General features: G+C 63.9%; 110 protein-coding genes and 3 pseudogenes (2 of these 113 running past the window's edge). 43 read left to right on the forward strand and 70 right to left on the reverse strand.

Features of this window, described 5'->3' with window-relative positions:
- Window positions 1–449: the start of an NAD(P)/FAD-dependent oxidoreductase gene (locus IVB40_RS21505; RefSeq protein WP_247816216.1), read on the reverse strand. 1405 nt of this gene lie to the left of the window's left edge; 449 of the gene's 1854 nt are visible here — the first part of the coding sequence; it begins with the start codon at window positions 447–449; its stop codon lies off the left edge, out of view.
- Window positions 450–627: 178 nt separating this feature from the next.
- Between IVB40_RS21505 and IVB40_RS21510 the strand changes: the two genes are divergently transcribed.
- A complete protein-coding gene (locus IVB40_RS21510) occupies window positions 628–2253 on the forward strand; it encodes a long-chain fatty acid--CoA ligase (protein WP_247286617.1) in 1626 nt (541 codons plus the stop codon).
- 41 nt (window positions 2254–2294) lie between these two features.
- Window positions 2295–3506, forward strand: a complete 1212-nt coding sequence (locus IVB40_RS21515; protein WP_247433778.1) for an acyl-CoA dehydrogenase family protein — start codon at window positions 2295–2297, stop codon at window positions 3504–3506.
- Between the two features lie 21 nt (window positions 3507–3527).
- Here the strand turns inward: IVB40_RS21515 and IVB40_RS21520 are convergent, their stop codons facing one another.
- From IVB40_RS21520 to IVB40_RS21540, 5 genes are all read right to left on the reverse strand, one after another.
- On the reverse strand, window positions 3528–4394 hold the full coding sequence (locus IVB40_RS21520; protein WP_027569487.1) for an HlyD family secretion protein: 867 nt from the start codon (window positions 4392–4394) through the stop codon (window positions 3528–3530).
- A complete protein-coding gene (locus tag IVB40_RS21525) occupies window positions 4391–4597 on the reverse strand; it encodes a DUF1656 domain-containing protein (protein WP_027569486.1) in 207 nt (68 codons plus the stop codon). The genes IVB40_RS21520 and IVB40_RS21525 overlap by 4 nt, the downstream gene beginning before the upstream one ends.
- A complete protein-coding gene (locus IVB40_RS21530; RefSeq protein WP_247816217.1) occupies window positions 4594–6645 on the reverse strand; it encodes an FUSC family protein in 2052 nt (683 codons plus the stop codon). Before IVB40_RS21530 ends, IVB40_RS21525 begins: the two co-directional genes overlap by 4 nt.
- A 220-nt stretch (window positions 6646–6865) precedes the next feature.
- Window positions 6866–7774 (reverse strand): amino acid ABC transporter substrate-binding protein, encoded by a 909-nt coding sequence (locus IVB40_RS21535; protein ID WP_247816218.1) that lies wholly within the window; start codon window positions 7772–7774, stop codon window positions 6866–6868.
- 178 nt (window positions 7775–7952) lie between these two features.
- Window positions 7953–8372, reverse strand: a complete 420-nt coding sequence (locus IVB40_RS21540; protein ID WP_247816219.1) for a nuclear transport factor 2 family protein — start codon at window positions 8370–8372, stop codon at window positions 7953–7955.
- Between the two features lie 143 nt (window positions 8373–8515).
- On the opposite strand from IVB40_RS21540, the gene IVB40_RS21545 reads away from it, so the two are divergent.
- Together IVB40_RS21545 and IVB40_RS21550 are read left to right on the forward strand one after the other, a co-directional pair.
- Window positions 8516–9757: an amidohydrolase family protein gene (locus IVB40_RS21545; RefSeq protein ID WP_247816220.1), complete on the forward strand. Its 1242-nt coding sequence runs from the start codon at window positions 8516–8518 to the stop codon at window positions 9755–9757.
- 213 nt (window positions 9758–9970) lie between these two features.
- Complete coding sequence (locus IVB40_RS21550) at window positions 9971–10282, forward strand: hypothetical protein (RefSeq protein ID WP_247461424.1); 312 nt, start codon at window positions 9971–9973, stop codon at window positions 10280–10282.
- A gap of 12 nt (window positions 10283–10294) precedes the next feature.
- On the opposite strand, the gene IVB40_RS21555 is transcribed toward IVB40_RS21550, so the two are convergent.
- The 7 genes from IVB40_RS21555 to IVB40_RS21585 are packed head-to-tail and all read right to left on the reverse strand — an operon-like array spanning window position 10295 to window position 16459.
- Complete coding sequence (locus tag IVB40_RS21555; RefSeq protein WP_247816221.1) at window positions 10295–11218, reverse strand: NAD(P)-dependent oxidoreductase; 924 nt, start codon at window positions 11216–11218, stop codon at window positions 10295–10297.
- Window positions 11218–12087 carry a hypothetical protein gene (locus IVB40_RS21560; RefSeq protein ID WP_247816222.1) on the reverse strand — a complete coding sequence of 290 codons (870 nt, stop codon included), beginning with the start codon at window positions 12085–12087 and terminating at the stop codon, window positions 11218–11220. The genes IVB40_RS21555 and IVB40_RS21560 overlap by 1 nt, the downstream gene beginning before the upstream one ends.
- Before the next feature lie 19 nt (window positions 12088–12106).
- Window positions 12107–12790 carry a 4-carboxy-4-hydroxy-2-oxoadipate aldolase/oxaloacetate decarboxylase gene (locus IVB40_RS21565; RefSeq protein ID WP_027569479.1) on the reverse strand — a complete coding sequence of 228 codons (684 nt, stop codon included), beginning with the start codon at window positions 12788–12790 and terminating at the stop codon, window positions 12107–12109.
- On the reverse strand, window positions 12787–13500 hold the full coding sequence (locus tag IVB40_RS21570) for a PIG-L deacetylase family protein (protein ID WP_008552603.1): 714 nt from the start codon (window positions 13498–13500) through the stop codon (window positions 12787–12789). The genes IVB40_RS21565 and IVB40_RS21570 overlap by 4 nt, the downstream gene beginning before the upstream one ends.
- Window positions 13501–13539: 39 nt before the next feature.
- Window positions 13540–14841: a C4-dicarboxylate transporter DctA gene (gene dctA / locus IVB40_RS21575; protein ID WP_247816223.1), complete on the reverse strand. Its 1302-nt coding sequence runs from the start codon at window positions 14839–14841 to the stop codon at window positions 13540–13542.
- Window positions 14838–15722, reverse strand: coding sequence for an amidohydrolase family protein (locus IVB40_RS21580; RefSeq protein ID WP_247434826.1), 885 nt, complete (start codon window positions 15720–15722; stop codon window positions 14838–14840). Before IVB40_RS21580 ends, dctA begins: the two co-directional genes overlap by 4 nt.
- 29 nt (window positions 15723–15751) lie before the next feature.
- Window positions 15752–16459, reverse strand: coding sequence for a TetR family transcriptional regulator (locus tag IVB40_RS21585; RefSeq protein ID WP_247286633.1), 708 nt, complete (start codon window positions 16457–16459; stop codon window positions 15752–15754).
- Between the two features lie 114 nt (window positions 16460–16573).
- Between IVB40_RS21585 and IVB40_RS21590 the strand changes: the two genes are divergently transcribed.
- A complete protein-coding gene (locus IVB40_RS21590; protein ID WP_247816224.1) occupies window positions 16574–17554 on the forward strand; it encodes a tripartite tricarboxylate transporter substrate binding protein in 981 nt (326 codons plus the stop codon).
- Between the two features lie 80 nt (window positions 17555–17634).
- Here the strand turns inward: IVB40_RS21590 and IVB40_RS21595 are convergent, their stop codons facing one another.
- Window positions 17635–18783 (reverse strand): mechanosensitive ion channel domain-containing protein, encoded by a 1149-nt coding sequence (locus tag IVB40_RS21595; RefSeq protein WP_247816225.1) that lies wholly within the window; start codon window positions 18781–18783, stop codon window positions 17635–17637.
- 127 nt (window positions 18784–18910) lie between these two features.
- On the opposite strand from IVB40_RS21595, the gene IVB40_RS21600 reads away from it, so the two are divergent.
- A complete protein-coding gene (locus IVB40_RS21600) occupies window positions 18911–20161 on the forward strand; it encodes a DUF763 domain-containing protein (RefSeq protein WP_247819573.1) in 1251 nt (416 codons plus the stop codon).
- A gap of 37 nt (window positions 20162–20198) precedes the next feature.
- Here the strand turns inward: IVB40_RS21600 and IVB40_RS21605 are convergent, their stop codons facing one another.
- From IVB40_RS21605 to IVB40_RS21640, 8 genes are all read right to left on the reverse strand, one after another.
- Window positions 20199–20441, reverse strand: a complete 243-nt coding sequence (locus IVB40_RS21605) for a hypothetical protein (protein ID WP_027569471.1) — start codon at window positions 20439–20441, stop codon at window positions 20199–20201.
- 34 nt (window positions 20442–20475) lie between these two features.
- Window positions 20476–20739, reverse strand: a complete 264-nt coding sequence (locus IVB40_RS21610; protein WP_247286637.1) for a hypothetical protein — start codon at window positions 20737–20739, stop codon at window positions 20476–20478.
- Between the two features lie 15 nt (window positions 20740–20754).
- Entirely contained in the window at window positions 20755–20982 is a 228-nt protein-coding gene (locus IVB40_RS21615) for a hypothetical protein (RefSeq protein WP_247816226.1), read from the reverse strand.
- Between the two features lie 3 nt (window positions 20983–20985).
- Entirely contained in the window at window positions 20986–21186 is a 201-nt protein-coding gene (locus IVB40_RS21620) for a hypothetical protein (protein WP_247816227.1), read from the reverse strand.
- 9 nt (window positions 21187–21195) lie between these two features.
- Window positions 21196–21378: a hypothetical protein gene (locus IVB40_RS21625; protein WP_007592434.1), complete on the reverse strand. Its 183-nt coding sequence runs from the start codon at window positions 21376–21378 to the stop codon at window positions 21196–21198.
- Between the two features lie 139 nt (window positions 21379–21517).
- A complete protein-coding gene (locus tag IVB40_RS21630) occupies window positions 21518–22774 on the reverse strand; it encodes a cytochrome P450 (protein WP_247816228.1) in 1257 nt (418 codons plus the stop codon).
- Between the two features lie 104 nt (window positions 22775–22878).
- Entirely contained in the window at window positions 22879–23205 is a 327-nt protein-coding gene (locus tag IVB40_RS21635) for a hypothetical protein (RefSeq protein WP_027517320.1), read from the reverse strand.
- Between the two features lie 106 nt (window positions 23206–23311).
- The gene (locus IVB40_RS21640; RefSeq protein WP_247286639.1) at window positions 23312–24085 is read right to left on the reverse strand and encodes a ferredoxin--NADP reductase; all 774 of its coding nucleotides are present in this window, start codon (window positions 24083–24085) and stop codon (window positions 23312–23314) included.
- Window positions 24086–24241: 156 nt separating this feature from the next.
- On the opposite strand from IVB40_RS21640, the gene IVB40_RS21645 reads away from it, so the two are divergent.
- Entirely contained in the window at window positions 24242–25438 is a 1197-nt protein-coding gene (locus IVB40_RS21645) for an amidohydrolase family protein (protein WP_247816229.1), read from the forward strand.
- Between the two features lie 57 nt (window positions 25439–25495).
- Here the strand turns inward: IVB40_RS21645 and IVB40_RS21650 are convergent, their stop codons facing one another.
- The 9 genes from IVB40_RS21650 to IVB40_RS21690 all read right to left on the reverse strand — a co-directional run bounded on the left by IVB40_RS21650 (window position 25496) and on the right by IVB40_RS21690 (window position 34135).
- Window positions 25496–25885 (reverse strand): hypothetical protein, encoded by a 390-nt coding sequence (locus IVB40_RS21650; protein ID WP_346015311.1) that lies wholly within the window; start codon window positions 25883–25885, stop codon window positions 25496–25498.
- Between the two features lie 42 nt (window positions 25886–25927).
- Window positions 25928–26383, reverse strand: coding sequence for a MarR family transcriptional regulator (locus IVB40_RS21655; RefSeq protein WP_007592445.1), 456 nt, complete (start codon window positions 26381–26383; stop codon window positions 25928–25930).
- A gap of 26 nt (window positions 26384–26409) precedes the next feature.
- On the reverse strand, window positions 26410–27114 hold the full coding sequence (locus tag IVB40_RS21660; protein WP_027569464.1) for an ABC transporter ATP-binding protein: 705 nt from the start codon (window positions 27112–27114) through the stop codon (window positions 26410–26412).
- Window positions 27111–27902: an ABC transporter ATP-binding protein gene (locus tag IVB40_RS21665; RefSeq protein ID WP_027569463.1), complete on the reverse strand. Its 792-nt coding sequence runs from the start codon at window positions 27900–27902 to the stop codon at window positions 27111–27113. The genes IVB40_RS21660 and IVB40_RS21665 overlap by 4 nt, the downstream gene beginning before the upstream one ends.
- Window positions 27899–29788: an ABC transporter permease gene (locus IVB40_RS21670; RefSeq protein ID WP_247360681.1), complete on the reverse strand. Its 1890-nt coding sequence runs from the start codon at window positions 29786–29788 to the stop codon at window positions 27899–27901. Before IVB40_RS21670 ends, IVB40_RS21665 begins: the two co-directional genes overlap by 4 nt.
- A 156-nt stretch (window positions 29789–29944) precedes the next feature.
- Window positions 29945–31147 carry an ABC transporter substrate-binding protein gene (locus IVB40_RS21675; protein WP_247433725.1) on the reverse strand — a complete coding sequence of 401 codons (1203 nt, stop codon included), beginning with the start codon at window positions 31145–31147 and terminating at the stop codon, window positions 29945–29947.
- A 25-nt stretch (window positions 31148–31172) separates the two neighbouring features.
- Window positions 31173–31757: an amino acid synthesis family protein gene (locus IVB40_RS21680; RefSeq protein ID WP_247286650.1), complete on the reverse strand. Its 585-nt coding sequence runs from the start codon at window positions 31755–31757 to the stop codon at window positions 31173–31175.
- A gap of 27 nt (window positions 31758–31784) precedes the next feature.
- Window positions 31785–32681, reverse strand: coding sequence for a UPF0280 family protein (locus tag IVB40_RS21685; protein WP_247816230.1), 897 nt, complete (start codon window positions 32679–32681; stop codon window positions 31785–31787).
- Window positions 32678–34135 (reverse strand): 6-hydroxynicotinate reductase, encoded by a 1458-nt coding sequence (locus IVB40_RS21690; RefSeq protein WP_247816231.1) that lies wholly within the window; start codon window positions 34133–34135, stop codon window positions 32678–32680. Before IVB40_RS21690 ends, IVB40_RS21685 begins: the two co-directional genes overlap by 4 nt.
- 282 nt (window positions 34136–34417) lie before the next feature.
- On the opposite strand from IVB40_RS21690, the gene IVB40_RS21695 reads away from it, so the two are divergent.
- Window positions 34418–34900: a (2Fe-2S)-binding protein gene (locus IVB40_RS21695; RefSeq protein ID WP_247816232.1), complete on the forward strand. Its 483-nt coding sequence runs from the start codon at window positions 34418–34420 to the stop codon at window positions 34898–34900.
- Window positions 34900–38424: a molybdopterin cofactor-binding domain-containing protein gene (locus IVB40_RS21700; protein WP_247816233.1), complete on the forward strand. Its 3525-nt coding sequence runs from the start codon at window positions 34900–34902 to the stop codon at window positions 38422–38424. The genes IVB40_RS21695 and IVB40_RS21700 overlap by 1 nt, the downstream gene beginning before the upstream one ends.
- A gap of 3 nt (window positions 38425–38427) precedes the next feature.
- Here the strand turns inward: IVB40_RS21700 and IVB40_RS21705 are convergent, their stop codons facing one another.
- Entirely contained in the window at window positions 38428–39390 is a 963-nt protein-coding gene (locus tag IVB40_RS21705; RefSeq protein ID WP_247816234.1) for a catechol 2,3-dioxygenase, read from the reverse strand.
- 438 nt (window positions 39391–39828) lie between these two features.
- On the opposite strand from IVB40_RS21705, the gene IVB40_RS21710 reads away from it, so the two are divergent.
- The 3 genes from IVB40_RS21710 to IVB40_RS21720 all read left to right on the forward strand — a co-directional run bounded on the left by IVB40_RS21710 (window position 39829) and on the right by IVB40_RS21720 (window position 43392).
- On the forward strand, window positions 39829–41568 hold the full coding sequence (locus IVB40_RS21710; RefSeq protein ID WP_247286654.1) for an ATP-binding protein: 1740 nt from the start codon (window positions 39829–39831) through the stop codon (window positions 41566–41568).
- A 103-nt stretch (window positions 41569–41671) separates the two neighbouring features.
- The gene (locus IVB40_RS21715; protein ID WP_247816235.1) at window positions 41672–42250 is read left to right on the forward strand and encodes a peroxidase-related enzyme; all 579 of its coding nucleotides are present in this window, start codon (window positions 41672–41674) and stop codon (window positions 42248–42250) included.
- A 200-nt stretch (window positions 42251–42450) separates the two neighbouring features.
- Window positions 42451–43392 (forward strand): hypothetical protein, encoded by a 942-nt coding sequence (locus IVB40_RS21720; protein WP_247408129.1) that lies wholly within the window; start codon window positions 42451–42453, stop codon window positions 43390–43392.
- A gap of 17 nt (window positions 43393–43409) precedes the next feature.
- Here IVB40_RS21720 and IVB40_RS21725 read toward each other — a convergent pair whose 3' ends face one another.
- Window positions 43410–43553 carry a hypothetical protein gene (locus IVB40_RS21725; RefSeq protein WP_247816236.1) on the reverse strand — a complete coding sequence of 48 codons (144 nt, stop codon included), beginning with the start codon at window positions 43551–43553 and terminating at the stop codon, window positions 43410–43412.
- A 148-nt stretch (window positions 43554–43701) separates the two neighbouring features.
- Window positions 43702–44325 (reverse strand): ParB-like protein, encoded by a 624-nt coding sequence (locus IVB40_RS21730; protein WP_027569451.1) that lies wholly within the window; start codon window positions 44323–44325, stop codon window positions 43702–43704.
- A gap of 269 nt (window positions 44326–44594) precedes the next feature.
- Between IVB40_RS21730 and IVB40_RS21735 the strand changes: the two genes are divergently transcribed.
- From IVB40_RS21735 to IVB40_RS21760, 6 genes are all read left to right on the forward strand, one after another.
- A complete protein-coding gene (locus tag IVB40_RS21735) occupies window positions 44595–44936 on the forward strand; it encodes a hypothetical protein (RefSeq protein WP_247360403.1) in 342 nt (113 codons plus the stop codon).
- Window positions 44937–45170: 234 nt separating this feature from the next.
- A complete protein-coding gene (locus IVB40_RS21740) occupies window positions 45171–45458 on the forward strand; it encodes an acyl carrier protein (RefSeq protein ID WP_007592476.1) in 288 nt (95 codons plus the stop codon).
- Window positions 45459–45468: 10 nt separating this feature from the next.
- Complete coding sequence (locus tag IVB40_RS21745) at window positions 45469–45939, forward strand: 3-hydroxyacyl-ACP dehydratase FabZ family protein (protein WP_007608856.1); 471 nt, start codon at window positions 45469–45471, stop codon at window positions 45937–45939.
- Entirely contained in the window at window positions 45936–47141 is a 1206-nt protein-coding gene (locus IVB40_RS21750; RefSeq protein WP_247286660.1) for a beta-ketoacyl-ACP synthase, read from the forward strand. Before IVB40_RS21745 ends, IVB40_RS21750 begins: the two co-directional genes overlap by 4 nt.
- Window positions 47142–47240: 99 nt before the next feature.
- Window positions 47241–48518 carry a beta-ketoacyl-ACP synthase gene (locus tag IVB40_RS21755; RefSeq protein WP_027569448.1) on the forward strand — a complete coding sequence of 426 codons (1278 nt, stop codon included), beginning with the start codon at window positions 47241–47243 and terminating at the stop codon, window positions 48516–48518.
- Between the two features lie 8 nt (window positions 48519–48526).
- Window positions 48527–49459 (forward strand): lipid A biosynthesis lauroyl acyltransferase, encoded by a 933-nt coding sequence (locus IVB40_RS21760; protein ID WP_027569447.1) that lies wholly within the window; start codon window positions 48527–48529, stop codon window positions 49457–49459.
- 132 nt (window positions 49460–49591) lie between these two features.
- Here the strand turns inward: IVB40_RS21760 and IVB40_RS21765 are convergent, their stop codons facing one another.
- From IVB40_RS21765 to IVB40_RS21795, 7 genes are all read right to left on the reverse strand, one after another.
- Complete coding sequence (locus IVB40_RS21765) at window positions 49592–50698, reverse strand: polyamine ABC transporter substrate-binding protein (protein ID WP_247816237.1); 1107 nt, start codon at window positions 50696–50698, stop codon at window positions 49592–49594.
- A 3-nt stretch (window positions 50699–50701) separates the two neighbouring features.
- A complete protein-coding gene (locus IVB40_RS21770) occupies window positions 50702–51880 on the reverse strand; it encodes an aminotransferase (protein ID WP_027569445.1) in 1179 nt (392 codons plus the stop codon).
- 8 nt (window positions 51881–51888) lie between these two features.
- Window positions 51889–52215: a rhodanese-like domain-containing protein gene (locus IVB40_RS21775; RefSeq protein ID WP_015686918.1), complete on the reverse strand. Its 327-nt coding sequence runs from the start codon at window positions 52213–52215 to the stop codon at window positions 51889–51891.
- 171 nt (window positions 52216–52386) lie between these two features.
- The gene (locus IVB40_RS21780) at window positions 52387–54315 is read right to left on the reverse strand and encodes a potassium transporter Kup (protein ID WP_247816238.1); all 1929 of its coding nucleotides are present in this window, start codon (window positions 54313–54315) and stop codon (window positions 52387–52389) included.
- A 140-nt stretch (window positions 54316–54455) separates the two neighbouring features.
- Entirely contained in the window at window positions 54456–56354 is a 1899-nt protein-coding gene (locus IVB40_RS21785; protein ID WP_247433704.1) for a potassium transporter Kup, read from the reverse strand.
- Window positions 56355–56627: 273 nt separating this feature from the next.
- Window positions 56628–57458: a flagellar motor protein MotB gene (locus tag IVB40_RS21790; protein WP_247816239.1), complete on the reverse strand. Its 831-nt coding sequence runs from the start codon at window positions 57456–57458 to the stop codon at window positions 56628–56630.
- Window positions 57459–57481: 23 nt separating this feature from the next.
- A complete protein-coding gene (locus IVB40_RS21795) occupies window positions 57482–58255 on the reverse strand; it encodes a MotA/TolQ/ExbB proton channel family protein (RefSeq protein ID WP_018459340.1) in 774 nt (257 codons plus the stop codon).
- Between the two features lie 336 nt (window positions 58256–58591).
- Here IVB40_RS21795 and IVB40_RS21800 point away from each other — a divergent pair, with 336 nt between their 5' ends.
- A complete protein-coding gene (locus IVB40_RS21800) occupies window positions 58592–58885 on the forward strand; it encodes a hypothetical protein (protein WP_027569442.1) in 294 nt (97 codons plus the stop codon).
- A gap of 18 nt (window positions 58886–58903) precedes the next feature.
- On the opposite strand, the gene IVB40_RS21805 is transcribed toward IVB40_RS21800, so the two are convergent.
- The 4 genes from IVB40_RS21805 to IVB40_RS21820 all read right to left on the reverse strand — a co-directional run bounded on the left by IVB40_RS21805 (window position 58904) and on the right by IVB40_RS21820 (window position 63475).
- The gene (locus IVB40_RS21805) at window positions 58904–59623 is read right to left on the reverse strand and encodes an RraA family protein (RefSeq protein ID WP_247816240.1); all 720 of its coding nucleotides are present in this window, start codon (window positions 59621–59623) and stop codon (window positions 58904–58906) included.
- A gap of 145 nt (window positions 59624–59768) precedes the next feature.
- The gene (locus IVB40_RS21810) at window positions 59769–60650 is read right to left on the reverse strand and encodes a phosphatidylcholine/phosphatidylserine synthase (RefSeq protein ID WP_247408117.1); all 882 of its coding nucleotides are present in this window, start codon (window positions 60648–60650) and stop codon (window positions 59769–59771) included.
- Between the two features lie 87 nt (window positions 60651–60737).
- Window positions 60738–61442, reverse strand: coding sequence for a phosphatidylserine decarboxylase (locus IVB40_RS21815; protein WP_256374445.1), 705 nt, complete (start codon window positions 61440–61442; stop codon window positions 60738–60740).
- A gap of 77 nt (window positions 61443–61519) precedes the next feature.
- Window positions 61520–63475 carry an ABC transporter ATP-binding protein/permease gene (locus IVB40_RS21820; protein ID WP_247360395.1) on the reverse strand — a complete coding sequence of 652 codons (1956 nt, stop codon included), beginning with the start codon at window positions 63473–63475 and terminating at the stop codon, window positions 61520–61522.
- 202 nt (window positions 63476–63677) lie between these two features.
- Here IVB40_RS21820 and IVB40_RS21825 point away from each other — a divergent pair, with 202 nt between their 5' ends.
- Window positions 63678–64283, forward strand: a complete 606-nt coding sequence (locus IVB40_RS21825) for a TIGR00730 family Rossman fold protein (RefSeq protein WP_018459347.1) — start codon at window positions 63678–63680, stop codon at window positions 64281–64283.
- On the opposite strand, the gene IVB40_RS21830 is transcribed toward IVB40_RS21825, so the two are convergent.
- The 5 genes and pseudogenes from IVB40_RS21830 to cysS all read right to left on the reverse strand — a co-directional run.
- Window positions 64280–64657, reverse strand: a complete 378-nt coding sequence (locus tag IVB40_RS21830) for a VOC family protein (protein ID WP_247433692.1) — start codon at window positions 64655–64657, stop codon at window positions 64280–64282. The genes IVB40_RS21825 and IVB40_RS21830 overlap by 4 nt on opposite strands.
- 50 nt (window positions 64658–64707) lie before the next feature.
- Window positions 64708–66306 (reverse strand): citramalate synthase, encoded by a 1599-nt coding sequence (gene cimA / locus IVB40_RS21835; RefSeq protein WP_247816241.1) that lies wholly within the window; start codon window positions 66304–66306, stop codon window positions 64708–64710.
- Window positions 66303–66812, reverse strand: coding sequence for a GNAT family N-acetyltransferase (locus tag IVB40_RS21840; RefSeq protein ID WP_247816242.1), 510 nt, complete (start codon window positions 66810–66812; stop codon window positions 66303–66305). The genes cimA and IVB40_RS21840 overlap by 4 nt, the downstream gene beginning before the upstream one ends.
- Before the next feature lie 115 nt (window positions 66813–66927).
- Window positions 66928–67086 (reverse strand): annotated as a pseudogene (locus tag IVB40_RS35905) (cysteine--tRNA ligase); the annotation flags it as partial.
- 297 nt (window positions 67087–67383) lie between these two features.
- Window positions 67384–68607: pseudogene (cysS, locus tag IVB40_RS21845) on the reverse strand (cysteine--tRNA ligase); the annotation flags it as partial.
- A 290-nt stretch (window positions 68608–68897) separates the two neighbouring features.
- On the opposite strand from cysS, the gene IVB40_RS21850 reads away from it, so the two are divergent.
- Both IVB40_RS21850 and IVB40_RS21855 read left to right on the forward strand, forming a co-directional pair.
- Complete coding sequence (locus IVB40_RS21850) at window positions 68898–69203, forward strand: hypothetical protein (RefSeq protein WP_007592521.1); 306 nt, start codon at window positions 68898–68900, stop codon at window positions 69201–69203.
- 130 nt (window positions 69204–69333) lie between these two features.
- Window positions 69334–70518 carry a DUF2865 domain-containing protein gene (locus tag IVB40_RS21855; protein ID WP_247816244.1) on the forward strand — a complete coding sequence of 395 codons (1185 nt, stop codon included), beginning with the start codon at window positions 69334–69336 and terminating at the stop codon, window positions 70516–70518.
- A 161-nt stretch (window positions 70519–70679) separates the two neighbouring features.
- On the opposite strand, the gene IVB40_RS21860 is transcribed toward IVB40_RS21855, so the two are convergent.
- The 3 genes from IVB40_RS21860 to IVB40_RS21870 form a co-directional block, all read right to left on the reverse strand.
- On the reverse strand, window positions 70680–72437 hold the full coding sequence (locus tag IVB40_RS21860) for an NAD+ synthase (RefSeq protein ID WP_247816245.1): 1758 nt from the start codon (window positions 72435–72437) through the stop codon (window positions 70680–70682).
- 92 nt (window positions 72438–72529) lie between these two features.
- Window positions 72530–72883, reverse strand: a complete 354-nt coding sequence (locus tag IVB40_RS21865; RefSeq protein WP_085395859.1) for a diacylglycerol kinase — start codon at window positions 72881–72883, stop codon at window positions 72530–72532.
- Window positions 72884–72887: 4 nt separating this feature from the next.
- Complete coding sequence (locus tag IVB40_RS21870) at window positions 72888–74276, reverse strand: 3-deoxy-7-phosphoheptulonate synthase class II (protein ID WP_247286686.1); 1389 nt, start codon at window positions 74274–74276, stop codon at window positions 72888–72890.
- Between the two features lie 181 nt (window positions 74277–74457).
- Between IVB40_RS21870 and IVB40_RS21875 the strand changes: the two genes are divergently transcribed.
- A complete protein-coding gene (locus IVB40_RS21875) occupies window positions 74458–75354 on the forward strand; it encodes an alpha/beta fold hydrolase (RefSeq protein ID WP_247816246.1) in 897 nt (298 codons plus the stop codon).
- 7 nt (window positions 75355–75361) lie between these two features.
- Here IVB40_RS21875 and IVB40_RS21880 read toward each other — a convergent pair whose 3' ends face one another.
- Window positions 75362–75625 carry a hypothetical protein gene (locus tag IVB40_RS21880; RefSeq protein WP_027517277.1) on the reverse strand — a complete coding sequence of 88 codons (264 nt, stop codon included), beginning with the start codon at window positions 75623–75625 and terminating at the stop codon, window positions 75362–75364.
- Between the two features lie 188 nt (window positions 75626–75813).
- Entirely contained in the window at window positions 75814–77253 is a 1440-nt protein-coding gene (locus IVB40_RS21885) for an aldehyde dehydrogenase family protein (RefSeq protein ID WP_247816247.1), read from the reverse strand.
- A gap of 157 nt (window positions 77254–77410) precedes the next feature.
- Between IVB40_RS21885 and IVB40_RS21890 the strand changes: the two genes are divergently transcribed.
- The gene (locus tag IVB40_RS21890; protein WP_247816248.1) at window positions 77411–78493 is read left to right on the forward strand and encodes a substrate-binding domain-containing protein; all 1083 of its coding nucleotides are present in this window, start codon (window positions 77411–77413) and stop codon (window positions 78491–78493) included.
- 33 nt (window positions 78494–78526) lie between these two features.
- On the opposite strand, the gene IVB40_RS21895 is transcribed toward IVB40_RS21890, so the two are convergent.
- Complete coding sequence (locus tag IVB40_RS21895; RefSeq protein WP_247360383.1) at window positions 78527–79102, reverse strand: hypothetical protein; 576 nt, start codon at window positions 79100–79102, stop codon at window positions 78527–78529.
- Between the two features lie 157 nt (window positions 79103–79259).
- Between IVB40_RS21895 and IVB40_RS21900 the strand changes: the two genes are divergently transcribed.
- Complete coding sequence (locus tag IVB40_RS21900) at window positions 79260–80198, forward strand: LysR family transcriptional regulator (protein WP_247816249.1); 939 nt, start codon at window positions 79260–79262, stop codon at window positions 80196–80198.
- A 95-nt stretch (window positions 80199–80293) separates the two neighbouring features.
- Window positions 80294–81241, forward strand: a complete 948-nt coding sequence (locus IVB40_RS21905) for a helix-turn-helix domain-containing protein (protein WP_247816250.1) — start codon at window positions 80294–80296, stop codon at window positions 81239–81241.
- A gap of 37 nt (window positions 81242–81278) precedes the next feature.
- On the opposite strand, the gene IVB40_RS21910 is transcribed toward IVB40_RS21905, so the two are convergent.
- The 5 genes from IVB40_RS21910 to IVB40_RS21930 form a co-directional block, all read right to left on the reverse strand.
- The gene (locus IVB40_RS21910) at window positions 81279–81863 is read right to left on the reverse strand and encodes a TIGR00645 family protein (protein WP_027517271.1); all 585 of its coding nucleotides are present in this window, start codon (window positions 81861–81863) and stop codon (window positions 81279–81281) included.
- Window positions 81864–81896: 33 nt separating this feature from the next.
- Entirely contained in the window at window positions 81897–82532 is a 636-nt protein-coding gene (locus tag IVB40_RS21915; RefSeq protein WP_247816251.1) for a TerC family protein, read from the reverse strand.
- A complete protein-coding gene (locus IVB40_RS21920) occupies window positions 82529–82891 on the reverse strand; it encodes a hypothetical protein (RefSeq protein WP_247816252.1) in 363 nt (120 codons plus the stop codon). The genes IVB40_RS21915 and IVB40_RS21920 overlap by 4 nt, the downstream gene beginning before the upstream one ends.
- A 2-nt stretch (window positions 82892–82893) precedes the next feature.
- The gene (locus IVB40_RS21925) at window positions 82894–83367 is read right to left on the reverse strand and encodes a tellurite resistance TerB family protein (RefSeq protein WP_247816253.1); all 474 of its coding nucleotides are present in this window, start codon (window positions 83365–83367) and stop codon (window positions 82894–82896) included.
- A gap of 260 nt (window positions 83368–83627) precedes the next feature.
- Window positions 83628–84008, reverse strand: coding sequence for a nuclear transport factor 2 family protein (locus IVB40_RS21930; protein ID WP_027569421.1), 381 nt, complete (start codon window positions 84006–84008; stop codon window positions 83628–83630).
- 165 nt (window positions 84009–84173) lie between these two features.
- On the opposite strand from IVB40_RS21930, the gene IVB40_RS21935 reads away from it, so the two are divergent.
- The 7 genes from IVB40_RS21935 to IVB40_RS21965 all read left to right on the forward strand — a co-directional run bounded on the left by IVB40_RS21935 (window position 84174) and on the right by IVB40_RS21965 (window position 92653).
- Complete coding sequence (locus IVB40_RS21935) at window positions 84174–85931, forward strand: MOSC and FAD-binding oxidoreductase domain-containing protein (protein ID WP_247816254.1); 1758 nt, start codon at window positions 84174–84176, stop codon at window positions 85929–85931.
- 15 nt (window positions 85932–85946) lie between these two features.
- Window positions 85947–86543: a redoxin domain-containing protein gene (locus tag IVB40_RS21940; protein ID WP_247286700.1), complete on the forward strand. Its 597-nt coding sequence runs from the start codon at window positions 85947–85949 to the stop codon at window positions 86541–86543.
- Window positions 86544–86593: 50 nt separating this feature from the next.
- Window positions 86594–88060: a PLP-dependent aminotransferase family protein gene (locus IVB40_RS21945; RefSeq protein WP_247816255.1), complete on the forward strand. Its 1467-nt coding sequence runs from the start codon at window positions 86594–86596 to the stop codon at window positions 88058–88060.
- Between the two features lie 74 nt (window positions 88061–88134).
- Entirely contained in the window at window positions 88135–88761 is a 627-nt protein-coding gene (locus IVB40_RS21950) for an FMN-binding negative transcriptional regulator (protein ID WP_247816256.1), read from the forward strand.
- Between the two features lie 92 nt (window positions 88762–88853).
- Window positions 88854–89681, forward strand: coding sequence for a class II glutamine amidotransferase (locus IVB40_RS21955; RefSeq protein ID WP_247286706.1), 828 nt, complete (start codon window positions 88854–88856; stop codon window positions 89679–89681).
- 21 nt (window positions 89682–89702) lie between these two features.
- Window positions 89703–90929, forward strand: coding sequence for a carboxylate-amine ligase (locus tag IVB40_RS21960; protein WP_247816257.1), 1227 nt, complete (start codon window positions 89703–89705; stop codon window positions 90927–90929).
- 584 nt (window positions 90930–91513) lie between these two features.
- Window positions 91514–92653, forward strand: coding sequence for a glucuronate isomerase (locus IVB40_RS21965; RefSeq protein ID WP_247286712.1), 1140 nt, complete (start codon window positions 91514–91516; stop codon window positions 92651–92653).
- Window positions 92654–92659: 6 nt separating this feature from the next.
- Here IVB40_RS21965 and gor read toward each other — a convergent pair whose 3' ends face one another.
- From gor to rpiA, 3 genes are read right to left on the reverse strand one after another with little or no spacing between them, the layout of a single operon-like run.
- Window positions 92660–94048 (reverse strand): glutathione-disulfide reductase, encoded by a 1389-nt coding sequence (gene gor / locus IVB40_RS21970; protein ID WP_247816258.1) that lies wholly within the window; start codon window positions 94046–94048, stop codon window positions 92660–92662.
- Between the two features lie 54 nt (window positions 94049–94102).
- Window positions 94103–94621, reverse strand: a complete 519-nt coding sequence (locus IVB40_RS21975; protein ID WP_027569412.1) for a DUF2059 domain-containing protein — start codon at window positions 94619–94621, stop codon at window positions 94103–94105.
- A gap of 2 nt (window positions 94622–94623) precedes the next feature.
- Entirely contained in the window at window positions 94624–95337 is a 714-nt protein-coding gene (gene rpiA, locus IVB40_RS21980) for a ribose-5-phosphate isomerase RpiA (protein WP_247816259.1), read from the reverse strand.
- A 176-nt stretch (window positions 95338–95513) separates the two neighbouring features.
- Between rpiA and IVB40_RS21985 the strand changes: the two genes are divergently transcribed.
- The 5 genes from IVB40_RS21985 (at window position 95514) to IVB40_RS22005 (ending at window position 100413) form a co-directional block, all read left to right on the forward strand.
- Window positions 95514–96203 (forward strand): HAD-IA family hydrolase, encoded by a 690-nt coding sequence (locus tag IVB40_RS21985; RefSeq protein WP_247433628.1) that lies wholly within the window; start codon window positions 95514–95516, stop codon window positions 96201–96203.
- A 135-nt stretch (window positions 96204–96338) separates the two neighbouring features.
- The gene (locus IVB40_RS21990) at window positions 96339–96836 is read left to right on the forward strand and encodes a hypothetical protein (RefSeq protein WP_247816260.1); all 498 of its coding nucleotides are present in this window, start codon (window positions 96339–96341) and stop codon (window positions 96834–96836) included.
- Between the two features lie 108 nt (window positions 96837–96944).
- Window positions 96945–97979, forward strand: a complete 1035-nt coding sequence (gene moaA / locus IVB40_RS21995) for a GTP 3',8-cyclase MoaA (RefSeq protein WP_219682533.1) — start codon at window positions 96945–96947, stop codon at window positions 97977–97979.
- Between the two features lie 169 nt (window positions 97980–98148).
- Window positions 98149–98730: a TRAP transporter small permease subunit gene (locus IVB40_RS22000; RefSeq protein ID WP_247408083.1), complete on the forward strand. Its 582-nt coding sequence runs from the start codon at window positions 98149–98151 to the stop codon at window positions 98728–98730.
- Between the two features lie 27 nt (window positions 98731–98757).
- Window positions 98758–100413: a TRAP transporter large permease subunit gene (locus tag IVB40_RS22005; protein WP_027569407.1), complete on the forward strand. Its 1656-nt coding sequence runs from the start codon at window positions 98758–98760 to the stop codon at window positions 100411–100413.
- A gap of 78 nt (window positions 100414–100491) precedes the next feature.
- Here IVB40_RS22005 and IVB40_RS22010 read toward each other — a convergent pair whose 3' ends face one another.
- Window positions 100492–101580, reverse strand: a complete 1089-nt coding sequence (locus tag IVB40_RS22010) for a TRAP transporter substrate-binding protein (protein WP_027569406.1) — start codon at window positions 101578–101580, stop codon at window positions 100492–100494.
- A gap of 240 nt (window positions 101581–101820) precedes the next feature.
- Between IVB40_RS22010 and IVB40_RS22015 the strand changes: the two genes are divergently transcribed.
- The gene (locus IVB40_RS22015; protein WP_247816261.1) at window positions 101821–103122 is read left to right on the forward strand and encodes a M20/M25/M40 family metallo-hydrolase; all 1302 of its coding nucleotides are present in this window, start codon (window positions 101821–101823) and stop codon (window positions 103120–103122) included.
- A gap of 83 nt (window positions 103123–103205) precedes the next feature.
- Here IVB40_RS22015 and IVB40_RS22020 read toward each other — a convergent pair whose 3' ends face one another.
- Entirely contained in the window at window positions 103206–104597 is a 1392-nt protein-coding gene (locus IVB40_RS22020) for an ATP-binding protein (protein WP_247816262.1), read from the reverse strand.
- 1 nt (window position 104598) lies between these two features.
- Window positions 104599–105273 (reverse strand): response regulator transcription factor, encoded by a 675-nt coding sequence (locus IVB40_RS22025; RefSeq protein WP_027569404.1) that lies wholly within the window; start codon window positions 105271–105273, stop codon window positions 104599–104601.
- A gap of 349 nt (window positions 105274–105622) precedes the next feature.
- Between IVB40_RS22025 and IVB40_RS22030 the strand changes: the two genes are divergently transcribed.
- From IVB40_RS22030 to IVB40_RS22045, 4 genes are all read left to right on the forward strand, one after another.
- Window positions 105623–106684, forward strand: a complete 1062-nt coding sequence (locus IVB40_RS22030) for a class I SAM-dependent methyltransferase (protein WP_247816263.1) — start codon at window positions 105623–105625, stop codon at window positions 106682–106684.
- Window positions 106685–106819: 135 nt separating this feature from the next.
- A complete protein-coding gene (locus IVB40_RS22035; RefSeq protein WP_027569402.1) occupies window positions 106820–107677 on the forward strand; it encodes a hypothetical protein in 858 nt (285 codons plus the stop codon).
- 250 nt (window positions 107678–107927) lie between these two features.
- Window positions 107928–108986 carry an alpha/beta hydrolase gene (locus IVB40_RS22040; protein WP_027569401.1) on the forward strand — a complete coding sequence of 353 codons (1059 nt, stop codon included), beginning with the start codon at window positions 107928–107930 and terminating at the stop codon, window positions 108984–108986.
- Window positions 108987–109370: 384 nt separating this feature from the next.
- Window positions 109371–110372, forward strand: coding sequence for a sensor histidine kinase (locus IVB40_RS22045; RefSeq protein ID WP_247816264.1), 1002 nt, complete (start codon window positions 109371–109373; stop codon window positions 110370–110372).
- Window positions 110373–110418: 46 nt separating this feature from the next.
- Here the strand turns inward: IVB40_RS22045 and IVB40_RS22050 are convergent.
- From IVB40_RS22050 to IVB40_RS22060, 3 genes and pseudogenes are all read right to left on the reverse strand, one after another.
- Window positions 110419–110609, reverse strand: a pseudogene (locus IVB40_RS22050) (hypothetical protein); the annotation flags it as partial.
- A gap of 394 nt (window positions 110610–111003) precedes the next feature.
- Window positions 111004–112095 carry a TRAP transporter substrate-binding protein gene (locus IVB40_RS22055; protein ID WP_007592593.1) on the reverse strand — a complete coding sequence of 364 codons (1092 nt, stop codon included), beginning with the start codon at window positions 112093–112095 and terminating at the stop codon, window positions 111004–111006.
- A 217-nt stretch (window positions 112096–112312) separates the two neighbouring features.
- Window positions 112313–113166, reverse strand: the 3' portion of a protein-coding gene (locus tag IVB40_RS22060; protein ID WP_247816265.1) for an Mrp/NBP35 family ATP-binding protein. 289 nt of this gene lie beyond the right edge of the window; the window shows 854 of its 1143 coding nt (coding positions 290–1143); its start codon lies off the right edge, out of view; the stop codon is at window positions 112313–112315.

Consider the following 113166-nt stretch of genomic DNA (forward strand, 5'->3'; position numbering starts at 1 on the left):
TGCTCGTAGATCTCGGGTGCTCGTGCATATTTGCGCACGGGCACGTAGCCGGTCTCTTCCAGCAACGGCAGGTAGATGTAGCTCTCGGTATCGCAGGCCGCGCCAGGGTAGCGATTCCAGTACCAGGTGCCGCCGAAATCGGCGGCCTTTTCCACGACGCGGAAATCATCGATGCCGGCTTCGCGCAGTCGTGCGCCGCACAGAAGGCCGCCGAAGCCGCCGCCGACGATGAGCACCTCGGTCTGTTCGCTGACAGCCTCGCGCGCGAATCCGGAATTGGCCCAGGGATCGTCGAGATAGCGCCCGAACTCGCCGGTCACCTCGACATATTGCGCCTTGCCCTCGGTGCGCAGGCGCCGATCGCGCTCGTCGCGATAGCGCGCACGGAGTGCGTCAATGTCGAGTGTAGATTCGCCGGCTGCGCCGGTCTTGTGTCTTTGCGCTGACATCCGTTTCCTCCCCGGCGGATACTGCTTCGCCGGCAGCTCGCATCACTTAGCCCTGAAAAAGTGACGCATGCAATCACGTCCCTCGCTTTTTGGCGTGAACGTCGCCTGGCGTTCCGCTAACCTCAAACGCACATCACAAGCGTACGTCATGCAACGACATGGCGGTCCGGAGGAGACGATGCAGGGATTGATGATGGACATGCCGCTCCTGATCAGCGGCCTGATCCAGTATGCCGCCGATTATCACGGCGAGGCCGAGGTCGTCGCCCGCGAGATCGAAGGCGACATCCATCGCTACACCTATGCCGACGCCCATCCGCGCATCAAGCGCATGGCGTTGGCGCTCAAGAGGCTCGGCATGATGCCCGGTGACCGCGTCGGCACGCTGGCCTGGAATACACACCGGCATTTCGAGATGTTCTACGCCGCGCCGGGCATGGGCTACGTGCTGCACACCATCAACCCGCGACTGTTCCCCGAGCAGCTCGTCTACATCGTCAATCACGCCGACGACCGGCTGCTGTTCATCGACCGTGCCACGCTGCCGATCGTGGAGGCGATCGCGCCGCAGCTCACATCGATCGAAGCCTATGTCGTGATGTGCTCGCGCGAGCGGATGCCCGAGACCAAGCTTGCCAACGTGCATTGCTACGAGGAGCTTCTGGACAACGAGAACGACGCCGGCTTTGCCTGGCCGGAGTTCGACGAAAAATCGGCGTCCACCATCTGCTACACCTCCGGCACCACCGGCAATCCCAAAGGCGTGATCTATTCGCACCGCGCCGCGATCCTGCAGACCATGGTCTCCTGCAATTTCGACTTCCTGCCCGGGCACCTGGAAGGCGTGCGCGAGGTGATGATGCCGATGGCGCCGCTGTTCCACGGCAACGGCTGGAACATGCCGTTCACCGCGCCCTATACCGGCTCGAAGCTGGTGCTGCCCGGCCGCAATTACGAGCCCGACAAGCTCTACGAGCTGCTCGAAGGCGAGAAGGTGACGCTGTCCGCGGGCGTGCCGAGCTTCTGGCTGATCCTGCTCGACTGGCTCGGACGCACCGGCAACAGGTTTTCGACGCTTCGTGCAACATTGTCGTCAGGCTCGGCGCCGCCGGGCGCGATGGTCGAGAAGCTCAAGCGCGAGTATGACATCGACTACGTCCAGGCCTGGGGCATGACCGAGGCGCTCGGCTGCTCGATGCCTGGCCTGCGGCCGGGCTCCGAGCATCTCGACGACAAGGAGAAGTTCGACCGCCGCCAGGTGTCCGGCCGCGCCTGTTTCGGCACCGCCTTGCGCATCGTCGACGACGGCGGCAACGAGCTGCCGCGCGACGGCAAGAGTGTCGGCCATCTGCGCGCGCGAGGACCGTGGGTTGCGTCCGGCTACATGAAACTCGACGAAGGCCTCGACCGCGACGGCTGGCTGATCACCGGCGACATGGCCGTGATCGATCCCCAGGGCCACGTCACGCTGACCGACCGCTCCAAGGACGTGATCAAGTCCGGCGGCGAATGGATCTCCTCGATCCAGCTCGAGGACGTCGCCTTGTCTCACCCCGATGTGCTGCAAGCCGCCGTGGTCGCGATCAATCATGAGAAATGGCAGGAACGACCTCTGCTCCTCGTCGTCCGCAAGAAGGGCGCGACCGTCGACGGCAAGACGCTGCTCGAGCACATGCGCCCGAAGATCGCGAGCTGGTGGATGCCCGACGCCGTCGAGTTCATGGACGAGTTCCCGATGACCGGCACCGGCAAGGTGCTCAAATCAGCGTTGCGCGAGAAATTCAAAGGGTATCGCGTCGCCTGAGCCGATTGCGCCCGGCCTGTCCATCGATCAAGGAGACAAAGATGCTCTACCCGATGTCGCCCAAAGTCGTCGAGCTCAAGCGCAGGCTCGAAAGTTTCATGGACCGGCACATCTATCCGAACGAGGAACGCTTTTATCGCGAGGCGGAGGAGCTGGGTCCCTGGAAAGTCTATCCGGTCGTCGAGGAGCTGAAGCCGCTGGCGCGCGCCGAAGGCCTCTGGAATCTGTTCCTGCCGGACTCCGGCCACGGTGCAGGCCTGACCAATCTTGAGTATGCCCCGCTCTGCGAGGTCATGGGCCGCTCGCATCTCGCACCCGAAGTCTTCAACTGTTCGGCGCCCGACACCGGCAACATGGAGGTGCTGGAGCGCTATGGCACGGAGAAGGACAAGGAGCGCTGGCTGAAGCCGCTGCTCGCGGGCGAAATCCGCTCCTGCTTCGCCATGACCGAGCCTGCCGTCGCCTCATCCGATGCGACCAACATCGAAAGCTCGATCGTTCGCGAGGGCGACCATTACGTCATCAACGGCCGCAAATGGTACACCACCAACGCGACCGACCCGCGCTGCAAGATCTGCATCTTCATGGGCAAGACCGATCCCGACAATGCGGACCGCCACAAGCAGCAATCCATGATCCTGGTGCCGATGGACATAGCAGGCGTCGAGGTCAAGCGTGCCCTGCCCGTGTTCGGCTTCTACGGTGTGCCCGACCGTGCCTCCGAGGTCGTCTTCACCGATGTGCGCGTGCCCAAGGAGAACATGCTGCTCGGCGAGGGTCGCGGCTTCGAGATCGCGCAGGGACGCCTCGGCCCGGGGCGTATCCACCACTGCATGCGGCTGATCGGGCTCTCCGAACGCACGCTGGAGAAGATGTGCCGGAGGGTGCGCAGCCGCGTCGCCTTCGGCAAGCCGGTCTCCGAGCAGACGGTGACGCAGGAACGCATCGCAGAAGCCCGCATCATGATCGAGCAGGCCCGGCTGCTGACGCTCAACGCCGCCTACGCGATGGATACCGTCGGCAACAAAGTGGCGAAAGCCGAGATCGCGATGATCAAGGTCGCCGTGCCCAACATGGCCTGCCAGATCATCGACTGGGCGATCCAGGCCCATGGCGGCGGCGGCACGTCGAACGATTTCGGATTGACCCAGGCCTATGCGACCGCGCGTTTGCTACGTCTCGCCGACGGCCCGGACGAGGTCCACAGGAACCAGATCGCGCGGTTCGAGCTGAAGAAATATTCGAACGCTTGAATCGGGCGATGGCAATCGCATCTACTTCAACACCTCGACCGTCGCCGAGCGTCCCGCGACCAGCGACATATTCTCAGGCACCGGATCCAGCGCGATGCGCACCGGCACGCGCTGAGCGAGGCGTACCCAGCTGAAGGTCGGGTTGACGTTGGCGAGCAGGCTCGCGCCCTCGGCTCGGTCGCGGTCCTCGATGCCGGCAGCGATGCTCTCGACATGGCCTAAAAGCGTGACCTTCTCGCCCATCAGGCGGACTTGGACTTTGTCACCGATTCGGATCCGCGCGAGTTTCGTCTCTTCGAAATAGCCTTCGACATGCAGCGTGTCGATGTCGACGAGTGCCATCACGCCCTTCCCGGCCGTCACGTAAGCGCCGGGACGCAGATCCATGTTGGTGATCACGCCGTTCACAGAGGCATGCACCTCGCTGCGATCGAGATTGAGCTGGGCGACCGCGCGGTCGGCAACGGCCTGGTCAAAGGCAGCCCTGGCCTGGAGCTGGGTGGCCAGAACCTGCTCCTGCTTCTGCTGTGACACCGCATCCGTCGTCAGCGCGCTGTAGCGCTTCAAATCGGCATTGGCCTGATCGAGCGTGGCCTGATGACCGGCCACCGACGCATCGGCTTGCCGCAGCGCCAGCGCAAAACGCTCGCGATCGATCTTGAACAGGACGTCACCGCGATGGACCTTCTGATTGTCCTTCACCAGCACTTCGGTCACGAAGCCCGACACATCGGGCGCGACCTGCACCACGTCGGCACGCACGCGGCCGTCGCGCGTCCAGGGCTGCTCCATGTAATAGACCCAGAGTTCGCGGCCGACAGCGAGCGCCGCGACGACGACGATCGCAGTCAGCAGGAGGCGACCGAGCCAGGCGAAATTCCCCTTCATGCGAGATACTCCGAGAGATAGACGACGACGCCGAGAAGGCAGACGAAGATCGCGAAATCGAACAGCGCGCGGTGCCAGACCAGCCGATAGAGATCGAAGCGCTGCATGAAGCGGCGCAGCAGAGCACTCAGGGCAAAGGCGATGATGATCCACAACAGCAGCGCTGGCACGAGCACACCGTAGATATCGATCACGTATCTCATGCCGCAACACTCTCGCCTGCACGCGGCCGATAGGCCGGCGCATCCGGAAACAGGCCGCGCCTGATGCCGACGAGGCCCACCAGGGCGTCCTCGCGCGCCGTTTCGTTGGGATCCTTCACCGCCCGGGCCAGTGCCCGATCGACGCTCGTCAGAAGCTCGGCGGGCATCCCATCGCCCGCATATTTGCGGCAGGCGATAGCGAGCTGATCGAGCATGTCGTCGATGACGGCAATGGTGGACGCCGCAAGTCCATAGCGGGCACGGCGCAGATCGATCACGTTAATTCCGATACGGAGCTGGACCAGGCTGTCGGTATCGCGCCGGTCGCTCTCCGAGAGAAAGGCGATGCGCTGTACGAGCAATCCGAGCCGGTGCAGCATGAGGCCTGCGAATTCAGCGCGATCGCCCTTGCCGCGCCGCTCGGCGGCAACAGCCAGCGTCTCCCAGTTCGACAGCACCAGGCGATTTGCGATCCACTCCGCCCCCACCCCACGCGCGATCCGTGTCACAAGCTCGGCGATGGCGACGCCGACGAAGAAGGCAACGGCGGAGTTGGCGTAGGCCGCGAAGTCCGCGCTGTAGGTCGATTGCAGCGCCAGCAGCGTTGCGGTGTTGGCCGCGAGCGCCATGCCGGTACCCGCCGTCGCCGGCCGCGCGATCAGGAAGCCGTAGAGCAAGAAGGTCGGCGCCAGCACGGCGACCAGAACCTCGAGATGGGAGATCGCGGGCACCAGCGCGAACAGGTAGATCGCGACGACGACAATGGCGACCAGCGACCACAGGCCGAAGCTGCGGATGAAGCGTGCAGGCTCGTCCTGCGCGGCAAAGAACGAGCACGCGACGGCCGCCATCATCGGCGCCGAGGCGCCGTCAGGCCAGCCGGTGCCGATCCAGAAAGCGCAGCAGATCAGGATGGCCGACGCCGCGCCGGCGGCCGACCACAGGGCAAGGCCGCGATCCCTGTGGCGCACCGGCGCGGCACCGGCTTCGGAATGGAAGTCCAGATCGAGGGACGAGACGTTCCGGTTCTCCGCAATCGCTTCCGTCAGGGCGCGGCAATCGCGCGAGAGGTCGACCAGCTCGCGCAGCCGCCACAACAGGCTGGTGACGATGATCCGCTCCCAGGAGGCGCTGTCGTCGAGGATCGCCTGCTGCCCTGCGATCATGGCACGAATCCGCTCGGCGGGCTGTCGAGCGTTGACGTCGCTCGTGATCCATCCCGCGAGATCTTCCAAGAGCCGCTTCAGCTCGGGCTGCCGCCGCAATGCCTCCTCCCCCAGCGCGGCCAGCCGGTCCTCGAGCGAAGCGATCACGGGCAAAAGCATCAGCATGCGGAGCCGGATTTCGCCTAACCCGACGACGGCATTGCGGTCGGTCAGCCGGTCATAGGCAAGATGGGCCGAAAGCGTGTCGATCTCGACGATGTCGGTCGCAAGCTTGATGCGCTTGCCGCGGCGCGTTTCGTTGGTCCCGTGACGCAGCAGGACAACTTGACTCAGGCGCTGCGCGTCCGCCAGCCAGTTGTCGATGCGATTGGCAACAGCCGGCGCGACGCTACGCGGGAATACGATGGTCGAAACCAGGCTGGCGCAGATGATGCCGAGCGAGATTTCCTCGAGCCTTGCCACCGCGGTGTCGAAGATGGCACCCGGCTCGGACACCGAAGGAAAGCCGATCAGCGCCACCGTATACCCGGCCAGCATGAAGACATAGCTGCGCGGTGTGCCGTCGAGCAGCGAAAGGTAAAGACAGAGCCCGACCCAGAGCGCGATTGCCAGGCACAGCAGCTCGGGTGCATCGATCAGGTTCGGAACGAGCGCCACCGTCATGACCGCGCCGACCAACGTGCCCATCACGCGGAAGAAAGCCTTCGAGCTGGTTGCGCCCGCCAGCGGCTGCGAAGTGATGTAGACGGTCGCCATCGCCCAATAGGGCCGCGGCAGATCCATTGCCAGCGCGATGACGAGCGCCAGGATTGACGCGGCGAACGTCTTCAAAGCGAAAATGAGGTCCGCGTGGCGGACCAGGAAGGGCTCATCTGCGCGCATGGCTATTTCGCTTTGGCGTCGGTCTTCATGGCTTGCAGGCGGCTTACCCGCGGTCCTATGCGCTGGAGAGTCGCGAAGGTGACCGCAAGTTCCTCGGAGCCGGCAAGAGCAAGCTGGCCCGCACCCGGCAGGGCCCGAGGGCGGCGCGGGTTCCCGACGGCCTGCTGACATCTCGGCGGGCCGCTTGCGCGCACTCCCTCTGGCGGCGACAGCCCTCGCCTCAGTTCGCTACGTAGACATCTGGATCGAAGCTGGAGCTCGGCTTCTTGAAGGCGTTGCGCAAGGCGCCCGACATCGGGACGTTGTAGTTGAGCCCGCTCGGCGGCGTCGGCGATTCCAGCCACTTCTTGTAGAGGACCTCGATCTCCTGGCTCGCGTATAGCTCCGCGGTCGCGCGGTCGGCGAGCGCCTTGAAGGGCGCGTCCTCCCGCCGCAGCATGATCCCGTAAGGCTCGGGCTTCGAGAACGTCTCCTCGCTGATCATGAAGAGCTGTGGTTCCTTCGAGCGCGCGATCGCGACCGCGAGCTGCACGTCGTCGAGCGCGTAGGCCTGCGCGCGGTCGGTTTCCAGCAACAGGAAGGCTTCGGCCTGGTCCTTGGCCGGCATCACATTGATGCCGAGATTTCGCTCCGTGTTGACCTTGGCGAGCTGCGTCAGGTTGACGGAGCCGGCCACCGCCGTCACCGCTTTGCCCTTGAGATCGTCGATAGTGTTGATCTTTGCGGCTTTCTTGGCCGCAAATCGCGTTGCACTGAGGAAATGCGTGTTGGTGAAGGCGACCTGCTTCTGGCGATCGGCATTGTTGGTGGTCGCCGAGCAATGCAGGTCGAGCGTCCCGTTGACCATCAGCGGAATCCGGTTCGACGACGTCACCGCGAGCGTGTCGACGGCGATGTCCGGCATGCCGAGCTGCTTCTTCACCGCATCCACGATTCTAAGGCAGATATCCATGGCAAAGCCAACCGGCTTCTGGTTGCCGTCGAGATAGCTGAATGGGACCGAGGCCTCTTGATAGCCCAGCGTGATCTTCTTGGTCTCTTTGACCTTTTGAAGCGTACCCGACAGGTCTTCGGCGGAGGCGGCAGTTGCAAGGCATGTGAGGGCCAGGACAACAGTGGGTAAACGCATCGGGAACTCCTCGAGGAGGCTCGCGCCTCCATGCCGGGCGCAGCGATCGCACCGTTGATAGCGCAGGCGCGCAGCAGCCGCCACACGAGCTTGCATCTATCAGCTATCGCGGCTTGCGATATGGTGACCGGCCTTTTGTCCGCCTGGAGTCGAGGCGCCTCAAGCGCCAGGATGGCTGTTACTCGTCGATGCCGCGCTGGACCAGGATCCGCTCGGCGCTGTCGTTCCAGACGTCCATCTTGGTGATCTGGCCATTCCGCACCACGAAGCGGTCGACGTAGCGGTTGCCCTCGAACGCGGTCCCGTCCATCCATTCGCCGTAGAGCGTGCCGACGCTATAGACCACGGTCTCACCGTCGCCGGGGCAGACGTCGAACCGATCCATCTTCTTCTTGACCCAGCGGTAGCGCTTGGCGTTGAACCCGGTCGGGCCCCGCGGATGATCGAACTCGCGCCCGCCGGTAAAGGTGATCACCGTGCCCGGCGCCAAATAGGCCGCCGCGGCGTCCGGATCGGGGATCATCGACGCTGTGAGATAGGCTTCAACGATCTCGGCGTCGGACGACGGACCGGCTTCGGCTCTTGCGGCAGCGGACATGGCTCAATCTCCCGGGCTTGCGGAATACTAACGCCACTCTCGGGGAATACGTGCATATATTTTGAACATTTCCGTCGCTACACTGCCGACAATCTGGAGCCGCCAAACGCGGCCGAATGCACTAAATTCCTTCCGCAAGAGCCATGACCGCCCAATCCGCCTTCGACCTCATCTTTCGCAACGCCCTGTTGCGCGGTGCCGCCGCCCCAATGGATATCGGCGTCACGCGCGGCCGGATCACCGCCATCGAACCGACGCTCGCCTGCGAGGCTGTCGAAGTCGATGTCGGCGGGCGCCTCGCCCTGCCCGGCTTCGTCGACAGCCACATCCATCTCGACAAGGCCTGCCTGCTCGGCCGCTGCGGGCACGATCACGGCAGCGTCTCCGAAGCGATCCGCGCCGTCTCCGGGATGAAGAAGGATTTCACGGTCGAGGACGTCTACGCGCGCGGCGCCCGGGTGCTCGAACGTGCCATCGTCCACGGCACCACGCGCATGCGAACCCACGTCGAGATCGATCCGCGCATCGGCTTGCGCGGCTTCGAGGCGGTGAAGGCGCTGAAGCGTGACTATGCCTGGGCGATCGACCTGTCGCTCTGTGTCTTTCCGCAGGAAGGCCTTACCAACGATCCCGGCAGCGAGGAGCTTCTGGTCCAGGCGCTGCGCGACGGGGGCGAGGTGATCGGCGGCTGTCCTTACACGGACACCGATCCGAACGCCCACCTCGCACGCATCTTCGATCTCGCCGAGGCGTTCGATGTAGACGTCGATCTCCATCTCGATTTCGATCTCGATCCCTCCTGGTGGCACCTCGACGAGGTCTGCCGGCAGACCGAGCGACGCAACTACGGGGGGCGCGTGGCAATCGGCCATGCGACGAAACTCTCCGCCCTGCCACCGGAGCGGCTGAAGGCCGCCACCGCGCAACTGGCGAAGGCCGGCGTTGCCGTCACCGTGCTGCCAGCAACCGATCTCTATTTGATGGGGCGCGAAGCGACCCACAACGCGCCACGCGGGCTGACGCTCGCCCACAAGCTCGCCGCCGACGGCGTGGTGTGCTCGATCGCGACCAACAACGTGCTCAATCCCTTCACGCCGTTCGGCGATGCCTCACTGCTGCGAATGGCGAATTTCTACGCCAACGTCGCGCATGCCTCGGTCAACGACTTCGATACCTGCCTTGATCTCGTGACCGAGCTGCCGGCGCGGCTGATGAACCTACTGGATTACGGCATCGAGGTTGGGAATCCAGCCGATCTCGTCGTGCTCGACACGCAAGACAGCCGCTTCGCCATCGCCGAGCTGCCGGACATCGTGATGGGCTTCAAGAGCGGCCGGCAGACTTTTGCGTGTCAACGGCCCACTCTGTTCAGCCCCGGCTGCTGATCCGCTCTCGATGCATATCTGCATTGAAGGGCGGCATATTTCCGAGCAGCTTCCGTTCGATGGTACCGCTGATCATTCCGCAATTCCGAATCCGGTAGATTCCCGGATAGTAGATTCTTGCTGATTCTCGATAGCTGCGCGCATTGCAAGTCCCGCAGTGCCGGTCATAGTAGGACCGGCACTGATGTCTGCATTCAACGGGGAAGCATCGACATGTTCAGCGCATTCAGCGGCATCGACACTCACTCCATTCGAGCGAGAACGCCCAGCGAGGCCGCCCTGAAGCGGCTCGACGGCATCGGGCACGTCCTGTCGGACCTCGATCTGGCGGGCGTCCGGACACAGGATGACCTGACGCGCATGCTCCTGACGCTCGATACCGCCGACAAGTGTATTCGATCGATCCGCGCAGAATTCCGGACCGAAGTCGCGAACGATCGGCTGGCCCACAAGGCCGAAGACCTGATGGCGTCGATCGAACGCACCCGCGACGATCTCACCGGCTGTCGCACGCCAAAGTCCTGAGCAGGAGCCACCCTATTTCTCGCGATTGATCTTCGCCAGGATTAGATCCGCCTCAGTGCGCCAATCAGCGCTGCGGGCGAACTCCTTGGTGCCTTTCGTTCCGAACAGGCCCTCATCGGCAAGGTCCGCCACCCAGGCCTGCCGCTCGGCGGTGCCCTGCGCGGACCACGGCGTCAGCCCCGCTTCACGCACGGTCTCGGCGACCTCCCGGACTTCCTCGGCGCGGCGGCGGCCATGCTCGATCACGCGCTGGAAGCAATAAGCGCCCTGCTTCTCCCAATCGATCGTGGGAAAGGTTTCCGCCAGCGAAGCCAGTACCGCATCCTCGACGCCATAGGCGCGCGCGGTGGTGAAGCTTTCAATGACCATGGCCTCCAGGCCCTTGATCATGATGCTGCGACACATCTTCACCGCCGAGGAAACACCGAGCTCGTCGCTCGCAACCTTTGCCGCAAAACCGATCGCGTTCAAGAGCGGCTCAAGCTCCCTGGCACCGGGACCACCGAGCAGCAGCGGCACCTTGATGCGATAAGGCGGTACCGATGTCATCACCGCGCCTTCGACATAGCGTCCGGCGGCGCCATCGATCAGCGCGGCGGCGCACTGCTTGGCGCCGGGAGACGCCGAATTGAAATCCAGGAACCAGGTGCCCTGATTGATCGCGGCCGCGCAGGCCTTTGCCACCAGCACGGCCTGGCTCGCCGTGACCGCGGAGATGATGAAATCGGATTTGGCGGTCAGCTCGGCGTGAGACGCCGCCAGCGCCACACCGAATTTCGCCGCATGCTCCACCAGCGGTGCGCCCTGCTCGCCACCGAGCTTGATGTCAAAGGCTGAGACCTTAATGTCCTGCTGGCGCAAATCCTCGGCCAGGATCCTGCCGACCTCGCCGTAACCGACCAGTCCGATCTGCCATCGCTTGGGATCGCCCGCCATCACTTCAGTCCTCGCATTGTCTCGTCGAACAGATCCTCGACGGCATAGCGGCGCGGGATCAGCGCCTGCTGGAAGGCGTAGTCGACGATCAGCTCCAGCGGCATCCTGTTGGCGTCGATCCCGAACGGCACAAGATCGGGCGTTGCCGCCGATCCCGCCTGCGCCTTGCTTTGCTTGAGGAGATCATAAATGCCCGATACCACGTCAGGACGCGATTTCGCCAACTGTTCGGTCACGACCACGAGATGGTTGACCGGCACGACGCCGCGACGGGCGTACCACTTGGCGGCTTCCGCGGCCGGATCGGGGAACAGCGTCTTCAGCTTGGGATCGGTCGAGGCCTCGCCGAGGACGGCGTCGAGCTCGCCGTCGATCAGCATCTGCAAGATCTTCTTGTCCTTCGGCGCGCGCTCGGTGGTGTCGACATATTCGGCGACGTGCGGATCCTCGAACGTGACCCAGCGGATCTTGTCGAGATTGACGCCGTAGTCGTTGGCGAGGATGCCCCTGATCCAGGCTCCGGTGGTGGTCGTGAAGGAGCGGATGCCGACGCGCTTGCCTTCGAGATCGGACGGCTCGAGCGTTCCACGCGCAGGATTATAGAGCGCGTAGGAATGCTGAAAGCGACCGAGCATGGTGGCAGGCAGTAGCACGAGCGGCTTGCCATGCGCCTTCGCCATCAGATAGGTGACGATCGCCATCTCGCAGACATCGAAGGCCTGCTCGCGCACCATCGGCTTGAACGCGGTGTTGGTCGGCGTGTACGCGATGAAATCGAGATCGAAGAGGTCGGAGCGGAGCTCACCGCTCCTCACCGCCTGGACATGGGGGTGACTGCCGAGCACGGCCTTCAGCTTGAGACGATCCATCGGCCCGCTCCACTTCTCTTCAGACATCCTCGGGATTGTCGACATAGACGAGCCCGGCCTTCGCCAAGGCCTCACGCATGCCGTACATGTCGAGGCCCAGTTCGCCCGAAGCCAGCCGCGTGCGTTTGCCGGCTTCGTCCGCGTTGCGCTTCTTCGCCTTCTCGGCGACTTCGGCCGCATGGCGCCTCGGCACCACTACGACGCCGTCGTCATCGGCCACGATGATGTCGCCGGGATCAACATTGACGCCGGCGCAGACCACGGGGACATTGACCGCGCCGAGCGTCGCCTTCACCGTCCCCTTGGCCGAGACCGCGCGCGACCACACCGGAAACTCCATCTCGTGCAGCGCCCTGACGTCGCGGCAGCCGGCATCGATGATCAGCCCCTGCACGCCGCGCGCCTGCAGCGAGGTCGCGAGCAGCTCACCGAACATGCCGTCGGTGTTGTCGGCGGTACAGCCGACGACGAGGATGTCGCCCTTCCTGCACTGCTCGACCGCGACATGGATCATCCAGTTGTCGCCCGGCTGCGCCAGCACGGTCACGGCGGGACCGGCGATCGCCGCGCCCGGCCAGACCGGCCGCAGATACGGCTTCATCAGGCCGATGCGGCCATAGGCCTCGTGCACGGTCGAGACGCCGTACTCCGCCATCCCGGCGGGATCGGCACGCTTGATGTTGCGAACGACGACCGGCTTCATGCCAGCTCCTCCGCAACCGTCGGGAACAGGCGCTGATAAGCCTCGCCATACGTCATCGGCACGCCGGTGTTGCGGCTGCCCTGAATGCCGCGATTGAGCGCGACGCGCTCGTAATAGCCCCACAGGTGCTTCTGCGCGGCGAGGATCTGGAATGCCTCGTACTTCTCCTTCCAGACCTCGTCGATCTTGAGCAGCAGGTCCGGCTTGTAATTGCACTGCTCGGGCTGGTGTGGCTCGAACAGGAACACCGGAGGCGCCGAATATTTGTACTGCGCACCCGGCTTGTGGCCCATGGCCTGCGCGACCACGCGCGTTTCCTGCGCGAAGTGCGCGGCGTTCGGGTGGTCGAAATTATAGGGATCCTCCAGCGCATGCGTCAGCACGAAGCTTGGATTGAGCTCGCGGTAGATGTCGACCATGCGGTCGAAATGCGCTTCCGTCAGCTTCAGCGGATAGTCGCCGCAATCGAAGAACTCGATCTCGGCGCCGAGCAGTTTTGCAGCGCGCTCCGCCTCATCCTTGCGGCCGGCCTTGACCGACTCCAGCGTCGCACCCTTCTCCTTCCAGGCGAACTGGCTCTCGCCGCGCTCGCCGAAGGACAAGCAGACGATCTTCATGCGATAGCCCTTCTTCGCATGCAGCGCGATGGCGCCGCCGGCGCGCCAGACGAAATCGCCCGGATGGGCCGTGATCACGAGACCTGTTTTCATGGGACAAACTCCCCTCTTTCGTTCGTCAATGTCATCGGTTCATCGAGCCGCGACAGCGGATTCCTCGCCGTCGAGCACGCGCTTCAGGCGGTCGCCATCAAGCGCGCCTTCCCATTTGGCAATCGCGATCGTCGCGACCGCGTTCCCGATCAGATTGGTCGGCGTCAGCCCCTGCGACATCAGGCGGTGGATGCCGAGCACGAGCGCCACGCTCGTCACCGGAATGCTGCCAGTGGCGGACAGCGTTGCCGCCAACACGACGAAGGCGGCCCCCGCGATGCCCGCCGCGCCCTTGGAGGTCACGAGCAGGATCAAGAGCAGCTCGATCTGCTCGGCGAGACCGAACGGCGTGTTGGTCGCCTGCGCCAGGAACACCGAGGCGGCGGCAAGGTAGAGGCAGGTGCCGTCGAGATTGAAGGAATAGCCGGTCGGGATCACCAGCCCAACGACGCTGCGCTCGCAGCCGGCCTGCTCCAGCTTGGTCAGCATGCGCGGCAGCACCGTCTCGGACGATGTCGTGGCAATGCAGATTAGGAGCTCTTCCCAGATGTAGCGGATCAGCTTGAGCAGCGAGAAGCCGCACAGCCGCGCGACCGGGCCGAGCGCCACGATGATAAAGATCACGCAGGTGAGATAGAAGCCGCCCAGCAGCTTGCCGAGCGAGGCCAGCGAGCCGACGCCGAACTTGCCGACCGTGAAGGCGATGGCGCCGAACGCGCCGATCGGGGCCGCCCACATCACGAAGCCGACCACGGTGAATACCATCTTGGCGGCGATGTCGATGAGATTGACCAGCGGCGCGGCGCGCTCGCCGAGCTGCACCAGCGCAAATCCGCACAGTACGGCGATGAAGAGCACCTGGAGGATGTTGCCCTCGGCAAAGGCGCCGACGAACGTCGCAGGCACGATGTTCATCAGGAACGGCACGAAGCCGATCACGCCGGTCTGCTTGACATAGGGCTCGATCGCGCTGGCATTGATGCTGGCTGGATCGATGTTCATGCCGACGCCGGGCTTGAGCACGTTCACCGCGATGAGGCCGATGATCAGCGCGATCGTAGTCATGATCTCGAAATAGACAATTGCCTTGACGGCGACCCGCCCCACCCGCGCCATGTCGGCCATATGCGCGATGCCATGGACGACCGTGCAGAAGATGATCGGCGCGATCAGCATCCGGATCGCCTTGATGAAGGCGTCGCCAAGCGGCTGCATCCTGGCGCCAACCTCGGGATTGACGATCCCAAGCGCGATGCCTGCCGCCATGGCGACGAGCACCTGGATCCAGAGCTCCTTCCACCAGGCGCGGCCGCGTGGCTTGTCGATTGCAAGCGCCGTCATTGCTCGAACTCGAACAGGCGCGACGGATTATCGACGAGGATCTTCTGCTGATACTCCGGCTCCGGCGCGAACAGCGGGATCAGATCGACGAGATCGCCGTCGTTCGGCATCGCCTTGACGTTGGGATGTGGCCAATCGGTACCCCAGATGACTCGGTCGGGCGCGGTTTCGACGATCTTTCGCGCGAACGGCACGGCGTCGGTGAACGGCGGACCGGCCGATGACACTCGCTCCGAGCCGCAGATCTTGACCCAGCACTTCTCGTCGCGCTGCATCAGCTCAACCAGGATCTTGAACGGCAATTGATCGAGCCCCTCGGACGCCTTCACCCGCCCCATATGGTCGATCGTGTAGCTCAGCGGCAGCCTTGTCAGCGTGTCGGCATATTCGGGCAGGTCGATCGCGTCGAAATGCAGGTCGATGTGCCAGCCGAGCGGCGCGACCATCGCGACGATGCGGTCGAACACCCGCTTGTCGGGAACGCCGCCGAGATGGCGAACGAAATTGAAGCGGCAGCCGCGGAATCCGCCCTCATGCAGCACGCGGAGCCCACGCTCCGTGATGGTGTCGTCGATATTGGCAACCGCGCGAAAGGCTCCGTTGCTCTGCGCGATGGCATCGAGCGCCACCGTATTATCGGTGCCGTGCACACTGGCATTGACGATGACGGCTCGCCCGACTCCGAGCTTGGCATGTAGCGTGCGGAAATCGGCGAGCGGCGCATCCGGCGGCGTGTAAGAACGGTCCGGCGCGTAGGGGTATTTCGCGCCGGGCCCGAAGATGTGGCAATGCGCATCGCATGCCAGCTTCGGCAGCTTGAACTTCGGCGTGCGCGTGTTCGGGTTGGGCGGCGGAATGGTCGGCGTGTACATCATTGCCATCGGATAAACCGCCGGACCAGATCGTGTCTTCAAGTCTTGCTGCTGACGACCGGCCGTCGCCGTGCTGGCGCCTGATCCAGCGCCGGCGCCTGAAACGCGGCCACGGTGGCCTGCACCAATTGCTCGATGGCACTTGCGGCATCGCTACCGTCGGCCTCGCCGCGCGACAGGCGCGAGACGCGATCCGGCGTCACCAGCGAATAATAGAGTGCGCCAAGCAGGAAGTGGCTGCGCCAGACGATATCGGTGCGCGGAACGTGCGGCAGGCTTTCGTGAACAGCATCGATGAAGGCGTGGCTGGTGTCGTCAAAAGTCTGTGCGATGATCTTTCGCGCGACTTCATTGCCCTCCGCGGACATCACCGCGCGCAGCCGCGTGAACCGCGCCCCGCCCCCGGCAAGATCACTGCCCGAGGTGAAGGCCGGCACGACATAGGCCCGCACCACCGCTTCGAGCCGGTCCTGGAGATCGCGCACGCGCTTGGCGGCCGCGAGCAGCTCGGAACGGCGCAAATTCATTGGCCCGCAATGGCGCCGGTAGATCTCCAGCAGCAGGCCGTCCTTGGTCTTGAAATGATAGGTGACGCTGCCGGGATTGGCGCCGGCGGCCTGTGCAATATCGCGCACCGACACGGCGTTGAAGCCGTTGGTGGCGAACAGCTCCTCGGCCGCGGCGAGAATTGCCTCGCGCATGTTCGGCTTGCGGGCCGTTTCCTTGCTGGCGGGGTTGCGCGTCATGTGATTTGTACTATCGTACAAAAGATCAGGTCTCGTCAACAAGAACCATGGGCGGCGTCCGACGGTTCGAAAGACCGACGGTCCACACGCAATGCTCGCAAGGAGTGCTGGAAAATGCTGGGTTTGAACAAGAAGATCGGCGGCTTGATGCTGGGTGCCGGTCTGCTGCTGGGAGGCGGCGCCGCGCAGGCCGCCGACAGCTATCCGAGCAAACCGGTTCACATCCTGGTGCCCTACGCTGCCGGCGGCGCGGTCGACGTGCTCGCGCGCACGCTCGGACAGGCATTGGCGAAAACCTGGGGCCAGCAGCCGGTGATCGACAACCGCCCCGGCGCCGGCGGCATCGTCGCCTCGCAGGCACTGACGCAAGCCGCCCCCGACGGCTACACGCTGATCCTGGTCGCGAGCGGTCATCCCCTCAACCAGTTCATCTATCCGAGCGTGCCTTACGACACCTTCAAGGACTTTACCGCGATCACCGAAGTCGCCTCCTCGCCGCTGGCGATCGTCGTCGCCAAGGACAGCCCCTACAAGACGCTCGGCGATCTCCTCGCTGCGGCGAAGAAGGACCCTGACAAGCTCTCTTACGGTATGTCCGGCAACGGCACCTCGGCGCATCTCGCCGGTGAGCTGTTGAAATACATGTCCGGCACTAAGATCGTCGCGATCCCCTACAAGGGCGGCGCCCCCGCGCTGACCGCTGTGATCGCCGGCGACATCCCGCTCAGCATCAATCCACTTGCGGAAGCCATTAGCCAGATCGAAGGCGGTCCGGTGCGCGCGCTCGCGGTGACCGCGGCCGAACGCTCCAAGGCGCTACCCAATGTTCCGACCGTCGCCGAGTCGGGCGTGCCTGGTTACGACGTCTCCGTCTGGTGGGGCGTTCTTGGCCCGGCAAAAATGCCGCCGGAGATCGTGGCGAAGCTCGAAACCGATCTGAAGGCGGCGCTGCAGGACCCGAACGTGCTGTCGACGCTCGGCAAGATCGGCGCAGCCGCGGTCGGTTCGTCGGCGAGGGAATTCGACGTCTACATGCATTCCGAGGCGACCAAATGGGAGCCGGTGCTGAAGGCCGCCGACATCCGAGCGCAATGAGGTGCTTCGCATGAGGACCGGCGCGCTGGACACGATCCAGCGCCAGACCGGCTTGCGCGGCGCCACGAAGGCGACGTAGGTCAATTGCGTGCGCTCGCCCGCATCTTCTCCGGCGGCGCGGGACGCCGCACGAAATCGGCGTCATCGTCGCCTCCTCCCGACGGGATCAGGATCGCGCGTTCGCGCGGCAGCGCTTCCGGCATCTCGTCGCGGATGAAGGCGATGAGCTTCTCTCTCATCTCGCAGCGCAGGTCCCAGGACTGCGGCGCGTTCCTGGCGCTAACGAGAGCGCGGAGCTCGATGGTGCGAGCATCCGCGTCGATCACCTGGAGATTGACCACCTCGCCGTCCCAGAGCTTGGATTCCTTCACTGCTTCTTCCAGCCAGCGCCGGATCCGCGGCACGTCGGCACGATAGTCGACATGGAACGCAATCACGCCGATCAGGGACGCGGTGTCGCGGGTCCAGTTCTGGAATGGCTTTTCGATGAAATAGGACAGCGGAACCACCATGCGGCGCCAGTCCCACAGCCGGATCACGACATACGTCGAGGCGATGTCCTCCACCCAGCCCCATTCGTTCTCGACGATGACGGCATCCTCGATGCGGATCGGCTGGGTGATCGCGATCTGCATGCCCGCGATCAGATTGCTCAGCAGCGGCCGGGCGGCAAGACCAACGATGATACCCGCGGCACCGGCGGAGGCGAACAGGCTGACACCATATTGCCTGACCGAGTCGAACGTCATCAGCGCGGTCGACACCGTGATGATGACGATGATGATATCGGTGACGCGCTTGAAGACGCGGACCTGGGTGACGTGCTTGCGCGCGACGAAATTCTCGGTGACGTCGCGAAAGTTCAGGAGATACCGTGCCGCGCTCATATCCACGATCCGGATCGAGATCCAGCCGATCAGCGCGATGAAGGCGACGACGAACAGGCGCGTCAGCGGCGTGCGGAAAGCGTCGTCCAGCGGCGCGAGCGGCAGCACCAACGCCACGGCGGCAAGGCTGAGGGCCAGCTGAGCAGGGCCAGCCGTGCGCGCGATGAACACGCTCATGAGCGGGAGGCGGGTTCCGAAGGCGCGGTTGAACAGCCAAACCGAGAGATGATAGATCGACAGGGCAATCAGGATCGCGCCAGCGACCAGGCAGAGGCCGACGAACCACGACGGTATCCACCCGAACATCCTGTCGATGTCGGCCAAAAGGGTCTGCCGATTCATTAAAGTCCCCGCATTTGCTTCGCGCTTGCCGTTCAACGCATTGCAGCCTGGTTCGCTCCCCTGATCGGTGCAATACAGCATCCCCTCTGGTGCAATCATCGCCGAACTGCGCTATTTCTGGTCGATCATGACTCGACGGACCGGCAGCGCCGACCTTCCCCTTCACACCGGCCGGGTTCCACCCTGGCTGGCGAACCGCATGTCGTCGCTGGGCGCGATCGTCACGCAGGCGATCGTGCATCACTACGGACGCGATGCATTCCTGCAGCGTCTCTCGCATCCGTTCTGGTTCCAGTCATTCGGGGCCGTGATGGGGATGGACTGGCACTCCTCCGGCATCACGACCTCCGTGATAGGCGCGTTGAAGCGGGGGTTAGGCCCGCTCCAGGATGAGCTCGGGATCTACGTCTGCGGCGGGCGTGGCCAGCACTCGCGCAAGACCCCGGATGAACTGATGCAACTCGGCGATCGCGTCGGATTCGACGGCGCAAAGCTCACGCGTGCGAGTCGCCTTGTGGCGAAGGTTGACAGCGCCGCGGTCCAGGACGGCTTTGACCTTTACCTGCACGGCTTCTTCGTCACCGCCGACGCCAAATGGACCGTGGTGCAGCAGGGCATGAACGGCGACAAGCGGCAGGCCCGCCGCTATCACTGGCATTCCGAGGCGCTGAAGAGTTTTGTCGATACGCCGCACAGCGCGATTGACGGGCCGCTGCAAGGCGAGATCGTCAATCTCACTGACCATCGCGCCGAGATCTCGCGCACCGCGCAGCTCGAGCTTCTGAGCGATCTCGGGCCGGATCGCATCCTTTCCGAATTCGAGCGGCTCACCGGGACTACGCCCGAGCCCGCGCAGGCGATGCTGCCGCACCTGATCATGCCGGCACATCACGACGTGCGGTCGAAGGACGTGTTTGCGCGCCGCCTGCACGGCACACTCGCGGCGGCGGCCGAGCGCGGCCCGGTCGACTTTCCGGAGCTGCTGCTGACGCCCGGCGTTGGCGCTCGCACGGTGCGTTCGCTGGCGATGGTCGCCGAAATCGTGCACGGCGCGCCCTACCGCTTCAACGATCCCGCCCGCTTCTCGCTTGCCCACGGCGGCAAGGACCGGCATCCCTACCCTGTTCCAATCAAGGTCTATGACGAAACCATTCGCGTGCTGAAGGGGGCGATTCAGAACGCAAAGCTCGGGCGCGAGGAAGAGATGCAGGCCATCAAGCGCCTCGACGACCAGGCGCGGCGGCTGGAGCGCACTGCGCGTGGGCCGTCTGTCGATGCGTTCATCGCCGGGGAGCGTGCGGCCTCGCCTGATCTCGACGGCCGCTCAGTGTTTGGCTGGGAACGCGACCTTGCATCGACAAAAAAGCGGACCGGCTGAACACCGGTCCGCAAGTTGGTCGGGAGGAACGCCTCTCTCAGGTCTCGTCGGTGCCCGGCTCCTCGTCGAGCCGGTTGGCCGAGTGGTCCTGATATTGGTCGGTCTGGATCGCCTTGCCGTCCATGCCGCGAATGTCCGAGTGCTGCGCCTTGTCGCGGTTTGACAGCACCATGTTGTCGCCGATCTTGTCCTTGGGCACGTCCGTCATGGCGCCGGTGCCGTCGCCCTTGCCGTGCATGCCCGATCTGAAATGCGTCTTGCTGCCATGACCACCTGGCATCTTTTTCTCCTCTTGCTTTGATCGCCCGTGAAGCTCAGTGCTTCTGCTGTGCCGGCGTCGGTTTCGGGGGCTTGTGACCGCTTTGGCCGGGATCGTTGTGCTTGTTGTGGTCGCTTTCCTGGTTGAGGCCGCCCCGGCTCACCGGAAATTCACTCTGCCGCGCCTCAGGTCGCGCGCGGTGGACGGCCGTGTCCTCCGGATTGTGGCCGATCGCTTGGTCAAGCTCTCGCGCGTCTGGAACATCCGGCTTGCGCTCGAGGATGCGAACCTGTTGCTCGTGGGTCTTCTTGCCTTGCATGCTCGTCCTCCGGAGCTATCGGTCTCCTCGGCGCGCGCCGCTGCGCGCGACGTCCTTGTCGATGCCGCCAGCGGCGTTTACGTCGTTCTCGACATCGCCTTCGATCGTGTTCTCGCCCAGGGCGTCCTCGAGGTCGTCAGGCGAGATACCGGCCATCGTTGCGCCCTTCGATCCGCCAATCATGGGATTTTCGTGCAGATCCTTTTCGGTCGGTGCGTAGAGTTTGGGTTGCTTATTGGTCATGCCTCACCTGCCTCCGCCTTTTCCGGTCTCGTCATGCCTGTGGTGTGAATCGTGCTCGCCACCCCCGCCAGAGACGCGGCTGTGGTTGCGCTGCGGGTCGTCCGCCGGTGGCTTCTTCACTTCGAGCGGCGCCTTCGCATTCTCATGCGATGCGCCAGGTCCGCCCTGACGGATGCTGTTGAGTGTCTTGGTGGATGTCGACATGTCACCTCCTCAGCGATCTTGCTGATAGCCTTGGTTGGTGGTGTTCTGCTTGATGTTGCCCTGCTGCCCTTGCTGGTCCGGATTTTGCGCACGCTGCTGGCCGTGCGGGGCAGTCGAGGACACTTGCTTGCTGTCGCCGGTTCCCTTCGGGCTTTGGTTCTCGGCGGGAACAGGTGGCATCTTGCCGGTCATGATGCTGTGTCCTGTTGTTGATCTGCGATATCGACCGGAGGAACTCATCGCGGCCTCCAATGTCGCAAAAACAACGAGAGAAACGACATGCCGTTCCTACCGACGAGTGCAGAGAAAATTTTTCCGCAAGGTGTAAGTCTCAGCAGGCCACTGGCTGGGAATGAACCATCATCGATCCAGCTGCTGCGTGGCCGTCGGGCACAACGGGGAGGTTCGCGATCGCACGCATGCCCGGTCGCTTGCGCCAGTGGATCTGAGACACGTCCACAGCAAAGCCAAGTTTCGGCCATCGCACAAACAGCGCTTCCAAGGCACACGCTGCCTCGATCCGGGCGAGTTGATGACCGAGGCAGAAATGGATGCCCGTTCCGAAGGACATGTGACGGTTCGGCTTGCGCGCGAGATCGAGACTGTCGGGACGATCATGCGTCGCCGGGTCCATGTTCGCGGCGGCGAGCATCACCATGACGCGATCGCCCTTCTTGAGACGCACGCCCGCGAGCTCGATATCCCGCCTCACATAGCGCGGCTTGGAGAACTGCACCGGCGACACGAAGCGCAGGAATTCCTCCACCGCAAGCCCGACGCGGCTCCAGTCCTGTGCCAGCCGGTCACGGACGCCAGGATTTCTGAGGAGCTCGTAGACGGAACCGCTGATGAGATGCGTGGTGGTCTCGGAGCCCGCCGCGAGCAGCAGGAACACCATCGACACCATTTCGTCGGGCGTGATCTGGCCGCCCTCGCGCTCGACCTGGACCAGCTCCGCAATCAAGCCGTCGCCGCCCCGCACGCGCGCAATCTGCAACTGCCGTTCGAGGTAGGCTCGCATCTTTCGGAACGCGAACAGCAGGCGGAAGAAGCTGGCGACATTCCTGAGCGAGGACATTGTATTGGCCCACGCGATAAAGCGAGGGCGATCGGCCAACGGCAACCCAAGCAGCTCGGAGATCACCGCAAGCGGCAGGATGCGGGCATAGCGCTGGACGAGATCGGCCGGGCTTCCTGCCGAGAATAGCTCGTCGGCGAGACCGTCAGCGATGGCGCGGATACGCGGCTCCATCGCGACGATCGCGCGGCGGCGGAAGGCCTCGTCCACGATGCTGCGCAGCCTTGTGTGGTCCGGCTCGTCCATCGTCAGCATGTTGTTGGCGATGGTTTTGACGTAGTTCGGCATCCACCAGCGCAGACCTGCGACGTCGCCATCCTCCTTGCGAAGCGTGAAATTGGTGCCGTCCTTCAGGACTTGCGCCGTGGCCTCGTGGGTCGTGGTGATCCAGACATCGCCGACGAGAGGAAATCGGATCGCGACCACAGGACCGGACATGCGCAACGTTGCGATCGCCTTGGGCGGATCGCGAAAGAAGGCCTCGCTGGTGAAATCGAGGCGTGGTGCCATGTGTTCACCGCAGCGGTTGACGGGGTCTCACCGAGATGGTGCACGACGCCACCCGCGCAAGGGGTGCGGAACCTCCGCCGTCATCGGTGCAGGCGTGAGAGTCGCTACCCCCGCCCGGGCGAACGCGGGCCGATCTTGCGCTGCTGCTGATTGGTGTAGGCGTCCCAATTGCTCCAGCTGCCGTTGCTGAGGCTTCGCAGGTCGGTGGTGAGCGGACGGCGCGTGCGCTTGTCGTGATCGGCGATCACGCGCTCGGATTGCACGATCTTGCGCTTGAGTTCCCCGACCGCCTTCTGGGTCTGGCCGTTCCGCTTCGAAGACGCGATCTCGCCCATCGTGAAGCGCGCGGTCTCGAGCGCCTTCAACTCGGCGCGGTTCTTCTTCAACTGAACCCGGTGCCAGGCGATGTTGCTGTCGCTGTCCGCAACCATGTGGGAACTCCGCTGATTCGTTCCCACAGTGTATCGCGTGCCGAATCGGCGCCGCAACGGGCGCGCGGCGGCGAAAATACGGTCTTATTGCGCGGGAGTTCCGGGCCTAGCGCTCGGCGAAGGCCTTTTCGACCACGAATTGGGCCGGCTCGCCGTGATTACCCTCGACAAGCCCCCGCTCGCCGAGGAGCACGCGGGTGTCCGCCACCAGAGCCGGGCTGCCGCAGATCATGACGCGATCGTGGGCGGCTTCCAGTACCGGCAGGCCGATGTCGGAAAACAGCTTGCCCGAGGTGATGAGGTCGGTGATGCGGCCGCGATTGCGGAAGGGATCGCGCGTCACGGTCGGATAGTAGATCAACTGGTTGCGGATGTACTCGCCGATCAGTTCGTCCTTGGGCAGCGTCTCGGTGATCATCTCGCCATAGGCGAGCTCCTTGACGTGCCGGCAACCGTGCAGCAGCACGACCTTCTCGAACCGCTCATAGGTCTCGGGGTCCTTAATCACGCTCAGGAACGGCGCAAGGCCCGTACCTGTGCCGATGAGGTAGAGGTTGCGGCCGTCCTCCAGATTGTCGATCACCAGCGTGCCGGTGGCTTTGCGGCTGACGATGATCTCGTCGCCTTCCTTCAGATGCTGGAGCCGTGAGGTGAGTGGGCCGTCCGGCACCTTGATCGAGAAGAACTCCAGCGTGTCCTCGTAATTGGCGCTGGCGACGCTGTAGGCCCGCAGCAGCGGCTTCTCGCCGACCTTGAGCCCGATCATGGTGAATTCGCCGTTGCGGAAGCGGAAGGTCGGGCTGCGGGTGGTCTTGAAGGAGAACAGCGTGTCGGTCCAGTGGTGGACGCTCAAAACGGCTTCCTGATTGAAATTGCTCATCTCACCCTTCCGTGGCGCGTCGTGGCGGTTTTCAAGGCGGCAGCTATGCGTCGTTTGTACACGATCATTTGTATACTAATGAATAATCCGGCTTGATCCCGCAGTCAAGGCTGCCCAAGATCGGAAGCGTTGCAGTTAAGGACAAGGACCCATTCCATGGCGCATGACGCACCCCAGGCCACCGGACCCTCGAAGCTCGTGATCCGCAATATCGGCCTGATCCTGTCCGGCGCGCTGGAGAAGCCGATCCTGGACGGCGACACCATCGTCGCCGAGAACGGCAAGATCACCGCGATCGGCCGCTTCAAGGACCTCGACACCGAAGGCGCGACCACCATCGTCGAGGCCAACGGCACCACGGTGGCGCCCGGCCTGATCGACAGCCATGTCCACCCTGTTGCGGGCGACTGGACGCCTCGCCAGAACCAGATCGGCTGGATCGACAGCAATTTGCATGGCGGCGTTACCACGATGATTTCCGCCGGCGAGGTGCATATGCCCGGCCGCCCGCGCGACGTCGTCGGGTTGAAGGCGATGGCCATCTTCGCACAGCGCGCATTCTGGAATCTGCGGCCTGGCGGCGTGAAGGTTCACGCCGGCGCGCCTGTGATCGAATGCGAGATGGTCGAGGAGGACTTCAAGGAGCTGGCCGCAGCCGGTGTCAAGCTGCTCGGCGAAGTGGGCCTGGGCGGCGTCAAGGATGGCCCCACGGCGCGAAAAATGGTTGGCTGGGCCCGCAAATACGGCATCCAGAGCACGATCCACACCGGCGGGCCCTCGATCCCTGGCTCCGGATTGATCGACAAGGACGTGGTGCTGGAGGCCGACACCGATGTGGTTGGCCACATCAATGGCGGCCACACGGCGCTTCCCGACGACCAGATCCGCTGCATCTGCGAGGGCTGCAAGCGCGGCCTCGAGCTCGTGCACAATGGCAATGAGCGCTCGGCGCTGTTCACGTTGCGCATCGCGCGCGAGATGGGCGATCTGCAGCGCGTCATCCTCGGCACCGACGCGCCGGCCGGCTCCGGCGTGCAGCCGCTCGGCATTCTGCGCATGGTGTCGATGCTGTCCTCGCTTGGCGACCTGCCGGCCGAGATCGCGTTTTGCCTGGCCACCGGCAACACGGCGCGGATGCGCGAATTGGATTGCGGCCTGATCGAAGTGGGTCGTTCCGCCGACTTCGTCATCATGGACAAGGCGCAGCACTCGGCCGGCAAGAACATTTTGGACAGCGTCCAGCTCGGCGACCTCCCGGGCATCGGCATGACCATCATCGATGGTATCGTGCGCACCCAGCGCAGCCGCAACACCCCGCCGGCCGGCAGGGTGCCGGAGGTGGTGGCGAAGTGACGGGGGCCGAAGCGGCTCGCGCTCCGCGCGGACCCTCGGGAAAAGCTGATCACCCAATCAGTGGCGCTTAGCGATCTCACAACGCACATAGGTCTGGCGCTTGCCTTGCCCGACCGGGCTGTTGTCCATCACCAGCTTGCCATCCGCGGCAATGGAAACCCGGGGACTGGAGCGATACTTCTCGCCCTCGCCTTCGCAGGCGAGCTTCATTTTCCAGCTGAGCTTTCCGTCGGCGGTGATCTCGCTGGCGCGGCACCGGGTCTCATACCAATAGAGACGGTTGCCGCCCTCGATGCTCATGCGGCTGGCACTGTCCTGGTCGCGGCAGTCCTTTTTGGTCGAGGCCCAGAAGCCTTCATAGGCTTCCGCCGCCCCGGCGGGAGCACACTGGCCCGCCAGCACCGCGCTCATGCTCAGAGCCATCGCAAACCGCGCCGCCGCTCTCATATCAAAAACCTCGACAAGACCTTCACCGAGGTTAGTCGCGCCTCACCGCAGCTTGTTCAACAGCGCCATCAGCATCTCGCGCTCCTTTGCTTCGAGCGGCGCCAGCGTCTCCCGGGTGATCGCGAGCGCATTCGGCGCGACCTTTTCCGCCAGCTGCTGCCCCGCGCGGGTCAGGCTGACCAGAAGCCGCCGTCCGTCCTCGGGATCCTGGCTGGTCTCGGTGAGGCCGCGCGCCGTCAAACGATCGATCACGCCCTTGATGGTCGCCACATCCATCGCCGTCAGGCGCCCGAGCTGGTTCTGCGAGCATGGCCCGGCCTCGGCGAGCTTCGACAGCGCCGCCCATTGCGTCGGCGTAATGTTGGTGCCGATCTCGCGAGAGAAGATCGCGCTGTGGCGCTGCCAGACCTGGCGAAGGATGAACCCAACCTGCTCGTCGAGCACGTAAGGCGGCTTTGCCGGTTTGACGCTTTTCTTCGCCGCGACGCTTCTCGCCATCCGCTCGATACCCTTGCCCTTTGCCTTCACAACGACAGATGCGCGTCGCGGATATCCGGACGCGCGTCGAGCTCGGCCATGGTGCCGCCGAAACAGATGCGGCCGCGCTCGATGATATAGGCGCGATCGGAGATCAGCCGCGCAAAATGCAGATTCTGCTCGGAGACGACGATGCTGACGCCCTCCTTCTTCATGGTCAGGATGGCATCGACCATCTGCTCCACGATCTTCGGCGACAGGCCTTCCGAGGGCTCGTCCAGCAGCACCAACGACGGATTGCCCATAAGCGTGCGGGCGATGGTGAGCATCTGCTGCTCGCCGCCGCTCATGCGGCCGCCCGGGCGATTTTTCATCTCGCCGAGGTTAGGGAACAGCGAAAACAGCTTGTCGCGGGTCCAGTGCGGCGCGTTCGGGCGCTTCGGCTGGCGGCCGACCTCGAGATTTTCTTCCACCGTCAGGTCGGTGAAGATACGCCGCTCCTCCGGCACGTAACCAAGCCCATCCCGCACGATCTCATGTGTCGGACGCGCCGAGACATCCTTGCCTTCGAACATGATCCGTCCCGAGCGCTGCGCGACGAGCCCGACGATCGAGCGGAACGTCGTCGACTTGCCGGCGCCGTTGCGGCCGAGCAACGCCACGACTTCCCCCTCGCCGACCTCGAAGCCGATGTCGAACAGGATATGCGCCGGGCCGTAATGACTATTGAGATCTTGCACCGTGAGCTTCATACCGATGCTCCCTCGCGATGCCCGGCCTCGTAAAGGAGGCCCTCGCCGAGGTAGACCGCCTGCACCTGCGGATTGCCGCGCACCTCCGCCGGCGAGCCTTCGGCAATCAACGTGCCGCGGTTGAGCACGATGATGCGATCGGCGTGCTCGAACACCACGTCCATGTCGTGCTCGGTGAAGAGAACGCCAATCGATTTTTCCCGGGCGATCTGCGCGGTCAGCCGCATCAAATCGACGCGCTCGCGCGGCGCCATGCCGGCGGTCGGCTCGTCCATCAGCAGCAGCTTTGGCTGATTGGCGAGCGCGACGGCGAGCTCGAGCCGCTTGAGATCGCCATAGGCAAGCTCGCCACAGGGGCGATCCGCGTAACCGCCCATACCGACCAGCTCGAGCAGTCGCCCGGCTTCGCCGCGGTCAAAGTTCGGCGCCGAGCCCCAAAGATTGTACAATTGCTTGCCGTGCGAGATCAGCGCGACCTGCACATTCTCGCGCACGGTCATGGTCGCGAAGGTCGCGGTGATCTGGAAGGTGCGGCCCACGCCCATCCGCCAGATCTCGCGCGGCTTCCTGCCGGTTGTGTCTTCGCCGAGCAGGCGGACGTGGCCGCTATCAGGCTTGTTCTGGCCGTTGAGCATGTCGAAACAAGTGCTCTTGCCCGCGCCGTTCGGTCCGATCAGCGCCAGGATTTCGCCTGATCGCAACGAGAAGGAGACGCCGCGCACGGCGTGGACGCCGCCGTAGGATTTGGTCAGGCTTTCGACCGCGAGAAGTGGGGGGGCGACGCTCATTCGGCGGACTCGATCGGCTTGGCAAGCAAGGGGGAGCCCGGCGGCGATGCCTTCCTGCGGCGCTGCGCCAGCATCTCCAGCATGCCGACGATGCCCTTGGGGAAGACGACGACGATCAGAACGATGAAGCCGCCGAGCACGAGCTTTGACAGGTCGGTCTGGCTGACCAGCCAGATGTTCAAGGCCTTGTAGACGATGGCGCCGATCACCGCGCCCGACACCGTCTCGACGCCGCCGAGCAGCACCATCACAAGCGCATCGACCGAGAGCGAGATGCCGAGATTGTCCGGGAAGACGCTGCCCTTGAGGTAGGCGAACAGCGCGCCGCCGATGCCCGCGGTCGTGCCCGCGATCACGAAGGCGGTCCACTGGATGCGCTTGGCGTTGATGCCGACCGCTTCGCTGCGCAGCAGCGAGTCGCGCGTCGCCCTCAGCGCATAACCGAACGGCGAGAACACCATGGCCCGCAACGCGATCGTCACGAGCGCCGCAACGCCGAGCGACAACCAATAGAAATGCGATGGGCTCGCCGCCCAGCTCGCGGGCCAGACGCCCAGGATGCCGTTGTCGCCGCCGGTGACGCTCACCCACTGGAACGCGATCGACCAGACGATCTGCGCGAAGGCGAGCGTCAGCATTGCAAAATAGACGCCGGAGAGCTGCACCGCGAAGAAGCCGAACACGGCAGCGCCCATGCAGCCGAGCAGCGGCCCGAGCAACAGGCAGACGATCATCGGCAGTCCCGCCATCTTGGCGAGGAAAGCGACGCCGTAAGCGCCGAGGCCGAAATAGGCGGCGTGACCAAAGGAGGCGAGCCCGCCGACCGACATCAGGAAGTGCAGGCTGACGGCGAAGATTACGGAGATCGCGATCTCCGACCCGACGGTCAGTGCATAGTTGCCGGCGAACAGCGGCAGCGTCGCTGCGATGACGAGCGCTGCAAGCGCGGCCAGCCGCTCGTTCGACGTCAGCGGTCGCCAGGGATTGACCGTGAGACCCGGCGTCTTGCGCGCGGGGGCCTCGGGCCTGCCGAACAGGCCCCAGGGCCGCACGATCAGCACTGCCGCCATCACCAGGAAGACCAGGATGATGGAGATTTTTGGAAAGATCAGGATGCCGAAGGCGTTGAGCTCGGAGACGAGCACCGCCGCGACGAAAGCGCCGATGATGCTGCCGAGGCCTCCGATCACGACGACGACGAAGACCTCGACGATGATACGCAAATCCATCGCATGATGCACGGCATCGCGCGGAATCTGGAGCGCACCGCCGAGAGCGGCGAGGAAAACACCGACCGCAAACACGCTCGTGAACAGCCATTTCTGGTTGACGCCGAGCGCTGCGACCATGTCGCGGTCCTGGGTCGCTGCGCGCACCAGCACGCCCCAGCGCGTGCGCTGGAACAAGAGCCAGAGGATGCCGAGCACGACCGGGCTGAGCACGATCAGGAACAAATCATAGCTCGGGATGTTTTGGCCGAAGAAGTCGATCGCCCCCTTGAAGCCGGGTGCACGGCGCCCGACGAGATCGTCCGGGCCCCAGATCAGGACGACGAGGTCCTCGACCATCAAGGTCAGGCCGAAGGTCGCAAGCAGCTGGAACAGCTCGGGCGCGTGATAGATGCGCCGGAGCAGCACCATCTCGACAATGACGCCGATCACTGCCACGGCAAGCGCTGCGATGACGATCCCGCCCCAGAAGCCGAACGTCCCCGATAGGCGCTCGGTGAGCGTGAAGGCGATATAGGCACCGATCATGTAGAAGGCGCCGTGCGCGAAATTCACGATCCGCGTCACGCCAAAGATGATCGACAGGCCCGACGCCACCAGGAACAGCGACGCTGCACTGGCGAGGCCGGTCAGAAACTGTACGACGTAAAAGGCCATCAGCGGTCCGGGTTGGTGTTGCATCACCTCTCCCCGCTTGCGGGGAGAGAGAGCTTCGTAGGGTGGGTTAGCGCAGCGTAACCCACCTGTTCTGGTTCTGCGGGTACAGACCGTGGTGGGTTACGCCTTCGGCTAACCCACCTACGGCAGCGGAGATCAATCCTTCGGACGCAGCTTCTCGACTTCGGCATCACTTGGCAGATAGTCCGCGCCCTTCTTGTAAGACGAGTCCACCATCACGCCCTTGCCGTCCTTCAGCGCGGTCTTGCCGACATAGGCACCGAGCGTCGACTGGTGATCGATCTTGCGGAAGGTGATCTCGCCGAGCGGCGACGGCATCGACAGTCCCTCCGCCGCGCTGATCAGCTTCTCCGGATCGGTCGAATTGGCCTTCGCCAGGATCGCCGCCGCCGACTTGATGGTCTGATAGCCGACGATCGAGCCGAGGCGCGGATAGTCGTTGTACTTGGCCTGATAGGCCTTCAGGAACGCGTCGTGCTCGGGCGTCTTGATCGAGTACCAGGGATAGCCCGTGACGATCCAGCCCTCGGGCGTCTCCTCCTTGAGCGGGTCGAGATATTCGGGCTCGCCGGTGAGGAACGAGACGACCTCGCGTCCCTTGAACAGACCGCGGGTGTTGCCTTCACGCACGAGCTTCACGAGATCCGCGCCGAAAGTGACGTTGAGGATCGCTTCGGGATTGGCCGCGGCAACCGCCTGCACCACCGGACCCGCGTCGATCTTGCCCTGCGGCGGCCACTGCTCATCGACCCACTGGATGTCCGGCCGCTTCTCCGACATCAGCTTCTTGAACACTGCCACTGCGGACTGGCCGTATTCATAGTTCGGCGCGATCGTCGCCCAGCGCTTTGCCGGCAGCTTGCTGGCTGCCTCCACCAGCATCGCCGCCTGCATGTAATTGGAGGGGCGCAGTCGGAACGTGTACTTGTTGCCCTTGGACCAGGTGATGGCGTCCGTCAGCGGCTCGGCTGCCAGGAAGAACACCTTCTTCTGGTTGGCGAAGTCGCTGACCGCAAGACCGATGTTCGACAGGAACGTACCCGTCAGCATCGCCACGCCCTCGCTCGACACCAGCTCGTTGGCCGCGGTTTGCGCATCCGCCGGCTTGCCGCCGTCGTCCTTGGAGACGACGATGAGCTTCTTGCCGTTGATGCCGCCGGCTGCGTTGATCTCTTCGACCGCGAGCTGCCAGCCCTTGCGATAGGGCTCGGTGAACGCCGGAAGCAACGAATAACTGTTGATCTCGCCGATCTTGATGTCCTGCGCCAGAGCCGAATGAGCCATGCCGCTCGCCAACAGCGCAAATGCCGCGCCGGCGAAATAGTTCTTTGCTCGCATCCAAACCTCCACTTTTCTGAAAAGATTAACGCAGTCCGTCTTCGCCCTTGATCTCCGCAGCCGTCAGCCCGCCGACGCGCGGCAAAGGACGGCCGCTGTCGGTGACGGCGACCGCGACCATGATCTCGTTGGCGCGCGGCGCGTCGTTGATCTGCACTTCCATGCCGTCGAAATGACTGCGCACGAAGGCTGCATCCTTGTGGCCCAGCGGAATATCCAGCGTCGTGCCAGGTCCACTGCGCTTCTTCGACGACGGGATCAACGCAGCGCCCTTGCTCAGCACTTTACGCACCGGCGCGCCCATTTTCGGGTGAAGGATGGCAGCTGCATGCTCCAGCTCGCCGTTCTCGCCGACGGCCGCGGCCTTGCCATAGCTCTGAGCCTTGGATCCTTCGATGCCGAGCGCCGCCACCGCGCGCTTCGAGAGCAGCTCGCCGAGCTCCTCGCCAATCGCGATCAGGGGCGAGAGATCCTCGACATACTTTCCGGCAAACGGATTCTCGATCACGGCGATTGCCGCCGCACGCCGCGTCGGCGGCGAGACCTGGCGGCCCATCTCCATATGCGTCTCTTCGACGACGGTGACGATCTTGCGGATGATCGCGCTCATGATTGTTTCCTCAAGCCGCTTCCCTGTTCAGGCATGAACCGCGTTCTCTTGTACAAGCGGACGCGATCGTTGCCGTTCAATATCCTTGGTCCCGATGACAAGCATATCACCACAAAGCTGCAACACGGCACCCTCGATCAATCCGCGATTGAATAATTGCCGTGCACATTCCGCGCCAGATTCGAGTGCGGTCGTGATCTCATCCTGTGACAAACCACTGACGCCACGGGTCACGAGCCGCGCACCGAGATCGCTGTCGGGCTGAAGTTCGTTCGCTGGCTTTCGGATGATGGCGGGATGCCCCGGCAGATCAACGGCATTCGCAATGATCGTCGCGGCGGCATCGGCTTGCGAGGCCGTTCCGGCCAACACGGTCACCGCATCGGCAATCCCGAGCGAAAAGCTGCGGCCGTGCCTTCCGCTGGTAGCGATGCCGCGCACAGGGTCATCCGAATCGATTCTCATCGTATGCATCATGCCGTCGCGGTCAGGGCGATCCATCAGGCCGACGGAGAAGTGCTCGTCCTCGCCGAGGTGAAGCGCAATGTCGCCGCCATTGTTGACATAGGCCCGATCGAGCGCCGCAGCGTCCAGCATTGCGCCCAACACCTCCTCCGCCACGCTGCCGGCCACAGCGGCCATCGGCGTGATGAAGCCATCACCGGCATAGGGCGCCACCGCGGCGTGCATGCGACGCGCCACAACGCCTCTCAACGAGGTCCGCTCCTCGACAGCGGTCCGCAGTTCTGGCAGTTCCGCGCAGAGCTCGTCGAGAAGTCCGGTGAACCGTTCGGCCGCAGCCTCATAGGCCGCGCGCACCGCGTCGGCAGCCCCCCTCGCCTCGACGACCAAATCAATCGGTCCATCCTGCAAATGCAGCCGCCGGCCATCAGACAGCAACGCGATTTGCGGGAGCCTTGTCATGCCCGAGGTCCCGGGATCGGGTTTTGCCAGGGCAATTGGCGGACATCGTCGCCGCCCTGCACCTCGGACAGTGGTTTCACATAATCCATGTGCCCGCCGAGCGCCGCATAGTCCGACAGCTTCATCGTGAATTCGATCGGCGCGACCAGCGCGGGCGTCGGCACGTAACCGAATGCGCCCGCCGGCATCTGCGTCACGTCGACCATGTAGGTAATGCCGCCGCCCGGCCAGACGTAAACAGGCGCGCCGCCGCTGGTGACGCGCGTCAGGGCGTCCTTGACCGAGCGCGTCAGCCGCACCGGATTGTCGGTCACGCCCGCCCGCAAGGAACCACCGGCACCGGCCATGAACAGCACCGTACACAGCGCCGGCTCGCAATTCTCCTGAATGCGCTCGACCGAAAACTTGAGGTCATCCGGCATCTCGGTCTCGACCGGCTTCAAGGCCTCGTCGAGCACGTAATAGGACGAGTGCTCGCCGGTCGTGGAGACCATCAGCATGGAGAGGCCGGCCCTGGCTTCCTTGGGGTCGAACGGTCCCAGGATTGCGAGCGGATCGGAGATATTGGTGCCGCCCCAACCCGTGCCGGGATCGGCGACCTGGAAATAGCGGCCGGGCGTCGAGCGGCGCCCCTTCATCTTGATGCCGGTGTCGGCGATGTCGAGCAGCTTGCCGGCCTGGTGTTCCGAGAGCACGCCGGTGATATGGTCGTCGACCACGACGACCTCGTCGACCTTGCCGTGCCATTGCTTGGCGAACATGCCGATCGTCGCCGAGCCGCAGCCGACGCGCATGCGCTCTTCTTTCATGCCGTTGACGATCGGCGGCTGGCCGGCCCGCACCACCACGCTCGCGCCGCCGTCGATGGTGAGTTCGACCGCCTTGCAGTTTGCGAGGTCCATCAGCGTGTCGCAGGTGACGCGGCCTTCCTTCTTGGAGCCGCCGGTCAGATGATGCACGCCGCCGAGCGACAGCATCTGCGAACCGTATTCGCTGGTGGTGACGTGACCGACCGCCTCGCCTTGTGCGCGGACGGTCGCGGTCTCCGGCCCGAGATAGCGGTCGGTGTCGATCTTCACCTTGATGCCGCAATAGGAGAAGATGCCCTCGGTGACGACAGTCACCATGTCGACGCCGTCGACCTCCGCCGAGACGATGAACGGCGCCGGCTTGTAGTCGGGATAGGTCGTCCCCGCGCCGATCGCCGTTACAAAGGTGGAAGGCTCGTGGACGATCTTGCCGTCCCAATCTTCGGTGCGGCTGAACGGAACGAGCTTGCCGCCATGCGACACGGTGCGTTCCAGGATCACATGCGGATCGACGCGGACGAGTTTGCCCTCGTGATTGGCATAGCGGTCGCAGGCGCCCGCCGCGCCCGGCTTGATGTAGCACATCACCGGACACGCATCGCAGCGGATCTTGTCGATGGCGGCGCTCGTAGGTTCAGTCACCATGTCAAAGCCAGCCGACAGTGCAGTTATCATTTGTACACGAACGATGTTGCGCGCCCTCCCGATGGCTGTCAAGCGGCGGTGCGGCGCAAAACATACGCCTGCCGCATAAAACCTCATTTGCCTATCCGCTCTGTCCACAAAGAAGGCATTCGCGCTGCACTGCGGCATGCACGGCTTGCACGTTTGTGTACAAACGGTATCGTCGCAACGTAGATTTTGAGCGGACTTGGAATTTTCGCGAAGCTTTGGCCGCGGCGCTCAACGAGTCGACTTGGGAACGAGATGACGCAGACACCGATCCGCATCACCGTGAACGGCAGGATCCACGAGATCACTACGGCGCGAGATACGCCGCTGCTCTACGTGCTGCGCAACGATCTCGCGCTCAACGGTCCGAAATACGGTTGCGGCCTCGGTGAATGCGGCACCTGCACTGTCCTGATCGATGGCGCGGCGGCGCGCTCCTGCGTCATTCCGATCAGCGGCTGCGGCGGCCGCGACATCGTGACGCTCGAGGGGCTCGGCACCCGCGACAAACCGGATGTGGTGCAGCAGGCTTTCATCGACGAGCAGGCCGCGCAATGCGGCTACTGCCTCAACGGCATGATCATGACCACCAAGGCGCTGCTTGCGATCAACCCGCGGCCCACCGAACAGGAGGCGCTGGCGGCGCTGCGCTACAATCTCTGTCGCTGCGGCACGCATATCGAAATCCTTCGCGCCGTAATGCGTGCGTCTGGCCAGCTCGCCGAGGCCGGTGATTGATGGCGTCCCCGCATCCGAACGGAGCTGAGCTGCAATCCGGCTCGCTCGTCGTCGTCCGCACTGTGGACGAGTGCACATCCGAGACCTTCGTCCGCATCACCGCGAGCGGCTCGGTCACAGCCTACAACGGACATGTCGATCTCGGCACCGGCATCCGCACGGCGCTGGGCCAGATCGTGGCCGAGGAGTTGGATGTGTCCTTTGCCCGCGTCGTCGTCGTGCTCGGCGACACCGCGGTGGTGCCGAACCAGGGCGCGACGATCGCGAGCGAGACCATCCAGATCACCGCCGTTCCCCTGCGCAAAGCCGCCGCGCAGGCGCGTCACTTCCTGATCGCACGTGCGGCCGAGCGCCTGGAGCTGCCGGTAGCCGATCTCAGGATCGAAGACGGCCTCGTGCGCGGCCACGACAATCGCAGCGTCAGCTATGGCGAGTTGATCGGCGGAGAGACCATTCGTCTCGAGCTTGCCGACGGCGTCGCCGTCAAGCCGGTCGGCGATTACGCCATTGTCGGCCAATCGATGCCCCGCGTCGACCTGCCGGCCAAGGCCACGGGTGAGCTGACCTTCGTGCACGACATCCGTATGCCCGGCATGCTGCACGGCCGCGTGGTGCGACCGCCCTATGCCGGCGTCGACGCCGGCCCGTTTGTCGGCACCAGCCTGATTTCGGTCAATGAATCCTCGGTGCGCGGCATTCCCGGCATCATAGCCGTCGTGCGCATCGGCGATTTCGTCGGAATCGTCGCGGAGCGCGAGGAGAACGTGATCCGCGCGGCGGAGCAGCTTGCGGTGAGCTGGCGACCGACGCCTGAACTGACCGATCTCGCCGACGTCGAGACCGCGCTTCGTGCCAACCCGTCCACACCGCGCACGCTGATCGACAAGGGCGACGTCGATGCTGCCATTGCCGGTGCGGCCAAGCCGATGCAGCGCACTTACGTCTGGCCATATCAGATGCATGCCTCGATCGGCCCGTCCTGCGCGGTCGCCGACTTCCAGGACGGCAACATCCGCGTCTGGTCGGGCACGCAAAATCCGCACCTGCTGCGGGCAGACCTGTCGCTGCTGATCGAGCGTCCCGAGAGCGAGATCGAGGTCATCAGGTTGGAGGCCGCGGGCTGCTATGGCCGCAACTGCGCCGACGACGTCACCGCGGACGCGCTGTTGCTTTCGCGCGCTGTCGGCCGGCCCGTGCGCGTGCAGCTGACGCGCGAGCAGGAGCACGCCTGGGAGCCCAAGGGCGCCGCGCAGCTCATCGACGTCAATGGCGGCCTGAACGCGGAGGGCGGCGTCGCTGCTTACGATCTTGCCACGCGCTATCCGTCGAATGCCGCGCCGACGTTGGCGCTGTTGCTGACGGGGCGGATATCGCCGAAGGCGGACGTCCTCCAGATGGGCGACCGGACCGCGATCCCGCCTTACGATTACGACCACATGCGCGTCGTCGCACACGACATGGCGCCGATCGTGCGCGCGTCCTGGTTTCGCGGCGTCTCGGCCCTGCCGAACACCTTTGCGCATGAATCCTATATCGACGAGGCCGCGACAGAAGCCGGCGTCGACCCGATCGAATATCGCCTGCGTTACCTTAGGGATCAGCGCGCCGTCGATCTCGTCCATGCGGTCGCCGAGCGCGCGGGGTGGACGCCGCGACCGGTGCGCGAAGAGAAAGACGGCGAGATCGTGCATGGGCGCGGCTTTGCCTATGCGCTGTACGTCCACAGCAAATTTCCCGGTTATGGCGCGGCGTGGTCGGCCTGGGTCACCGACGTTGCCGTGAACAAGTCGACCGGCGACGTCAGCGTGACGCGCGTGGTCGCCGGGCAGGACTCCGGATTGATGATCAACCCGGACGGTGTGCGCCACCAGATCCATGGCAACGTCATCCAGTCCACCAGCCGCGCGCTGATGGAGGAGGTCTCGTTCGAGCGCGGCGCAGTCGCGGCGCGTGAATGGGGCGCCTATCCGATCATCCCGTTCCCTGACGTGCCCAAGATCGACGTGTTGTTGCTGCCGCGGCCGGACCAGCCGCCGCTCGGCGTCGGCGAATCCGCCTCGGTCCCGAGCGCGGCTGCGATTGCGAACGCGATCTTCGATGCTACCGGCGTGCGCTTTCGCGAGCCGCCGTTCACGCCCGAGCGCATCCTGAAGGGGCTGCACGGCGGCGCGCCGGCCACGCCGCAGGCGCTGCCCGCTCCCGCTACGCCACAACCATCCCGCATCTGGGAGAATCCCTTCGCCAAACGCGCCGGCATCTTCGCGACGATCGCGGCCGTCTGCACCGCGGCAATCGGCATCGGTGCGGCGCTTTTGCCTGGCCGCGCCATCGCGCCGATCGCCCGACCCGATGCATCTGTCTATTCCGCGGCGACGATCGCGCGCGGGCAACAACTGGCCGCACTCGGCAATTGCGCGGAGTGCCACACCATGATCGGCGGTGCGCTCAACGCCGGTGGCCGCGCCCTGGAGACGCCGTTCGGCACGATCTACGCGACCAACATCACGCCAGACGTCGAAACCGGCATCGGCGCCTGGTCCTATCCCGCGTTCGAGCGCGCGATGCGCGACGGGCTGCATCGCGACGGACGGCAGCTCTATCCCGCCTTCCCCTACACGCACTTTGCGAAGACTGGCGATGCCGACATGCAGGCGCTTTACGCTTACCTGATGGCGCAGCCGCCGGTGCGCGCACCGGCAGCGGCGAATGCGCTCGCCTTCCCGTTCAATCTCCGTCCGCTACTTGCCGGATGGAATGCGCTGTTCCATCAGACGCGCGAGTTCAAGCCCGATCCCGCCAAATCCGAAGTCTGGAATCGCGGCGCTTATCTGGTCGAAGGTCTCGGCCATTGCAGCGGCTGCCATTCGCCGCGCAACGCGCTCGGCGCCGAGCAGCGTAGCGCCTATCTCGCCGGCGGCTTTGCCGAGGGCTGGGAGGCGCCGCCGCTGACCTCGCTCTCGCACGCGCCGATCCCATGGAGCGAGGACGAGCTTTTCGCCTATTTGCGCACCGGCTACTCGCGATATCATGGCGTCGCCGCCGGGCCGATGGCGCCGATTGTCAGGGATCTCAAAGCCCTGCCCGACCAGGACATCCGCGCCATGGCGGTCTATCTCAACTCATTCAACGACACCGCAACCGAAGCACCGGACGCGCTTGCGGCACGTCTCGAAAGCGCGACGCAAGTTACAATCGCGTCCTCCAGCGGCGCGCGACTCTATCAAGGCGCCTGCGCCGTCTGCCACGAGGTCGGCGGCCTGCCGCTGTTCGGCAGCCGGCCTTCGCTGGCACTCAACAGCAATCTGCACAGCGTCACATCGGACAATCTCGTGCAGATCATCCTGCACGGCATCGCCGAGCCGGTGTCGAGCGATCTCGGCTACATGCCGGCCTTCAAGAACAGCATGAGCGATGCGCAGATCGAGGAACTGGTCACCTTCCTGCGCGAGCAGTTCGCCCCGGACAGGCCAGCATGGACCGGCGTGAAGGAGACGATTGCGCGTGTGAGAGCCGCCACGAACTGAGCGCTACTTCTTATCCACCACCGGCGGCGTGCCGTGCGTATGGAACGATTCGATCGTCTTCAGGCCCCACGCCTGCCCCTTCTTGCGCTCCTCTTCCGTCCACACGATCGGCTTCCAGTCGGGCGCGAGGATGAGGCGCGCGCCGGCATTGGCGACTTCGACGCGGTTGCCGCCGGGCTCGTAGACGTAGAGGAAGAAGGTCTGCTGGATCGCGTGCTTGTGCGGGCCGGTCTCGATGTGGATGCCGTTCTCCAGGAAGATATCTGCAGCGCGAAGAATCTCTTCGCGGCTGTCGAGCGCGTAGGTGACGTGGTGGAAGCGGCCGGGCGTGCCGGAATGGTCGAGCGAATAGGCGAAATCGTAGCTCTTGTTGGACATCGTCAGCCATATCGCCGCTTCGCGGCCGTCGTTGAGCACGATCTGCTCGGTGAGCCGGCAGCCGAGATAGTTCTCGAAGAACTCGCGGTTGGCCTTGATGTCGACGGCGAGGCAATTGAGGTGGTCGAGGCGGCGGACATTGACGCCGCGCGCGGGAAAGCGTTGCGCCTGGTTCTTCAGCGCCGGCTTCAACTCCGGCGGCGCCTGATACCATTCGGTCTCGTAATAGAGCTCGACGATGTGTCCATCGGGATCGCGGCAGCGGAAGGTCGGCCCCTGCCCCATGTCGCCGTCGATCCAGCCGATGTCAAAGCCGGACCCCTTCAGCGCTGCGACGCGGCGCTCCAGCGCCTGCTGGCTGCGCGCGCGCAACGCCATGTGCTCCATGCCGGACGTCTTCGACGCCGTCAGTTTGAGCGAATAGCGCTCGTAATCGTCCCAGCCGCGCAAATAGACCGACTCGCCCTTTTGCCCGCTGACGGTCATGCCCATGACGTCGACGAAGAATTTCAGGCTCTCGTCCGGCTTTGGCGTCAAGAGCTCCATGTGGCCGAGATGAGCGAGATCGAGGATCGGTTCGGGTTGCATGGTGTCCTCCAAGACGTGGCTTGCGATCCGCTGGACCGGATCCCGCGATCTGGCGCAGGCGGCAATCCGCTCACGCGCCGGTGGGCGGCACAAGGCCGCCGGTTCATTTGTACCAATGTACAAATGATTAGGTCCCGTCAACAAATCAAGCAAGACCGCCGAGGGTGGATGACGAACCGTCTAGGATGACCAACCCGTCCCGGAACCGCGGACCGACTGCCCGAATGGTAAAGTCTCTCTTAAGCGCCCTCAGGCCCGTCGGCCGGGAAAAAGCAGCATTTTCCGGGCGCTTCTGCCAGGGAATATGCATTGGGAACAAACTTCGCACCCGAATTGTCGCGGATTTAACGAAGCGCCGGCGCCTGCCGTTTAACCGTTTGTCCAGCGACGGCCGTGCATAGTCCGGGCAACCCGTTGCTCTTGCCAGGTTCATTCATTGTGACATCCTTTGGACGCGTGATTTCGGTTCGCGGATCGCTCGCCCGGGTCGGGCTACTGCCTGAAAGCCGGATGCCGGTCTCGGAAGTGCGGGCAACCGTCGGCCGCTTCGTCAGTATCCGCTGCGCCAGCTCGGTCATCGTCGCCATGATCACCGAGGTGTCCTGCGAGAACCTCTCGAGCAACGACGATTTGATCGCCATCGCCTCGGTCGACCTGCTCGGGGAAATTCTCAACGCCACCGGCAAGGCCAAATTCCAGCGCGGCGTCACCAACTATCCGACCATCGGCGATTCCGTCGACCTGATCACGAGCCAGGAGCTGCGCACGATCTACGCGCCCACCGGCTCCGACCAGATCAATGTCGGCTTCCTTCAGCAGGACAGCTCCGTCGTCGCCTATGTCGACATCGAGGAAATGCTCTCCAAACACTTTGCGGTGCTGGGATCGACCGGCGTCGGCAAATCGACCGGTGTGTCGCTGCTGCTCAACGAGATCCTCAAGGCACGCCCGAACCTGCGCATCTTCCTGCTCGATGTGCACAACGAATATGGCCGCTGCTTCGGCGACCGCGCGCTGGTGCTCAACCCGCGCAATTTGAAACTGCCATTCTGGCTGTTCAATTTCGAGGAAATCGTCGACGTGCTGTTCGGCGGCCGCGCCGGCGTGCCGGAGGAGCTCGACGTCCTCGCCGAGGTCATTCCCCTCGCCAAGGGCGTCTACACCCAGTACCAGAACGCCGACCGCATTGGCCTCAAGCGCATCGATCCCAAGCAGATCGGCTACACCGTCGATACACCGGTGCCCTATCGCCTGGTCGATCTGATGTCGCTGATTGACGAGCGCATGGGCAAGCTCGAGAACCGCTCCTCGCGCATCATCTATCACAAGCTGATCTCCCGCATCGAGGCGGTCCGCAACGACCCGCGCTACGCCTTCATGTTCGACAACGCCAATGTCGGCGGCGACACCATGGCGGAGGTGATCAGCCATCTGTTCCGCCTGCCGGCCAACGGCAAGCCGATGACGGTGATGCAGCTCGCCGGCTTCCCGGCCGAGGTCATCGATTCCGTCGTCTCGGTGCTCTGCCGCATGGCCTTCGACTTCGGCCTGTGGAGCGACGGCGTTTCACCGATGCTGTTCGTCTGCGAAGAGGCTCACCGCTACGCCTCCGCCGATCGCAATGTGGGCTTCGGGCCGACCCGCAAGGCGGTGTCGCGCATCGCCAAGGAAGGCCGCAAATACGGCGTCTATCTTGGCCTCATCACCCAGCGTCCGGCCGAGCTCGACGCGACCATCATCTCCCAGTGCAACACGCTGTTCACGATGCGTCTTGCCAACGAGCGCGACCAGGCCCTGCTGCGCGCCGCGGTGTCGGATGCGGCCGCGAATCTGCTTTCGTTCGTGCCCTCGCTCGGCACCCGCGAAGTGCTGGCATTCGGCGAAGGTGTCGCGCTGCCGACGCGGCTGCGCTTCAAGGAGGTGCCGCCGCATCAATTGCCGCGCGGCGAAGCCACCATCAGCAGCGTGCCGTCCGTCACCTCCGGCCACGACATGCATTTCGTCGGCGCCGTGCTCGAGCGCTGGCGCGGTGCCACCTCGCAGCGCGACGTGCCGAACGATCCGGTATTCTCGGCACCGCCCGCGAAGACGCTCTCCAACGTCGAAGCCCCGATGCTGCAACCGTCGATGGGGCTGGATCCGGACCGCTTCTCTCTGCTGAAGAAGCCGCTGCGATAAAGCAACGCTCGTTTTCCAGCTCCGGCATTGCGAGCCTGGCGTCACGTTGAGCATGGCGCCGGCATCGACTATGGTTGCCGGCCCCAAGCCGGAATCCATGACCATGACAAAGCCTGCGCAACGCTTCGCCGCTCCCGCCCTCGATGCGCTCCCTGACGACATCCGCACACGTCTCCTCGCCGTCCAGGAGAAGAGCGGCTTCGTGCCGAACGTGTTCTTGACGCTGGCCTACCGTCAGGACGAGTTCCGCGCCTTCTTCGCCTACCACGACGCACTGATGGAGAAGGACGGCGGCCTCACCAAGGCCGAGCGCGAGATGATCGTGGTCGCGACCTCGGCAGCCAATCAGTGCCAGTATTGCGTGATCGCGCATGGCGCGATCCTGCGCATCCGCGCCAAGAACCCGCTGATCGCCGACCAGATCGCCACGAACTACCGCAAGGCCGACATCACGCCGCGGCAAAAGGCGATGCTCGACTTCGCGATGAAGGTCTCGGCCGATGCGCAGCGGATTTCCGAGGACGATTTCACCGCGCTTGCGCCGCATGGCTTCAGCGACGACGACATCTGGGACATCGCCGCAATCTCCGCCTTCTTCGCACTGTCGAACCGGCTGGCGAATTTCACCGGCATGCGGCCGAATGACGAATTCTATCTGATGGGACGGCTGCCAAAGAAATGACCGACTGCCGCGAACGCGGAAGGAACGCATAGCCGACAAACGCAGTGGATGAGTTCCCGTTTGACGGGAACTCTGCGTTTTCGCAATCGCACACGTTTTATTAAGAATCTCACCCTCAACTAGCACAAACGCTTTGGCACAACTTGCGCAGTTTCCCTCACCGGAGATGCTGATGAGTCGTGCCTGTCGAGGGGCTTCTCATGAACGTGCGGGCATTTGTTATCGCGACCTGTATCGGCACGGCATTCTTCGCGGCCGGATACGCGTGGAACTATCAGCCCGAGATCATCAACGCAAACGAGATATGGAGCATGTTCGAATCGGAGCATGGCAAGGCGCGGGCTGCCGTGTTGCGCGTCCTCGTTGCGCCGAATTCAGCTCACTTCAACGGCCTGCGAACGATCGATACGGACCAGGCAAAATACGTATGCGGCTCCGTAAAGGCGATGGACAAGGAGAGGCAGTATGTCGAGGCCGCATTCGTTTACACCGTCGCGATCGATTTTGCCCGTATCGACGACGACGGCCGGATGACGTCGCAGCGGTCTCCTTACAAGCCCTGCCCAGACGCGGCCGATAACAAAATTGCCGACCAGAACACGCTGATATCCCCTAGCGCGCTGTCAATGATCAAGACCGTCGAAAAAATCATCCCCAAGTCCAGCGGCGGAACGATGGAACAACAGCTTGGCCAGCTCGCCGGACAGACAGCGGCGGTCGCGCCAGGTTCGGCGGTCCCGCGGAGATCGGCCGGCTCATCGGGTTCGGCAGCCTCAGCGGGGGCAGGATGGGCGCCAGCCGCGCAGCATTCAGGTTCGGGCGTGGAGGCGCGACAAGCAGATGAACTGACGTGGCGTGTCGACCAGCCGCCGGCCGCATGGCCGAATTTCCCCTCGGACCATCCGCTGGCGAAATCGGCGCAGAAGCGGACGAGCGCCGAGGCCCTGGCTTTTGCAAGAGATGTCGAGGCTCGCTGGGAAGACGCCAAATCGTCCGGAGTTCCGGCCAAGCGTCCTCCGCCTGAGGAGATCAAGGAAGCATGCCGCGCGCTACTTACGATCGATCCCACGGACAAGGATTATCCGCGGGCCTGGGCCGCCTTTGTGCGGCTGCGCAAAATCGATCGCGACGCTGCTGGTTGAACTGGCGGGGATCTGTCCTAGCGCTTCGCCATCAGCTCGAGCGCCGGGGCAAAGCGCTCGGAAAACGTCAACGTCTTGGCATGGTGTACTGCGGCAAACGATGCCGATATCCCGGCTGAAGCGACCACGAGCAGGGCAACGGCGAAAACCAGACAGCGCATTTCGGCCTCCTGTGTGAGCTCGACAACCCACAGATGGCACGGCTTTGTTTCAGCACCGCTTCGTGCGGACGGAAGATGGTTTCGCTCAAGAGGCTGTGATCAGATCCAGTTTGCGGAGCCGCATGCCGTACTGACGTGAGCGTTGCGCCTAATCATCGTCAGCCGGACCGCACCAGCCGGGCAGATAGATCGCGTCCTTGCTCTTGGCTGAGGACATCGCCTTCTCGAGCGCCTTGTCAAAATTGGCGTCCACAGCCTTGCGCGACAGCTTTCGGCGCAGATAATCCGCCCACAGGAATTCGGAGAACGGCGTGGTGTCCTTGGCGAAGCCGCCCATGCGGCGCAGCTCGCCGGCAAGGCTCCGGAAGGGATCGTCCTTGAGAGCGACGACGGATTTCGGCAAATCGCGGAACGGGCGCCGTTCGCCCTTGGCGTCGTAAGGGTAAACCCAGCGCTTGTTGTCCATCACGCCCCAGAACGCTTCGCGCTCCACCATCCTGAGGTCGCCGACGATGGTGACCAGCACCTCCTTGACGCCCTCGTCGTGCAGAGCGCGACCGAGATGATGATGGTCAATCACGTAATAGCGCTCGTCGGGGCCATGCACGACGGGGATCATATGCTTGCCGAGCAGATCGGCCTGCTTTTTCTTGTCGTGCTCGCGCCAGCGCTTGCGCTTCTCCTTGACCTCGCGCATCCCGACCGTCATCTGCGTCGGCCGCAGCGACAGGATCGACACCGGATGCACTCTCGGTTCGCGCGTATTGGTCATGGTTGAGAGCCCTTCACATGGTTGCAGCTGCGTGATCAGGTTCCCTGGACTATGCCATGGGCATTGCGCCGGCAATGCATTCGGCTGGGCGGAGATTATTGCATTGCACCCTCTGCAGGCCCGGAACGACCACGGTTCCACGGTCCTTCGTTTCGCAACCCTGCTAGATAGTGCGACGCGCAATGCACGTGCTCGTTGAGAAGATTTTCTGCAACGTGTTCACCACGTATGCTATCTAAAAATCGCTGCTTCGGAGTGATCCCTGCACCATGACAACCCAGCGGCCCATAAGCTCGGATGACGAGCACCGGGTGCTCCAGTTCAGGCCGCGCACCTCGCCTTCCCCGACGGGCTACCGCGGCAACGCTAGCGTGCAGCAGTTGCGCGTCGCGCCCGAGCCGCTCGACCTGTCGCGCTACGAGCAGCCCCGCACTGAACCGGACGATTTCCGCCATCGCATGCTCGCGAATATCGCGGCGCTGGCCTTCACCATCGCACTGACCGCGATCGGGATCTGGCTCGCGGTGAGCATCGCCGACCTGCGCCGGACCCAGGATTGCGTGCTGATGGGCCGCCGCGACTGCGTCAAGATCACGACGCCGCACATCTAAGGCAAGACGTCTGGCGAGGCCCGCCGACGGTCCTTCGGCCGAAGCGGCTCAGCCGGGGCGTCCCCAGCCCTGTCCCCACACCCGCCGGCTCCATTGAACTCAGGGCGGCGCTCCGATATACGGGCTTTCGACCCGGCCAGAGGGGGGTTGAGGGCGTCATCGGGGCGCGATGCCCACCCACCGTTCCACTCTGGAAAATCTGACAAACATCTGCAATATATCAAAGGCTTAGTGATGTCCTCCACATTCGATCAGGTCGCTACGATCATCGCTGAAACCTGCGACATCCCGCGCGACACGATCACGCCGGATAGCCATGCCATCGATGACCTCGGCATCGACAGCCTCGATTTCCTGGACATCGCGTTCGCGATCGACAAGCAGTTCGGTATCAAGCTGCCGCTGGAAAAGTGGACCCAAGAGGTCAACGACGGCAAAGCCACCACCGAGCAGTATTTCGTGCTGAAAAACCTGTGCGCCCGCATCGACGAACTGGTTGCGGCCAAGGGCGCGAGCGCCTAAGCGCGCGGTCATGCAACTCGAATACTTCCACATGATAGATCGCGTCGTCGACCTCAACGTCGACGCGAAGACGATTGTCGTCGAGGCTCAGGTCCCGATGGAGAGCACCATCTTCGAGGGGCACTTCCCGGGCTATCCCCTGATGCCCGGCGTGCTCCTGATCGAATCGATGGCGCAGGCCTCTGGCTGGCTTCAGCTTGGCGTGCTCAAATTCGAGCGCATGCCGATCCTGGCTGCCGTTAAGGAGGCCAAGGTCCGCGGCTCGGTCTTCCCCGGCGATCTCATGAGCATCGAGGCGAGCCTGGCCCATCAGGGCTCGGGCTACGCCGTGACCGAAGCCAAGATCAAGGTCGGCGGCAAGCTGCGCGCGAATTCGACGCTGACCTTCACGCAGATTCCCTTTCCCCATGCGGATATGCGCGCCCACATGGACGCGGTCGCCAAACGCGTCGGCTTTCCGCAACAGGCCGTATCGCCATGACCGAGACTGCTTCGAAGCCCGCCCAGACGGAAGTCTGGATCACCGGCATTGGCCTGGCCACCTCGCTCGGCGAGGGCCTGGACGCCAACTGGGCCGCGCTTCAGGAGAAGCGCATCAATGTCGACGAGAAGGGCTTTGCGCCCTACATCGTGCACCCCCTGACGCCGGTTACCTTTGACAGCCAGATCCCGAAGAAGGGCGACCAGCGCCAGATGGAAGCCTGGCAGCGCATCGGCACCTATGCGGCCGGGCTTGCGCTCGACTCCGCCGGGATCAAGGGCAACAAGGATATCCTGTCGAAGATCGACATGGTCGTCGCCGCCGGCGGCGGCGAGCGCGATCTCAACGTCGACACCGGCGTGCTCACGGCCGAGGCCAAGGGTGCCAACGCGCCCGGCTTCCTCAACGAGCGGCTGATGAGCGATCTCAGGCCGACGCTGTTCCTGGCCCAGCTCTCCAACCTGCTCGCCGGCAACATCGCCATCGTGCATGGCATTGGCGGCACCTCGCGCACCTTCATGGGTGAAGAGGTTGCCGGCGCCGATGCCGCCCGCATTGCATTGTCGCGCATCGCCTCGGGCGAGAGCGACATCGCGCTGATCGGCGGCTCGCACAATGGCGAGCGCAAGGACCTGATGGTCCTCTACGAATTCGGCGACTTCAATCTCAAGGACAAGTTCGCACCCGTGTGGGCGCGCGAGGACAACGCCGGCTTCGCGCTCGGCTCGGCTGGCGCGTTTCTGGTGCTGGAGTCCAAGGCGCATGCGGAAGCGCGCGGTGCCAAGCCGTTCGCGAAGCTGTCGAGCGTCGTCGCCGACCTCGCCCGGCGCAAGACCCCCGGCGACATGGCCGCGACGCTGGAGAAGCTTTGGGCAAAGTTGCCGAAGCGCGACGGCAAGGGCGCGATCATATCCGGTGCGACCGGCGCTGAGCCGGCGACATCGGAAGAGCGCGGCTTCCTGAAGGGCCACGCCGAGTTCCCGGTGCGCTCGACCGGCACGATGTTCGGCCACACCATGGAGACGCAATTCCCGCTCGGTATCGCGCTCGCCGCGCTGTCGATCTCTCGCGGCGCGCTGTTTCCGCCGAACGATTCCACGGGCACCGAGATTGAAATGCAGGGAGCGCCCACCCAGATTGTGGTGGTGGGGGCCGGACACTGGCGCGGCGAAGGCATGGCGCTGGTCGAGGCAGTAAGCTAGAGCGCGTTGCGCTTTGGCAGGTTATTGTTTGGGCATGATCTTCTCGGAAAATCGCGTCACGCTTTTTCGGATCATGCTCCAGCTCAAGCGGGGATCGACATGACTGCACCACGCGACAAACTCGGGCGTCCCGTCGTCGTCGTCACCGGCATGGGCATCATGACCTCGCTCGGCAACGGCAAGACCGACAATTGGGCGAAGCTTGTCGCCGGCGAATCCGGCATCCGCACCATCACGCGCTTTCCAGTCGACGGCCTGAAAACCACGATGGCCGGCACGGTGGATTTCGTCAGCGTCGATCCGTTCTCCTCCACCGGCCTGTCCGAGCGGATGGCCGAACTGGTGACGCAGGAAGCGCTGGACCAGGCCGGCATCGGCGCCAAGGCGGATTTCCCGGGCCCTCTCTTCCTTGCGGTCGCACCTGTCGAAGTCGAATGGCCGCAGCGCCGCGAACTTGGCCGCGCGGTCGGTAAGCTCGACTTCAATTACGACGATCTGCTGCGCATCTCCGGTGGCGGCAAGTACAGCGCCTATCACCACCGCTTCATGTTCGGTTCGGTCGCGGCCTACCTCGCCGAGACCTTCGGCACCAAGGGCTCGCCGATCTCGTTGTCGACGGCCTGCGCCTCGGGCGCGACCTCGATCCAGCTCGGTGTCGAGGCGATCCGCCGCGGCGAAACCGATGCCGCGCTGTGCGTGGCGACCGACGGCACCGTAAATCCGGAGGCGCTGGTGCGCTTCTCGCTGCTCTCGGCGCTGTCGACCCAGAACGATCCGCCGCAGGCGGCCTCCCGTCCCTTCTCCAAGAACCGCGACGGTTTTGTCATGGCCGAAGGCGCAGGTGCGCTGGTGCTCGAAAGCTATGAAGCCGCCACCGCGCGCGGCGCAAAAATTCTCGGCGTGATCGCCGGCTGCGGCGAGCTCACCGATTCCTTCCATCGCACCCGCTCCTCGCCCGACGGCAAGCCGATCATCGGCTGCATGAACAAGACGCTGGCCGATGCCGGCATGACGCCGGACCAGATCGACCACATCAACGCGCACGGCACCGCGACGCCCGAGAACGACAAGATGGAGTACAATACGACATCGGCCGTGTTCGGCGATCTCGTCTCGAAGATTCCGGTCACCTCCAACAAGTCGATGGTCGGCCACACCATCTCGGCCGCCGGCGCGGTCGAGGCAATCTTCTCGCTGCTCACGCTCGAACATCAGCGCATCCCGCCGACGATCAACTACGACAATCCGGATCCCACGATCCTGTTCGACGTCGTCGGCAACAAGGCACGCGATGCCCGCGTCACCGCGGTGATGTCGAACTCGTTCGGCTTCGGCGGCCAGAACGCCTCGCTGATCCTGACCCGCGAACCGGCCTGACCGGACGCATGGCGCTGCTTCCTGCGAGGACGAAGGCCCGCGCGCGGGAGACGGCCAAGTCGATCGGTGGAGGGCTGATCGGCGCCGCCACCGTCGGCATGTTGCGCACCACGCGCTATTTCGATCCGGTCAAGACCTCGGACTTTTTCGCGCGCGTCACCAAGACGATCGGTCCGCGCCTGCGCGAGCACCGCATCGGCCGCGCCAACCTCAGCGCGGCCTTTCCGGAGAAATCGCCCGAAGAGATCGAAAGCATCCTGATGGGCGTGTGGGACAATCTCGGTCGCGTCGGCGCCGAATTCGCCCATATGGACCACGTCTGGGACTACGACCGCGCCCATCCGGAAAACAGCCGGATCGAACTGCCCAGCCGCAGCATCGAGCTGTTCGACCGGATCCGCGACGACGGCAAGCCGGCGCTGATCTTCGCCGCGCATCTCGCCAACTGGGAATTGCCGGCGCTCGCCGCGGTCGCGCATGGGCTGGATACGGCGATCCTCTACCGCCGCCCCAATATCGCCTCCGCCGACCGCATCATCCAGGAGATGCGCCAGGTCAACATGGGCACGCTGATCCCGGCGGGGCGCGACGCGCCGCTGCGGCTCGCGCAGGCGCTCAAGGACGGCAAGCACGTCGCGATGCTGATCGACCAGTATCTGACCGGCGGCGTCGAGGTCACCTTCTTCGGCCGCAAGACCCGCGCCAATCCGATGCTGGCACGCCTGTTGCGCCAGGTCGAATGCCCGATCCACGGCGTCCGCGTCATCCGCCTGCCCGGCGGCCGCTTCACCGCCGAGATCACCGAAGAGGTCCAGCCGGTGCGCGACGCCGACGGCAAGATCGACATCCAGGGCACCACCCAGGCGATCACGAGCGTGGTGGAAGGCTGGGTCCGCGAGCATCCCGAGCAGTGGCTGTGGCTGCACCGCAGGTGGCGGTAATCTTGTTCCGTCATTGCGAGCGACTTGTCCGCCGTAGCTCGAAGAGCGAAGGCGGAAGCGAGCAATCCAGAATCCTCCCGCGGAAAGATTCTGATTGGTTCGTCGCTTCGCTCCTCGCAATGATGGGCGCGATTACCTTCCCGTCTTCACCCTGGTCCACAGCCGATTGATGACCCGCTGGGTCGCCGGCTCACGCGCCGTGATGACGAACAGCTTTGCGAGCATCGCCTCGTCCGGATAGATGTTCTTGTCGTTCAGAATTTTCGGGTCGACCAGCTTCTGGCTGGCGAGGTTGCCGTTGGCGTAGGACAGGAAGTCCGTATTCTTGGCGGCCACGTCCGGACGGTAGAGATAGTTGATCAGCTCGTAGGCTTCCTTGACGTTCCTGGCATCCGCAGGGATTGCGAGATTGTCGAAGAACATCTGCGCGCCCTCCTTCGGGATGGCGTAGCCGATCTCGATGCCGCTTTTGACTTCGGCAGCGCGGGCGCGGGCCTGCATGATGTCGCCGGACCAGCCGACCACGAAACAGATCTCGCCGGTGGCGAGCGCGCTTAGATATTCGGACGAATGAAACTTGCGCACGGCAGGCCGCACCTTGGCCACGACATCGGCGGCCTTGTCGAGGTCGGCCTGCTTGGTCGAGTTCGGATCGAGCCCGAGATAGTTCAACGCCGCCGGGAAGATGTCGTCGGCGGAATCCAGCATGTGGACGCCGCAGTCTTTGAATTTCGCGAGATTCTCCGGCTTGAACACGATGTCCCAGCTGTCGATTTTCGCATCAGCTCCGAGAATCTGCTTCAGCTTGGCGACGTTGTAGCCGATGCCCGTCGTGCCCCACATGTAATTGGCGGCGTAGACATTGCCGGGGTCGTAGATCGCGAGACGTTCAGTCACCACCGGCCAGGCATTGGCCAGGTTCGGCAGCTTCGACTTGTCGAGCTTCTGGAAGATGTTGGCCTTGATCTGGCGCTGAAGGAAATAGGCGGTGGGCACCACGACGTCATAGCCGGACTTGCCGGCCATCAAGCGCGTCTCCAGCGTCTCGTTGGCGTCAAACGTGTCGTAGACCACCTTGATACCGGTCTCCCTGGTGAAGGCCTCGAGGACGTCGGGCGCCACGTAGTTCGACCAATTGTAGAAGTTGACGACCCGCTCCTCGGCCCCGGCGGGAGCGGAGAGCAACGTCAGCGCGGCGGCGATCGCGAGGCCAAAACCAAAGCGGCTGACGATCGTCATCTGCTACCTCTTGCGCCCGCGCACCGCGTCCGACAGCCGCTCCAGCGCGGTGTCGAGCGTCTCGTCCTTCTTGGCAAAGCAGAAGCGCACCACCGAGGTCACAGGGTCCTGCTCGTAGAAGGCCGACACCGGGATTGCCGCGACCTTGTAGTCCTTCACGATCCGCCAGCAGAACTCGGTGTCGCTCTCGTTCAGCCCGAGCGGGGACAGGTCGACGGTGAGGAAGTAGGTTCCCTGCGACTTCAGCACCGGGAAGCCGAGGCTCTCCAGTCCCTTGGCAAGGCGGTCCCTGCTCCGCGCCAGGTCCTTGCGCATCGACAGGAAATACTCGTCCGGCTTGCCGAGCCCGTAGGCGACGGCGGCCTGGAGGTTCGGCGCGGTGGTAAAGGTCAGGAACTGGTGCACCTTGGCGGCAACGCGCAGCAACGGCGGCGCGGCGCAGACGAAGCCGATCTTCCAGCCCGTCAGGGAGAAGATCTTGCCGGCCGAGCCGACCTTGATGGTGCGGTCGCGCATGCCGGGGATGGTGATCAGCGGGATGTGCTTGTGCTCGTCGAAGGTGACGTGCTCCCAGACCTCGTCGCAGATCGCGATGACGTCGAACTCCTGGCAGTAGCGCGCCAAAAGCTCGAGGTCCTCGCGCGGAAACACCACCGCGGACGGATTCAGGGGATTGTTGAAGAGCACCGCCTTGGTCTTTGAATTGAAGACGCTTTTCAGCATGTCCTCATTCAGCCGCCAATGCGGCGGCTCGAGCCGGACCAGGCGCGGAATGCCGCCGGCCTGACGGATGATCGGCAGATAGGAATCGTACACCGGCTGGAAGCACACCACCTCGTCACCGGGCTGGACGACGGCGAGGATGGCCGAGGTCAGCGCCTCGGTGCCGCCGGAGGTCACCATCACCTCGCTCATCGGATCGAGCTCAAGGCCGTGCCAGTGGCCGTAATGGCTCGCGATCGCCTGGCGCAGCTCCGGCAGGCCCATCATCGACGGGTACTGGTTGTAGCCGTTCAGCGAGGCCTCGGCTGCGGCGCGGCGGATGTCTTCGGGGCCGGGATCGTCGGGAAAGCCCTGGCCGAGATTGATGGCGGCATTGTCGCGCGCGGCCTGCGACATCGCCTCGAAGATGGTGACGGGAAGGTCCGCGAAGACCTTGTTGAGGGACGAGCTCTTGGACATCGGCGGGGTCAGCCGCCGACCTTGCTGGGAAGACCCGCCGCCTTCCAGCCCAGCATGCCGCCGGCCAGATGCTTGTCGTAGGGCAGGCCTGCGGCCTGCGCTGCCAGCGAGGCCGTCACCGAACGCTTGCCCGAGCGGCAGGCGAACACGACCTCCTTGCCGGCGGGATCGGGGATCGCCTTGGGATCGAAGGTCGAGAGCGGCACGACCACGCCGTAGGGATAAGCCTCGGCCTCGACCTCGTTCGGCTCGCGCACGTCGACGAGGAGATAGCGCCCTTCCGCGACACCCTTGGAGACCTCGTCCGGGGTCAGATCCTGTACTTGATTTGCCACATCATCCTCCAACGTCGCGGGCCGCTGCCGGGGCGATCCCGGCGGCCGGCAACCTCGCCTCTCGGCCGGTGAAAATCAAGCGCTACAAAGGCTTGAGCTGCCTTGCGCAAGTTAAAGCTAAATCGCAGCGACTTGAAGCGCGACCTTCCAACGGAGGATCAGATCGTCACTTTAGATGGTGACCTGGGTGCCGACCTCGACGACGCGGCCGGAGGGGATCTGGAAATAGTCGGTGGCGTCGTTGGCGGAACGGCTGAGCGAGATGAACAGCCGGTCCTGCCAGCGCGGCATGCCGGAATGGGCGGCCGGTTTGAGCGCCCTCCGCGACAGGAAGAACGAGGTCGACATGATGTCGAACTGCCAGCCGAGCTTGCGGGCGATCGCCAGCGCCTTCGGCACGTTGGGCGATTCCATGAAGCCGAACTTCAGCGTCACCTTGGAGAAGGTCGGCGAGATTTGTTCCAGCTTCACCCGCTCGGCCGGATCGATGCGCGGGGTCTGTGCGGTCTCGATCGTGAGAATGACGTTCTTCTCGTGCAGCACCTTGTAGTGCTTCAGACTATGCATCAGCGCGGTCGGCGCGCTGAGGGGATCGCTGGTCAGGAATACCGCGGTGCCGGGCACGCGCTGCGGCGGCCGCTTCTCCAGCATCGCCACGAGGTCGGCGAGCGGGAATTCGAGCTTGCGCGACTTCTCGAACAGCAGCCGGCTGCCGCGCCGCCACGTGTACATCAGCATGATCATGACTGCGCCGAGCGCCAGGGGCACCCAGCCGCCTTCGAACACCTTGAGCAGATTGGCGGCGAGAAAAGTCAGATCGAGGAACAGGAACGGCGCGATCAGGGCGGCGGCCGTGAACGGCGACCATTTCCAGACCTTCCAGATCACCACAAAACCCATCATCGCCGTGACCACCATGGTGCCGGTGACCGAGATGCCATAGGCCGATGCCAGCGCGGTGGAAGAGCGGAACAGCAGCACCAGCAGGACCACCGCTACCAGCAGGAGCTGGTTGATGCGCGGGATGAAGATCTGGCCCGAATGGGCTTCAGAGGTATGGCGAATTTCAAAGCGCGGCAACAGACCGAGCTGGATCGCCTGGCGCGTCAGCGAATAGGCACCGGTGATGACCGCCTGGCTTGCGATGACTGTTGCGGCGGTCGCCAGCACGACCATGCAGCCGCGGAAAAAACCTTGCGGGAAGAGCTGAAAGAACGGGCTGACGATCGCGCCGGGATCGCCGAGCACGAGGGCGCCCTGCCCCAGATAGTTCAATGCCAGCGACGGCACCACGATGAACAGCCAGGCGGTCTGGATCGGCCGCTTGCCGAAATGGCCGAGGTCGGCATAGAGCGCCTCGGCACCGGTGACCGCCAGAAACACCGCGCCGAGCGTCACGAACCCGATGATGCCATGGTGGATCATGAAGGATACGGCGTAGAGCGGGTTCAGCGCCAACAGCACCTGCGGCTGCTGGATGATCGGGTGGATCGCCGCGGTCGCGATCACGGCGAACCAGACGCACATGATCGGGCCGAAGAAGGCGGCGACGCGAGCGGTACCACGGGACTGCACGGCAAACAGACCGACCAGGATGATCACGGTCAGCGGTACGATGTAGGGCTCGAAGTGCAGGGTGACGTCCTTCATGCCTTCGATCGCCGACAGCACCGAGAGCGCCGGCGTGATCACGGCGTCGCCGTAGAACAGGGCGCCGGAAATGATGCCGAGCAGGACGATGGTTGTTCCGCGGGTGCCGACTGCGCGCTGGGCCAGCGCCATCAGCGCCAGCGTGCCGCCCTCGCCGTTGTTGTCGGCGCGGAGCAGGATCACGACGTATTTGAGCGTCACCACGATGATGAGCGCCCACAGGATCAGGGAGAGCACGCCGAGCACGGCCGCCGGCGTCGGCAGCCCCTCCGCGCCAGAAGCCGCCATGACCGCCTCGCGGAACGCGTAGAGCGGGCTGGTGCCGATGTCGCCGTAGACGACGCCGATGCTGCCGAGTGTCAGCGCACCGAAACCGGCGGTGGTGTGGGCATCGCCATGCCCATTGGCCGCCGCCGTTTCCGGGGCGGAAATCGCTACATCACTTGTCATGGGAGAGCCTGATGGCCTCTGAAAATGCTTCACTGCACAACGGCAGAAGGGCGCGCGGCTTATAGGCCTGCGCTACCGGCATAGCCTAACCCGATTTTGGGCCCTAGACATGCAATTTTGCATGCCTTCGCCATCGCGGCTTAGATGGTGACTTGGGTTCCGACTTCAACCACCCGCCCGGTGGGAATCTGGAAATAGTCGGTGGCGTCGTTGGCGGACCGGCTCAGCGCTATGAACAAATGATCCTGCCAAAGCGGCATGCCGGATTGCGCCGACGCCTTCAGCGAGCGCCGCGACACGAAGAACGAGGTCGACATGATGTCGAACTGCCAGCCCTGCTTGCGCGCGATCGCAAGCGCCTTGGGCACGTTTGGCTGCTCCATGTAACCGAAGCGCAAGCGGACCTTGAAGAACTTGTCGCTGATCTTCTCCATCCGGAAACGCTCCGACAGATCGACCCGCGGCGTATGCGCGGTCTCGATGGTCAGAACCACGTTGTGCTCGTGCAGCACCTTGTTGTGCTTGAGATTGTGCAGCAGCGCGGTCGGCACGAAGGAGGGATCGCTGGTCAGGAACACCGCGGTGCCCTTGACGATGTGCGGCGGCCGCTTCTCCAGGCTCCGGATCAGATCGTCCAGCGGCACCTCGATGCGGCGCGTTTTCTGGATCAGGATCCCGGACCCTCGTCGCCAGGTCCAGATTGTCCCGGCCATGATCACGCCGAACAGCAGCGGCACCCAGGCGCCTTCGAGCAGCTTCAGGAGGTTCGCGCTGAAGAAGCTGATGTCGACCACGACGAAGGGCAGGATCACCGCTGCGGCCGTCGCCGCGCGCCAGTTCCACAATTTCCAGATCACGATGAAGCCCATGATGCCGTCAGCAACCATGGTGGTGGAGACCGCAATACCGTAGGCGGAAGCCAGATTGCTGGGCGTGTGGAACAACAGCACCAGCAGCATCACACCGATCAGGAGCAGCCGGTTTACACGCGGCAGATAGATCTGGCCGGCATGAGTTTCCGAGGTGAAGCGCACCTCGAAGCGCGGCAGGAGGCCGAGCTGCACTGCCTGATAGACCAGCGAATAGGCCCCTGTGATCACCGCCTGGCTCGCGATCACGGTCGCCGCGGTCGCAAGTCCGACCAGCGGCAGCACGAAATGCTCGGGCACCATGCGATAGAAGGAGTGTTCGATCGCGCTGGGATCCGACAGCACCAGTGCGCCCTGCCCGAAATAGTTGATCAGGAGCGCAGGCAGCACGAAGAACATCCAGGCCGACTGGATCGGCTTGCGGCCGAAATGGCCGAGGTCTGCGTAAAGCGCCTCGCCGCCGGTCACCGCGAGGAACACCGCACCCAGTGTCACCAAGCCGATCGTGCCGTGCGACAGCAGGAATTCCAGCGCGTAATAGGGATTGATTGCTGCCAGCACCGACGGATCGTCGGCGATGTGAACGGCGCCCAACACGGCAAGGACGGTGAACCAGACGACCATCACCGGCCCGAAAGCCGAGGCGACCAGCGCCGTCCCCTTGCTCTGGACCGCGAACAGCAGCGCCAGGATGAGAACGGTCAGGGGAACGACGTAGTGCTCGAAGGCGGGTGTTGCGAGCTTCAGACCCTCGACCGCCGACAGCACCGAGATCGCCGGCGTGATCATGGAATCGCCGATGAACATGGAGGCGCCGACCACGCCAAGCGCCGTCAGGAACCAGCTCCGCCGCCCGAGCGCGCGCTGACCGAGCGCCATGAGGGAAAGCGTGCCGCCCTCCCCGTTGTTGTCGGCGCGCAGCAGCAGCAGAACGTATTTGGCGGTGACGACGATCAGCAGCGCCCAGAGGATCAGCGAGAGCACGCCGAGCACCATGACCCGCGAGACCGGCTGACCGTGGGCCGCGCCCCTGACTGCCTCGTGGAATGCGTAGAGCGGCGACGTGCCGATGTCGCCGAAGACGACGCCGATGCTCCCGAGCGTCAGGCCCCAGAAACCCGAGCTGACCGGTCCGTCCGGAGCTTCGGTCGATGTGATGCTCGCCGTCATATGAAACTGGAACGCTTTTGCCCGAGAATTGATCCGGCGCCTTTTGACGGTTCCGGCGCCCCTGTCAATCGGCACATCACCATAGCAGGCGCCGGGGCAGATGCTGTGACGGCGCAGCAACGGTCGTCGCCCACGCGACGACATGCCTCAGGTAAGACGGTGGCACAAGAGCCCTGAGCCTTTCCGTCCCCGATCGAAGGGGAATTGGCTCTACATCCTTGTTTTGTCGCGCTTTCTTCGCGCGAAACAGGGTCCGCTTCGCTCGAATGCGCCCTACGGCTTCAGATTCGGTGGCAGCGGCGGATCTTCGCGCATCAGGGTGATGGTCACCCGCCGGTTGGCTGCGAGCGAGGGATCGTCCGGAAACAGCGGCTGGGTATCCGCCTTGCCGGCGACGGCGAAGACATGGGCGGCCGGCAGGCCCTCGCGTTCGAGGATCTGACGCACGGCATTGGCGCGGTCGGCCGACAGGTCGAAGGCGCCGTAGTCGCTGCGGGTCGGCACGAAACCAGCCGCGGTGTGGCCGGCGATGGAGACGCGCAGCGGCGTCGCCTTGAGCGGGACAGCGAGCTTCTCGAGCAGGCGACGGGTGCGGTCATAGGGCACCTTGGAGCCGTCGGCGAACATCGAGCGGCCGTCCTGGTCCACGATCTCGAGGTTGAGGCCCTGCTTGGTCTCCTCGAACATGACGTGCTTGGACATCTCGGTCAGTTCCGGCATGTCCTGCAATGCCTGGCGTAGCGAGGCCGCCGCCAGCGCAAAATTGCGGTCGACCTTGATCTTGGCGCCCGACGTGCGGTCCCGATCCTCCTGGTCCGGCGTGGGCGTGTTGGAGGAGTCCTCGGGCTGAATGTGATCGACGTTCTTCAGCCGAGGGCGGGTCGGCAGGCCGTCGGACTCGACGATACCGGAATAGCGCGCTTCGGTCTGGACACCGAAGGCGTCGCGCATGGAGCCTGCGACGACCTTGAGCTTGTTGGCATCCTGCGTCGAGAACGCGACGAGCATCACGAAGAAGCTCATCATCAGGCCCATCAGGTCGGCGAAGGTCACGAACCAGCCGTGACCGCCTCCGTGTGAATCGCCGCGCTTCTTCTTGGCCATGTCTCAAATCCCGACGCGCGGCCTCAGGCCGGCACCGGCTCGCCTTCGGCGTGGCGGTGCTTCTCGGGCAGGTAGGCCAGCAGCATTTCGCGGACCAGCGTCGGGCTCTTGGAGTCGCGGATCATCAGGATGCCGTCGATGATCAACGTGCGGTTGGTCTCTTCGTCCAGGAGCTTGCCATGCAGCTTGTCGGCGATCGGGGTACAGAACAGGTTGGCGACCAGCGCGCCGTAGAGAGTCGCGAGCAACGCGGTCGCCATGAACGGGCCGAGCTTTGAAGGGTCGGTCATGTTGGCGAACATCTGCACCATGCCGATCAGCGTGCCGACCATGCCGAAGGCCGGGGCGCAGTCGCCGATGGCGCGGTAGATCTTGCTGCCTTCGTCCAGATGCATCAAAAAATTATCGCGGTCGCGCTCGAGATTGTCGCGAATGAAATCAAGGTCGTAGCCGTCGGCGACGTAGCGGATGCCCTTGGCGAGGAACGGCTCGTCGGTCTCGACTTTTTCCAGCCCCACCGGGCCCTGCTTGCGGGCGATCTCGGCGATACGGGCGAGCTCGTCGACCAGATCGTGCGCCGACAGACGGCTCATCGTGAAGGCAAACTTGGCGCCGAGCGGCAGGCCGTGGATCAGCGTCGAGAGCGGAAAGCGGATCATGGTCGCAGCCGTCGAGCCGCCGAAGATGATGATCATCGCATGCTCGGAAACGAACATGTGGAGATCGCCGCCCAGCAGCATCATCGTCGCGATGACGACAATACCCGCCACGAGCCCGATGCTCGTCATGATATCCATGGGAGACTCCAACGCGAACGCAACAACGGCCGTCCTGGCCGATGGCGCGGCCCAACCCCGAACCGCATCGGAAACCCTAGTGAGCCGCGATTAAAGACGCGTAAAGGTTAAGTTGAGCCGGCGCGCCCGGCGGCCGCAGCGCGCTGAAAGGCGCCGACTTTTGCCGAGTGCCGACAGGGATTTCAACATTTCGCTAACCATAGGGCGTTGCGCGCACCCCATCACCCAAGGCCGTGCGCGCGCGATCCCTTCGGCTGCGGCCCTGCGCCACATCGGGGCGACCCGATCAGTTGGTATTCTGGAGCGGGCCGGCTCCTCAGGGCGGAAGGCATCGCAATGGTGACGCTGTTCAGTCTTCTCACCGCGCTTCCCGCAGTGCTGGCGCTCCACATGCTCGAACCCGGGCTCGTGCTGCCGGCGTTCAGCGTGCTGCTCTTTGTCGAGGCGGCCCTTGCCGTGATCGCAGCACGCCTGATCCACATGCCGGACAATGCGGAAGATATCACCCTGTGGGATTTTGCCGGCGGCTTCACCTTGATCGGATGCGCTGCCGCGGTGCTCGGCGAGCCGGATCAGGCCGCCTTGTTCCTCACGGAACAGGGCAGCCTGCGAGCGGCGTCGCAACCGTAGATCATTGCGGTCCCGCCGTTAGTGGATCTCCGCCGAGCGCTTCAGGGCGGCCTTCAGCTTCTCCAGCGAGAAGTCGGGGCTGCGGGCGATCTCGAGGATCGGCGTCTCGCGGCGGCCGCAGAGCTCGGCAGCCTCGGGCAGCTTTGCGGCGATATCGTGCGGGATCACGATGGCGCCGTGCTGGTCGGCATGGATCAAATTACCCGACTTGACGGTCATGCCGGCGACGCGCACTTCGCCGCCAAAGCTCTCGGCGTGCACCCAGGCATGCGACGGGCCGATCGAGCCGGCCAGTGCCTGGAAGCCCGGCGCCCATTGCGGAATGTCGCGGATCGAACCGTCGGTGATGACGCCGAGGCAGCCGAGCGCCTTGTGCACGTTGCTCTGCACCTCGCCCCAGAACGCGCCGTAGCCGACGTCGGGACCGTCGATGTCCTGGATCACCGAGATGCGCGGACCGTGGCCAGTCCCGACATATTCGTAATAGTCGATGCGGCGCTTGGACTGCTCTTCCGGCGGTAGCGAATTTTTCAGCACCGAGCGGATCGCGACCGTGCGGGCATAGCCGACGATCGGGGGCAGATCGGGAAATGGGCAGACCAGTGGCTTGGTGGTGTAGCCGATTAGCCGGCGCTCGGGCGCCACGATCTCCATGGCATTGCAGATCGTCGGCGTGTCATAGCGGCCCAGCGCTTCGAGGACGGAAGCGGGCAGCGGCCCGGTCGCAGTATTCGTCACGGCGTTCTCTCCCAGATTGGCGGCCGCTGTTGGCGCGGTGCCGCCGGCACCGGGCGATATAGCCGAGATCGGGCCTCAACCCAACTCAGGGCGCCTCATGGCAGATATCCAAGTCTCGCTGTTCAGCGCCTTGCTGCTTGGCCGTTCAGTGCAGCCGGTCGGGCCGGTCGTCTTCGCGCGGCGGCTCCGACAGGTTTGCCAGCGTCGGCGCCGACGGCGGCGAAGAGACCTCACCTCCAGCCGGCGCGGTGGCTTCCATCGCGCGCGCCTGGTCGCGATAGGATTTGTAGCCGAGCGGCAAAGCGAGGAGATACAGCACCGTTCCGATGGACAGCACGTGCCAGGGATAGGCGATCAGGATCGCGATGAACACGACCACCGCGACGAACGCCGGCAGCACCAGTTCGGGCGGCACGCGCATGCGCTTGGTCTTGCCGGAGAACACCGGCAGGCGCGACACCATCAGGAAGGCGATCAGCAGCGTATACGCAGCCGTCACCGCCGCAGGCAGCCGGCCGAGATCGAGGAAAGCGACATAGATCGGCAGCAGCACCGTGATCGCGCCGGCCGGCGCCGGCACGCCGGTGAAGAAGTTCGCGGCAAAGGCCGGCTTGTTGGGATCGTCCATGGTGGCATTGAAGCGCGCCAGGCGGAGGCCACCGGAGATCGCGAACACCATGGCGGCGATCCAGCCGGCATTGCCGAGCTCGTGCAGCTGCCAGAAATACAGCATCAGGCCGGGCGCCACGCCGAAATTGACGAAGTCGGCGAGGCTGTCGAGCTCGGCGCCGAACTTGGACTGCCCCTTGATCATGCGCGCGATGCGGCCGTCGATGCCGTCGAGTGCCGCCGCGAACACGATGGCGTAGACCGCGAGCGACATCCGCCCCTCGATCGAGAGCCGGATCGAGGTCAGGCCGGCGCAGATCGCCAGCAGCGTGATGACGTTGGGCACCAGCATGCGCACCGGGATCGGGCGGAACCGCCGCCGGCGCACGTCTGGATCTCTAGAGTCATAGGGCGTCATGGCTCGTCCTCACCTTGGGGCGAGATATAGCAAGCCGCGTTCCCCTCCGCCATTGCGGCGGAAGGCCCCTCAGGACCGACTTATTGGTTAATTGGCACGGTAGGCGCGACTCGGGTCGTCTCCGGCGAGATCGGCCAGAATCGTCTCGCCGGCGATCGCGGTCTGGCCTTCCGAGACCAGCGCCTTGGTGCCCAGCGGCAGATAGACGTCGAGCCGCGATCCGAAGCGGATCAGGCCGAAACGCTCTCCGGCGCCGATCGCCTGCCCCTCCTTGACGAAGCAGACGATGCGCTTGGCGACCAGACCCGCGATCTGGATCACGCCGATCCGCGCCGTCGGCGTCGTGATCACCAGCGAGTTGCGCTCATTGTCCTCGCTCGCCTTGTCCAGCTCCGCATTGATGAACAGGCCGGGGCGGTAGGCGATACGGTCCACCCGGCCCGCGATCGGGCTGCGGTTCACATGGCAGTTGAATACGCTCATGAACACCGAGACGCGCGGCAGCGGCCGATCGCCGAGCCCGAGCTCGGCCGGCGGCAGCGCCATAGTGATCATCGAGACGCGGCCGTCGGCGGGCGACACCACGAGCCCCTCGCGCACGGGGGTCACGCGCACGGGGTCGCGGAAGAACAGCGCGCACCACACGGTCAGGATGGTGCCGATCCACCCCAAAGGCGACCACAGCCAGAACAGGAGGAGGCTTGCCAGCGCAAAGCCGCCGATGAAGGGATATCCCTCCTTGTGGATCGGCGGGATCTGACGCTGGATCGAATCGAGAATGGACATCGCTATCTGCCGCTCAGGGTTGATGGCGCAGGTCGTCCCGCGCGGTGGTGTTGTTTAGGCCAGAGTTGGGACCGGAGACAAGGTCACTCCGCCGCCGCAGGCGTCGTCAGGACATCGGCGACCGGCGGTGGCTCCCGGTTGGGCGCCTCGTCAGGGTCGGCCATCCTAGCCAGTTTCTCGCGCGCCGCCTCGGCCTCGCGCTGCCTGTTCCACATGCTGGCGTAAAGCCCCCCCTCCGCGAGCAGTTTTGCGTGGGTGCCACGCTCGGCGATGCGGCCCTGGTCCAGCACGATGATCTCGTCGGCGCCGACGATGGTGGAGAGCCGATGGGCGATCACCAGCGAAGTGCGGTTCTTCGCCACGCGCTCGAGCGCGCCCTGGATTTCGTGCTCGGTGTGGGTGTCAAGCGCGGAGGTCGCCTCGTCCAGCACCAGGATCGGCGGCGCCTTCAACACGGTGCGCGCGATCGCGACGCGCTGTTTTTCGCCGCCGGACAGTTTCAGACCGCGCTCGCCGACCTGGGTCTCGTAGCCTTTCGGCGCCATGCGGATGAAATGATCGATCTGCGCCAGCTGCGCTGCCTGCTCGACCTCGGTATCGCTGGCGTCCCAGCGACCGTAGCGGATGTTGTAGCGGATGGTGTCGTTGAACAGCACGGTGTCCTGCGGCACCATGCCGATGGACGCGCGCAAGCTCGCCTGCGTGACCTCGCGAATGTCATGGCCATCGATCAGGATGCGGCCGCCGGAGATGTCGTAGAGGCGGAACAGCAGCCGCGAGATGGTCGATTTGCCGGCGCCGGACGGGCCGACGATCGCCACCGTCTTGCCGGCCGGCACCTCGAAGCTGATGCCCTTCAGGATCGGGCGCGCAGGGTCATAGGCGAAGCGCACGTCCTCGAAACGCACATTGCCCGCGGAGACCACCAGCGGCTTTGCGTCCGGCGCGTCCTTGATCTCGGCCTCGCGCCCCAGCACGTTGAACATCTTCTCGATGTCGATGATCGCCTGCTTGATCTCGCGATAAACCATGCCCATGAAGTTCAAGGGCTGGTAAAGCTGGATCATCATGGCGTTGACCAGCACGAAATCGCCGACCGTGTTGGTGCCGTTGCGCACGCCGATCGCGCACATCAACATGGTCGCGGTCAGCCCCAGCGTGAAGATCACGGCCTGCCCGGTGTTGAGGACTGCAAGCGAGGTATAAGCCTGCACGCTCGACTCTTCGTAACGCGCGACCGATCGGTCGTAGCGCTGCGCCTCACGGGTCTCGGCGCTGAAATATTTGACGGTCTCGTAGTTGAGCAGCGAGTCGATCGCCTTGGTGTTCGCCTCGGTATCGGCATCGTTCATCTTGCGGCGGATACCGATCCGCCACTCGGTCGCGATGTAGGTGTAGTACATGTAGACGGCGACAGTGACGAGGGTCGCGAGCACGTAGCGCCAATCGAACTGCCACAGCAGCACGGCCATCAGCAGCGAGACCTCGACGATGGTCGGGATCAACTGCAGGATCACCATGCGCACGATGACCTCGATGCCCTCGCGGCCGCGCTCGAGCACGCGCGTCAGGCCGCCGGTCTTGCGCTCCAGGTGGAAGCGCAGCGACAACTCATGCATGTGGATGAAGGTGATGGTGGCAAGCTTGCGCACCGCGTGCATGGCGACGCGCGCGAAAATGCCGTCGCGCCATTGCGTCAGCACCGCCATCACAATGCGCATCACGCCGTAGCTGGCGGTCAGCAGCAGCGGCGAGGCAATCACCCAGAGGTGCCAATTGTCGGCCTGAACCGGCGCGGTGTTGGCGCCGGTCAGCGCGTCGGTTGCCCATTTGAAGCTGAAAGGAACCGTCAGCGTGATCAGCTTGGCCGCGAGCAGCAGCACCATGGACCAGACCACGCGCATCTTCAGGTCGAAACGGTCGCCCGGCCAGATATAGGGCCACAGATGCGCCAGCGTGCCCATCAGCGTGGCCCGCTCCAGCGGCCCTCCGGCGGGATCAGGAACGTTGGGGCCGGCGGGCGATTGAGCTTGGTCCATCAAGAAGCCTGAAAAGCCCGTCGGATGCGGGCTGCGTTGCCATTAAGGATTTTCGTTTGTCATATAGAGCCTTACCGATGCCCATGCACCCCGCCAGATGGCGAATCTTCAATTGTTCGCCGTCGTTTACCGGTAGATTTCCGGAAGTCCCGAATCACCGATTGGGCTTGACGCCTCTCCGCTGCAATGCATCATGGCACCAATGAGCACGATCAAAACCGTCTGTGTCTATTGCGGCTCCGGCCCAGGAACCAATCCCCGTTTCACCGAAGGCGCCAAGGCGTTCGGCAAGGCGCTCGCCGAGAACAACATCCGCCTCGTTTACGGCGGCGGCTCGCTCGGCCTGATGGGCTCGGTCGCGACCTCCGTGCTCGATCACGGCGGCACCGTCACCGGCATCATCCCCGACTTCCTGCGGATGCGCGAAAACGCGCTGACGCGCGTGCAGGAGATGATCGTCACCCCCGACATGCACGAGCGCAAGCGCTTGATGTTCGAACGCTCAGACGCCTTCGTGGCGCTGCCGGGCGGCGTCGGCACGCTGGAAGAGCTGGTCGAGCAATTGACCTGGAAGCAGCTCGGACGTCATGCCAAGCCGGTGCTGCTGGCCAACATCGATAATTTCTGGGAGCCGCTGTTCTCGCTGCTGTCGCACATGCGCCAGACCGAGTTCATCCGCGCCGGGCTTTCGGTCGACATCCTCAAGGCCGATCGGATCGAAGAGATTTTGCCGAAGCTGAAATCGGCTGCGGCGCAGATCGAAGACGCGGAAAAGCAGCTCGCCCCGGAAATGGCGCGCAAGCTTTAGTCCGCAGGAAACGTCACCACCTCGATCCGGTTGCCATCGGGGTCGACGACAAAGGCTGCGTAATAGCGCACGCGATCGTGCGGGCGGATACCGGGCGCGCCGTCGGACGCGCCGCCGGCGGACAGCGCTGCGGCGTGAAATGCATCGACCTCGGCGGTCGTCCTGGCCCGCAGGCAGATATGCACGCCGCTCTCCGACGTGACGTGCGGCATGCCCTCGCGCAGATTGATCCAGAATTCGGGATAGGCCTTGCCGAAGCCGATCGTCCGCGGTCGCGTGACGACGCGCGCGAGTCCGAGGGCCCTGAGCGCCGCTTCGTAAAATGTCGCCGAGCGCTGCAGGTCGCTGACGCCGACGGAGATGTGGTCGATCATGGGTCGCGCTCCCCTCTCTCCTCGTCATTGCGTTCTTGGCGCCATGTCCCCTATGCCGGCGCGCCCGACTTCACCAGCTTGTAGATCACCGAATCCATCAGCGCCTGGAATGAGGCGTCGATGATGTTGGGGGACACCCCGACCGTGGTCCAGCTGTCGCCGTTCTCGTCCTCGCTCTCGATCAGGACGCGTGTGACCGCGCCGGTGCCGCCGTTGAGGATACGCACGCGATAGTCGATCAGCGTCAGGCCTTCGATATATTTCTGGTACTTGCCGAGATCCTTGCGCAGCGCGACGTCGAGCGCGTTGACGGGACCGTTGCCTTCGGCCGCCGAGATCAGATGCTCGCCGGCGACGTCGACCTTGACCACCGCCAGCGCCACGGTGACGCGCTCGCCGTGCGAATTGTAGCGCTGCTCGACATTGACGTCGAACTGCTCGACCTCGAAATAATGCGGCACCTTGCCGAGCGTGCGCCGCGCCAGCAGCTCGAACGAGGCGTTGGCGGATTCATAGGCGTAGCCCTGCGCCTCGCGCTCCTTCAACTCCTCGACCAGCCGCGACAGCTTCGGATCGCTCTTCTCATAGGCGATACCGGCGCGGTCGAGCTCGGCGATGACATTGGAGCGGCCGGCCTGATCGGACACCAGCACCTTGCGGTGATTGCCGACCAGCTCCGGCAAGACATGCTCGTAGGTCTGCGGGTCCTTCAGCACGGCGGAGGCATGGATGCCGGTCTTGGTGACGAAGGCGCTCTCGCCGACATAGGCCGCATGCCGGTTGGGCACGCGATTCAGCATGTCGTCGAGCGTGCGCGACACCTTGACCAGGGTTGCGAGCTTTTCCGCCGTGACGCCGATCTCGAAGGCGTCGGCAAACTCGGCCTTCAGCTTCAAGGTCGGGATCAGCGAGCAGAGATTGGCGTTGCCGCAGCGCTCGCCGAGGCCGTTCAGCGTGCCCTGGATCTGGCGCGCGCCGGCGCGCACCGCCGCGAGCGAATTCGCCACCGCCTGTTCGGTGTCGTTATGGGCGTGGATGCCGAGATGATCGCCGGGGATGTGCTTCGCTACCTCGGCAACGATCGCCTCGACCTCGTTGGGCATGGTGCCGCCGTTGGTGTCGCACAGCACCACCCAGCGCGCGCCGGCTTCATAGGCAGCCTTCGCGCAGGCGAGCGCGAAACCGGCGTCTTCCTTGTAACCGTCGAAGAAATGCTCGCAGTCGAGCATCACCTCGCGGCCGGCGGCCTTCGCCGCCGCGACGCTGTCGCGGATCGAGGCGAGGTTCTCCTCCTTCGTCGTCTCCAAGGCAACGCGCACCTGATAGGCCGACGCCTTCGCCACGAAGCAGATCGCGTCGGCTTTTGCTTCCAGCAGCCCGGCCACACCAAGATCGTTGGAGACCGAGCGCCCTGCCCGACGTGTCATGCCGAACGCAGTGAAGCGCGCATGCGAAAACTTCGGCTTGGTGCCGAAAAACTCGGTGTCGGTCGGATTGGCGCCGGGATAGCCGCCCTCGACATAGTCGATGCCGAGTTCATCGAGCATCTGGGCGATGATTTGCTTGTCGGTCAGCGTGAAATCGACGCCGTTGGTCTGCGCGCCGTCGCGCAGCGTGGTGTCGAACAGATAAAGGCGCTCCTTGCTCATTGCAGGGCTCCCGTCGCAGGGCCGCTGCCGAGCGTCTTCTGCATGGTGGTGTTGGCCAGCCACTCGTCGTTGACGGTGATGCTGTTGCGCTGCATGGCGACATAGCCGCGCTTGCCGAAAAAACCCTGCGCGTTGTCGCTGGCGTCGACCGTCAGCTTGTCGGCGCCGCGGCCGCCCGCAAGCTTTTCCAGCGCATCGACGAGCATCGTCGCCAGGCCCTGCCCCGCCACGGCCGGATGCACATAGAGCATGCGGATATGATCCTTGCCGCGGAGTGAGGCAAAGCCCACTGGCGATCCCTCCAGCGTAGCGATCAGCGTCAGGTCGGAGGCAAGCCCCTTGCCGAACTCTTCGTCCTCGGCTGCGGCCATCCAGGCCTGCTGCTGCGCTTCGCTATAGTCGTCGCCGGTCAGCTCTTCGATGCTGGCCGTGAAGATCGCGGCGAGAACCGGCACGTCCTCCGGCAGGAAGGGCCGCAAACCAGGCTTTGGGAGTGCTTGTGCCATCGTCTTCACCACATCCCATAGAGTTTCAGCGCCAGCGCCACGGCAGCAGCAAGCAGCAGGATTTTCAGCGCGATGTAATAGAACCAGTGCCGCGGAAACGGTGTGTCGGGCCGCTTCATCGCGCGACCTCCCACGTCGTGATTGGATTTCCGTCCGCATCCTTAGCGTCCTTCAAAACAATTCCCATTGCAGCGAGCTCATTGCGGATGCGGTCTGACTCTCCCCAATTTCTCTGCTCACGCGCAGCCAAGCGCGCTGCGATCAACTTATCGATCAACTTCTCTCTCTTGGTCTGTTTCGGAGCTGCCTTCGCAAGAACTCCGCTTTTGAATTGGCTTACGACGGCCTCGGCGGGTGACCACTTCGCGCTGAGCTTGCTGACCAGTTCCGTAAGCACCGATGTCGCTGCAATCAATTCGGTAGCGGGCCGCGGCTCGCCCGAGGCCGCTGTCGGTTGCCGCTGAACGGCGTTCACTAACGCGTTCCATTCATTCGACGTGAGTTTTGCCAATCCACGCGCCGCCAAGATTACGTTCCGCGAAAGCTTGAATACTTCGCTATGAGGTCGCTTAAATCCAAGAAGGTGGAGTATCTTACCGACAGTGTATCTATCCCTATCATTAGCACCTATCGAATTCACGACGCGGTCGACGAGACCCAATGCGCCAGGGGTATTTAGATCGTCGCACAGGAGCCCCACTACATCGTCGAATAGACCTTTGTTTTGCCGGCTCTCTACTCTCTCCGCGGCAAATCCTTTCCATGACTCGAGTCGGGACAGTGCCTGATCGAGAGAACTGACCGTCCAATCGATCGGCTGCCGATAATGTGTTTGCAGCATCGCGAAACGGAGCACTTCGCCGCTCCACTTTCGTCCGCCAAACTTGTCGCTCTCAAGAAGCTCACGGATAGTGATGAAGTTGCCGAGCGACTTCGACATCTTCTCGCTCTCGACCTGCAGGAAGCCATTGTGCATCCAGTAGTTCGCCATGCGCTGCTGGTGAAAGGCGCAGCAGGTCTGCGCCACCTCGTTTTCGTGATGCGGAAACACGAGATCGATGCCGCCGCCATGGATGTCGAACTGCTCGCCGAGATGTTTCCAGGCCATGGCCGAGCACTCGATGTGCCAGCCGGGACGGCCTTGCGCGGCGATGCCGGCCGGCGACGGCCACGACGGCTCGCCGGGCTTGGACGGCTTCCACAGCACGAAGTCGGTGTTGCCCTTCTTGTAGGGCGCGACATCGACGCGGGCGCCGGCGACCATCTCGTCCAGCGAGCGATTGGACAGCGCACCATAACGCGGCAGCCCGGAACTGGCCGCGTTCATCGCCTGCGGCGAGAACAGCACGTGGTCCTCAGCCGGATAGGCGAAGCCACCCTTGACCAGCCTTTCGATGATCTCGCGCATCTCACCAATATGATCGGTGGCACGCGGCTCGACGCTTGGCCGCAGCGCACCGAGGGCATCGACGTCGGCGTGAAACTGCTTGCCGGTCTGCTCGGTGACTTTCCGGATCGCCTCGTTCAGCGGCAGGCCGGGGAAATCACGCGCGGCGCGGTCGTTGATCTTGTCGTCGACGTCGGTGATGTTGCGGACATATTTGACGTGGGCCGCGCCATAGAGATGGCGCAGCAGCCGAAACAGCACGTCGAACACGATCACCGGCCGGGCATTGCCGATATGGGCGAAGTCATAGACGGTCGGTCCGCAGACATACATGCGGACGTCTTCGGCATCGAGCGGCACGAAGGTGCGCTTTTCCCGGCTCAGCGTATCGTAAAGGCGCAATTCCATAAGGATACCCGTCGGCTGTTGGCCGGGCGTCCAGTGCTCTCAATGGTTTTGAGAAAAGACGGCTCCAGCCAGCGAATCGCTAGCTCGTAATCTCGCGGCAAATGGCGCAAATGACGAGGAGACCGTTCATCACGGAACATATGGGCTATGAGGCGGCCCCGCGTCAAGAGAGCCGCGAAAATGCCGCTTTATCTCCGCGATGCGCAGCCGCCGCGCATCATGGTTCATCTCCTTAACCATTTGAGCCCATTCTGGAACTGGCAGTTCCTATTTTTTGCCCCGGTGTTTTCATGCGATCATTGCTCGCGCTCATTTCCTGCGCCTCCATCCTCGTCGTTTCCAGTGCTCTCGCCGAGACCCGCGTCTTCATCATCCCCAACCAGGCGGATGGCTACGGCGTCGATCAGTGCCTGGCCAAAAGCGACAAATGCGGCGCGCAGGTCGCCCGCACCTACTGCCAGTCACGCGATTTTGCCCAGGCTTCGGCCTATCGCCGGGTCGATCCCGACGAAATTACCGGCTCTGTCCCCAAATCCGGCGCAAACTGCTCCCATGGCCATTGCGATGAATATGTCGCAATCACCTGCCAGCGCTGAATTCGCTCGGAACTGGCGTACCTTAGGTCCAATCCCTGGCCTCTGAAACGACGTGACGATGCCGCAGGAAGCGGCTATGGGAGGGCGCGCTTCGGCCCCCCACATCACGCGTGGCCGTGACCTCGCTAGAATGGCGGATATGCCTGAATTTTTGTCTCTCTCCCGTGCTCGCTCGATTCTTGCCTGCGCCGTGCTCTTGAGCACGGTCGCGCTCGCCAATAACGCGTTCGCACAGGCCGGCCCGCCGGGACCGCCGCCTCAGCCCGGCCAGAACGGGCTCGGACCCAACCCGATGTGCGCGCGCCTGGAAGGCCAGCTCGCCGGGCTCGATCGTGGCGGCGGCGGTGATCCCGCACGCGAAGACCAGATCCGCCGCTATCAGGAGTCCCAGACCAAGCAGCAGGCCGAGCTCGACCGCGTCACCATGCAGGCCAAGCGCATGGGCTGCGATTCCTCCGGCTTCTTCTCGCTGTTCAGCGGCCAGTCGGCGCAATGCGGTCCAGTCAACACCCAGATCCAGCAGATGCGCGCCAATCTGGACCAGATCACCGGCAATCTCGAACGCCTGCGCGGCGGCGCCGGCGGCTTCAGCCCCGAGCGTGACAACCAGCGCCGCTCGGTGCTGGCAGCGCTGGCGCAGAACAATTGCGGCCCGCAGTATGCCAACGCCGCGCAGTCGCAAGGCGGCGGCAACTTCCTGAGCAATCTGTTCGGCGGCAACAACCCCAACAATCCGCAAGGCGTGCCGCCGTCCGATCTCGGCCCGCAATCAGGCACCTATCGCACCGTGTGCGTGCGCACCTGCGACGGCGCCTACTTCCCGGTCTCGTTTGCGACCGTGCCGGCGCGCTTCCCCGACGACGAGAAGACCTGCAAGGCGCTGTGCCCGGCCGCCGAAGCCGTGCTCTACACCCATCGCAATCCCGGCGAGGACATGAACTCCGCGGTCTCCACCAGCGGCCAGCCCTACACGGCGCTGCCGACCGCGTTCAAATTCCGCAGCGAGTTCAACCCGTCCTGCTCCTGCAAGGCCGCTGGCCAGACCTGGGCGGACGCGCTCAAATCGGCAGACGACAAGGCATCGGCCGAGCAGCAGGGTGACATCATCGTCACCGAGGAGAGCGCCAAGAAAATGCAGCAGCGGCAGCTCAACAAGGGCACGCCTTCTGCCAATGGCAAAAAGGGTGCGACGCCGACCACAGCGACTGCACCTGTCGCGACTCCGCCTGCCGATACCGGCGCCGCGACGACCTCGTCCGAGAACAAGCCCATCCGATCGGTCGGGCCGAGCTTCCTGCCGCAACAGCAGAAGTAGGCGGCACAACTGTCATGCCCCGCGAAGGCGGGGCATCCAGTACTCCGTGTCATCACTTGGGTTTCGACAACGTCCGCCGCGGCGTACTGGATCATCCGCCTTCGCGGATGATGACAGCGTCGTACGTGACGAACCGTCCATCCCACGACCTTCGGCCAGCCTCACCCCTCGAATGCGTCGATCGAGGCTTTGCTCCCACGCGACACCAGCGTCTCGTCCGGGGCGGCGAGCTGCTCGCCTTTATCGCGAAAGCGGTTGGTGATGGGATAGCGGCGGTCGCGGCCGAAATTCCTGGCCGTCACCTTGACGCCGGGCGCGGCCTGGCGGCGCTTGTATTCGGCGACGTTAAGGAGATGGTCGATGCGGGTCACCATCTCGCGGTCGAAGCCGGCGGCGATGATCGTGTCGAGCGGCTCCTCGCGCTCGATCAGACGCTCCAGGATGGCATCGAGCACGTCGTAGGCCGGCAATGAATCCTGGTCGGTCTGGTTCTCACGCAGCTCCGCGGTCGGCGGACGCGTGATGATGTCGGGCGGGATCACCTCGCCTTCCGGCCCCAGCGCCCCCTCGGGCTTCCACGAATTGCGCAAGCTTGCCAGCCGAAACACCTGCGTCTTGTAGATGTCCTTGATCGGGTTGAAGCCGCCGTTCATGTCGCCATAGAGCGTGGCGTAGCCGACCGACATCTCCGACTTGTTGCCTGTCGTCACCACCATCAGGCCGGTCTTGTTGGAGATCGCCATCAGCAGCGTGCCGCGAGTCCGGGCCTGGAGATTTTCCTCGGTGACATCGGGCGGCAGATTCTTGAAGACGCCGGACAGGATGGTCTCGAACCCGGTCACCGCTTCCGCGATCGGCAGCACCTCGTAGCGGATGCCGAGATGGCCGGCGAGCTCGCCGGCGTCCGCAATCGAGCTTGCCGCAGTGTAGCGATAAGGCAGCATCACGCCATGCACCTGATCGGCACCCAGCGCATCGACCGCGATCGCGGCGCACAGCGCGGAGTCGATGCCGCCGGAAATGCCGAGCAGCACACCAGGAAAGCCATTCTTGGCGACGTAGTCGCGCAGACCCAGCACGCAGGCCGCGTAGTCGGCGTGGTCGCCCTCGGGCTGCGCGGCGATCGGACCGGTGCAGCGCCAATCGTCGCCGCTTCGTGTGAACCGCAGTGTGGTGACGCTCTCCGCGAACGCCGGCAATTGCGCTGCGAGGGAAAGGTCGCCGTTGAGTGCGAAGGAGGCGCCGTCGAACACCAGTTCGTCCTGGCCGCAAACCTGGTTGAGATAGACCAGCGGCAGGCCGCACTCGGTGACGCGCGCGACCGCGACCGACAAACGCACGTCGGCCTTGTTGCGGGCGTAAGGAGATCCGTTCGGCACAAGGATGATCTCGGCGCCGGTCTCGGCCAGCGTCTCGACCACGTTCTCGTAATCCTCGGACTCCTCCAGCCAGATGTCCTCGCAGATCGGCACACCGATGCGCACGCCGCGCACGGTGACGGGGCCGGCCGCGGGGCCACGCGAAAACAGCCGCTTCTCGTCGAACACGCCGTAATTCGGCAGATTACATTTGAAGCGCAGGCCAGCGATACGACCGCCATCGAGCAGCGCGCAGGCATTGTAGAGCCTGCCCTCCTCGACCCAGGGCGTGCCGATCAGCATGGCCGGCCCGCCATCGGCGGTCTCGCGCGCCAGCGCTTCGATCGCAGCGCGGCAAGCTGCCAGAAAGGAAGGCTTCTGCACCAGATCTTCCGGCGGATAGCCGGCGATGAACAATTCCGGAAACAGCACGAGATCGGCGCCGTCGGCGGCTGCCTGCATGCGCGCCGCGCGCGCTTTCGCGGCATTTCCGTCGATGTCGCCCATGGTCGGATTGAGCTGGGCGAGCGTGACCGCGAATGCGTTGAGACGTTCGGTCATGGCGCTCCGATCAGAGCATGATCCGGAAAAATGTGAAGCGGTTTTCCGAAAAGATCATGCTCAAAACAACAACCTAAAGCGCGATTAGCACTCTAGAGAAATCCCAATCGCTCGATGATGGCGATGATCCAGAACGCGCCGGCCATCAGCAGCGCAACACCGACCGCGGCCGACCCCATGTCCTTGACCCGTCCGATCTGCTTGTCGTGATCCATGGTCAGCCGGTCGGCAAGCTTCTCGATCGCCGTATTGAGCAGTTCGACCACCAGCACGAACGCGACCGCGCAGATCAGCTCGACCGCGCGCATCGCGGTCGCGCCGACCAACCACGCAAGCGGCAGCGACAAGAGGAGCGCAACGATCTCCTCGCGGACCGCCTGCTCCGAGCGGAACGCAAAGGCCAGACCGTTACGGGAATTGATCGTGGCCTTCCAGATCCGCAGCAAGGTCTTAGAGCCCCGCTGCGGCCGGCATCGGCCTGACCTTGCCGGCGCGTTCCTGCTTGAGCAGTTCTGCGACCAGGAAAGCCATGTCGATGGATTGCTCGGCATTGAGCCGGGGATCACAGACCGTGTGATAGCGGTCGTTGAGATCCTCGTCAGTGATCGCGCGGGCGCCGCCGAGGCACTCGGTGACGTCCTGACCGGTCATCTCCAGATGCACGCCGCCGGCATGGGTGCCTTCCGCGGCGTGAATCGCGAAGAACGACTTCACCTCCGACAGGATGCGGTCGAAGGGCCGCGTCTTGTAACCTGACGTCGAGGTGATGGTGTTGCCGTGCATGGGGTCGCACGACCAGACCACCACTTTGCCCTCGCGCTTCACGGCGCGGATCATGTTCGGCAGGTGCTCGCCGATCTTGTCGGAGCCGAAGCGGCCGATCAGCGTCAACCGGCCCGGTTCGTTGTCGGGATTGAGCACCTCGATCAGCTTCAGCAGTTCGTCGGGCTTGAGCGAGGGTCCGCATTTGAGCCCGATTGGATTCTTGATGCCGCGGAAATATTCGATATGGCCGTGGTCGAGCTGGCGGGTGCGGTCACCGATCCAGATCATGTGACCCGAGGTCGCGTACCAGTCGCCGGTGGTGGAATCGACGCGGGTCATGGCCTGCTCGTAGCCGAGCAGCAGAGCCTCGTGGCTGGTGTAGAAATCGGTGGCGCGCAGCTCCGGGTGGGCCTCGAGATCGAGGCCGCAGGCACGCATGAAATTGAGCGCATCGGAGATGCGGTCGGCCAACTCCTTGTAGCGGCGGGACTGCGGACTATCCTTGAGGAAGCCGAGCATCCACTGATGCACGCTGCCGAGATTGGCGTAGCCGCCGGTCGCGAAGGCACGCAGCAGGTTCAGCGTCGCGGCCGACTGGCGATAGGCCATCAGCTGGCGCTGCGGATCAGGGACACGCGCTTGCTTGGTGAAGGCGATGTCGTTGACGATGTCGCCGCGATAGCTCGGCAGCTCGACACCGTCGATCTTCTCCATCGGCGAGGACCGCGGTTTTGCGAACTGGCCGGCGACGCGCCCGACCTTCACCACCGGGACGGCGCCGGCATAGGTCAGTACCACCGCCATCTGGAGCAGCACGCGAAAGAAATCGCGGATGTTGTTGGCGCCGTGCTCGGCAAAGCTCTCGGCGCAGTCGCCGCCCTGCAGCAGGAAGGCCTCACCGGCCGCGACCCGCGCCAGCGCCTTTTTCAGATTGCGCGCCTCGCCCGCGAACACCAGCGGCGGAAAGGTCGCAAGCTGCGCCTCGACGTCGGCCAGGGCCTTGGCGTCGGGATAATCGGGCACCTGTAGCACCGGCTTGCTGCGCCAGGACTCGGGCGTCCACCGCTCGGACATCGCAATCTCTCCGTGAAGCAAAAAGCACAACCTGATCTGTGGGTTGCGAGGGTCGCCTTATACACAGGCTGGCCACCGGCCGCCAGTTGTAAATCCATCTGGCACTGCAAAGCCTTGCGGGGAAAGCCAAATTCGCATTTGCTGGGAAACGGCTTGGAAACTGGCAAGATACCTTCGGCCCATGGACGTGGCACTGGACGACGTTTTCATCGACGAGATCAGCTTCCCGGCGACCGACGGGTATGCGCTGAGCGGTACGCTATTCTTGCCGCGCGGCACCAAACGTCATGCCGTGTTGGTCAATTCGGCGACGGCCGTCCCGCGAAAAATCTATCGCGGCTTTGCCTCCTATCTCGCCCATCGCGGCTGCGCGGTCCTGACCTACGACTATCGCGGCATCGGGGACTCCCGGCTGCCGGCGATGGTTGGCTACAACCAGCCGAAATCGCTGGTCGGCTTCAAGGCCTCGATGTCGGACTGGGCCGCACTCGACGTTACCGCCGCAGTGCACTGGATGCGCGAGCGGTACAACACTCTCCCTCTCGCCTATATCGGCCACTCCTTTGGCGGCCAGGCCCTCGGTCTAATCGCGAACAACACGGAGATTTCGCGCGCCGCGTTCGTGGCCTCGCAGGCCGCGACCTGGCGGCTGATGACGTCACCGGAAAGATACCGCGTCTTTGCCTTCATGAATTTTGTCGGTGTGCCGCTCGTGCACGCGCTCGGTTACGCGCCGGGCTGGGCCGGCATCGGTGAGGATTTGCCCAAGGGCGTCTTCCTGCAATGGGCCGAGTGGGTCTCGAGCCCCCGCTATCTCTTCGATTCAAAGCTGCCTGAGCTGGAGAATTTCGCCAGGTTCAAGGGCGAGTTGCGCACCCTCTGCTTCTCCGACGATCCCTGGGCGACGCGGCCCGCGGTCGAGCTGCTTGCGAGCGGATTCACCACGATCAAGCCGGAGGTGCTCGACGTGAAGCCGTCCGACGTCGGCGCCAAGGCGATCGGCCATTTCGGCTTCTTCCGCCCCGACCACCGCGACACATTGTGGCGCGGCGTCGCGGAATGGATCCAGGGAGAGTAGACGGCGCTTACCGGAGGATCGTGGTCAGCGACGAGTAGCGCTTGTTCGGCTTGGCCTCGCCCGGCGCGAATTGCGCAAACGCCTCGCTGACGCGGACGGCCGGCGGCGTATCACCGGCGAAACGAAACTCCTTCGGCCGCGGCGCGTAGAAGCTGGCGCTGTAATAGGCGTCGTCGAAGCGCGCCTCGCCGACCCCGAACACTGCGTCGCACGCGAACAGGAGCGCATAGACTCCCGCGACCGCGACGACGACCTCCCTGAGAACTGACATGCTGATGCCCCACCCTGTTGCAGGCAGGATGCACGCCGGTTCCAAAGCCGGAGTTTAAGGCCGCACAGTTCTTGTCCGCAGGGTTTGCCGCCGCTGAGCGGAATGCAGACAATTCTATCGATCTCGAAAAAAGAGCCCGCCTGCACGTGGGGGGCAGGCGGGCTCCAGGCTTGGCCGCTCGGGAGGTATCAGACGGCCAGATTCATCCAGACAGCCTTGGGCTCGGTGAAATTGTCGAGCGCGGCGGTGCCATGCTCGCGGCCGAGGCCGGAGTCGCGCTCGCCGCCCCAGGGCAGCCGCACGTCGGTATAGCCATAGGTGTTCATCCAGACCGTGCCCGCGCGCGCCTGCTTGGCGAAGCGCTGCAGCTTGCCGATGTCGCGGCTCCACACGCCGGCGGCGAGGCTGTAGGCCGTGCCGTTGGCAATCCGCAAAGCGTCGGCCTCGTCCTTGAACTTGATGACGCTGACGACGGGCCCGAAGATCTCCTCCTGCGAGATCCGCATCTCGTGCGCGACATTCGCGAACACCGCGGGGCTGATGAAGTAGCCGCGGTCGCCGACCTTCTCGCCACCGGTGACGAGGGTCGCGCCCTCCTTCCGGCCGATCTCGACATAGTCGAGGATCGACTTCATCTGCTTCTCTGAGATCACGGGACCGAGCGTCGTCTTGCGGTCGAGCGGGTCGCCGATCCTGAGCGACTTCGCGCGCGCCGCCAGTCGCTCGACGACCTCGTCATAGGCCTTCTCCTGCACGAGCACGCGGGAGCCGGCCGAGCAGACCTGGCCGGCGTTGAAGAAGATGCCGGAAGCCGCAGCTTTCGATGCGGCTTCGAGATCGGCATCGTCGAAAATGACGTTGGCCGACTTGCCTCCCAGCTCGAGCGAGATGCGCTTGAAGTTGCTTGCGGCGGCCTTCATGATTCCCCGCCCCACACCGGGAGAGCCGGTGAAGGTGACCTTGTCCACGTCAGGGTGATTGACCAGCGCGTCGCCGACGACCCGGCCGGGGCCAGTGACGACGTTGAAGACGCCCGCCGGCAGGCCGGCTTCGAGCGCGAGCTCGGCGATGCGTAGCGCCGACAACGAGGTCAGCTCGGCCGGCTTCATCACGATGGTGCAGCCGCAGGCCAGCGCCGGCGCGAGCTTCCACATCCCGATCATCAGCGGGAAATTCCAGGGCACGATCGCCGCGACCACGCCGACCGGCTCGCGCACGGTGTAAGTCAGGGCATCATCGCGCACGGGCACGACGTCGCCGCTGATCTTGTCGGCCCAACCGGCGTAGTAGATCAGCGTGTCGACGGCGGCCGGAAAATCCTGCCGCGATGTCGCGGAGATCGGCTTGCCGGCGTCGATCGACTCGAGCTCGATGATCTCCTCGGCGTGGACCTTGAGCAGGTCTGCCCAGCGCAGCAGGATCTGGCCGCGTTCGGACGCCCGCATCGTGCGCCAGGGACCTTCGAAAGCGCGGCGCGCGGCGGCGACCGCATGCTCCACATCGGCCTCGTTGCCTTCGGCGACGACGGCGATGACCTGCCCGGTGGCCGGATTGAGCGACTTGAAGGTGCGACCGGAGCTGGCGGGGACGCGGCGGCCGTCGATCAGCAGATGCTGTGGGCGGGACATGAACTCGCTCGCAGGCGAATGTACAAAGCATATGCAACAGACATCATATTTTCTCCAGTTCTGGTATACCAGACTAGGCGCCTAGGGGCGGGAGTAAATATGATATGGATTGCAAATGGACCACCATCATATGAAGTGCAGTTCATAAGGAAGACCGATGCTTCAGATCGAGATCGAGGCCGTCTGGCGGTTTCGCCGCGAAGGGAATCCGCGCACCGCCATCGTCATGCTCGGCGTCCTCAACGAGATCAGGAGAACCGGGAAGATCACCAGCGCGGCCAAGGACGCGCATCTCTCCTATCGCCATGTCTGGAATCTGATCGAGCAATGGTCGGAGTTCTTCGGCACGCCGCTGGTCGAGACCCAGCGCGGCAAAGGCTCAAAGCTCACACCGTTCGGCGAGCGGCTGGTGTGGGCGGGCGAGCGCATGCAGGCCCGGCTCGGACCTCAGCTTGAAAATTTGGCGCAGGAGTTGGCAAGCGAGATCAAGCCATTCCTCGAGCAGCGCCCGTCGGTGATCCGCGTGCATGCCAGCCACGGCTTTGCGGTCGCAAAACTGCGCGAATTCCTCGACCGCGAGCCCGGCATCGGCGTCGATCTGCGCTATGTCAGCAACCAGCATTCGCTGGTCTCGCTGGCGCAGGGCGCCTGCGATCTCTCCGGACTGCATCTGCCGCACGGCGCGCTGCGCGCCCAGGGCATCAAGGCTGCGCGCGAATGGCTCGATCCCCGCGAGGATCGCATCATCAGCTTCGTCACACGCGAAATGGGATTGATGGTCGCGCGCGGCAATCCGCTGCGCATCGCTTCGCTTGATGATCTCACCGGACCCAAAGTCCGCTTCGTGAACCGCGATCACGATTCCGGCACGCGGCTTCTGTTCGACCAACTGCTTGCGGCAAACGGTATCGACGAGAGCCGCATCAACGGCGCGCAGCAGATCGAATTCACCCACGCCGCGGTCGCAGCCTATGTCGCGAGCGGCATGGCGGACGCGAGTTTCGGCGTCGAAGCCGCGGCCCGGCATTTCGGCCTCGATTTCATCCGGCTCCTGACCGAGGATTATTTCTTCGTCTGCAAGCGCGCGTTCCTGGACACCGAGCCGATGCAGCGCATCCTGGAGATCATCCGCAGCGCCGATTTTCGCGCGGCCGTCGCGACACTACCCGGCTACGTGCCGTCGGACACGGGCACCGTCACCGGCGTGAAGGCGTTTCTGGAGATGCACGCTGTGCGATGATGCCGAAGGATGCCGTCGCCTTGTCCGCGCCGGTCAGATCGCCGGCTCGTCCTTCAGCGCCGACAGGACCCGCTCGCCTTGCGCGGTCAGCCGGTACGTCACCAGCGGACGGCTCGACGGCGGCTTTCGCGCGAGCTCGACGATGTAGCCGCGCACCATCAGGGCTTCGAAGCTGCCGTAATAGCCGAACATGCTGATCTGGTTCTGCCTGAGCAGCTTGAACTCGCGCAAGAGACGGATCTCGTTGCCCGACAGCAGTGAGCGGCGCACGCGTTGAACGAACCGCGCGCGCTGCTCGAACCAGGCCTGGTCCGGCAGTTCGTGCGAGGCCGGTGCCGGGGCCCGTTCGCAGAGACGCGCGTCCTGCGCAATCTCAACCATCACCTGCGGCAGGCTCGGCATACTGCTGGTGACAACCGCGTCCTTCGCAACGTCGAGCAACGCGAGCGGCCAGCGCCGCTTGTTGTCCACCATAACAGGCGGTGGCACGACGCTGTCGCGCACCAGTTGCTCGAAGCGTCCGGCGGTCACGCCGACATAGGCGGCCGCGCGACGGCGATCGACCAGGCGCGTGTCCGGCGCGACCTCGCAAACAATGTTCTCGTCCACCCCGAATCCCCTGGCGCCTCGTTGCGCATGGCATGACGGTCTGGCGGGACCGGCAATCCGGCGGCGAACCTAGGTGGGAGGAGCGCGCTCGAAAAGCACAGAATTTCGCACATGTTGATGCCGTTTCAGCAACAGCTATAGTCCAGCCGGGGGTCCCATGCGCTTTCACTCACCGGCCATCCAGTACTTCCACGCCGTTCGCCGCACCGGTTCGATCCGGGCCGCGGCGCGCCTGCTGAACGTTGCCTCGTCGGCCGTAAGCCGCCAGATTCTCAAGCTTGAACAAGAGGTTGGGTCACCGTTGTTCGAGCGCAATGCGCGCGGCCTGACGCTGACGACGGTCGGCGAGATGTTGGCCCGGCACGTCATGAACGTGCTCCAGGACCTCGACCGCTTCCGCTCGGACGTCGCGTCCCTGTCCGGGACGTGGCACGGCACTGTCAGCATTGCCTGCATCGAGTCGCTCACGGAGTCGGTGCTGCCGGACCTGATAGCCGCCCATCGCGGCCGCGCCCGGCGCGTCAGCTTCACCACCGAGGTGAAGGGATCGTCGGATGTGCTGGAGGCCCTGAGCCGCGGCGAGGCCGACATCGGTATCGCCATGGCGCTTCGCCATCCGCCGGATCTGCGCCAGGTCGCCTTGAAGCGGTTTCGCCTCGGCGCGGTCGTGGCGTGCGATCATCCCCTGGCGCGCGGCAAGACGGTCACGCTGACCCAATGTCTCGCCTTTCCAGTCATCCACGCGCTGCCGGAGCTATCGATCTACCATCTGCTCCAGCCGCTGATCGCGCAGCTGTCCGAGACGCCGGAGCCTGCCATCCAGGCCAACTCGATCGACCTGATGCGCGAGCTCGCCGCGCGCGGCGTCGGCGTCGCCTTCCAGACCCAGCTCGGCATCGACCGACTGTCGCGCGACAGCCGGCTCGTCTTCCTGCCGCTCGACAACGCCGGCAGTCCGGTGTGGTCAGATCTCGGCATCTACGTTCGCGCCGAGCGCACCCTGCCCGCCCACACGGAATCCTTCCTCCAGGAGCTGGTACGCGAATTGGGCGAGCGCGAGCGGCGGGAAAACGTGGCCTATCCGCAGGTTGCGTGATGAAGCGTCGCAGTAGTCTTCCGGGATAGGGCCGATGGTCGACCATCTGATACCGTTTGTATTTTGCGGCTGATCCCTCACGCCAGGATTCCGAGATGCCGCTATGTCGGCTGAAGCCTTCGCGAATCCTCGGCATCGAGCGCTTCTCGGATTTCGCCGAGTTTCGCGCCAACGAGGTGCTCGGCCTCGGCATCAGCACGCCGCTCCGCCCGCGCGAATTCTCGCTGTCTCGCGCCATCCTGCCGCTCCAGGATGGGCTGTTCGTGCTCCAGCGCTCCTTTGCACGGCGGTTTGAGGCCGAGATCGGCACGGACAATGGTGTCGGCCTCGTTGTCCCCCTCGCGTTTCACTCCACCTCCAACGGCCGCGAGGTCGACAATTCCACGATTGCCATGATGCGCGGCAAAGCGCCCGTAGATGCGATCGAGCATCATCCCAACACTTACCTGATGCTGCGCTTCAACTCGGACATGCGTCATCGCGGCTGGACGGATTTCGACACGGGCCTCGCATATGTTCGCGCGCAGGACCATCCGATGGCGCGCCTGCGTACCGCTATCCTGGAGATGTTCTCGCTCGCCTCGGCGTGCAACGATCCCCGGCAATTCGAGGCGCTCAACCGACCCATCCAGGAGACGCTGCTCGCCTGCCTCGACGATGCGCTCGCGCCGGCAGGCGGGCTAACCGCGCGACGCGGATCGTTCGCCAAGCACCGCAAGCTGATCGCGCGCCTCGACGAAATGGTCATGTGGTCCGGCAGCAAGGCACTCTACAGTGACGACCTCGCCTCTGCGCTCGGCGTATCGGTGCGTACGCTCCAGACGGCCGCGCACGCAGTGCACGGCGTGAGCCTGCACCACTATCTGCGCCTCAAGCGGCTGTGGTCCGCCCGCATCCAGCTCATGGTCGGAGGCGGCGGCATGAGCGTCAAGGCCGCAGCGCTCGGCAACGGCTTCTGGCATCTTGGTGAGTTCTCGCGCGGCTACAGATTGGCGTTCGGCGAGACGCCCTCCGAGACGCTGGCGCGGAGCCGACGTCCCTGAGCGCAGCCTTCGGTCTTTGAGCGGCCGTGTGTCACACTCAGCCGTGGCCGGCTCCCTTGCGCTGGCCGCTATCGCCGAGGCGGTCGACCCAGGCGATGCCGATCGCGGAGATGATGAAGGTCAAGTGGATCAGCACCTGCCACATCACGCCGCTCTCGGTGAAATTACTCCGCGTCGTGCCGAGATTACCTGCCTCGATGAAGGTCCTGAGCAGAGAGATCGAGGAGATGCCGATGATCGCCATCGCAAGCTTGATCTTGAGCACGCTGGCGTTGACGTGGCTGAGCCATTCGGGCTCGTCCGGATGACCGCTGAGGTTCAGGCGCGAGACGAAGGTCTCGTAACCGCCGACGATCACCATCACCAGCAGGTTCGAGATCATCACGACGTCGATCAGCCCGAGCACGACCAGCATGATCTGCTGCTCGCTGGCGTCGAACGAGTGCACGACCAGGTGCCAGAGCTCCTTCAGAAACAGCAGCACATAGACGGCCTGCGCGACGATCAGGCCGACATAAAGCGGGACCTGCAGCCAGCGCGAGCCGAAGATGAGTTGGGCAAACGCGCCGATTTGCGGCGCCGGCACGGAAACCGCCGAAGGTGCTTTGGGTTCGGACGTCATTGATCACTCCGGATGATGGACAGGCACGTTGCCTCAGAGACTCGCGATCACAGGCGCGAGCTCGAGCGACCCGCGATAGATCATCTCGAAGGCGACGTAAACGATGATGGCGAGGCCGACATAGCCGATCCAACGCTGCTTCTGGAGCACGCGGCCGAGCAAATCGGCGGCAACGCCCATCAGCGCGACCGACAACAGCAGGCCGAAGGCGAGGATGTAGGGATGCTCGCGCGCGGCGCCCGCGACCGCGAGCACGTTGTCGAGCGACATCGAGACGTCGGCGGCGACGATCTGCACGGCCGCCTGTCTGAAGGTCTTTCGGGAGGCAGGCGCGGCGCTACTGCCGCCATGGCTGAACGCAAGCTCGTTCGCGTGCGCGGACTGCTCGCGCAGCTCGCGCCACATCTTCCAGCAGACCCAGAGCAGCAGCACGCCGCCGGCGAGCAACAGCCCGATCACTTGCAGAACCTGGGTCGCGACGCCGGCAAAGACGATGCGCAAGACGGTGGCGGCTATGATGCCGACGACGATGGCGCGCCGGCGCTGCTCAGCCGGCAGGCCGGCTGCGGCAAGGCCGATGACGACGGCATTGTCGCCGGCGAGCACGAGGTCGATCAGGACGACCTGAAGCAGCGCGGTCAGCGCTTCGGTGGTGATGAATTCAGTCATGACCGGTCATTTTTCGGTGCGGCAGGATCGAGCCATTGCGGCTTCTTCCGCTCGACCCAATCCAAAACCTTGCCGCGCGAGGATCGCAGTGCGGGAACGTCTTCTGCGAGCAAAGCGAGGCCGAGCGGGAGCATCCAGATTCCGAGCACCGGCAGGAACGAGAGCACGCCGCCGGCAATAAGCAGCGCGCCCGAGGGGATTCTCACCCAGCGGCTGGACGGCTTGAGCAGATAGGTGACGGTGTCACCCATGCGTGGCGGGAGGCGACGGACGAGCTTGTCGAGGCGCGGGTCGCCGCCGGCCATCTGGCCGGTAGCACCCGCAGTCCCTGTCTTATCTTCGTCCGAAACTACGCTCATGCTTACTCCTCGGCGGCGATGCGTTGTTCGGCCCGCACTGCACCCGGCGCCACCTGCTTTGCGCGCGGCAGCACCAGCGTCAGCAGGCGCAACAGCTTGATCGCCTGCACTTCGTGGGGATGCACGTCCTCGTCGGCGGCCGCGACGCGCTCCGACAGTTCGATCAAATGAGCCGACAGCGGCAGGTCCGAAACCGGACGCAAATTCTCGATCACCACATTGGCGAAATCCGGCTCCTCGAGTCGTTCGGCAAGCTCGTCGAACATGGCGTAGAGCCGGTCCTCCGATATGTGCGGTGCGAGCTTGCGATCCCGGATGAAACGGACGACCTCGTCGCGTTCGACCGGCGAAACTTGGCGGTCGGCAACCGCAACCAGCGCGCCGACGATCACCAGCGCCACCGCAGCCTGCTCGTTCAGGCTGGACGGCTCGGTGATCTCGATTTCGATCGGATTGGAATGCTTGGCGTCGGACATCGTTGCTCCCTTATCTTGCGAAATGACCGCACGGAGCTGCGATGGGGACGATTGGGTCGGAGAGACTCTCAAGAAGGCCCGACGATCGGCCGATCCATCGCATTCGCGCGGGACAGGTGATCCGACATCACGAGGTTTGCCGACAGCGTCGGCGTCCTCGCCAGAGGGGCCCGGATTCTTGTTCCTTCCACACATAAAGATGGGACTGTCGGAATCAAGGCGACGCGACTGCGACCAGCCGCCGCATCGGGTTCCGTGTGTTACTCCACCCGCTCGACAAGATGCGCCCGCGAGGGCGAGGGCTCGAACCTGTCGCCGAAATACTGCGTCTCGTGCGCCACCAGGCCGTCGCGGAATTCCATGATGCTCACCACGTAAGACGGCACCCCGTCATAGGTCAGCACGAATTCGCTCACCCAGAGATCGTTACCGCCGACGATTCGCCGAACCGTGAAGCGCTTCTTGTTCGGTTGCACGAACCGGCTCTGCTGGATGTTGCTGCGACCGCGGATGCGCTCGCCGGATTGCGGATAGTCGAGCACCGCGTCCCCGCGATAGATGTCGTGCTCGGCCTCGAAATCGTTCGCATCCGAAGCGTCCCAATGCCGCTGGAGCGCGGCCAGCTTGCCCTGATCATCCATCGTGGCCTCCCGTTGTCCCGATTGCGTTGGCGTTACGCCATCTCAGATTGGCCTCAGGGCCGCCGGTGGCAAGGCTTGCTCGCAACCTCTAACAACGACTAACGAGCCAAAAACGCCCTCTTGCTGCAAGGATGACGGCAGAACCGCGCAGCCAGATCGGGAACAATGGCACGTCTGCTTTCAATCAATGTCGGCCTGCCGCGCGACGTCGCCTGGCAGGGTCGGACCGTCCACACCGGCATCTGGAAGGCGCAGGTCACAGGCCCGCGCAGGGTGCGCCGGCTCAACATCGATGGCGACGGCCAGGGCGATACGGCCGGTCATGGCGGCGAACATCGTGCCGTATTCGTCTATCAGGACGAATCCTATCGGTACTGGCAGGAGCATCTCGGTCGATCGAACCTCGTTCATGGCCAGTTCGGCGAGAACTTTACGGTCGAGGGCCTCGCCGACACCAACGTGTGCATCGGAGACCGCTACAGGATCGGCTCTGCCCTGTTCGAAGTGACGCAGCCGCGCGTCACCTGCTACCGGCTCGGCATTCGGATGGACGAGCCGGACATGGCCGCGCTGCTGGTCAGGCACGGGCGGCCCGGATTCTATTTCCGTGTGCTCGAGGAAGGCGACGTCGAAGCCGGTGACGAGATCAAACAGATCGCTGTGGGACCCGAGCGCATGAGCGTGTTCGAGGTCAATGCGATGCTTTACCTGCCGCCGCATCCACGCGAACGCCTGGAGCGGGCGCTGCGGATTCCCGCGCTGAGCCGCGGGTGGCAGCGTTCATTCGCGGCGCTGCTCGAGCAGCAGAAGGACAACAAGATCGCGGGAAACACCGGACTTGGGCCGGCGGCGAGCCCTCCTCCGGCCTGGCGCGGATTCCGCTCATTTCGCGTGGCGCGCAAGATCGCCGAAAGCGGCAACGTGACGTCGCTGATCCTCGAACCCGCCGACGGACATCCCGTGGCGGCCGCCCTGCCCGGTCAATTCGTCGTCATCAGGCTCGAACCTTCCGCTGCGCAGGCGATGACGCGCAGCTATTCGCTGTCGAGCGGCGCCGATGCCGCGTCCTATCGCATCAGCGTCAAGCGCGAAGCGCACGGCGCCGCCAGCCGCTACATCGCCGACGAGCTGGTGGACGGCGCTGCCGTGCAGCTCGGTGCGCCACGCGGCAGTTTCACGCTCCGGCAAGATGCGCGCCCCGTCGTCCTGCTGAGCGCCGGCATCGGCGTCACCCCGGTACTCGCAATGCTCCACGCCCTCGCCGCCGAAGGGACGACGCGGGACGTGTGGTGGCTGCACGGCACCCGCAACGGCCGCGAACATGCATTCGCCGCCGAGGCGCGCGAGTTGCTAGGTGGGCTCTTTCGTCACCATAGCCACGTCTGCTACAGCGCGCCTGACCCGGACGATCGTCTCAATGTGGCGTTCGATACAGCCGGACATCTCGACGGACGCCTGCTCCAGACCCTGAGTGTGCCCCGCGACGGCGATTTCTATGTGTGTGGACCGGCAGCTTTCATGAGCGATCTGAAAGCTAGCCTCGCCACGTTGGGCATCGCACCGGATCGCATCCACACCGAATTGTTCGGCGCCGGACCATCCTTGACGCCCGGCATAGCGTCCTCCCCGCAGAAGCGAGCGCACTCGCCGGTTGGCGCTCCTGGCCCCGGCCCGATGGTTTCGTTCGCCCGCAGCGGCCTCAACGTGTGCTGGGGACCGGCCTACGCCAGCCTGCTGGAATTGGCCGAAGCTTGCGACGTCCCCGTGCGCTGGTCGTGCCGGACCGGCGTCTGCCATAATTGCGAGAGCGGATTGATCGCGGGGACGGTCGACTATGCGCCGGATCCGCTCGATCCTGCGGCGGACGGCAATGTCCTGATCTGCTGCTCACGGCCCCGAAACAACGTCGTGATTGATCTGTAAAACTGGGAGAGCGTAATGCGACCTGATATGATACCGGGAGTAACTTTCCCTGATTACGAGCTCAGCGACCACACCGGCAAACATCGAAAGCTCTCCGAGCTGCAGGCGGGCGATCCGATGGTGCTCGTGCTCGGCCGCGGTGGATTTTGTCCCAAGGATCGCCGCCAGGCCGAAGGCTTGCTGCAACTCCATCGCGAAATGGAGGTGGGCTATTGCCGGATGGTCACGATCACGACCGACAATATCACCCAGACCAGTGAATATCGCAGCGGCGTCGGAGCGCACTGGCCCTTCCTCTCGGATTCGCGGCGCCTCGTTCAGAAAGATCTCGACATCGCCGAATACACCGACCCCGTCCATAATCCGATGATTCCGCACGTGGTCGTGCTCGAGCCCGGCCTTGTCATTCACAAGATCTATAACGGCTACTGGTTCTTCGGCCGTCCAACCGTCGAAGAACTCCGCCAGGACCTCAGGGCAGTCGGCATGAAGTGCCGGCCGGATTGGGACATCGCGGCGCCCGGCCTCAGGGCACTGTGGGACCAGGGCCGCAAGGAGCATTTTCATCCCTACGGCAAGGCTTACGTCGAAACTCTCGGCGAACGGGACTAGAACCACATTCCGACATCGTCCGCTCGGGCGAATGCCGGCTTGGAATGTGGATGATCCAGATGAAGACCAATCCTGCTCTCCGTGCCGACCGCATGGGCGCGCGCCAGATCTACGAGCTCTTGAGAGATCAGATCCTGGCGGGGGTGTACGGGATCGACGGGTTGCTGCCGTCCTCGCGCGCGCTGGCCGGCGAAATGGGCGTGGCACGCTCGACCGTCACGATCGCCTACGAACAGCTCGCCGCCGAGGGCTTCATCGAGACACGCCATGGCGCGCGGCCGCGGGTGGCCCGCGCCGTAGTCGAGCGGGGACACGCGCGCATCGTGTCGCGAGCGGCGGCGCGGAAGGTGCGGCTGTCGGCCTTCGGGGACCGATTGCTTCAAGACCCGCCGCGCTGGACCGAGCCGCCGCGCGGGCTTGTCGCGAACTTCCGCTATGGCGAGCTCGCGCCGTCGGATTTCCCGGTAGTGGCCTGGAAGAAGGCCGTGACTGCCGCGATGGCGCGCAAGCCCGAGCGGCTGGCCTATGACGATCCCTGCGGCGCGCTGCGGCTGCGGACCGCACTCCAAGGCTATCTCTGGCGGTCGCGCAGCGTCCGCTGCGAGGTCGATCAGATCGTCGTCGTCAATGGCTCGCAGCAGGGCCTCGACATCTGCGCGCGCCTGCTGCTCGACGCCGGCGACCGCTTCGTGATGGAGGATCCCGGCTACCAGATGGCGCGGCACACCTTTGCGGCGACGGGCGCGGAGACGATCCCGATCCCGGTCGACGCGGATGGACTGGAGACCACGCGGCTCGACGGCGTCGAAGCCCGCCTCGCCTATGTCACGCCGTCGCACCAATATCCGCTCGGCGGCGTCATGCCGATCGGACGCCGGCACCAATTGCTCGCCTGGGCCAGGGCAAACGACGCCTACGTGATCGAGGACGATTACGACAGCGAGTATCGCTACGACACGAAGCCGATCTCGCCCCTGCACGCGCTGGCAGGCGGCGGCAATGTGATCTATCTCGGCACCGTCTCCAAGACGCTCTCGCCGACCTTGCGGATCGGCTATCTTGTTGTGCCCGCCGCCCTGCGATCCCTGTTCGCCGCGGCCAAGCAGATCATGGACCGGCACACGCCGCTGATCGAACAGGATGCTCTCGCTTCGATGCTCGAAAGCGGCGCCTATGACGGCCACATCAGGCGCGTGCGCCGGCGCAACGCCGAACGCCAGCGGGCGCTGCTCGACGCGCTTCGCCGCAGGTTCGGGGATCGCGTCCGGATCGAGGGCACTGCCGCCGGCCTGCACATCGTGGCGTGGTTCAACGAACTGCCGCAGAAGCGAGAGGACGCGTTGATCAAAGCGGCCCATGCCAAGGGCGTCGGCATCTATCCCGTCTCGGCACTGTTCGTCGGACCTCGCCGACCGCGCAAGACAGTCGGCCTCGTCATGGGCTATTCGGCACTGGAGGTGTCACAGATCGAGCGCGGCTGCAGGCTTCTTGCACAGGCGGTCGCCGAACTGGACTGATAAAACAGACGATAACTGGCAGTTTCTTATAGGCCAGATTCCGGCTATCTCCAGACCAACATCGGAGATAGACCATGTACATCCCTCCCGCCTTCAAGGACGACATCGAGAGCATCCGGGCGACCATTCACGGCGCGCGCCTCGCCAGTCTGGTCACGGCCACCAGCGAAGGCCCGGTCGCCACGCCGCTGCCGCTCTTTCTCGACGAGGGCGAAGGCGAGCATGGCGTGCTGTACGGACATGTGGCGAAAGCCAATCCGCAATGGAAACTGCCGCCGATCGGAGATGCGCTGACGATCTTTGGCGGTCCCGACGCCTATGTGACGCCGTCCTGGTACGCAACCAAGCAGGAGACAGAAAAGGTCGTGCCGACCTGGAACTACGTCGCGGTGCATGCCTACGGCCCGGTCGAATTCTTCCAGGAGCCCGAGCGCCTGCTCGAGGCCGTGACGCGGCTCACGAACAGGCACGAAGGATCGCGTGCCAGGCCTTGGGCCGTTACGGATGCCCCTGCGGATTTCATCGCTGCGCAGTTGCGCGGAATCGTCGGCGTGCGCATTCCCGTCGTGCGGTTCGAAGGCAAGCGCAAGATGAGCCAGAACCGTCCCGAGGCCGACCGCGTCGGCGTCGCACAAGGTCTCGCAGCTAGCGAGAACGCGGGTGATCGCGAAGTTGCGCAATTGATTCCGGTTCCGGTGTAGTGGCCACCTGGTTCCCGACACTCGCTGTCGGGAACCATCGTCCTGTCAGGTTCGTTGATACATTTCAGCAAGCATCTCCTGACAGGATTCCCATGTGTCGCTGGATCGCATACCGGGGCGAGACCACGTCTTTCGAACCCTACGTCACCGAGCCCGAGCATTCGCTGATCGCGCAAAGCATCCGCTCGCTCCAGTCGACCGCCGGCTCGAATGGGGACGGCTTTGGTCTCGGCTGGTACGGCGAGCATCCGGAGCCTGGTCTTTATCGTGAAACACGCCCGGCCTGGTCGGACGAGAATCTCCGCTACCTCTGCCGCCATTTGCGCTCGCATCTGTTCTTCGCTCATGTGCGCGCCGCAACCGGCACGGCGGTGACGCGGCAGAACTGCCATCCCTTTGCCTGCGGCCAGTGGATGTTCATGCACAACGGCTTCGTCGGCAGCTGGAACCGCCTGCGGCGCAAGGTCGAGGCGCTGATCCCCGATGCCTACTACCCCTCGCGGACAGGCACGACCGATTCGGAAGCCGTGTTTCTCGCCATGATGGGCGCGGGACTCGATGCCGATCCACTCGGCGCTACGCATCGCGTGCTGCGATCCCTCGTCGGCCTCGTCAACGAAGGCGAGCTTCGTGAGCGGCTGCGCTTCACCAGCGCCATCGCCAACGGCCGGGATCTCTATGCCTTCCGGGTCGCCGTCAACGATGCCGCCAACACGCTGTATTTCCGCGAGGCCGGCGGCCAGGTCATCGTGGTGTCCGAGCCGTTCGACAAGGAAACGGACTGGACAGAAGTGCCCCCGAATCACGCGCTGGTCGCACGTGCGTCCGAAAGCGCGAAAATTGTTCCGTTCGACCTTGCAATTTCCGGTGGGGCCGACGCGGAACCCGCCCCTGTCAGAAGGATTATCGCCCGCAGGTAAATACCTTGGCCGGGTGGCACAATGACATTTGCATCAGACGTTTTGAAACTTCTGCGGCTCGATTCCTCGGAAGACAAGCAGCACCTCGTCATTCGCTCCGCCGGCGGACGCGGCAAAGCCGCGGAATATTCGTTCGGCATCGAGGAGGAATACTTCCTCGCCGATCGGCGCAGCCTTGAGGTCGCGATCCAGACCCCGAACGAGCTTTTCGAATCTGCGAACTGGTCCACCGGCGGCCAGGCGATGCGGGAGATGTTGCAGTCGCAGCTCGAGGTCGCCACCAACGTTCATGTCGACGTCGCCGACGCGCGCGAAGAGCTTCGCTTCCTGCGTCGCGAAGTCGCAAACGTCGCGGCACAATACGGCTTCGTGATCATGGCCTGCGGCACACATCCGACCGCGGTCTGGCGCATGTCGCAGCCGAGCCCGAAGCCGCGCTACGAGGAGATGATCGAGGATCTGCGCAGCATCGGCCACCGCAACCTGATGTGCGGCATGCATGTCCACGTCCAGCTGCCCGATCCGGACAAGCGCATGGCGGTGATGCGAGCGATGCTGCCGCATCTGCCGTTGTTTATCGCCCTGTCGGCCTCCTCCCCGTTCTGGAATTCACACAAGACCGGGCTGAAGGGCTATCGGCTCGCCGCCTATTCCGAGCTGCCGCGCACCGGCCTGCCAGAATTGTTCGAGAGCAGGCAGGATTACGACGAATATGTCGGCGCGTTGCAGCGCTCCGGCGTGATCCCCGATGAAAGCCACATCTGGTGGGCCATGCGCCCCTCCATGAAGCACCCGACGCTCGAGCTGCGTGCGCCCGATACCTGCACCTTCGTCGACGACGCCGTTGCCATTGCCTCGCTCTATCGCTGCCTGACCCGCTATCTCTACCTGCGGCCTCATCTGTCGAAAGAGGTCACCGCGGTGGAACGCGCGATCGCGGTGGAGAACAAATGGCGCGCCCAGCGCTACGGCACCGATTGCATCTTTGCCTCCAAGGACGGGCCGGTCGAGATCTCCGAGCTGCTCTCCCGCGTGATCGAGGACATCGCCGAAGACGCAGCCGCGCTGAACTGCGCCGCCGAGGTCGAACACTGTCGTACCATCGTCGAACGTGGCAGCTCGGCTGAATTCCAGCTTCGTGCCTTCCGCGACAATGCGGAGGACATCGCCGCGGTGTCGCGCTGGATCGCAGACGCGACGATCTCGGGGACGAGCACCCCGGCCGCAGGCGTCGCTGCGCCCTCATAGCGCCCGCGCAAGCTTCGGGAGCAACGATGTCGCTCCTGAATCCGGAAAGTCGCGGAGAGAACCATGAATCGCGTCAAATGTTGCGCCGGCTGTGGCCATGGCCTCATTCCCATGCTCTCGGCCAAAGGTCGCGCGGAGCTCAGCTGCCTGTGGTGCGAGCTCATCGAGGCGCGTGCAGTGGACATGGCGAAATGGGCTGACAGCCCGTACGGCAAGCCCGAGCGGACCCTCCGTCGATCTTTCGAATGAACGGCTTCAGACATCCGGCCGCCGACTTCCTCTGATCGGCGCGGCTGCACGTCCGCGCCAGGATGCCGACAAATTAGACAAGACACGTTTCGTCGCCAGGTTTGCAGACCGGGCGAACATGGCCATGCAGGCTGGCGAAGCGTGTCAGCTAACCTCAGGTGCAACCTCGATTTTTCCTCGCGTGGCGGCTCGTCGCGAAGCCTCCGTGCCGCGCGGCTCCTCGACTGGCCCAGAATTCGCAAGGCAGCATCAGGCCTGATCCCTGCTCTCCCGATTGCAGCAGCAAGATGCGTGCGCCGAGAGACCGGGTGAGCGGTCTAGAATCGGAGAATGCCATGAACGTGCATGCCGCCGGCGATCTCAAAATCACCGGCCTCACCCGTCCGAACGGCGCCCCCCTTCGCCTCAACGCTCAGGAGTTTGTGGCGATCGACCGCGACCGGAATGCGACGTTCGAGGCAACGTACCGGCCGCAAGCCCTCTACAATCGCGCCAACGAGGGCTTTCACGCCAACAACGAAACCTTCCTGCTGCACGAAGTCGCGACCAATCTGCCGATCTATCTGCCCGACACCGGTCCCACCGATTTCCACCTTCATCTGCCACCGGGCGGCTTTCAGCTCGTGCTGGTCACCTCGGGCGCGTTCACCTTCGACTATGATGGGCGCTTCTACAATGTCGGCCCCGGCGCGGTGATGCTGCAAAGCGCGATCGTGCACCGCCAGCTGTTCTACACTTGGTCGGGACTGTCGACCGAAGAGAATTTGAAGACGCCGCAGACGGTGGTGCCGGATCCGATCTCCATGGGCTATTCGGGCAAATTCCTCGAAGCCTTCATCACCGACCCGACGACGTTTCCAAACCCAACCATCGTCGGTCCCGACCAGATCAACGAGGCCGAGACGCCGCGTGTGGCCTGGAGCCACTCTCTGCACGATCGCCCGGTGGATGCAGGCTTCTGGCTTCAAGACCCCTTGGCGCTCGATGCGCTGTTCAAGCCGCTCACCGACAGCCCGATCAAATCGGCCATGCCGGTTTATGTGCGCGATATCGGGATCGAAGTCCCGAGCGGCCATCTCGTCACCGGCCACATCATCGCAACCGATCCGCGCGGCCAATCGCTCTTGCCCAAGAGCACGTCGGCAGCAGCTGACACCACATGCCTCGACAAGGGCGAGGTCGTGATCTACCGCGTGATCCGCGGCACGGCCGAATTCAAGAACAAGACTGGTGAGACCTTTGAGCTCACGGCCGGCGATGTGGTGACAGCGGGCAAGAACGCCACAAGTCTCGTCGGCGTGGGTGAGAACACGCAGGTCCTTCGGCTCGGCCTCCTCAAAGGAATGAACGACCTCCGCAGCTGGACGCCGACGCAACGCGACGAGATCGACGGCCTCGCCGGTCAGATCATCACGCAGAAGGACATCCGTCCCCTGCGCACCGAGGGCAAGCCGGTCGGGTACCTCTACGGCTGAGCGGAGTTACTCCGCCGCCTGGCGGACGTGGCGTGCGGTCGGTGTGCGCATGGTGACGAGCTCTTCGGCCGCGCTCGGATGCAGCGCGATCGTCGCATCGAAATCGGCCTTGGTCGCCTTCATCTTCACCGCAATCGCGACCGCCTGCGTGATTTCGGCCGCGGCATCGCCGACGATGTGACAGCCGAGCACGCGATCGGAGGCGCCGTCGACGACGAGCTTCATCAGCACGCGGGTATCGCGGCCTGACATCGTCGCCTTGATGGGGCGGAACGTGGTCTTGTAAATGTCGACATGGCTGAATTGCGCGCGCGCCTCGGTCTCGGTGAGGCCGACGGTGCCGACCTCCGGCTGCGAGAACACGGCGGTCGGGATGTTGGCGTGATCCACCTGCACCTCGCGCTTGCCGAACACGGTGTCGGCGAACGCGTGGCCCTCGCGAATCGCGACCGGCGTCAGGTTGAAGCGATGGGTGACGTCGCCGATCGCATAGATGCTGTCGACCGAGCTCTTCGAGAAATGGTCGACCGCGATGCCGCCGTTCCGCGGGTTGATGGCGACGCCGGCCTTCTCCAGGCCGAGATTGGCGACGGCGGGATGGCGGCCGATCGCGAACATCACCTGGTCGGAGGCGAGGCTCGATCCGTTAGACAGATGCGTGGTGAATTCCTCGCCATGGCGATCGACCTTCGCCACCGTGCAGCCGGTGAGGATGGTGATGCCCTGCTTCTCCATCTCGGCGCGGACGTGGGCGCGAACATCCTCGTCAAAGCCGCGCAAAATGTTGTCGCCGCGATAGATGACTGTGACGTCGGAGCCGAAGCCGGCGAAGATGCCGGCGAATTCCAGCGCAATGTAGCCGCCGCCCTGGATCACGATCCGCTTCGGCAGCTTGGTCAGGTGAAACGCCTCGTTGGAGGAGATCACGTGCTCGATGCCCGGAATCGGAGCGCCGTGATTGGGCGCGCCGCCGGTGGCGATCAAAATGTATTTTGCGGTGATCTTCTTGTCGTTCTCGAGCAGGCGGACAGTGTGCTTGTCCTCGATCACCGCGCGGCTCTTGACGATTTGCGCGCCCGACTTCTCGACATTGGCGGTATAAGCCGCCTCCAGACGCGCGATCTCCTTGTCCTTGTTGGCGATCAGCGTCGGCCAGTCGAAGGTCGCAGGCGGAACGGTCCAGCCAAAACCGGCGGCGTCCTCGATCTCATGGCGGAAATGCGAGCCGATGACGAACAGCTTCTTCGGCACGCAGCCGCGGATCACGCAGGTCCCGCCCATGCGGTACTCTTCCGCGATCATCACGCGGGCGCCGTAACCAGCCGCGATGCGGGCGGCACGCACGCCGCCCGAACCGCCGCCGATGACAAAGAGGTCGACGTCGAATTCAGCCATTGTCCACTCCGACCTCTTCAGAACATGATCCGGATTCTGATCAGATAGGGACTGTCAGATTTCCTTGCCACGCTTGCGCATCTCGGCGCGGAAGTTGCCCATCACGGTCTCGGAGAAGTTCTGGGCCCAGGAGTTCATGAAGGCCATGCTCAGCCCGATGGCGCGCGGCTCGGCCTCGATCAGCTTCTTGCCCAGCGGCGACTTGTAGAAAGTGACGAGATCCTTCAGCTCCTGCTCGGTGAACTCGCTGGCATAGACCTGCGCCATGCCATCGCCGATTTCGCTTTCGCGGCCCTTGAGCTGCTGGGCTACGATCTGGGCGACCTCGGTGAGGTCCTTCTGGTAGTTGAGGTTCTGTTGGATCAGCGCGATCTTGGTCTTATCGACCAGGCCGGGCACGGCGTTGGCGTACATCGCACTGGCGTTCTTGATCGTCAGGATCTCCTTGGCCGCCGCCACGGCGGCCGGCGACGATTTCGGCGCCGCTGCCTGCTGGGCCCCGGCCGGGGCGACCGAGAGGGCCAGTCCCACAGCGAGGGTCACGACCGGCAACAATTTCAAAACGCTCTTCATTCCTAGTCTCCTTTCGGCTTTCGCCGTTCAATCACACGAATTCCCTCGCCACCGGCCAAAACAGCCGAGCTGGCCAAGCCAATGAACAAACCATGCTCGACGACGCCGGGGATCGCGCTCAACGCCGTGGCGAGGCGGGCGGGATCCTCAATCTTTTCGAGCTGGGCATCGACGATCCAGTGGCCGCCATCGGTGACGAAAACGTGGCCGTCCTTGCCCTTGCGGACCGCCATCTGCCCGGAAACGCCGCATTCCGCAAACGCCTTCTCGACCGCGCGTCGCGTTGCGCCGAGCCCGAACGGGATGACTTCGATCGGTAGCGGAAAGCGGCCGAGTGTCGGCACCCATTTGGTGTCGTCGGCAATCACGATCATGCGATCCGAGGCGGCCGCCACGATCTTCTCGCGCAACAGCGCGCCGCCGCCGCCCTTGATCAGATTGAGTTCTGTGTCGATCTCGTCGGCGCCGTCGACGGTGATGTCGAGATGGTCGATCTCGTCCAGCGTGGTCAGCGGCACGCCGCAGCGAATTGCATCGAGGCGCGTCGCCTCGGAGGTCGGCACGCCGATCACTTTCAGTCCGGCGCGGACCCGCTCGCCGAGCAGCTCGACGAAATGTTTTGCGGTCGAGCCAGTGCCGAGCCCGAGCTGCATGCCGTCTCGGACGTCTTCGAGGGCGCGCGCCGCAGCCTGCCGCTTCAACTGGTCCATGTTCACGTTTGCGCCGTCCCTGAATTACGAGTGTGCTGCCCGATAGGCTTGCGGCGGCTTGTGTAGCCTCGTTTTCCCTCGGAGAACAGGGTCTGGGGGAACAGGCCTCCGGGCTCACCTTATAAGGTGATCTTATGGCTTCGGCCCTTGCGTGGGCGGGGCCGGGCCGGTAGCGCTGGACCATGACCTCCTCCCACACCATCGTCTTCGATCTCGACGGCACCCTTGTGGATACGGCGCCCGACCTGATCACTGCGCTCAATTACGTGCTCGACCGCGAAGGGCTGCCGCCCGTGCCGATGGCCTCGGCCCGCAACATGATCGGCGCCGGCGCCCGCAAGCTGATCGAGCGGGGGCTGGAAGCCGAGGGCCGCAGCGTCACGGTTGCCGACATGGACCGGATGACGGCCGATTTCATCGCCTATTACGCCGACAATATCGCCGTCGAATCCCGGCCCTTCGAGGGGCTGGAGGCCGCGCTCGACCATTTTGCGGCCCAGGGCCATCGCCTCGCCGTCTGCACCAACAAGCTGGAATGGTTGTCGAAGCGCCTGCTGGACCAGCTCGACCTGAGCCGGCGCTTCGCGGCGATCTGCGGCGCTGACACTTTTGGCGTCCAGAAGCCCGATCCGACCATTTTCCGGGAAACGGTGGCGCGGGCCGGCGGCGAGGTCAAAGCCAGCATCATGGTCGGCGATGCCGGACCCGATGTCGGCGTGGCCCGGCGCGCCGGGGTTCCCGTGATCGGGGTCAGCTTCGGCTATACGGACGTGCCGATCGCCGAGCTGAAGCCGGACCGGCTGATCCATCACATGCGCGACCTTCCGGCCGCCGCCAGCAGCCTGATGACTGCGCAGGAAGCTCTCAAGTAGCTGAGATATCTTGTTATTTCGCAGAATCCCGCGTTAACCATCTACTAACTATGCGCGGCCGGCCGGTTGCTTGGTTAGAACGACGCTCCTAACTTCGCCCGGGGTTGTGGCGGTTCGTCGCACTAGGTGGATGTCATGCGTCGTGTCATCTCGTTTGCGTTAGCTGGAGTAAGCGTCATCGGGGCAACAAGTCTTGCCGGCTGCTCCTCAATGTCTTCGACTTCCTGGGACATGTTCAAATCGGCCCCGCCGACCGTTCAGGTCCGGCTCGAATCCAATCCCCCGGGCGCTGACGCCACGACCTCACTGGGTGCAGGCTGCAAGACCCCCTGCTCCGTGTCGGTTCCCGCCCCCGAGGTCCCCTTCACGGTCGCTTTCGCGCTGCCGAAATACCAGCCGGTGAGCGTGCCGGTGAATGTCATCAGGAATCCCGGCGACTTCACCACCCCCACCTCGGTCACCACCGACCCCAACCCGATTTTCGCGGAGCTCCAGCCGGCCGTTCCGCCGAAACCGGTCCGCAAGCCGCACCGGCCGAAGAGGCCGAAACCGGTGGCGCCCGCCGCTGCCCCGGCTGCTGCCGCACCGGCCGCGGGCTCGCCGTTCCCCGATCCGAACAACGGCAATCGCTGACCTCCGTCATCCCCCCAATTGTCTCTGACGCGTTCGATGCTTAGATTGCTTCCAGGACGCCGCTGAAGCAAAACTGCTCGCGTTGCCGCAAGTGACAAGGCATTTGGTATGAACGGACTTTCCGCAAGCCCCCGCGCCGCGCTGTCGAGCGCGATGACCGATCCGTTCGGACGGACCATCTCGTATTTGCGCGTGTCCGTCACCGACCGCTGCGACCTGCGCTGCTTCTACTGCATGTCGGAAGACATGACGTTCCTGCCCAAGGCGGACCTGCTGACGCTGGAGGAACTCGACCGGCTCTGCTCGGCCTTCATCGCCAAGGGCGTGAAGAAGCTGCGGCTCACCGGCGGCGAACCGCTGGTCCGCCGCAACGTGATGACGCTGGTGCGCTCGCTGTCGCGGCATCTCAAGAGCGGCGCGCTGAGCGAGCTGACGCTGACCACCAACGGCACCCAGCTTGCGAAATACGCCAGCGAGCTCGCCGATTGCGGCGTCCGCCGCATCAACGTCTCGCTCGACACGCTCGACCCGCAGAAGTTTCGCGAGATCACCCGGTGGGGCGAGATCGACAAGGTGCTGGAGGGCATCGAGGCGGCGCGCGCTGCGGGCCTCGCGGTCAAGATCAACGCCGTTGCGCTGAAGAACCTCAACGAGGACGAACTTCCCGACCTGATGCGCTGGGCCCACGGCAAGGGCATGGGGCTGACGCTGATCGAGGTCATGCCGATGGGCGAGATCGGATCGGGACGAATCGATCAGTATCTGCCGCTGTCGCTGGTGCGCGCGCGCCTCGCCCAGCAGTTCACGCTGACGGATCTGGCCGAGAGCACCGGCGGGCCGGCGCGCTATGTCAGCGTCGCCGAGACCGGCGGCAAGCTCGGCTTCATCACCCCGATGACTCATAATTTCTGCGAATCCTGCAATCGCGTGCGCGTCACCTGCACGGGAACGTTGCACACCTGCCTCGGCCACGAGGATGCCTCCGATTTGCGCAAACCTTTGCGTGCATCGGACGACGATTCGCTGCTTGCGGATGCGATCGACCGCGCCATTGGGCTCAAGCCCAAGGGCCACGACTTCATCATCGACCGCCGCCACGACCGTCCCAGCGTCAGCAGGCACATGAGCGTCACCGGCGGCTAGCATCGGTCTGCCGGCCGCGGCTTATTCCCCTTAACTATCAACAAACTTCCGATTGACTGGCGGCAAACTCGCTGGTTTGGTGCGGCTGCCTCATGCCTGCGCGGCGAGACAAGCCAACGCGCCACTCGGCGCAGTCAAGACGGCCGGGGCAAATCGGGGAGGACCAATCTTGCAAGCGCTCCTGAAGCTGAGCAATGGAATTGACGCGTTCACACGTTGGACCGGCAAGCGTCTGGCTTGGCTGATCCTGCTCGCCGTGATCATCTCGGCGCTGAACGCGATCATTCGAAAGACGTTGGACACGTCCTCCAACTCGTGGCTCGAGCTGCAATGGGTGCTTTTCAGCATCGTGTTCCTGCTGTGCGCGTCCTGGACGCTGCTCGACAACGAGCACATCCGGATCGACATCTTCAACAGCATGATGCCGAAGCGGGTTCGCAACATCATCGACATCATCGGGCACATCTTCTTCCTGATCCCGCTGACCGTTGTCATGATCGTCACCGGGGTACCGTTCTTCCTGCGCTCACTCCAGATCAACGAGCAATCCGGCAATGCGGGCGGCCTGCCGCAATGGCCGGCCAAGTCGCTGATCATGGTCGGCTTCGCCCTCCTGCTCGTTCAAGGCATCTCCGAGCTGATCAAGCGAATCGCGATCATGCGCGGCATGATCCCGGACCCACACGAGTCGCAGGTGTCCGCACTGGAGGCCGAGGTCGAGCACCTCGTCGAAGCGATCGAAAAGAAGTAGCCCTTGGCGACGGTTTAGGGGGAAGTCATGACCGCGTTTATTATCGCCAATCTGGCGCCCATCATGTTCGCGACGCTCGTCGTCGTGCTGCTGCTCGGCTATCCGGCGGCATTTTCGCTCGGCGCCGTCGGCCTGTTCTTCGCCATCATCGGCGTTGAGCTCGGACAATTCCACCCGGACTTTCTCCAGGCCCTGCCGGAGCGCGTCTACGGCGTGATGAACAACGACACGCTGCTCGCCATTCCCTTCTTCACCTTCATGGGACTGGTGCTCGAGCGCTCCGGCATGGCGGAGGATCTGCTCGACACCATCGGTCAGTTGTTCGGCACCATCCGCGGCGGCCTCGCCTACGCGGTGGTGTTCGTCGGTGCCCTGCTCGCGGCGACCACCGGCGTCGTGGCGGCTTCGGTGATCTCGATGGGCCTGATCTCACTGCCGATCATGCTGCGGTACGGCTATGACCGCCGCGTGGCGACCGGCATCATCGCGGCCTCCGGCACGCTGGCGCAGATCATCCCACCCTCGCTCGTTCTGATCGTGATGGCCGACCAGCTCGGCAAGTCGGTCGGCGACATGTACGAGGGCGCGTTTATTCCGGGCTTGGTGCTCGCGGCCCTCTACGCGGGGTACGCGTTCCTCGTGACCTTGATTTTCCCGAACGCCGCTCCGGGCCTGCCGAAGGAAGCCATCGGCTTCCGCGAGGAAAGCGGTGACCGCGGCCTGAGGTCGCTGGGCGTGCTGTTCCTGGCGAGCTGCGTGTTTGGCTGGTTCATGATGCGGAATTCGGAGACTCACGGCGCCGACTTCGTCGTGCTCAGCATGTTCTTCGGCATCCTCTTCGCCTTCTTCGTCGCGATCGCGAACTGGGCCATCGACAAGCTCACGGGCTTCCGTTTCCTCTCGAAGATGGCGCAACAGACCACCTTCGTGATGGTGCCGCCGCTGTTCCTGATCTTCCTGGTGCTGGGCACGATCTTCATCGGTGTCGCGACGCCCACCGAAGGCGGTGCGATGGGCGCAGCCGGCGCCCTCATTCTCGGTGCCATGAAACGTCGGCTGACCTGGGACCTCGTTCGTCAGGCGGTCGAATCGACGGCAAAGCTCTCCGCCTTCGTCGTCTTCATCCTGGTCGGGGCACGCGTATTCTCGCTCACCTTTTACGGCGTCAGTGGCCACGTCTGGGTCGAGCACCTGCTGACCTCCCTACCCGGCGGCCAGGTTGGCTTCCTGATCTTCGTCAACGCGTTCGTGTTCGTGCTGGCGTTCTTCCTCGACTTCTTCGAGCTCGCCTTCATCGTGATCCCGCTGCTCGGGCCCGCGGCGGAGCATCTCGGTATCGACCTGATCTGGTTCGGCGTCATTCTCGGCGTCAACATGCAGACGTCGTTCATGCACCCGCCGTTCGGATTTGCGCTGTTCTATTTGCGCTCGGTCGCGCCAAAGGAACGTTATACCGATCGCGTCACCGGCAAACGCATGGAGCCGGTCACGACAGGACAGATCTATTGGGGCGCGGTTCCGTTCGTCGTCATCCAGCTCATCATGGTGCTGCTGGTGATCACGTTCCCGTCGATGGTGATGCACTACAAGGGCGTGCAGTCCACAGTCGATCCCAACAGCATCAAGATCGACATTCCCCAGATCGATCTGCCGCCGCTCGACTTCGGCCAGCCGAAGCAATAGCGCCCGGCCCGCCGCAAAAAAGAAAACCCGGAGCTTTCGCTCCGGGTTTTTTTCGTTTAGGCGGATCGCTCCCGGCGATCAGCTCTGCGAATTGCGCGCCATGAAGTTGTCATAGCCGACTTCGGCGACCTGGAACCACTGATATCCGTTGTTCGAGAACGCGGTCAGCGATTCGTAGACCTTCTTGAAGTCCGGGTTGGTGGCCGAGACTTCGGTGTGCAGCTCCTTTGATGCCTTGAAGCAGGCCTGCATGACCTCGGGCGAGAACGGATGCAGCTTGGCGCCGGCCGCGAGCAGGCGCCGCAGCGCCGGCGGATTGGCCTGGTCATACTTCGCCATCATCCAGTTGTTGGCGTAGTGCCCTGCCTGCTCGAGGATGCTCTGATAGTGCTTCGGCAGCGCATTCCACTTGTCCTGGTTGACAAAGGCCAGAAGCATGGGCCCGCCTTCCCACCAGCCCGGGAAGTAATAATGCGGCGCGACTTTCACGAAGCCGAGCTTCTCGTCGTCATACGGTCCGACCCATTCCGCGGCGTCGATGGTGCCCTTCTCCAGCGCCGGATAAATGTCGCCTCCGGCGATCTGCTGCGGCACCGCGCCGAGTTTGGCCATCACCTTTCCGGCGAAGCCTCCGATGCGGAATTTCAACCCGCTGAAGTCCTGGGGCGTCTTGACCTCCTTGCGGAACCAGCCACCCATCTGACAGCCGGTGTTGCCGGCAAGCAGCGAGACGACGTTGTACTTCTTGTAGAACTCGTTGAGGATCTCCCTGCCGCCGCCCAGTGTGTACCAGGCCTGGTTGATGCGCATGTTCGGTCCGAACGGCACCGACGATCCGAAGGTGAAGGTCGGGTCCTTGCCAAAATAATAGTAGGACGCGGTGTGGCCGATTTCGCAGGTGCCGTTCTGCACGGCATCGAGCACCTGGAGGCCCGGCACGATCTCGCCGCCGGCAAATGTCTGAATCTGGAATTTGTTGTCGGTCGCTTCCGCGACCATCTTGGCCATCATCTCGGCACCGCCATAGAGCGTATCGAGTGATTTCGGCCAGCTCGTCGGCATGCGCCATTTGATCTCGGGCGTCGTCTGCGCGATCGCTGGAGCGGCGAGCGTCGCGACACCCGCCGCACCAAGCCCAGTGACCTTGATGAAATCTCGTCTTTTCATGATTTCCTACCCTGATGGATTGTGACGGTGGGCCTTCTTGCCGAGGCTTGGACGCCAGCATGGAACATGTGTCGTCCGATTTCCATCCCCATCCGATCCTACGACTTTAGGCTTAGGCGACCGACCCTCGCCCTCCACGTCACGTTCGCCTCGGCGGTGCCTGATGGGTGTGCCGGGCGCGTGACAAGCGCCGGAAACACGGGCATACCGCGCCATCCCCCCAATCTAAGGCTGCTACGCATGTCTCGATCGCACCCTGCTCCATCGCTCGTTGGTCCGTTGATCGCGTCGCTCTGGCTGGCCTGTGCGGCAATGCCGGCCCACGCCGCGCCCGGCGCGAATGTCATGGCCGACGTCCATGCGCTGGCGCAAAAGGAGCAGCAGCCGCTGCTCGACACGCTGCGCGATCTCGTCAGCATCGAATCCGGCAGCAAGGATGTCGAAGGCCTGAACCAGATCGCCGAGCGCGTTGCCGGCCAGCTCAAGCAGCTCGGCGGCACGGTGCAAATCCTGCAACCCACAGACGTCTATCGCCTCGACGACACACCCGAGAAGATCGGCCCGGCCGTACACGCCGTATTCAAGGGCACAGGCAGCAAGAAGATCATGCTGATCGCCCACATGGACACCGTGTACCTGAAGGGCATGCTGAAGGATCAACCGTTCCGCATCGACGGCGACAAGGCCTACGGCCTCGGCATTGCCGACGACAAGCAGGGCGTCGCGCTCATTCTCCACACCGTTGCGTTGCTGCAGAAGCTGGGCTTCCGGGATTACGGCACGCTCACGGTGCTCACCAACGGCGACGAGGAGATCTCCTCACCGGGCTGGCGCAGCACCATCACCAGGTTCGCCGCGGATCAGGACGTGGTGTTCTCGTTTGAAGGCGGCGGCACCGACGGCACGCTGCGCCTCGCTACAAGCGGCATCGGCTCGGCCTATCTCACGGTGCAGGGCAAGTCCTCGCATGCGGGCTCACGGCCCGAGGGCGGCGTCAACGCGCTGTACGAACTCTCGCACCAGCTGCTGCAGATGAAGGACCTGTCCAAACCAGAGCAGGGCCTGAAACTGAACTGGACGGTCTCCAAGGCCGGCACCAACCGCAACGTCATCCCGGCGGAGGCCACGGCCCAGGCCGACGCACGTGCACTCAAGGTCGCCGATTTCGACGACCTCGAGAAGACACTTCAGCAGAAGATCAAAAATCACCTGCTGCCCGATTCCAAGGTCGCGCTGAAATTCGAGGTGCGCCGTCCGCCGCTTGAGGCCAACGACGCCTCACGTCGCGTCGCGGCCCACGGCAAGACGATCTATGGGGAGCTCGGACTGCCCCTCAAGGTCGACGAGAAAGCGACCGGCGGCGGCACCGACGCGGCGTTTGCCGCACTCAAGACCAGCGGAGCCGTGGTGGAGGGCATGGGTCTGTCGGGCTTCGGCGCGCATTCCAACGATGCCGAATATGTGCAGCTCAACAGCATCGTGCCGCGTCTTTATCTGACCACGCGCATGATCATGGATTTGTCCACCCGCAAGCTGAAATAGCCGTCGCTTTCGCCTTCTCCCCTCATGTCCGCGTTGGCGAAGGCGGATGCGGGAGAAGGTGGCGCGTCAGTGCCGCACCGCGTTCAAATCAACGTCGCCGACTTCTCCGCCAGCCTGAACCGCAGCGTGAACTGCGCGCCGCCCCCCGGAAGATTCTCCACCGCAACCGTCGCCGCGTGATCATCCGCCACCGCGCGCACGATCGACAGCCCGAGGCCGGCGCCGTCGCTGCGCTGGCGGTCGGCGCGCCAGAAGCGCTGGAAGATCAATTCGCGCTCGGCTTCCGCAATTCCCGGTCCGCAATCGCGCACGCGCACCGCACCGTCCTCGCTCACATCGACATCGACCGACGTGTCCTTTGCCGTGAACTTGATGGCGTTTTCGGCGAGATTGAAGATCGCGCGCTGGAGCATCACGGAATTGCCGTGGATCAGCACCGGCGCCTCGGTGCCCCTCAGCGCGATATCCTTGTGCTGCGCGATCGCGAGCGGCGCGATCGAACCGACCACCTCGGCGCAGACCGCGCGCAAATCCGCGGTCTCGCCGGGATCGAGCACCAGCGTGTCGAGTTCGGCGATCTCCAGCAGCTGCGCCACGATGCGGCTCATGGCCTCGATGTCGGCATGCAGCGCCTGCCTTGCAGCGCCGTCGCCGAGCGTCTCGATCCGCGTGCGCAGGATCGCGAGCGGCGTGCGCAATTGGTGCGCTGCGTCGGCGGTGAACTGCCGCTGCACTCGAAAGCCGTCCTCGAGGCGGTCGAGCGCCTGGTTGACGGCGGTGACGAGCGGCATGATCTCGCGCGGGATCTGCTCCGTCGGCAGGCGGATGTCGGTGCGCGCCGGACCGATATTGCTTGCCTCCTCGGAGGCCTTCCACAGCGGCGCGACGGCGCGGCGAAAGATGATGATGTCGATGGCGAGCAGGACCAGCAGGATCGGAATGGTGATCCACCCGACCCGCCGGAAGAAGTTCGACACGATGTCGTCGATGATGACGTCGCGGTGCGCGAGGTCCTCCGCGACGCGAATGCGTATCACCTTGCCGTCGATGGTGCGGGTGACGCCAGCGCCGGAAATCGTCTCGGAGAGCGGCGGTGGCGCGACCGCGGCAGTGCCGGTCTTGCGACGCGACGAGAACAGCAGATGTCCCTCGGCATCGCGAATGTCGTACTGGTAGCGGCCATAGGCTTCCGAATATAGGCCCTTGAGACTGTCCGGCAGGTTGAACGTCAGCAGCCCGTCGGGCTGGACGACGATGCGCTCGGCCAACACCTCGGCCTGGGCGCGCATGGCGTCGCGGTGCAGCTGGTCGATCTCGGAGTTGAGCAGCCAGAACAGCACCAGCGGCAGGAAGATCGCGACCACCGCGACCGCCACGATGTGCAGGAACACGATGCGCCAGATCAGCGATTTGAATGTGGGCGACCTCGCATGGATCCCGGCGCGGAATCCGGCCTGAGATCCGATCCGGGCCACGCTATTTCTCCTCGGCCATGAGATAGCCGACGCCACGGATGGTGTGGATCACGACCTTGGCGCCGTGCTCGGCGAGCTGCTTGCGCAGCCGCGAGACGTAGACCTCGACCGCGTTGGAGGCGACCTCGCCGTCGAGGCCGAAGATGTGGTCCTCGACGTTCTTCTTCGGCACCACCCGCCCCTGCCGGCGCAGCAGGATCTCGAGCACCGAGGTCTCGCGCGCGGAGATGATGCGCGGCTGGTCGTCGACGAAGATCTGGCGGCTTTCGGTGTCATAGACAAGGTTGGCGAGGCGCAGCGAGCGGCCGAGCAACTGGCCCGGACGGCGCAGGATCGCCTCCAGCCGCGCCACCAGCTCCTCCATCGCGAAAGGTTTTGCGAGATAGTCGTCGGCGCCGCTGCGCAGGCCGCTGACGCGGTCCTGCAAGCCGCCGCGCGCGGTCAGCACCAGCACCGGCAACGGCTCCATCTGCCGGCGCAGCTCGCGCAGCACCGACAGGCCATCGCCGTCGGGCAGTCCGAGGTCCAGGATCATCGCGGCATAGCTGACGCTGCTGACCGCCTCGCGCGCTTCGGCGACGCTGCCGACAATATCGCTCTCATAGCCGGCCGCCGACAGCCCGCCCGCAACGAGCCGCGACAGCTCGGCATTATCCTCGACGATCAGAAGGCGCATGGCATTCCCGCGGATGCTCCGGTGCAAGCACGGCTCGCGCCGCATCTACGACCTCTTCCACCATCCGCACGATTTCGGCCAGAACACAAGCGAGCCCGGTTTCGCTTTTAACTTTGTCAGGTTGGTGTAAGCTAGTCGGACCGGTGCCCATATGGCCGCGCAGGTCGGCTGCTGGGCTGCAGGCAAGGAATCCGCGGCTCGATCAAACGTTACCGCTTCTGACCCATTCTGACATCAAGCGGCCCACGGCTATTCGCCGGAACGCGAACCCTTTCATGCTTGCGATCCGCCGGTCGCCCTAGGCTTTTTGGATAACGATGAGGCTGTTCTCAAAGAGGAGGAAGCTGCAATGCGTGAACCAAACCTTGAAAAGCTGAACGCGCTGGTAGGAAAGCTGGTCGGCGACCTCGGCATCGCGCTTGGCGGCGCCAGCATACTGCTCGGCGATCGCCTCGGACTCTACAAGGCGATGGCGGATGGTGCCATGATCACTCCGTCCGAGCTTGCGAAGAAGACCGGACTGCATGAGCGTTACGTGCGCGAATGGCTGTCCGGACAGGCCGCCTCCGGATACATCGACTACCATCCGGAAAAAAATGCGTTCTCACTCTCGGCGGAGCAAGCCATGGCGTTCGCCGAAGAGGGGTCGCCAGCCTTCTTTGCAGGCGCATTCGATGTCGTGCAATCCACCTATCTCGACGAACCCAAAGTCGCCGAAGCGTTTCGAACCGGGAAAGGCGTTGGTTGGCACGAGCATTCGAAGTGTCTTTTCTCCGGCACCGAACGCTTCTTCAGGCCGGGCTATAACGCCAATCTGGCTTCGAACTGGATTCCGACGCTCGAAGGCGTCGAAGCGAAACTGAAAGCCGGCGCCAGGGTAGCCGACGTCGGATGCGGCCACGGCGCCTCTACGATTGTGATGGCGCAGGCCTACCCCAATTCAGAGTTCTTCGGGTTCGATTACCATAAGCCTTCGATTGAACGCGCCAAGGTCCTGGCACAAGAAGCGGGAGTTGGAGGCTGCATCACGTTCGCGCAGGCCAGTGCCAAGGATTTTCCAGCCAAAGACTATGATCTGGTGGCGTTCTTCGATTGCCTGCATGACATGGGCGATCCCGTGGGTGCAGGCAAGCATGTCAAGGAAACGCTAGCCAAGGATGGGGCTTGGATGATCGTCGAGCCGTTTGCTCATGACAATCTCAAGGACAATCTCAACCCGGTCGGATGCGTCTACTATCACGCCTCGACATTCATTTGTACGCCGGCATCACTGTCTCAGGAAGTGGGCTTGGGGCTCGGCGCACAGGCCGGTGAAAGCAGATTGCGTCAAGTGGCGACTGAAGCGGGCTTCAGGCGCTTCCGCCGCGCCACCGAGATGCCGTTCAACATGATCTTCGAAGTACGTCCTTGACCGATCCGGCCGTTGCCTCGGTCCTGCAAGCCGCCGCGCGCTAATGGACAGATGCCCCGGCGTCGCGGCGCGCGCTAGCAAGTTCTAAGTCGGTATCGCATTGGTCCGTGCCCTGACGAACTGAGGAGCTTGCCGGTGATAACGATTCCAGAACTGACGTCCCAGGCGCTCGGTGCGTTCCTGATCTCGGAGACAAGAGGCCGCTTCGGCTCGTCGCATGCCACCTTACCGGAATTGCTCCCCTACGCGGCAAAGCTTGCCCTGGAATGTATCGGCAACAGCGATGCATTATACCACAATGTCGAGCACACGTTGTTGGTCACGCTGGTCGGGCACGACATTCTGATCGGCCGCTCCCTCCTGAGGCCGACGACGGCGAGCGACTATGCTCACTTCATCCTGGCCTGTCTGATTCACGACATCGGCTACGTTCGGGGAATAATCCATGGAGACCAAGAGGGAGCCTATGTCGTTGATGGTACCGGCCGAACGGTGGAGTTGCCGATCGGCTCCTCCGATGCAGCGCTTGCACCCTATCACGTGGACCGCTCGAAATTGTTCGCCGCGGAGCGTCTCGACGCCGTCGACCAGATCGACGCCGCTCGCGTTGCCAGGGCCATCGAGTATACCCGTTTTCCCTATACGGACGAACCAACGAGCGAACTCAAGGATGACTTGGACGAGGAGGAAGGTTTGCTGCTCCGCGCCGCTGATCTGATTGGTCAGCTCGGCGATCCGAACTACATGAAAAAGTCAAATGCGCTCTTCTATGAATTTGAGGAGATCGGGCTCAACAAATCGCTCGGATACGCCACGCCCGCGGATGTGGTGTACAAATACCCTCAATTCTACTGGACCAAGGTTGCACCCCAAATCCAGGCTGCCATCCGCTGCTTGAATGTAACCTCGAGCGGACGGCAATGGATCAGCAGCCTGTATGGCAATGTCCTACGCGCTGAGCGAGAAGTCAGACTGTCTGGTCCACAGCTATAGATCGGCGTTCTAAACCGTGGTTTTCGGCAAAGAGGCCGGCGCGGCCTGAGGGGGCGCCGTTATCGGCTACTCGCGCCCCGTATTGCACGCGCGAGTCTGCACCAACGCCAGAGGCCGTTCGCCGGATCCTCGCGCCGGCTCGGACGTCTGCTTTTCATCGAGGAACCAAACACCCCGCATCCCCGTTTGCCTCGGCTGCAACATTTCTCACTTGCATGAGGCGTCGTGCAGACCACCGAAGGTAATGCACATGCGGGTTGCACGACGAACACGTTCCCCCTCGCTTCTGTCCGACTGCCTGGCCGCCCTCACGCGACATCCGGGCGCCACCGCATTTGCTGCCGCAGGTACTCTCATCGCGGCTACCGCAATCATAAACCGGCGGCTCGCGAACAAAGCGCAACGCGATAATCCTCCGCAGGGGCGGTTCATCGACGTCGAGGGGGTCCGCCTGCACTATTTGGAACGCGGCAGGGGCAAGCCGCTGGTCTTGTTTCACGGCAATGGCAGCATGGTCCAGGATTTCGACGCGAGTGGATTGATCGATCTCGCGGCCGAGAACTACAGGGTCATGGTGTTCGATCGTCCAGGTTTTGGGCATAGCTCGCGGCCGAGGCACGTCGTCTGGACCCCGGATGCCCAAGCGGACCTGTTCAAGAAGGCGCTCGATCAGTTGGGGGTCTCTCAAGCGATTGTCCTTGGCCATTCGTGGGGAGCGTCGGTTGCGGTTGCGCTGGCGACAAGACATCCCTCGTTCGTGCAGGCTCTCGTGCTGGCCTCGGGCTATTATTTCCCGACTCCCCGCGCGGACAGCGCCGCGTCGGTGCTGTCCGCCCTACCAGTGGTCGGGGACGTCATCAGCTCCACGATTTCGCCGCTAGCCGGTCGGATGATGTGGCCCGCGATGTTGCGCAAGCTGTTTGGCCCCCGGCCGGTCCCGAACAAGTTCGCGGGCTTTCCGAAAGAAATGGCGCTCCGCCCATCACAGATGCGGGCCACAGCGGCTGAAGCGACGATGTTGATCCCCGCCGCATTCTCAGGTTCGAAGACTTATGCAGAGCTCAAGATGCCGACGATCATTATCGCAGGCCAGGACGATCGTCTGATCGATATCAAGCAGTCGGTCAGGCTGCACGGCGAGGTCAAGCAGAGCAAATTGCGCCGCATCGACGGAGCGGGACACATGATTCATTATTCCGCAACTGCTGACGTGATGGCAGCCATCGACGAAGCTGCTGCCGAGGCCGTGTTGATCCATGGAAAAGAGGGTCCGGGCGTACAACAGCCCCGAGAGACTACCGGCGCCTGACGGGCAGATTGTTGGCGAGAAAGCGGCGGCACGGAATTTCCGAATAAAATGCCGAGCGCCCCAAAGGACGTGATGACCCGGCATCTCGCCAACGGTTCGTGGCGATGCCCATCGGTTCGTAGATGTGTTCAATCGGCACCAGCTCAAATTGCTGAATGAAGGTGCGCGAAGCAATGCGTAGTCGCAGACGAACAGCGCCACTTATGGCCGTCGGCGAGCCTGATGGCTCGTTTGAGGATCGCTTCTGAGCCAACTCGGGCACGGGACCACACTTCAACCCGCCCTCCCGGTCGAACCGAGACCTTTTCTACGGGGTATGGTATCTGTCGATCGCCCGTCGGCAGAGATGCCGATCTGGTCGGATCAGCAGGAAAGCAAAGCGCGATGTTTCCTAGCCAGGTGACGATGCCGTTGTGGCACGAAAAGCACCTTCGGGCTGCCACTCGCGCGGCCGGTGTCGCTCTATGGTCCTGGAACGTTGATACCGACGCCATCACCATGGATGAACCCGCGTACGACCTCTGGGAGGTGTCCAAGGACGAGCAGAACATTACGTTCGAAATACTCTCCAAGAGTATCCACCCGGCCGATCTTGAGAGGGTCAGATCAGCATTTGCGGCTACTCGCGCAGTCGTGGGCTCTTACGAGATCGATTTTCGTATTCTAACCGGAAGCGATATTCGTTGGATTTCCGCTCGGGGCCAAGGCGACGACGCCGACATAGCGGATCGAACTATGTTCGGTATTTTCCTGGATGTCACCCAACGCAAGCAAGCTGAGGAAGCCAACGAGCTACTGGCGGGCGAGATGAGCCACCGGCTGAAAAACCTTCTCACCGTCGCAACGGCGCTGACTCAAATCAGCTCACGCTCGGCAGCATCAAAAGAAGATATGGCCCAGGAGCTGACCAGCCGCCTGATCGCTCTTGGACGTGCTCAGGACCTCGTTCGCCCGGTACCAGGACACAACAGAGGGGGGACGCTGCTTGGAGACCTCATCTCCGTTCTGCTTGCGCCGTACGACGAGGAGGGAGCCAGTGTTCGTATTCGCGTCTCGGTCCCCAAGATGAACGTGGGAGAAGCTTCCAGCACAGCACTCGCCTTGGTGATGCACGAACTGGCAACCAACTCTGCGAAATACGGTGCGCTGTCGCTTTCGAGTGGCACCTTGGACGTATCGTGCAACGCCCACGAGGACGAGGTGTTGGTCAAGTGGACGGAGCGGGGTGGTCCCCCTGTTGTCGCTCCAACAAAGCTCGAAGGCTTCGGAAGCCAGTTGGTGCACCGAAGTATGGCCGCCCAGCTTGGCGGGGCTATAAGTTTTGACTGGTCGGAAGAGGGTGTGGTGATCATCCTGCGCATGAGCAAAGACCGCCTTGCGAATTGATGCTCAGCTGATTTCCCGCGCCCACTCCTGTCACCCGTCTGCGATTGATGCGATTGTAAAAATGGTCGCCGGCCGGAAGCGGCGTCTTCAGCAAGTCGCCGCCGAAGAGCTCGTGAATCAATAGCGAAGTGACGTTGCATTGTCCTGCCGCCGGATGCTCGCCGTCCATTGTCTGGCGGTTGCCAACGACCAGCCCTTGCGCAGCGCGCTTTGAACCTCATCGGGATCGAAGCTCATCGTCACCCAGGCTGACCACCGAGGCGCCAATTTCGGATTATACGATAATGCCTTTCTGCCACTGTTTTGCCCGACGAGTCAAACGGTCTCGCTGAAGCAGTCGCTTCGTACGCCTGACCCACCCCGCTTTTGGCTCCCAAAATGCCAAGTTGCCATCGACCGCGCGATGCCCGGGCCTGCCTGCCATTAACTCCATCGCATCAAGCTGTTGGCTGCACTCGCAGCGCCTTGTCCTCTCGCCCCTCGTCTACTGTGCATGGGGTTGTTTTTCAGATTTTTTGCTGGACGCCCCGCCCCTACCGCGGCGACAACGCCGCTCCGCGGTGTCGCCCCAAAGAAAAAGCCCGGCCTCGCGAACGAGACCGGGCGTGTCGTCTTGCGACTTGCTCGAAGATCAGCCGCGGGTGCGCGAGCGGATCATGAAGCTGTCGTAGGTGTATTCGGCGACCTGCCACCACAGATATTCGTCGGAGCGGTAGGCCTGCATGGCGTCGATCGACTTCTTGAAGTCGGGATTCTTGGCCGAGATCTCGCCCCACAATTCGTTGGTCGCCTTGAGACAGGCTTCCAGAACCTCATTGGTGAACGGGCGAAGCTGCGTTCCGCCGGCGACCAGACGCTTCAGGGCGCCGGGGTTCACCATGTCGTAACGCGCGGCCATCCAGGTGTTGGTGTTGACGGTCGCGTTGGTGAGGATCGCCTGGTAGTTCTTCGGCAGTTCGTTCCACTTGTCGATGTTGGCGAAGGCGTGAACGGTCGGACCGCCTTCCCAGAAGCCCGGGTAGTAGTAGTACTTGGCGACCTTGGCGAAGCCGAGCTTCTCGTCATCGTAGGGGCCGACCCATTCGGCCGCGTCGATGGTGCCCTTCTCCAGCGACGGATAGATGTCGCCGCCGGCGAGCTGCTGTGGCACCACGCCGACCTTCTGCAGCACCTGGCCGGCAATGCCGCCGATGCGCATCTTGAGGCCCGAGAGGTCGGCAACGGTCTTGATCTCCTTGCGGAACCAGCCGCCCATCTGGGTGCCGGTGTTGCCGCAGGGGAAGCCCATCACGTTCGACTTCTTGAAGAACTCGTTGGCGAGTTCGTTGCCGCCGCCCTGGTAGAGCCAGGAATTCTGCTGGCGTGCGTTCAGGCCGAAAGGCACCGACGCGAAGATCGCGAAGGTCGGGTCTTTGCCGACGTAGTAATACGACACCGTGTGGCACATCTCGACGGTGCCTTTCTGGGTCGCATCCAGCGCCTGCAGGCCGGGGACGATTTCACCCGCCTGGAAGACCTGGATCTGAAACTTGTTGTCGGTCATCTCGGCGACGTACTTCGCCATCTGCTCGGCACCGCCATAGATGGTGTCGAGCGACTTCGGGAAGCTCGACGTCAGGCGCCACTTGATCTCGGGCGAGGACTGCGCGATCGCCGGCGAGGCCACCGCTGCGGTCGCCGCCGCACCGGCTGCCGACACTTTCAGGAAATCACGACGCTTCATCTTCAGTCTCTCCTTGTTGGGGCGTTTCCCCTAACTTCCTCTTTGCTGCCGCTCATTCCGGCGACGCGTTCTTTGGCCGCGTCGAACCGAAGGGGCTTGACTGCCGTGGGCCTTTAACACGGAAGCCCCGCTTTCGAAACGCGACATTGGCATGACAGGGCTCTACGAAAGTCGCATGTCCCCGGGGTATTGGTTTGAAGGGATTGCTTGGATCCGCTCAGGCCGCGGCGATGACGCCCTTGAGCTGGTCCCGCACCTGTCCCGCAATGGCGCGGTAGATCGCCGCATGGGGCCCGTCCGGCTCGCTGTCGACCACGGGCGTGCCGGCGTCCGAGGTGGCGCGAATCGCCATGTGCAGGGGGACCTCGCCCAGGAACGGTACCCCGAGCTTCTCGGCCTCGTGGCGCGCGCCGCCATGGCCGAAAATGTCGGATTTCGTGCCGCATTGCGGGCACTGGAAATAGCTCATGTTCTCGACGATTCCGATCACGGGCACGTTGACCTTCTTGAACATCGCAAGCCCCCGCCTTGCATCGATCAAGGACAGGTCCTGCGGGGTCGAGACGATCACGGCGCCCTTCAAGGGGACGTTCTGCGCCAGCGTGAGCTGGGCATCACCAGTCCCCGGCGGCATGTCGACGACGAGGACGTCGAGCTGGCCCCATGCGACGTCGCGTAGCATCTGCGTCACCGCCGACATCACCATCGGCCCGCGCCAGATCATCGCGGTCTCTTCCTCAACCAGGAAGCCGATCGACATGATCGCCAGGCCAAAGCGCTTGAGCGGAATCATCTTGCGCTCGCCATCCAGCTCCGGCTTCTCATGCAGGCCCGTCAGCCGCGGCACCGAGGGGCCGTAGATGTCGGCATCGAGCAGCCCGACCTTGAGGCCGAGATCGCGCAGGCCCAGCGCAAGATTGAGCGCGGTGGTGGACTTGCCGACGCCGCCCTTGCCCGAGGCGACCGCGATCACGGCCGCGACGCCCGGAATCTCGGACTGCCGCGCCATCGGCGATTGGGCGCCGCCCTGCGGCGGCGGCTTGTGGGCGTGGACCGGCTGCACGCCCGGCG

The organism is Bradyrhizobium sp. 40, from assembly GCF_023100925.1.
Classification (GTDB): Bacteria; Pseudomonadota; Alphaproteobacteria; order Rhizobiales; family Xanthobacteraceae; genus Bradyrhizobium.

Bases quoted from the DNA above. Each gene is read 5' to 3' on its own strand.
- IVB40_RS21540 (WP_247816219.1), bottom strand. From the start codon at position 8,372: ATGTCCGCTGCCGCAAGAGCCGAAGCCGGTCCGTCGTCCGACGCCGAG.
- IVB40_RS21945 (WP_247816255.1), top strand. From the start codon at position 86,594: ATGATCCAGATGAAGACCAATCCTGCTCTCCGTGCCGACCGCATGGGC.
- IVB40_RS21910 (WP_027517271.1), bottom strand. From the start codon at position 81,863: ATGACGTCCGAACCCAAAGCACCTTCGGCGGTTTCCGTGCCGGCGCCG.
- gor (WP_247816258.1), bottom strand. From the start codon at position 94,048: ATGGCTGAATTCGACGTCGACCTCTTTGTCATCGGCGGCGGTTCGGGC.
- IVB40_RS21530 (WP_247816217.1), bottom strand. From the start codon at position 6,645: ATGCGCGCAGATGAGCCCTTCCTGGTCCGCCACGCGGACCTCATTTTC.
- IVB40_RS21765 (WP_247816237.1), bottom strand. From the start codon at position 50,698: ATGACGATCGTCAGCCGCTTTGGTTTTGGCCTCGCGATCGCCGCCGCG.
- cimA (WP_247816241.1), bottom strand. From the start codon at position 66,306: ATGAGCAAGGAGCGCCTTTATCTGTTCGACACCACGCTGCGCGACGGC.
- IVB40_RS21630 (WP_247816228.1), bottom strand. From the start codon at position 22,774: ATGGCACCACGCCTCGATTTCACCAGCGAGGCCTTCTTTCGCGATCCG.
- IVB40_RS22005 (WP_027569407.1), top strand. From the start codon at position 98,758: ATGACCGCGTTTATTATCGCCAATCTGGCGCCCATCATGTTCGCGACG.
- IVB40_RS21620 (WP_247816227.1), bottom strand. From the start codon at position 21,186: ATGTCGACATCCACCAAGACACTCAACAGCATCCGTCAGGGCGGACCT.
- IVB40_RS21830 (WP_247433692.1), bottom strand. From the start codon at position 64,657: ATGATCGACCACATCTCCGTCGGCGTCAGCGACCTGCAGCGCTCGGCG.
- IVB40_RS21605 (WP_027569471.1), bottom strand. From the start codon at position 20,441: ATGCCAGGTGGTCATGGCAGCAAGACGCATTTCAGATCGGGCATGCAC.
- IVB40_RS21545 (WP_247816220.1), top strand. From the start codon at position 8,516: ATGACCGCCCAATCCGCCTTCGACCTCATCTTTCGCAACGCCCTGTTG.
- IVB40_RS21740 (WP_007592476.1), top strand. From the start codon at position 45,171: ATGTCCTCCACATTCGATCAGGTCGCTACGATCATCGCTGAAACCTGC.
- IVB40_RS21735 (WP_247360403.1), top strand. From the start codon at position 44,595: ATGACAACCCAGCGGCCCATAAGCTCGGATGACGAGCACCGGGTGCTC.
- IVB40_RS21785 (WP_247433704.1), bottom strand. From the start codon at position 56,354: ATGACGGCGAGCATCACATCGACCGAAGCTCCGGACGGACCGGTCAGC.
- IVB40_RS22010 (WP_027569406.1), bottom strand. From the start codon at position 101,580: ATGAAAAGACGAGATTTCATCAAGGTCACTGGGCTTGGTGCGGCGGGT.
- IVB40_RS21720 (WP_247408129.1), top strand. From the start codon at position 42,451: ATGAACGTGCGGGCATTTGTTATCGCGACCTGTATCGGCACGGCATTC.
- IVB40_RS21705 (WP_247816234.1), bottom strand. From the start codon at position 39,390: ATGCAACCCGAACCGATCCTCGATCTCGCTCATCTCGGCCACATGGAG.
- IVB40_RS21595 (WP_247816225.1), bottom strand. From the start codon at position 18,783: ATGAATCGGCAGACCCTTTTGGCCGACATCGACAGGATGTTCGGGTGG.
- IVB40_RS21615 (WP_247816226.1), bottom strand. From the start codon at position 20,982: ATGACCAATAAGCAACCCAAACTCTACGCACCGACCGAAAAGGATCTG.
- IVB40_RS21750 (WP_247286660.1), top strand. From the start codon at position 45,936: ATGACCGAGACTGCTTCGAAGCCCGCCCAGACGGAAGTCTGGATCACC.
- IVB40_RS21565 (WP_027569479.1), bottom strand. From the start codon at position 12,790: ATGAAGCCGGTCGTCGTTCGCAACATCAAGCGTGCCGATCCCGCCGGG.
- IVB40_RS21660 (WP_027569464.1), bottom strand. From the start codon at position 27,114: ATGAAGCTCACGGTGCAAGATCTCAATAGTCATTACGGCCCGGCGCAT.
- moaA (WP_219682533.1), top strand. From the start codon at position 96,945: ATGAACGGACTTTCCGCAAGCCCCCGCGCCGCGCTGTCGAGCGCGATG.
- IVB40_RS21930 (WP_027569421.1), bottom strand. From the start codon at position 84,008: ATGGATGATCAGGGCAAGCTGGCCGCGCTCCAGCGGCATTGGGACGCT.
- IVB40_RS21690 (WP_247816231.1), bottom strand. From the start codon at position 34,135: ATGGTGACTGAACCTACGAGCGCCGCCATCGACAAGATCCGCTGCGAT.
- IVB40_RS21795 (WP_018459340.1), bottom strand. From the start codon at position 58,255: ATGGATATCATGACGAGCATCGGGCTCGTGGCGGGTATTGTCGTCATC.
- IVB40_RS22055 (WP_007592593.1), bottom strand. From the start codon at position 112,095: ATGAAGCGTCGTGATTTCCTGAAAGTGTCGGCAGCCGGTGCGGCGGCG.
- IVB40_RS21890 (WP_247816248.1), top strand. From the start codon at position 77,411: ATGCTTCAGATCGAGATCGAGGCCGTCTGGCGGTTTCGCCGCGAAGGG.
- IVB40_RS21715 (WP_247816235.1), top strand. From the start codon at position 41,672: ATGACAAAGCCTGCGCAACGCTTCGCCGCTCCCGCCCTCGATGCGCTC.
- IVB40_RS21550 (WP_247461424.1), top strand. From the start codon at position 9,971: ATGTTCAGCGCATTCAGCGGCATCGACACTCACTCCATTCGAGCGAGA.
- IVB40_RS21745 (WP_007608856.1), top strand. From the start codon at position 45,469: ATGCAACTCGAATACTTCCACATGATAGATCGCGTCGTCGACCTCAAC.
- IVB40_RS21960 (WP_247816257.1), top strand. From the start codon at position 89,703: ATGACATTTGCATCAGACGTTTTGAAACTTCTGCGGCTCGATTCCTCG.
- IVB40_RS21820 (WP_247360395.1), bottom strand. From the start codon at position 63,475: ATGGACCAAGCTCAATCGCCCGCCGGCCCCAACGTTCCTGATCCCGCC.
- IVB40_RS22040 (WP_027569401.1), top strand. From the start codon at position 107,928: ATGCGGGTTGCACGACGAACACGTTCCCCCTCGCTTCTGTCCGACTGC.
- dctA (WP_247816223.1), bottom strand. From the start codon at position 14,841: ATGACGGCGCTTGCAATCGACAAGCCACGCGGCCGCGCCTGGTGGAAG.
- IVB40_RS21725 (WP_247816236.1), bottom strand. From the start codon at position 43,553: ATGCGCTGTCTGGTTTTCGCCGTTGCCCTGCTCGTGGTCGCTTCAGCC.
- IVB40_RS21655 (WP_007592445.1), bottom strand. From the start codon at position 26,383: ATGGCGAGAAGCGTCGCGGCGAAGAAAAGCGTCAAACCGGCAAAGCCG.
- IVB40_RS22015 (WP_247816261.1), top strand. From the start codon at position 101,821: ATGTCTCGATCGCACCCTGCTCCATCGCTCGTTGGTCCGTTGATCGCG.
- IVB40_RS21610 (WP_247286637.1), bottom strand. From the start codon at position 20,739: ATGCAAGGCAAGAAGACCCACGAGCAACAGGTTCGCATCCTCGAGCGC.
- IVB40_RS21585 (WP_247286633.1), bottom strand. From the start codon at position 16,459: ATGACGCGCAACCCCGCCAGCAAGGAAACGGCCCGCAAGCCGAACATG.
- IVB40_RS21760 (WP_027569447.1), top strand. From the start codon at position 48,527: ATGGCGCTGCTTCCTGCGAGGACGAAGGCCCGCGCGCGGGAGACGGCC.
- IVB40_RS21625 (WP_007592434.1), bottom strand. From the start codon at position 21,378: ATGACCGGCAAGATGCCACCTGTTCCCGCCGAGAACCAAAGCCCGAAG.
- IVB40_RS22025 (WP_027569404.1), bottom strand. From the start codon at position 105,273: ATGCGCCTTCTGATCGTCGAGGATAATGCCGAGCTGTCGCGGCTCGTT.
- IVB40_RS21935 (WP_247816254.1), top strand. From the start codon at position 84,174: ATGGCACGTCTGCTTTCAATCAATGTCGGCCTGCCGCGCGACGTCGCC.
- IVB40_RS21520 (WP_027569487.1), bottom strand. From the start codon at position 4,394: ATGAAGGGGAATTTCGCCTGGCTCGGTCGCCTCCTGCTGACTGCGATC.
- IVB40_RS21810 (WP_247408117.1), bottom strand. From the start codon at position 60,650: ATGACGCCCTATGACTCTAGAGATCCAGACGTGCGCCGGCGGCGGTTC.
- IVB40_RS21790 (WP_247816239.1), bottom strand. From the start codon at position 57,458: ATGGCCAAGAAGAAGCGCGGCGATTCACACGGAGGCGGTCACGGCTGG.
- IVB40_RS21955 (WP_247286706.1), top strand. From the start codon at position 88,854: ATGTGTCGCTGGATCGCATACCGGGGCGAGACCACGTCTTTCGAACCC.
- IVB40_RS21650 (WP_346015311.1), bottom strand. From the start codon at position 25,885: ATGAGAGCGGCGGCGCGGTTTGCGATGGCTCTGAGCATGAGCGCGGTG.
- IVB40_RS21580 (WP_247434826.1), bottom strand. From the start codon at position 15,722: ATGGCAATGATGTACACGCCGACCATTCCGCCGCCCAACCCGAACACG.
- IVB40_RS21525 (WP_027569486.1), bottom strand. From the start codon at position 4,597: ATGAGATACGTGATCGATATCTACGGTGTGCTCGTGCCAGCGCTGCTG.
- IVB40_RS21590 (WP_247816224.1), top strand. From the start codon at position 16,574: ATGCTGGGTTTGAACAAGAAGATCGGCGGCTTGATGCTGGGTGCCGGT.
- IVB40_RS21695 (WP_247816232.1), top strand. From the start codon at position 34,418: ATGACGCAGACACCGATCCGCATCACCGTGAACGGCAGGATCCACGAG.
- IVB40_RS21535 (WP_247816218.1), bottom strand. From the start codon at position 7,774: ATGCGTTTACCCACTGTTGTCCTGGCCCTCACATGCCTTGCAACTGCC.
- IVB40_RS21860 (WP_247816245.1), bottom strand. From the start codon at position 72,437: ATGACCGAACGTCTCAACGCATTCGCGGTCACGCTCGCCCAGCTCAAT.
- IVB40_RS21700 (WP_247816233.1), top strand. From the start codon at position 34,900: ATGGCGTCCCCGCATCCGAACGGAGCTGAGCTGCAATCCGGCTCGCTC.
- IVB40_RS21915 (WP_247816251.1), bottom strand. From the start codon at position 82,532: ATGACTGAATTCATCACCACCGAAGCGCTGACCGCGCTGCTTCAGGTC.
- IVB40_RS21880 (WP_027517277.1), bottom strand. From the start codon at position 75,625: ATGTCAGTTCTCAGGGAGGTCGTCGTCGCGGTCGCGGGAGTCTATGCG.
- IVB40_RS21905 (WP_247816250.1), top strand. From the start codon at position 80,294: ATGCCGCTATGTCGGCTGAAGCCTTCGCGAATCCTCGGCATCGAGCGC.
- IVB40_RS21560 (WP_247816222.1), bottom strand. From the start codon at position 12,087: ATGGATCGTCTCAAGCTGAAGGCCGTGCTCGGCAGTCACCCCCATGTC.
- IVB40_RS21990 (WP_247816260.1), top strand. From the start codon at position 96,339: ATGCGTCGTGTCATCTCGTTTGCGTTAGCTGGAGTAAGCGTCATCGGG.
- IVB40_RS21885 (WP_247816247.1), bottom strand. From the start codon at position 77,253: ATGTCCCGCCCACAGCATCTGCTGATCGACGGCCGCCGCGTCCCCGCC.
- IVB40_RS21850 (WP_007592521.1), top strand. From the start codon at position 68,898: ATGCGATCATTGCTCGCGCTCATTTCCTGCGCCTCCATCCTCGTCGTT.
- IVB40_RS21965 (WP_247286712.1), top strand. From the start codon at position 91,514: ATGAACGTGCATGCCGCCGGCGATCTCAAAATCACCGGCCTCACCCGT.
- IVB40_RS21855 (WP_247816244.1), top strand. From the start codon at position 69,334: ATGGCGGATATGCCTGAATTTTTGTCTCTCTCCCGTGCTCGCTCGATT.
- IVB40_RS21950 (WP_247816256.1), top strand. From the start codon at position 88,135: ATGTACATCCCTCCCGCCTTCAAGGACGACATCGAGAGCATCCGGGCG.
- IVB40_RS21640 (WP_247286639.1), bottom strand. From the start codon at position 24,085: ATGAGCAATTTCAATCAGGAAGCCGTTTTGAGCGTCCACCACTGGACC.
- IVB40_RS22030 (WP_247816263.1), top strand. From the start codon at position 105,623: ATGCGTGAACCAAACCTTGAAAAGCTGAACGCGCTGGTAGGAAAGCTG.
- IVB40_RS21510 (WP_247286617.1), top strand. From the start codon at position 628: ATGCAGGGATTGATGATGGACATGCCGCTCCTGATCAGCGGCCTGATC.
- IVB40_RS21680 (WP_247286650.1), bottom strand. From the start codon at position 31,757: ATGAGCGCGATCATCCGCAAGATCGTCACCGTCGTCGAAGAGACGCAT.
- IVB40_RS21800 (WP_027569442.1), top strand. From the start codon at position 58,592: ATGGTGACGCTGTTCAGTCTTCTCACCGCGCTTCCCGCAGTGCTGGCG.
- IVB40_RS21685 (WP_247816230.1), bottom strand. From the start codon at position 32,681: ATGACAAGGCTCCCGCAAATCGCGTTGCTGTCTGATGGCCGGCGGCTG.
- IVB40_RS21555 (WP_247816221.1), bottom strand. From the start codon at position 11,218: ATGGCGGGCGATCCCAAGCGATGGCAGATCGGACTGGTCGGTTACGGC.
- IVB40_RS21925 (WP_247816253.1), bottom strand. From the start codon at position 83,367: ATGTCCGACGCCAAGCATTCCAATCCGATCGAAATCGAGATCACCGAG.
- IVB40_RS21875 (WP_247816246.1), top strand. From the start codon at position 74,458: ATGGACGTGGCACTGGACGACGTTTTCATCGACGAGATCAGCTTCCCG.
- IVB40_RS21825 (WP_018459347.1), top strand. From the start codon at position 63,678: ATGAGCACGATCAAAACCGTCTGTGTCTATTGCGGCTCCGGCCCAGGA.
- IVB40_RS21635 (WP_027517320.1), bottom strand. From the start codon at position 23,205: ATGGTTGCGGACAGCGACAGCAACATCGCCTGGCACCGGGTTCAGTTG.
- IVB40_RS21570 (WP_008552603.1), bottom strand. From the start codon at position 13,500: ATGAAAACAGGTCTCGTGATCACGGCCCATCCGGGCGATTTCGTCTGG.
- IVB40_RS21840 (WP_247816242.1), bottom strand. From the start codon at position 66,812: ATGGCACAAGCACTCCCAAAGCCTGGTTTGCGGCCCTTCCTGCCGGAG.
- IVB40_RS21975 (WP_027569412.1), bottom strand. From the start codon at position 94,621: ATGAAGAGCGTTTTGAAATTGTTGCCGGTCGTGACCCTCGCTGTGGGA.
- IVB40_RS21645 (WP_247816229.1), top strand. From the start codon at position 24,242: ATGGCGCATGACGCACCCCAGGCCACCGGACCCTCGAAGCTCGTGATC.
- IVB40_RS22045 (WP_247816264.1), top strand. From the start codon at position 109,371: ATGTTTCCTAGCCAGGTGACGATGCCGTTGTGGCACGAAAAGCACCTT.
- IVB40_RS21515 (WP_247433778.1), top strand. From the start codon at position 2,295: ATGCTCTACCCGATGTCGCCCAAAGTCGTCGAGCTCAAGCGCAGGCTC.
- IVB40_RS21870 (WP_247286686.1), bottom strand. From the start codon at position 74,276: ATGTCCGAGCGGTGGACGCCCGAGTCCTGGCGCAGCAAGCCGGTGCTA.
- IVB40_RS21770 (WP_027569445.1), bottom strand. From the start codon at position 51,880: ATGTCCAAGAGCTCGTCCCTCAACAAGGTCTTCGCGGACCTTCCCGTC.
- IVB40_RS21670 (WP_247360681.1), bottom strand. From the start codon at position 29,788: ATGGCCTTTTACGTCGTACAGTTTCTGACCGGCCTCGCCAGTGCAGCG.
- IVB40_RS21730 (WP_027569451.1), bottom strand. From the start codon at position 44,325: ATGACCAATACGCGCGAACCGAGAGTGCATCCGGTGTCGATCCTGTCG.
- IVB40_RS21920 (WP_247816252.1), bottom strand. From the start codon at position 82,891: ATGAGCGTAGTTTCGGACGAAGATAAGACAGGGACTGCGGGTGCTACC.
- IVB40_RS21780 (WP_247816238.1), bottom strand. From the start codon at position 54,315: ATGACAAGTGATGTAGCGATTTCCGCCCCGGAAACGGCGGCGGCCAAT.
- IVB40_RS21600 (WP_247819573.1), top strand. From the start codon at position 18,911: ATGACTCGACGGACCGGCAGCGCCGACCTTCCCCTTCACACCGGCCGG.
- IVB40_RS21900 (WP_247816249.1), top strand. From the start codon at position 79,260: ATGCGCTTTCACTCACCGGCCATCCAGTACTTCCACGCCGTTCGCCGC.
- IVB40_RS21755 (WP_027569448.1), top strand. From the start codon at position 47,241: ATGACTGCACCACGCGACAAACTCGGGCGTCCCGTCGTCGTCGTCACC.
- IVB40_RS21985 (WP_247433628.1), top strand. From the start codon at position 95,514: ATGACCTCCTCCCACACCATCGTCTTCGATCTCGACGGCACCCTTGTG.
- IVB40_RS21665 (WP_027569463.1), bottom strand. From the start codon at position 27,902: ATGAGCGTCGCCCCCCCACTTCTCGCGGTCGAAAGCCTGACCAAATCC.
- IVB40_RS21675 (WP_247433725.1), bottom strand. From the start codon at position 31,147: ATGCGAGCAAAGAACTATTTCGCCGGCGCGGCATTTGCGCTGTTGGCG.
- IVB40_RS21940 (WP_247286700.1), top strand. From the start codon at position 85,947: ATGCGACCTGATATGATACCGGGAGTAACTTTCCCTGATTACGAGCTC.